The organism is Mesorhizobium sp. RCAM 06353, assembly GCF_059683585.1.
This window is the reverse complement of the sequence record NZ_CM185031.1, coordinates 2,928,062-3,037,823: the sequence shown is the minus strand read 5'-3', so window position 1 is coordinate 3,037,823 and position 109,762 is coordinate 2,928,062. Positions and strand designations below refer to the sequence as shown.

The following is a 109,762-nucleotide window of genomic DNA, read 5'->3' as shown; positions in this document are numbered from 1 at the left end:
CAACCAACCGTGAACGGCTTGCTGCTCCCCGCAGGGGGCCGTAAGCCAACGTATGAGCGCCTGGTAACGGTCGACAATAAAACAAGCACTTAGCTTTAAAGGCGCGTAGCCCTTCCTCGCTCGCAATACCGCGCAACTCGGCTGGAGGTTTGGTGCGTCGACGTCGGATTCGCCGTCATTGGCAGGTAGCCAATCGAGACCGTGAGCCTAGCCACCAAATTCCAGGCGATCTTCGGCGACGTTTACGCACTATGCTGAGCGTCGCTGATAGCAGAAGAGTGCTTCTTCGATAGTGGGTCTAGCGATGTAGCGCTCTCCCGCTACCATTCCAATAGCCAACTTTCGGCCTGCCGGCGGGATCACAACGTCCTCGCCGAGCAGCGCTGCGAGCCGGCCCTTCATCTCGATCTCGATCGGCGCGAACGGGGCCGCGGGATAGATCAAGATTCCGGGATCACCGACATCAAGGTCGATCAGAAGCTCGCCTCGATCAAGCGCGAATGGCGGGGCTGAATGACGAAAGTTTCCTGCATTTCGGCGAGCGCGTGGCGCGCGAGGTCACTTCGAGGTGATTGGGGTGCTTGGCTTATACCAAACTCGATGCCTGGAGTTGGACCGCGCGGCCTAAAAGACCTGCTAACAGAGTACGCGTAGTGATAGCGTTTCCTGACGAGGATGAACCTCGCAGCCTGACTGCGCTAAACACCTGGCAGCGTTTTCCCACTACCTCGGGCCACCAGAGTTTGAGGAAACGCAAACTCCAATAGCTTCGGATACGGTTGAAGGTGTTCCGTGTCTCTGTGGATGTACAAGTGAAGCGCCAAGAGGCCACATAAGGCGGCGGTGACGTTGCCCTGGCTCGCTTCATTGAAATTGGAGTCGCGGCCATGCTTTACGTTGTTATAGGACCGCCACCAACCAGGGCTGCTTGGCGGTGTGTTCCCCCAATCAAGCCAAGGCAAGACGCTCATTCGATACCGCGGAATGTCTATCTCTATTGTGTGCATTGCAGCAAAGCGAGTGCAGATCTCGGTCTGATAGTGCAGGATGTTGCTGGCGGTCGATGCGGCGTTGATGTCCTTGCAAAGGATTTTGGCCACAATGTCGATCTCGCTGCCGACGAGAAGCAGAAGCTTCGCGTATTCATTAGAGTAGGCTTGATGGTTTTCCTCGGCCAATTCGACATAGTCGAGCGTCCTCTCGAAGTCCCGCTCAAGCGAGAGGAAGTAGTGCCACTGCCCCAAATCCATCGGTGCCCCCCCAAAGCCTAGTAATGGCCATCTGTACCACTAACCTACAATGTGGCCGATCGCAGGACCTGGTACTTCTGGGAAGTTCGCGAACGCCACAGTGAGGTCGAGTGCGAGCGCCGCGGCGGGGCCTATTTCGACGTTCCGTCTTAGGGCGACAAGTCGTCCAAGGCGACCACCCTAGCGCTAAACGAAAGTGGTGCTGCGCCTTGGCTCGAGTTCAGTATCCTATTCCTATTTCTCTGCTGCAGGCACCGTTAATACGGTCGCCGGCCCAAGATAAGATCTTGCTGGTGAATTCTATATCGCTAGGCGGTTTTTCCACGGCCGGCGGCCGATCGCCGTCATTGCTTCGATTTGCGCGCGAGTCTTTGCTATCTCGGCATACATCGAGTTCACCGGCACACCTAGACGGCCGCGGTCGATTTTCAAAATGTAAGAAAGGAAGGTTTCGCGGACTTCCGGGAAGTTTCCAGCCGTAAGGCTCTTCCTAATCTCATCAAGCGGATATAGCTCGGCCATGCCGGTGACCAAGGCCATTTGTTCAACATAAACTTGGGAATTGAGAATGAGCTCGAGGTGAGCCATTCCGCTCTCTTTTTATCGATATTCGGTCTGCGATGCTTACATCTTTTGCGTTCGGATCGACTGCCTCAATCAGCCGGCGGTCATAAAGCCTGTTGAGCGCCTCCATAACCAGGTCATCGACGACGCCGCACCCCTCGAACGTCTGGCAAAGGTCAGTCGCGAGCCAGTGCCGATTCTCGACATTTTCGTCATCGTTGCGAACGCTGAATGCCTTTTGCCTCAGGAGCCAAAGTAGATAATAACTGAAGAGCGGCGGCCCCGGGCGAAAACGAACAGAAAACCGATACGCATGTCTTTGCCGTCGATGGGATCCACGTGGTTGACACCTACAGTGGAGGAAAGCGAATCGCTTTTGAAGGCGCTTCCGACGAGTACAACGCCTTCAGAGTGAAATACGTATTCAAGATCAGCGAGGATCGCCCACCACCGGTTGATGTAGAATCTCCTTAATGATTCAATTGCATGGCGCTGTTGTTGGAGTTGTGCATGAAAAAAGTCGCGTCGTCCGCTGCCCATTACTTCCCTGAGACCTGCTCCAGCCGAGAACTAGCTGACCTGTTCGGTGTCACCTAGCGCACGCTCGACACGTGGCGACAGCGGGGGTTCTCATACCGGCAGAACGTGGCCGCTACGTATTAGTTGAGTCGACCCAGCGCTATTGTGAACCTCTTCGGGAACGCGGCGCTGCGACATCCGCCGGCGGAGGCATTCTTGCCGACGAACGTGCGAAGACATTGCAGGTGAATACGGCAATCAAACGCCTCTAACTCGCACGCATTGAGGCCGAAAGTCTCACCGGTGGCGAGTCTGCAGCGGCGTGGTCAACATTCGCAAGCTTGGTCGCCCGGCGATTGAGGCAATCCCGGACGGGGGCCGGGCGCACGCCGCCGACCCATAGCCTTCTGCCATTCGAATTCGGATCTCCAATTACCAAAAGCGCAAAAACCGCCCCGGTTAGACCGGGACGGTTATTGATTTATGATAGAATTGGTTGCGGGGACACGAATTGAACCTGAGAGGTATCGACTTGGTCTGAAGCGACAATGGCGCAGTTTCGAAACGACTCTTTAATCGAGTTCGTCACGCCTGTAAAAATTTCCATAGAGATGTGCAGTAAATGAGCTATCCGTCCTCTGGCCATCAATATTTCTTATACTGTAAATTATATCGATGAAATGACTTTGGTTTAATCCAGATAGGCCTGTCGACATCGCGATCTTCGACAATCGTCTGAGTATGCACCGCATCCATTCCCACGGTATTAAACCGCGATTCATTTAGAATGACATACCAAAGCCAAGGGTCGAATATCGGCGCCTTGAGTGCGGTCAAGATGCAAATCGGCACGACGACGATTGAGACAACACTGCTCGCCATCAGACGAAATTGGCGGCGGTATAAGGAAATGAGTACAGCAACGAGCCACGCTAGCATCACTATCAAGGCAACGAGCAGGAGCAGAGGGGTTCCCAAAAGGTCAAGAAATCCCCGCAAATCCGGGGCCAATTCGATAGGCCAAAAATCGAACGCACGGATCTCGGCGGCACAAACGAAGCCAAGCACGACACCGATGGCCATTCGCCTGACGCGCCAAGTATCCGCAGGCCTGATACGTCTCGACCTGTTCCACATCTAATCGCTCATTGCCTTGGCAAGTGGTTGACCAAGCAATCGTGATGCCAAAAATCTCGGAAGTAGTTGATTGCTATGCCTTGGGAAATTGCATCCGAAAATTGAGGCGTCTCGTATGCCTTGTTCGCCAATATGCTCCCGAATTCCGCGACGCTTGGACTTAGCTTTGCCCGCTCCGCTCCGAGCAACGCCTGCATAGGTTTGCCGCTCTGCCTTGCACGCATCGTCCCTTCGGCTAACCGCGCGATTTGCCCACAACCTGAAACGATCTGCTTTTGATCAAGCGCGCCTGCGGCACCGGTTGACAACGCCAGTGCTGCGATCGTGGCTAAGCAACGTCTGTGCATTTAATCCCCTGCCGCCTCGATAATTTGCTTGACCGACGCCACCACCAGATCAGACAGCCGAGCGCTGCGATCGGGCCTGCTATCAGGACCTCGATCCATTCGATCTGGGCATCTCGACGCTTGGCTCGCTTTTCCTCTATCGCTTTGTCCGGACATCGCTGACATCTCATCAAGTTGGAGCCACCAGCAAAAAAGTAAGCTGTGAGCCCGTAAATGCGAACGGCAGAGATTGGCGGTTTAGCCCGCCCGCTTCTCGACTGATTGGGGAGCCAAAGGAGAAACGGAGAGTTGGCTCGGCTGCCTGTAACGCTCGATCGCTGACATGGCTTCATAGTAGCTGCGGTCCGTGCCGGTCATTAGAATGGTTATGGAACCATTGCCTCCGGTAAGGTTTCTGGCCAAGCGAGCCGATAACCCTTTGCCGGGAAAGTCATTGGGACGGCGTAGATGCAAGACAATTCGCTTGAGCGCATTTCGTGACCAGGTCGTTACGCCTGCGATCTCCGACCACGGTATAGCTTTGTCGGACCAAGGCGTATAGCGAATACCCGCCGCATCGACACGCAATTGCTCCGCCGACCCGAACAATTTTGAAATCCATTTCACCGCCGCAAGCGGACCAAATACCAAACCCATCCAGCCGGCACTAAGTATTATCAGATGAGGGTATTGGATAGTTGGGGTAGGCGCATTGCCAAAGGCGCCAACCATCCACAGCCCTCCGACAACAAAAGCTGAAGAACCGACCGCAAGAAGTGCGCACCGCCAACGGGACCAATAGGCGACGAAACTATCCGCGTGATCAGCCAATATCACAACCTTAGTTCGACAATTTACGTGATCGACGCCACCACCAAATGAGACTAGCCTCGGCACCGAGCGGGAGGGATCAGCATTAGGAGACGCTGACGGAAGGACATAAGCGGCTTATGCTGCGCGGGCCAAGTCACATCTGCGTTAATGCTGACCTCAGATATGCGGATACCTTCCATATAACTGGGCTACTCGCCCATTCGTTGTGCGTCAGGGCCGGCCTCTTTGCAACACCCCAATCCCTGAGCATTGCAGCGAACACCTGTATGCACAGCTTTGGTATGCCTTGGGCACTTGAGCGTATCCCTGCACGTCGAGGGAAGACCGCAAGCGGGAGTTCGTCGCGTTCAACTAGGCTGGCATGGACGACAACATCATAGGAACGTCCGATCAGATATTGCTTGGAATGGAAGCATCAGAGGCGCAGCACCGGCACCGGAACGGTGGCGTTACGGCAAATATCTGAAAAGAAAGACTGGCTCCCCCACATCATCAACGACCGAATGTCACCGAAATTGCGGTGAGCAAGCTGCCATGATTGGAAATCAATGGATTTGTCTTACGCCCCAGCTAGTGCCTGCGCCGAACAGGTTTGATTTCATTCCTGACCCTCATCTTGAGTGGCGCAATTCAGATGGCGGCGCTACCCGGACAGCATTTCGTCATGGGAATGAGGTACCGAAAGCACTTCGCAGAGACCCAGGCCTTCATATCCGTATGCGGGAAAAATTCCAGGCTCTCGTCGCAAGGGGACATTCGGTGATCGAAGCCAGAAATCTCATGGCAACGTCCGCCTTTTAGGAGATCGAACGTCGGTTCGGAATGACCGGGACGAGGCGGTCACTTCGACGGGTTTGATATCGTTCAGGCCAAGAACAAGGGACGAACAGGTGGCAAACGGCTTTTTGTGCCGGTCACGCCGATGCTGTCTGAGATCCTGGATGCGGCCGACAGGCGCGGCGAGACTGTCCTGATCAATGGTTACGGCGACCCATTCTCCGCCAAGTCGCTGACTGGAATGATGGCGCACTGGGGCAAGCTTGCGGGCCTGCCGAAGGGCCTGACCCTCCATGGCTTAAGGAAGTCTCTTGGTGTTTATCTGGCGGAGGCCGAAGCCTCGACCCGGCAGCTCATGGACGTGCTCGGTCACGACGATATCGATCATGCGGAGCTCTATTCGCGCGAGGCATCGCAGGTTCGGCTGGCGGTCCAGGGGATGGATCGAGTCGTACGCCTCGTGACGCGCAAGCCGATGCTTGGCGAACCTGTTGGCGAACCTCGTGGCGAACCACCTCATAAAGCATTGATAAATAACGATAATGGTGGGCCCGGAGGGACTCGAACCCCCAACCAAGCGGTTATGAGCCGCCGGCTCTAACCATTGAGCTACAGGCCCCACGCGGGCTGGATTAATGTTTTTCGCATCGCGGCACAAGGCTTTCCCGACAGGCTTTCGCGGATCGCCCAAATCAACCCATAATCGCGCTCTACGCGACCTTGGCGACTGGATCGCAGACCAAGGAGATTTTCATGACCAAACACCTTTTGCCCCTCGCGCTCGCCGCTGCAATCGCTTTTCCGGCGATGGCTGGAGCCGCCGATTCGCCGACGCCCGCCCGCATCATTGTTTCGGGTGAAGGCGAAGCGACCGTCCCTCCCGACCTGGCGTTGCTGTCGCTCAGCGTGATGCGCGAAGCCAAGACGGCGCGTGCGGCGCTCGACGCCAACAACGACGCCATGGCCGCCGTGATCGCGGCCATGAAGGCGGCCGGCATCAAGGATCGCGACCTGCAGACCGCGGGCATCCAGATCAACCCGCGTTACAACTACACCAACAAGCCCGATGGCAGCCAGGAGGCCGAGCTTGTCGCCTACCAAGTGACCAACACGCTTGCCGTGCGGGTGCGCGACATCGACAAGACCGGCGAGATCCTCGACAAGGCCGTGTCGCTCGGCGTCAACCAGGGCGGCGGCATCTCCTTCACCAATGACAACCCGGCGGCGACCATCGACGCGGCCCGCAAGAAAGCGGTGGCCAGCGCAATCGCCAAGGCCAAGACGCTTGCGGAAGCCGCCGGCGTGAGCATTGGCCGGGTCCTGGAGATTTCCGACCAGAACATTGCTCCGCCGCCGATGGCGATCAACGCCAAGGCCTTCGACGCCGCCGCGGGTGCGGCAGTGCCGACGCAAGCTGGCGAAAACGCCTACAACGTCCAGGTCACCGTCACCTTCGAACTGAAGTAGGCAGCCCGGATGATGCGTGGCCGAGCCTTGCCCGGCCACGCATGGACCCAACGGCAAATACCGGACATGAAAAACCCCGCAGGATCGCTCCCGCGGGGTTTTTCGAGCCACGCCCGTCCGATGGGACAGGGGCTCCGCTAGTCCCGGCTGATCCTCGCAGAGGATCATGCCGCTACCGACCTTCAAAGAAGGTCGTGTCTCCCGGCTAACCCTCGCAGAGGGTTATGCCGCGCTAACCCTCCCAGAGGGTTATGCCGCAACCTCAGCGATAGATAACCGGGCAACCGCGCTCGTTGGCGAACACGATGACCACGCGGTCGCCGTCCTGGCGGCCCATGACCTTGACCGTGCGGCGGCTGACGTCGACGATGCGGGCGCGGTAGAGGCCCATGCGCTCGGCCTTGTCGAGGGCGCGATCCGGCGAACAGCCGCGGCGCCAGCCGTCACCGCGCCAGTCGTTGCGGCGTTCGTCGCGGCGATGCCGATAACCGTCGTCGCCGGCATAGACGCCGAAGCGAGGATCCTGGTTGTTGCCAAAGCCGAGATAGAGGCTGTCGGCATGGGCGGGAATGGCCGCCAGCGTGCCGAGGCCGACCAGGGCCGAGAGGGCCGCCGTCTTGATCTTGTTGTACATGGTTCTCTCCTTGTTGCGGGCTTGCGCCCGTCCTCGTGAAACCGATGATGGGAGAATGCATCAGCCTGTCTGAACTGTTTACGAACTCGCCGTTCATCTGCGGTTCATGTGGCGGGAAAAGGAAATCTTCGCCAGGTTTCGAAGAATGCGTCCCCAAAAAATCTTGCCCGGTTCCTTGTTCCGGAACTGTGCGGACACGGGCCTTACGGCTCGTCGTCCAGCATATAATCAAAATAATCCTCAGGCTCGGCCAGCTCGGTCTCGCTCGCCTTGACCCGGCCGCGCATAGAAATGCCGGCCTCGTGCACGGTCTCGGCGCTGCCCGACACCAGCCGATGCCACCAATAGAGGTCGCGGCCCTCGGCCACCAGCCGGTAGGCGCAGGTGCTGGGCAGCCAGCTGATGGTGCGCACATTCTGCGGCGTCAGCCCGACGCAATCGGGGACACGCGCCAGCCGGTTGGCGTAGTCGGAGCAGCGGCAGGTTTGTGCGTCGAACAACCGGCAGCCGACGCTGGTCCAGTAGATCTCGCCCGTATCCTCGTCCTCGAGCTTCGACAGGCAGCACTTGCCGCAGCCGTCGCAAAGCGATTCCCATTCGGCCGGGCTCATCGCTTCCAGCGTCTTTGTTTTCCAGAATGGCGTTTCCATCCTGGGGATGTGGCCCCGGTCGCCGCCGAGGTCAAGCACGGCAACGGTTGAAATGCGGCCGCAACCCGGCCGAATGACACGAAGTTGCCTTCAAAAGGCCGGCCAATCGCCCTGTAGGGCTTCTATCGCTGCAAAACTGGAACCAATCGGGCTAAGATCGGTTTCGGCAAGGATGGGACCCCACAAGGAGAGTTTTCGATGAAACGCCAACCACGGATTCTGGCAGGCACCGCACTTGGCCTGTTGATGGCATCCGCGCCGTTGGGCGCGTACCCGCTGCAAGGCAATGCCGCATTCGGCCCGGCCCAGCGTACGTCAGCCCCGTTCACTTTGGCGCAAGCCGCTTGCGCCGAGGGCGAATCAGCCGAAGCCTGCGCACAGAAGCAAGGGAAGAAAAAGCAGGAGCAGCCCGCCCAGGCCGAGCAACCGGCGCAAGGTGAGCAGCAGCCGCGCAAGAAGCGTGACCAGCAGCAGCAGCAGACCGAGCAAGCCCCCGCCGACCAGCAGGCGCAGCCGGAACAGCAACCCCGCAAGAAGCACAACCAGCAGCAGCAAACCGAGCAGGCACCCGCCGGCGAAGCCGCTCCCGCAACCGACCAGCAGCAGCCGCGCAAGAAGAAGCGCGATCAGCAGCAACAGCAGATCGAGCAGGCACCCGCCGGCGAAGCCGCCCCCGCAACCGACCAACAGCAGCCGCGCAAGAAGAAGCGCGACCAGCAGCAGCAGATCGAGCAGGCACCCGCCGGCGAAGCCGCTCCCGCAACCGACCAGCAGCAGCCGCGCAAGAAGAAGCGCGATCAGCAGCAACAGCAGATCGAGCAGGCACCCGCCGGCGAGGCCCCTGCTGGCCAGGCTGAACCCGCCAACGACAACCAGCCGACCAAGCCCGGCAAGAAACACAAGCAGGACCAGCAGAAAGCGGCGCCTGCCGAGCAGGCCCCGGCAGTAACGCCAGAAGCCGCTCCGACGCCGAAGGAAGCCCCTGCCGGCGAAGCAACGACGCCCAAGGTTGAACCGGCGCCTGCCGGCGAACAGCCGGCTGTCCAAGGCGAGCAGCCCCAGGACAAGACAAAGAAGCACGGCAAGAAGCCGACGGGTGAACAGCCTGCCAACGGTGAGCAACCGGCCACGGGCGAGCAACCTGCCAATGGCGAACAGCCGCAGACAGGCAAGCAGCCGGCGACAGGTGAACAGCCCGCCAACGGCAAGGCCGCGCCTGTCCAGGGTGAAAACCCCGTGCAGGGCGAAGCACCCGCCGACAAGAACGCCGCCCCCATCCTCGACAGCCAGAAGGATGCCGAACGCAAGGCTGGCGGCCGTAAGCATGGCGACAAGGCCGGCCAGAACGGCCAGCAGCAAGATGGTGGCCAGAACGCCCAGCAAGGCGGCGACCAGGGCCAGAAGCCCGTGGTCGCTCCTGTCGACCAGGGTCCGCCTCCAACCGACGACAAGGCAGCCCAGCAGGAGATCAAGCCTGAAAAGCTCGTCCCGGTAACGGAAGAAAAGGGCAAGCGCCTCGACCGGGCGCCTGACGAGAACATCCGCGACCGCCGTCGTCCGAAGGGCGTTGACGTGCTCAAGGAGATCGGCGACCGCGTCATCATCCAACTCGGCGGCCAGACGATCGTCCAGAGCAATGACGCCCCGCGCATGAACCGCGGCGCCAAGGACGTCTATTACGAGGATCTGTCGCAAGGCCGTAGACGCGAGACGATCCAGCGCGACAATGGCGTCCAGATCGTCACCATCCGCAACCGTTACGGCGATGTCATCCAGCGTTCGCGCATCACTCCGGATGGGCGCGAATATGTGCTGAGCTATGTCGACGAGCGGGACTATCAGGATGAGGGCGACTGGCGCGATCCCGGCGATGACCTGCCGCCGATGCGGCTCAACATTCCGCGCCGGCAGTACATCCTCGATTCCGAGGATGTCGAAAGCGATGACGACTACTACACCTTCCTCGACCAGCCGCCGGTGGAGAGGGTCCAGCGTCTCTATTCGATCGACGAGGTCAAGCGTTCGGCCCGCGTGCGCGACATTGCACGCCGCGTCGACCTCGACACGCTGAACTTCGAATTCGGCTCCTCCTCGATCTCCGACACCGAGGTGCAGAAGCTCGAGGGCGTTGCCAACGCCATGGAGAAACTGCTCAAGAAGAACCCGGCCGAGACCTTCCTGATCGAGGGCCACACCGACGCCGTCGGCACGCCGGAAGCGAACCTTGCTCTGTCGGACCGCCGCGCCGAAGCGGTTGCCGAAGCGCTGACCAATGCCTTCGGCATCCCGCCGGAGAACCTGACAACGCAGGGCTATGGCGAGGAGTATCTGAAGGTCAACACGTCGGCGCCCAACCGCGAGAACCGGCGCGTCGCCATCCGACGCATCACCTCGCTGGTGGCGCCTGTCGCCAGCAACAATTGACTTGGCTTTCCAGAGCCTTGAAGTGGCTTCTGGAATCAAGTCGGCAAGCAAGTCCCATCCCGGTCAACCGGGGTGGGACGGAGTGCGGACCACATGCCCAGGGTCAACAAGATTTGTACGGGCACTAGAGCCGGCTCATTGAATCGCGGGCTCGCACACCCCAGATTCTGGTCTGGGCGTTCCCTGCCCCATCCCGACTCCAGCGGGATGCATTGAGCCCCGCCGGCCCCCTCCGGCGGGGTTTTTTGCTGTCTTGCAAAAAGCGTCGGCGTGGCCGAAATACGGTCTGATCACCGACCGGAGCAATTCCAGGAAAAGTGTGTGCGGTTTTCCGTCCGGAATTGCATCAAAACAAAGGGTTAGAGCATTTCGCCGTTTCCGTAGAACGGTGAACTGATCTAGCAAACAACCGGAACCACTTCATGAAGCGTCTCGAACTCGCCATCGAATCGATCATTCTCGCCTCGCGCTGGCTGCTGGTCGTCTTCTATCTCGGGCTGGGCGTGGCGCTGGCCATCTATGCGCTGTCCTTCGGCAAGAAGCTCTACGAGTTCGTCACCGTGGCCTTCACGCTCGGCGACACCGACACCATCCTGAAGATGCTCGGCCTGATCGATGCCGCACTGGTTGCTTCGCTGGTGGTGATGGTCATCATCTCAGGCTACGAGAACTTCGTCAGCCGCTTCGACGACCAGGATGGTGGCGTCCATTGGCTGGGCACGATCGATGTCGGTTCGCTGAAGGTCAAGGTCGCCTCGACCATCGTCGCCATCTCGTCCATCCACCTCTTGCAAGTGTTTCTGAACTCGTCCTCCTACACCACCGACCAGCTGATGTGGCTGACCATCATCCACCTCGCCTTCGTCGTCTCGGCGCTGATGCTGGCCTATATCGACCGGCTGATGGGCCTGAGCAAAGGCAAGAAGGATGAGGTGTGAGGCGATGGAAGAGGAAAATCTTTCGAAGATCGAGCGGCTTCGTCTAGCAATCGACGAAGGTGATGAATCGGGCGAGCCGGAGCCGTTCGATTTCGACGCATTTATCGAAATGAAACGGCCGCAGCCGGATCCCCGTCAATAGATATTCTTGATCTTGCTGTCCGTCCGCGCGAACACCTCATCCGGCACAAAAAAGTCGCCTGCCAGCGGCCCTGTCGCACCCGGCGAATAGACCGAAAAGTCGCTGACGCCCTCGGCGCGCAGCACCTCCTCGTCGATGTAGAAATTGCCTGTTGTTTCGCGCGACGGCCGCATGAAGATGGCATGCGCGGCATCGGCCATGATGTCGGGCGACCGGCTCATCGCCGCAACCGTGGCGCCGCCCAGAAGATTACGCACCGCCGCCGTATCGATGGTCGAGATCGGCCACAGCGAATTGACCGCGATGCCGTCCTTGGCGAACTCCGCGCTCATGCCCAGCGTGCACATCGACATGCCGAACTTGGCCATGGTGTAGGCGACATGGTTCTTGAACCACTTGGCCTTCATGTCGAGCGGCGGCGCCAGATTCAGGATGTGAGGATTTTGCGCCAACTTCAGGTGCGGAATGCACATTTTGGACACCAGGAAGGTGCCGCGCGTGTTGATCTGGTGCATCAGATCGTAGCGCTTCATGTCGGTCTCAAGCGTGCCGGTGAGCTGGATGGCGCTGGCATTGTTGACGCAGATGTCGATGCCGCCGAACTTCTCGACAGTTATCGCGACCGCCTCGGCGACCTGCGCTTCTTCGCGGATGTCGCACAGCATGGGCAAGGCCTTGCCGCCCGCCTGCTCGATCTCTTCAGCGGCGGTGTAGATTGTGCCCGGTAGCTTCGGATGCGGCTCGGCGGTCTTGGCGGCGATCGTCACATTGGCGCCGTCGCGCGCCGCCCGCAGCGCAATCGCCAGCCCGATGCCGCGCGACCCACCGGAGATGAACAGCGTCTTTCCCTTGAGCGACATTTCCTTGCGCCTCCCTTGCAGCATGGCAGGCGCGAACCTTTGCGCGGCAGGCGACCGTAGCGCAAGGCCCGGGATGCCTGGATGTGGGTTACGCAGCGTAGGCTAAACCAGCACCAGCCCCTGCCGCATCGCAATCGCAATGGCGTCCGTGCGGTTGGCGGCCCCGAGCTTGATCAGGATCGCGGCGACGTGGAATTTCGCCGTGTGCACGGAAATGTTCAGCCGCCGTGCGATCACCTTGTTGGGCGCGCCTTCGGCCAGCAGCGCCAGCACTTCCGCCTCGCGCGGCGACAGCGTGGGCCGGGTGGCGACGCCATCATCGAGCGGTTCCTCGCCGAACAGCCCACTGTGGCTTCCAGCCCCATTGGCCGCCTCACCGCGATCGAAATCGCCATGGCGATCCGGCGTCGAACGGCCTTCGCCGGACACCCGGTAGCCGGCCGCCGCCAGTCTGACGGCGGCCGCGATCAGAGTTGCATCCGCGCTCAACGGCAGCACCGCAAACACCCGGCCTTCTGGCCGGATAGCACGTACGGAGAGCAGAACTTGTGGGGGCGGAGTATGGCCAGCCCTCACCCGATCGATCCAGGCCGCGCTGTTGGCAACAGCGTCATCGACGATGGCGACATCGGCGACCCCGCCACCGGCCACGACCGGCAGCAGGTCTTCCGCCATGGCAAGCGAAGCCGACAAACGCTCGGCGCGCGCGGCATCGCGCAGTGCGATCAGCACCACGAGCTGGCGTTCGCTGGTTGCCACTTCCGGCCCAGCCACATCAGGCCTTGTCAGCGTGTCGCTTTCCATCAACCCTCTCAGCTCAACGGCTTCTCGCCGATCGTGAGCGCGACATCGCGCTGTTCGCCGCCACGCACCACGCCAAGCGTCACCGAAACCCCGGCACTGTCCGGCCCGAGCCGGCGGATCAGGTCGCGCGGGCCATGCACGGCCTCGCCGTTCCACGCCACGATGATATCGCCCAGCGACAGGCCGGCGGCCTTGGCCGGGCCGTTGTCGTCGAGGCTCATCACCATCGCGCCGCGCGCATCGCGGTCATGCACCGGATGCAGGCCGGCGCCGAGATAGCCGCGTGCGACATGGCCCTTTTCGCGCAGCGTCGCCACCGCGCGTTCGATCGTCTCGTAAGGCATGACGAGTGCGCGGCCACGCGGCCCAAACAACAGCATGCCGATCAGCGCACCCTTGGCGTCGAGCACCGGGCCGCCTTCGAAGCGGCCGCCGGCGCCGACGGCGAGATTAATGCGCCGGTCGATGGCGCCGCCGCGCATCGAGCGCCAGGCCGGACCGACTTCGCCGACCGAGCCCGACACCGCCAGCGCCGAGCCCTGGCTGTTGCCGATGGCAATGGCGATGTTGCCGGGCCGTACCGCGTCAGCCTTAGCCAGCGGCGCGGCGTCAACAGCACCTGCCGGTTTCAGTAGGGCGACACCCGTCGAAGGATCGCGGCCGACCAGCTCGGCCTTCGCCGTCTCGCCCGAAGCCAGCGTCAACTCGATCTCCTCGCCGGCCTCGACAGCCTCCTCGGCGGTGACGAAATAGCCGTCGCGCCAATGGAAGGCGCTTGCCGTGCGGTGATGATGGGTGGCGAAACCAGCCGTTGCCGGCGCCGCCTTGGCAGCGAGATCGGCGATGGCTTGCGAAAATGCATTCAGATTGAAGTCGCTCATGAATACCTCCTGGGTTTTCTCATGCCCCAGATATCGCTCGGCAGCGCGCCCGGAGGTACTCGCCTGACGGCTAGTTGCTGGTTTGACTGGCCATCTGGTCAGGTCGCGGCGGTTCCGGCCGCTCCGCACATATAGTCACGATCAAGCCTGAAAACACGGAGCCCTTCCATGGCCCTCGCCGCCGCCAAATTCGAATCCGACGACACCTTGCTGGACGCCTATTCCATGACCGTGGCGGATGCGGTCGACCGCATCGGTCCGGCCGTCTGCCGCATCGAGCGCATTGGCGGCCAGGGCGGCCACGGCTCCGGCTTCGTCATCGCACCGGACGGGCTGGTCGTCACCAATTTCCATGTCGTCGGTGACGCCAAGACGGTCCGCGTCTCGATGCCGGACGGTGCCTCCAGCGAGGGCCGCGTGCTGGGCCGCGATCCCGACACCGACATTGCGCTGGTGCGCGCCGATGGCAGCTTCGCCGATGTCGCGCCGCTCGGCGATTCCAAGCGGCTGCGGCGCGGCCAGATCGCCATCGCCATCGGCAATCCGCTCGGCTTCGAATGGACGGTCACATCAGGCGTCGTCTCCGCGCTCGGCCGCTCGATGCGTGCTTCGACCGGCAGGCTGATCGACGACGTCATCCAGACCGATGCCGCGCTCAACCCCGGCAATTCCGGCGGCCCGCTGGTGTCGTCGGCCGGCGAGGTCATCGGCGTCAACACTGCCATGATCCACGGTGCGCAAGGCATTGCCTTCGCGGTCGCCTCCAACACCGCCAATTTCGTCATTTCGGAAATCATCCGCTTCGGCCGCGTGCGCCGCGCCTTCATCGGCGTCTCCGCCGATACGACCAATCTGCCGCGCCGCGCCGCGCTGTTGTCGCAAGTGTCGACCAGCACCGCGGTGCGGCTGCGCAGCGTCGAGAAGGATGGCCCGGCGGCCAAGGCCGGTCTTAAGGAAGGCGACATCATCGCGGCAATAGACGGCCGCCCGGTCACCGGCGTCGACGACCTCGTGCGCATGCTCGACGCCGAGCGCATCGGCCGCGAGACGCTGTGCACGGTGGTGCGCCGCACCGGCGTCAGCCAGGTGACGGTGACGCCGGTAGCGCGAGCGGGCTGAGGCCGCCACTCAAGCCCCCGCCGCACCCTCCACGTACTGCGCCAAAAATTCCTCGCTGGGCGGGATCGGCTTGATGACATCGATCAGCACGCCATTGGGGTCCCTGGTGATGAAATGGCGCTGACCGAAGGGTTCGTCGCGCAGCGTTCGCAGCACCGGCAGGCCGGCGGCAAGGACCCGCTCATAGACTGCATCGGGATCACGGACCTCGAAATTGATCAGCAGGCCTGAGGTGCGCCCCCGCCCCTCTTCCGGGATCGTCTCGTGGTCGCCCTGGACGATGCCGAGATTCACCCGTTTGTTGTCCACCGATTGCAGATGCACGTACCAGTCGCTCTCAAACAGCGGCTGGAAGCCGAAATGCCTGACGTAGAAGGCCGCCGTGCCGGCGACGTCGCCGGTCATCAGCACCGGGTAATAGCTCGTGGTCTTCATCTTTCTTTCTCCCTGGACATAACATACAGTCTGTATGTAAATCGAATTAACATACAGGCTGCATGTATGCAACAGGACTCCGCGCGCCGTTCCAACCGCGACCGCACCGAGGCGACGCGCGCCGACCTGATCGCGGCGGCGCGAAAACTGTTCACCGAAAAATCCTATGCCGAGACCGGCACGCCGGAGATCGTCACTGCGGCCGGCGTGACGCGCGGCGCGCTCTATCACCATTTTGCCGACAAGCAGGCGCTGTTTGCCGCCGTGGTCGAGCAGGAGGCACAGGCGGTGGCGGAAGAGATCGACAGCGCTTCGCCACCCTCGCTCGAAGCCCGCGATGCGCTCATCGCCGGCTCCGACGCTTATCTCGCCGCCATGCGCGCGCCGGGCCGCACGCGTCTGTTGCTGCTCGACGGCCCGGCCGTGCTTGGCCGCGCCGCCATGGATGCGATCGACAACCGCCACGGCAATCGGTCGCTGCGCGAGGGCCTGGTCGCGGCGATGCGGGCCAATAGGATGACGAGGTTGCCGGCGGAGGCGCTGACCGCGCTGCTAGCCTCCGCCTTCGACCGCGCCGCACTCGCCATCGAGGCCGGCGCGTCGGCCGAGGATTACCGCGCCGTTCTCATGGCGCTGATTGACGGATTGTCTCCGGATCGTCCTCAGGCACCTCGCCCGGCTCGAACTCGTTGAAGCAGCCAAGCTCGCGCTTGAACCGGTCGATCAGCCAGGCCGCCGCCGGCTTCGGGGTGCTGTCGTTACGATACATGGCAAACATCGGCGAGCGCACCTCGCTAAAGGGTTCGAGGTCGAGTTCCACCAGGCGGCCAGTGGCCAGATCGTCTGATATCAGCCAGCGCGGCAGACCGCCCCAGCCCAGCCCCTCGCGCATGAGTATGTGCTTGGTGCGCATATCCGTGAGGCGCCAGGTCCGATAGGCAAAGACACCGAAGTCGCGTCCCTTGGTGCGTTCGGACTGGTCGGTGACGACAAGCTGGGTGTGTTCGCGCACATCCTCGAGCGCCAATGGCTTAGGCAGCAATGCCAGCGGGTGGCTGGGCGCCGCGGCCAGCACGATCGACATGAAGCCGATGCGCACAAGATGGACGTCGACCTCGCCCAGCAGGCCGCCAATGCCAAGATCGGCCTGTCCATTGACGACGTGGTCGGGGATCAATCCAAGCGAGCCTATATGCAGTCGCAGCATCACAGTCGGAAACTGCGCCTCGAACGCCTTCAGCACCCGCACCAGCACCGGCGAGGGCAGCGCCGAGTCAACCGACAGCGCGACCTCGGCCTCCAGCCCCTGATGGTGGCCGTCGACGCGCGAGCGGATGCGCTGCAGCACGCCGATCATGCGCCTTGCGTCCTCCAGCATCGCCCGGCCGATCTCGGTCAGCTGCGGCTCGCGCGTGCCCTCGCGTTCGAACAGTTTTAGCCCAAGCTGCGCCTCGAGATTGGCGATGCCGTAGCTGATGACGGACTGCGCCCGGTTGAGCTTGCGGCCTGCGGCCGAAAAACTCCCGGTATCGGCAACGGCGACAAATATCTGAAGCTGGTCGAGGGTCGGGTTGGGTTGCATCGCCGTATCTATTTTGTGGATGGATCGTATAGAAAATATACCAGTTTATCTGATGGATCGATAGCCCCATATGTGGCGGGACAATTCAATTCCCACTGGAGAGACCCGCTATGTCCATTCTTCTTGTAACTTCGAGCCCGCGCGGCGCTGCCTCGCACTCGACCCGCATCGCCACCGAATTCGCCGAAAAGCTCGTCGCCGCCGATCCGTCGAACACCCTCGTCGTGCGCGACCTTGTCGCCAACCCGCTGCCGCATATCGATGCCGACTACTCGACCGGCATCTACACACCGGTTGAAGCGCGTACCCCACGCCAGGCTGAGGTTGTCGGCGTCTCCGACGTCGTGCTCGACGAGCTGTTCGCCGCCGACACGGTGATCCTTGCCACCGGCTTCATCAACTTCAACATCTCCTCGACGCTGAAGTCCTGGGTCGATCACATCGCCCGCTCCGGCAAGAGCTTTGCCTATGGCGAAAGCGGCCCCAAGGGCCTCGTCACCGGCAAGAAGGTCTATATCGTGCTGGCTTCGGGCGGCATCTATTCCGAAGGTGCGGCCGTGCAATTCGATCACGCCATTCCCTATCTGCGCGGCGTGCTCGGCTTCCTCGGCATGACCGATGTCGACGTCATCCGCATCGAAGGCGTCGGCATGGGTCCGGACGCGGTGACCGCCGCACTCGCCAAGGCGACCGCCAAGGTCGACGCCGTGGTGGCCAGCCAGCAGGTCGCCGCTGCCGCGTAAGGCGCCGCTTATCTGACCTTGAAAGGCAGGCGCCCGCGCCTGCCTTTTTCTTATCAAGCGTCCCTTGCTTCGTCCGGCTTCGCCTCCGACAGCGGCGGCAGCACGACAGCCGGATGGCGGCCTTCGCGCAGCATCAGCCCGAGACTGTAGTCGACGGCCAGCTTCATGGCACCGAGCGCCGTGCCGCCGTCTTCCAGCGAGCTGACGGCGATCCGTGTCGGCCATGCAAGGTCTGCCGCGACGTGCTCGACCTTTTCCGTCATCAGCGGGTTTCTGCCGACACCGCCGCCAAGCACGATCAGGCCGGGGTCGAGCATGCCGATGCAGCCGGCCGCCAGCCTGCCGATATCGGCGGCATGGCGCGCGACGGCCGCGACCGCCGGCGGCGAGCCCTCGAGCGCGCGCGCAAACAGATCCTTGGCCGAGTCGGGCGGCGCGCCTTCCCCGGCTGGCCAGTCGACACGGCAGCGCTCGATCAGCGCCCGCGAGCCGAGATAATGTTCGAGCCCTTCACGATAGGGCGTCTCGCTGGCCGACCACGGAAACGGCATGCGGCCGATTTCGCCGGCAGCACCGCCGGCGCCGCGAAACAAGCGGCCCTCGGTGATGAAGCCGAGACCGACCCGCACGCCAACCTGCAGAAAGGCGAAGGTCTGGTGGCCTTGCGCGGCGCCAAAGTGCATCTCGCCAATGGCCGCGCAGTTGACGTTGTTTTCCAGGATGATCGGCACCTCGATGCCGCGGCGCAGCAGGCCAAGCACGGCGGACGGCCCGCCCGGCCTGTCGAAACGATCATTGGAGACGATGCGCGGCACCGCCACCGCAATGGCGCGCAGCGCACGAAAGCTCTTGGCCACCTTGGCCATGGTGGCCCGCGCCACCGACAGCACGACGGCGCCGACCTCGTCGGCATCGCCGGCTATCGCCTCCGCAATCGGCTCTTCCGCCGACGCCAGCTTCTCAGCATCCATCGAATAGGCGACGGCCCGCACCTGGGCGGCGCCGACATCGATGCCGATCGCGTAGCCCGCACCCGGGCCGATGCCGTAGATCGTCGCCGTGCGGCCAATGGCGCCGCGCTCAATCCCACGCGAGGCAACGAGGCCGAGTGCGCTGAGCTCAGACACCGCCGCCGACATGGTCGGCTTCGACAGGTCGAGCATGGCGCCGAGCTTCGGCCGCGTCACCGGCCCGTTCGCGGCGAGCAGGCGCAGAACCGCCCGGGCGCTGTCGGTCAGATTGGGGATTTCCGCAGCCGCCATTCTAAGTTGTTCGACCTTTGCCCTGAAATCCTGCCTCCGGTCGGTGAAGCGCAAGCGCTGCCCCGACTCGAAAGCCGCATCCCGTCCTCAATGCCCCATTGCCGACCGGTTTGGCAATTTCCGCGATGTCCGGACAAGGACGTCAGACTTCGGTCGGCGACCACGGCTTCAGCTTGATATCGGTCTGGCGGTAGCGGAACACGATGTCGGTGAGACCGGCCGCGTCCTGCATGTCGCCGACAATGAGCTGGATGGCGATGATCTCCAGTATGGCGTTGGCGATGGCGTTGCCGAGCGCCGGAATGGCGATCACCACCAGCCTGTCGGCTGGAGCGACATCGCTGCGCCGCGTCACCAGCACCGAGGGACAGCCCAGCGCCGCAACATCTTGTGCGATCTTGACCTCGCGGCCATCGCCGATGGCGATCAGTCCGGTCACCGCATCCTGCGATTCCATCGGCCCGTGCAGATAGTTCAGAGTGTCCCAGCCCGATGCCGGCACCCGCACCGCCTCGCGGATCAGCATCGCCGCCTCGCCGGCATTGGCGAAGCCGACACCGGCGCCGACGATGTCGATGGATGTTCTGCCTTGCAGCAGCCGCGCCGCCTGCCCGGCAGCATGTTCGGCGCCGGAAAGGACGGTGGCGACCGCGCTGGGCAAACGCGTCCAGTCGAAACTGTTGCCGGCAAGCCTGTCGATCAGCATGCCAAGCGCCAGCAAGGTCCCGGTATAGCCGGTGGAACTCGCGCCATTGTCGGCGCCCGAATCCGTGGCAAGCACCGCACCGGTCAGATCAGCCAGCGGATTGTCGCTGCCACGGCAGACCGCCAGGCGCGGCGCGCTCGACGCCTCGCGCATGACGTCGGATATCTCGCGGCTCTGCCCGGAGGCCGACAGTGCGATGAAGGCATCTGCGGCTGCATCCGTGCGGCCATAGAGATCGGTTGGCGTATAGGCGAAGGCCTTGATGCCGGAGGCGCGCAGATAGAGCGCGCCGGCCAGCGCCGCCTGGTAGCTGGCGCCGATGCCGGCAAGCCCGATCGTCTTGCCGGCGAAAGCGCCGAGATCCAGGCTGTCGAGCGCCGCGGTCACCGAACGCCTGCCGATTTCGAGACTTTCCGTCTGGCGCGCCACCGCCGGGCGGTAGCCGATACGCTTCATCATTCAAACAACTCCAATCGATGGGGGTAAATCCTGGCCGACGAGCAGCCGCCTGGCCAAGGCGACGGCACCCAGCACCGGCGGCTCGCGCAGCAACAGCACCTGGCTCGACGGCGAGACCTTCGCCATGGCCTCGACAAATGCCGCCATCAGCATCGGCTGTTCCGAGATGACCCCGCCGCCAGCCACGACAAGGGCAGGATTGGCGCCGCGTTCGATCAAGAGTTCGACCAGCGCGGCAAGCCCTGCCCCGCCTTCGCTGATGACGCGAATGGCGAGAGCCGAACCGGCGATCGCCGCGTCGAACACGGCATTGGCATAACGGCCCCAGACCGCGGCACCACGCGTTTCGTTGAGCAGGATGCCAAGCTTGGTCTGGTCGTCTGTATCGAGTTCGCGCATCAGCGCGGCGATCAGCAGGTCACCATCCTGGCCCCGGTCGAGGCTGTGGCGGATCGCCTTTGCGGCCTCGCGCACCAAGGCCGGCGCACTGCCCTCGTCGCCAAGGATCCAGCCCCAGCCGCCGGCTGCCAGCATCTTGCCATCAGCCGTGCGCGCCACCGCGATGGAGCCGGTGCCGGAGACGACGCCGATGCCATCGATATAGCCAGCGGCAGGCACCATCAGTTCCGCATCGTTGACCACCTGCACCGCACCGCCGGTCCTGCTTGCCAACAGCGCCTGGAAGCGAAGGCATTGTTCACCCGTGTCGCAGCCATGCGCGCCGACGGCCATGGCTGCCGGTGCAACGCTGCCGCACAATTTGGCAACGATCCCGGCCAGCGTCACGGCATCGGTCTCCATCTGGCGGATGCGCCAGCTCTCCGTCACCAGCACCTCGTCGGCGATCATGCGCTCGCCCTGGCACGCCATGATGCGTGTCTTGGTGCCGCCTATATCCACGCCTGCAAAGATTTTCTGGGTCACCGACATCCACCGCGCGCACGCCGGACGAAGCGGGCTGCCGCGTCCAATCCACATTAGTTAGGAAACTTTACAAACTATCTTTCCAGACGGCAAGAACTATGATTTGATAATCGTCGTAAAAAGCGCATCAAGCGCGATTGGGAGATTGCAACATGAGCAGGAGAAGGATTGGGCTGGCCCTCGCGGCCGCGTCTTTCGCATGGGGATTGGCAGCCAGCGTGGCGCATGCCACCGACATCTCGTTCTGGACCTGGCGCCAGGAAGACAAGGCCGCCTACAACGAACTTTTCGCCGATTTCACCAAGGCCAACCCGGACATCCACGTGAAGTTCGAGTCCTTCCCGGACGAGAACTATCCGACCATCGTCTCGACGGCGCTGGCCGCCGGCAAGGGCGGCGACGTCATCCACACCCACGCTTACGGTTGGCTGGAACAGTTCGTGAAGGCGGGCTATTTCGAGCCGCAGGACCTGACCACGGTGCCGTCGCTCGCCAACCAGCCCGCCGATGCGCTGGTGGCCGGCACCTACCGCGCCGACAAGAAGGTCTATTCCCTGCCCTTCGCTTCGCAGACGCTCGGCCTGTTCATCAACAAGGATGTCTTCGCCAAGGCCGGGCTGACGCCGCCGACCACATGGGATGAGTTCATCACCGTCAGCAAGGCACTGAAGGACAAGGGCATCTATCCCCTGGCCAACGGCATGGGCACCAGCTGGTTCAACGAGATGTTCGTGGCCATCTTCACCAACCCGTTCCTCGGCCAGGACTTTGTCAGCGACCTGACGTCGGGCAAGACCACCTTCAAGGATCCGCGTTATGTCGCGGCACTCGGCAAGCTGCTCGAACTGCGCGAATACATGCCTCCCGGTTTCGAAGGCATCGACTATGACACCGCTGGCCAGCTGTTCATCAGCGGCAAGGCGGCGATGCTGGCCGGCGGCAGCTTCGATATCGCCAGCTACCGCACCCAGAACCCGGCCATCAACATGGACTTCGTCGCCCCGCCAATGGCCAAGGCCGGCGATACGCCGCAGGTGACCAAGTTCTTCGACGGCGGCTATGCCGTCAACGCCAAGTCGGCCAACAAGGAGGCGGCGCTCAAGCTGGTCAACTGGATGGGCACCAAGGAGTTCGGCGACAAGTTCTCCGCCTTGCTCGGCAACATCTCGCCGATAAAGGGCGTCGTCATCAAGGACGAGCTTCTCGCCCACGTCGCCAAGTTGAACGAAACCGCCATGCCGCATATCAATGTCGTCTACTTCCGTTTCGAGAAGCCGACAGGATCGGAACTGCTGCAGGGCGACATCACCAAGATGATGTCGGGTTCGATCACCCCGGACCAGCTGGCCGCCGACCTGACCGACGGCCTCGCCAAATGGTACAAGCCTTTCCAGGGCAAGTGACATGAACATCGGCCGGCGCCACACCACAAAAGCCCTTCCGTGGCGCCGGTCACTCTGGATCGCGTCCCTGCTGACACCGGCCCTGGTGGTCATGGTGCTGTTCGTACTCTGGCCGCTGCTGTCGGCCTTCCGCCTTGCCTTCTATGAGTTCAACGGCTTGCAGCCGACCGGATTCATCGGCTTTGAAAACTTTCGCAAGGTGCTGTTTGAACAGCCTTATAGCGACTGGACCTACAATGCGCTGAAACACAACATCATCGCCTTCGTGGCGTTAATGGTGTTCGAGAACGGCACCGCCTTCCTGCTCGCTTATGCCTTGCTGAAAGCCCTGCCCGGCCACCGCATCCATCAGGTCATCGTCTTTCTCCCTGTCGTGCTGTCGGCGGTCATCGTCGGCTTCCTTTGGAAACTGTTCCTGCATCCGCTGTTCGGTCTGGTGAACCAGACGCTGGCGCTGGTCGGCATCGGCGCCATTCCGTGGCTTGGCAATGAACACACCGCACTCGGCAGCGTCCTGTTCGCCAATGTCTGGCACTGGCTCGGCTTCCCCACCCTGGTACTGCTCGCCGGCATGCAGCGTGTCAGCAAGGAAGTGATCGAAGCCGCCCGTCTCGACGGCGCCGGCGACTATGTGCTGATGACCAGGATTATCTGGCCGCTGATCGCGCCCAGCGTCACCATCGTCACCATCCTGACCTTCATCGGCAGCTTCAACTGGTTCGAAATCCCCTACGTCATGGCCGGCCTCACCGGCTCGCCTGGCGGCGCGACGGATGTGCTCGGCCTCTATTTCTACCGCACCGCCTTCGGCTCGACGACGACAGGCATCCAGGATTTCGGCCAGGGCAGCGCGCTGGCCGTGATGATGTTCATCATCGTTGCCGGCGTCACCGCAATCGCGCTTCGCTACCTGCGCCGTCGCGAGATCGAGCTGTGAGCGCGACAGCCCGCACCGGGCAACCCGGCGAACTGTTGAAGAACGGCGCCATCCAGCTGATGCTGGCGATCAACGCCGTCATCATGATCTATCCGCTGTTCGTCATGGTGATGTCGTCCTTCAAGACCAATGCCGAGATCTTCAGCTCGCCCTTCGCCTTGCCGGCGCACTTTTCGCTGGCCAATGCCGAACGGGTGTGGGACGAAACCAACTTCGTCCGCTACCTCGCCAATTCCGTCGGCATCACCATGGCCGCGGTGGCGCTGATCCTTCTGTTCAGCACCATGGCCGCCTACGCGATTGCCCGCTACCAGTTCCGGCTGAGCGCGCTGGTGCTGATGTTTTTCCTGAGCGGCATGACGGTGCCGCTGAAACTGGCGATCATTCCGCTGTTCATCCAGCTGGATTCGCTTGGCCTCGTCGACAGCTATGCCGGCCTGGTGCTGGTCTATGTCGCCATGGGCATCCCTTCGGCGGTGTTCATCATGACCGGCTTCCTCCGAACCTTGCCGCGCGAACTGGAAGAGTCGGCGCGCATGGACGGCGCCAGCGAATTTCGCATCATGCGCTCGATCATGCTGCCGCTGGCGCGCCCGGCGCTGGTCATCGTCGCGATCCAGAACGCGGTTCCGATCTGGAACGATTTCTTCTTTCCGCTGGTGCTGATCACCTCGGACAATCTCAAGACGCTGCCGCAGGGTCTCACCGTCTTCGTCGGCGAATTCACCACCGACTGGGGCGTGCTGTTCACCGGGCTGACGCTGGCGGCACTGCCGATCACCCTGCTCTACATCGTGCTGTCGAAGCAGTTCATCTCGGGCATCACCCAGGGCGCGGTGAAATAAGCTGCCGTCAAATAGACGAGGATTCTTCAAGTGGCGAACCAGAACAAGATCATCATCACCTGCGCCGTCACCGGCTCGATCCACACGCCGTCAATGTCGCCGCATCTGCCGGTCAGCGCGCAAGAGATCGCCGACGCCGCGATCGGCGCGACCGAGGCCGGTGCGGCCATCGTTCATCTGCATGCGCGCAATCCCGCCGATGGCCGGCCCGACCAGTCGACAGAGGCCTTTGCGCCCTTCCTGAAGGTGATCAAGCAGCGCTCGGACTGCGTCATCAACATCACCACCGGCGGTGCCGCGACGATGAGCGTCGAGGAGCGCGTCAAGCCGGCGGCGACCTTCGCGCCGGAAGTCGCCTCGCTCAATATGGGCTCGATGAATTTCGGCCTCTATCCGATGCTGGAGCGCTTCAAGACCTTCGAGCATGACTGGGAACGGCCCTATCTCGAAGGCTCGCGCGACCGCATCTTCCGCAACACTTTTGGCGACATCGAGCATATATTGCGCACCTGCGCGGAGAACGGCACGCGTTTCGAAATCGAGTGCTACGACATCGGCCATCTCTACACGCTCGCCCATTTCGTCGAGCGCGGCCTGGTCAAGGCGCCATTCTTCGTCCAGAGCGTTTTCGGCATACTCGGCGGCATCGGCACTCATCCCGAGGATGTCGCGCATATGAAGCGCACCGCCGACCGCCTGTTTGGACAGGACTACCACTGGTCGGTGCTGGGCGCCGGCCGCAGCCAGCTGCCGATCGCCACCCAGGCGATTGCGCTCGGCGGCAATGTGCGCGTCGGGCTGGAGGACTCGCTGTGGATCGGCAAGGGCCAGTTGGCGAAATCCAACGCCGAGCAGGTGCGCAAGGTGCGCCAGATCATCGAGGGGCTCGGCGCCTCGGTGGCCACCCCTGACGAGGCGCGGCAGATCTTGCAGCTCAAGGGCGGCGACAAGGTCTCTTTCTAAGGAAAACACCAATGAGTGCGGTCACCATATCGGGCGTCGAGAAGGCCTATGGCAAGGCGAGGGTTATCCACGGCGTGTCGGTCGACATCGCGTCGGGTGAATTCGTCATCCTGGTCGGACCGTCCGGCTGCGGCAAGTCGACCTTGCTCAGGATGATCGCCGGGCTGGAGGACATCAGCGCCGGCGAGATCGCGCTCGAAGGCAAGGTCATCAACGACGTCGCGCCAAAATCGCGCGACATAGCTATGGTGTTCCAGAACTATGCGCTCTACCCGCATATGACGGTGCGCGAGAACATGACCTTCGCACTGACGCTGAAGAAGACCGACAAAAGCGAAATCGACGCCAAGATTGCGCGTGCCGCGACCATCCTCGGACTACAGGATTTGCTGGATCGCTATCCGCGCCAGCTTTCCGGCGGCCAGCGCCAGCGCGTCGCCATGGGCCGCGCTATCGTGCGCGACCCAAAAGTCTTCCTTTTCGACGAGCCGCTCTCCAACCTTGACGCCAAGCTGCGCGTACAGATGCGCACCGAGATCAAGGCACTGCACCAGCGCCTGGGAACCACCATCGTCTATGTCACCCACGACCAGGTCGAGGCCATGACCATGGCCGACAAGATCGTCGTCATGAATGGCGGCATCGTCGAGCAGATCGGCGCCCCGCTCGATCTCTACGACCGCCCGGCCAATCTGTTCGTTGCCCAGTTCATCGGCTCGCCATCGATGAACATCCTGCAGGGCCGCACCACGGCGGACGGTTTCGCCGCCAGCGACGGCACGGTGTTTCCGCTGCCGGCGTTGGGTCAGGGCGAAAGCGCGCTTTCCTGGGGCATCCGGCCCGAACATCTCAGGCTCTCTGACAGCGGCGTGCCGGCGGTGGTCGAAGTGGTCGAGCCGACCGGCGCGGAAACCCTTGTCATGGCCAAGGCCGGCGGCAACACGCTGAGCGCGCTGCTGCGCGAACGCATTCCCGTGATGCCGGGCCAACAGGTTTTCCTCGCGCCAGACCTAAGCCAGTTGCATCTGTTCAACGCCAAGGGTCAGCGCATCACGTCCACGGTCCAGTAAACGTGGACGCCCTCCTGCCTTTTGCTGTAGGCTAGCCCAGAAGGTGCCTGAGCAGGCCCGCCGCGCCGACGCCAATCAGCACGGTCGGCAGCATGGAGAACCGTGTCGCCGCAACGAGAGTGATCGCCAAGGCCAGAAGATCGGCGGGATTGCGCGACACGAAAGCCGGCGCGATGACCGAGATCAGGACGCAACCGGGTGCGGCCTCCATCACCGCCGTGGCACGGGCGCTGAGCACGCGGTTGCGCAGCACGACATAGCTGCCGATCCGCGTCAGATAGGTGACCCCTGCCATCAGCACGATGGTCAGAAGGGTTGTCGGATCGATCATGCATCACCTGCCATCAGCCAGGCAGCGGCGAGCCCCGACACCGCGCCCGCCGCGACATACCAGGCGCCGGGAACGAAGAGATAGACTAATGCCGCAACGACCAGGCTGACCAGCCAGGGCCGCGCAGCCTTCATCCCCTTCCACATGCCGCGCATCAGCACCAGGAAGACGGCCGGAAACGCCATGTCGAAACCGTAATGCTGGACATCGCCGAGCATCGGGCCAAGCAGCGCGCCCGCCGCCGTGAAGCCCACCCAGGCCAGGTACATCGCCAGGGCCGCGCCCATATAGTAGCGCGGGCTGAAGGCCGGGGTGATGCCGGCGCCGGCGCGCTGTTTGGCGTCGGCCAGGCCGAGCGCCCAGCTCTCGTCGCAGAGGAAGAACAGTGCCGGAAACACCTTGCGCTGCGGCAAATGCCCCAGGAATGGCGCCAGGGCTGCCCCCATCAGGAAGTGACGGCTGTTGACCAGGAAGGTGATGGCGACGATGAGCGCGATGTGCGGCGGCGATGTCCAGAGCTGGATGGCCGCGAATTCCGAACCGCCGGCGAAATTCAATCCGGTCATCAGAGGCAGTTCGACGGCGCTGAGACCTTTCTGCGTCGCCTGCGCGCCCAGCACCAGCGCATAGGGGATGGTGCCGAGCAGGACCGGCAGGCACGACATGACCCCGCGCCGGAACTCCGAACCCGATCCGCCGTCAATCGCTGCGGGCAATGTTGCTTCAGAAACGCTCATGATTTTCCACAGGCTGGCCGTGCGGCCACCGTTTCCGGTTAGGCTTCAGATGGTGATGGTGTCGACGCAACCATATAAAGTTGGCCGCGCAATTTGGTTGCGAAGATTGTTGTCTTCGCCATTATTTTGGCATTCAATGCCGCGATTCATTGAAGATATGGAATTTATAGCCATGAAACTCGATGACATCGACAGACGCATCCTGCGAGCGCTGCAGCGCGACGGCCGCATGGCCAACAACGATCTGGCCAACGAGGTCGGCCTGTCGCCCTCGCCTTGCCTGCGGCGCGTGAAGCTTCTGGAGGAAGCCGGCGTCATCGACCGCTATGTCGCCGTGCTCAACCCGGCCAGCATCGGCAAGGGCCTGACCTTCTTCACCCGTATCTGGCTGAAGACGCAGGACGAGGACACGATCGAGCACTTCGCCACTGAAGTGGCCAAGCTGCCGCAAGTCATGGAATGCTATCTGATGCTCGGCGACTGCGATGCCATGGTGCGCGTGGTGGCCGCCGACATCAACGACTATCGCCGCTTCCAGTCGGAGCATCTCAGCCGCATCAAGGGTGTCCAGAACGTCAAGACCGATGTTCCCAGCTGGACGATCAAATACACGTCGGAACTGCCGATCTGAGGTGACGGCAAAACGGTCCATTCCAGACTGGATAAAAAATGCAACCGGATTGTAGGACGGGCCTCCATGCCAGCGTCCTTCGGACGCAAGCAGCGCTGAGCGCTGCCCTCTGGCATGGGAGATTTGCATGAACCTTTCCTATCGTTGGGTCATCGTCGCGGCTGGCGCGCTGATGTCCTGTGTCGCCATCGGCACGATGTTTTCGCTGGCGATCTTTCTCGAACCGATGGCGCTCGACACGCAGTGGTCGCGCGCCGGCATTTCGAGCGCCATGACGCTGAACTTCCTCGTGATGGGCCTTGGCGGCTTCGCCTGGGGCGCGCTGTCCGATCGCTTCGGCGCCCGCATCGTCGTGGCGATCGGTGCGGCGCTGCTCGGACTGGCGCTGGTGGTGGCGAGCCGCGCCGGCTCACTGCTGACCTTCCAGATCAGCTATGGCGTGCTCGTCGGACTTGCGGCCAGCGCCTTCTTCGCGCCGATGATCGCGCTGACCACGGCCTGGTTCGACACCAATCGCGGCCTTGCCGTGTCGCTGGTCTCGGCCGGCATGGGCGTTGCCCCGATGACGATCTCGCCTTTCGCCCGCTGGCTGATCTCGGCCTATGAATGGCGCGCCGCCATGTTCGACATCGGCATCATGGCCTGGGTGCTGTTGTTGCCGGCGGTGCTCTTGGTCCGCCAGCCGCCAAAACCCGCTATTGCCGATGCGGCTTCCGCGCCTGTCACCGAGGGCGCCGGCATGAGTGTGGCCCAGGCGTTGCGCTCGCCGCAATTCATCGTGCTGGGGCTGACCTTTTTCGCCTGCTGCGCCGCGCATTCCGGGCCGATCTTCCACATGGTCAGCTACGCCATGCTGTGCGGCGTAGCACCCATGGCGGCGGTCACGATCTACAGCGTCGAGGGTCTCGCCGGTCTGGGCGGCAGGCTGCTCTACGGCGTGCTGGCCGACCGGCTCGGCGTCAAGCCGGTGCTGGTCGCGGGCCTGGCGATCCAGGCTGTCGTCATTGCCGCCTATCTCTCGGTCAGCCAGCTCGATCAGTTCTACATGCTGGCCGTGATCTTCGGCGCCACCTATGGCGGCGTCATGCCGCTCTACGCGGTGCTGGCGCGCGACTATTTCGGCCAGCGCATCCTCGGCACCGTGTTCGGCGCCGCCACCATGCTGTCCAGCCTCGGCATGGCGCTGGGACCGCTCGCCGGCGGCATGATCTTCGACGCCTATGCCAGCTACCACTGGCTGTTCATCGGCTCGGCCCTGATCGGCCTGGGTGCCGCGGGCATAGCGATCGCCTTCCCGCCGCTGCCGCGCAGAGAATTGCAGGTGGCCTAGCAACACACTTCACGAGAACGAACGATCCCGGGATTTATCCGGGATCGTTCGTTCGCGAAAAATGGCTTTGCAGCACGGTGCGAAACTTTTGCATCGTCTTTTCGGTTGTCTGCGCATCGGCCGCCGCGAAGCCCATGACCAGACCGTTCTGCTCCGTGCCGTGACGGTATTGGATCGACAGCGCCGAAACGTTGATACCCTGCTGGAGGGCCGCCTCGGCAACCGCCCTGTCGCTGCATCGCTCACGGAAAATCCCGACGACCTGGATGCCGGATTCGGTAGCATGGAAATCCAGCCATTCTCCGAGATGCCTTTGCGCGCTTTCCAGGAAGAACTGCCGCCTCTCCGCATAGAGACGCCGCATGCGCCTGAGGTGGCGGGTGAAATGCCCCTCATTCATGAAATCCGCGAGCGCGGCCTGGGTGAGCAAGGGAGCGAACTGGCCACTCACGCTCAGCGCCGAGACGATCGTATGGTCTATCGCCTTGGGCGCCACCATGAAGCCGAGGCGCATGGCCGGGAAAAGGATCTTGGCGAAGGTGCCGACATAGACCACGCGGTTTGACGCGCCGATGCCTTGCAGTGCCGGAATGGGCTGCCCCTGAAAACGGTACTCGCCGTCATAGTCGTCCTCGATGATCCATGAGCGCCAGGTCTCGGCCATGTGCAAGAGATTGAGCCGCTGCTCCATCGGCATGGTGATGCCGAGCGGGTGATGGCAGGAGGGCGTCACGAAGATCATGCGCGGAATGACAGACGGCGGATCAAGGTTCCAGCCGGCATTGCTGACGCGCAACGGCGCCAGTTTCGCGCCGGCCGAGACAAAGGCCGAACCCGCCCCGTAATAGCCCGGCTCCTCCATCCACACCGTGTCGCCGTCATCGATCAGCAGCCGGGCCAGGAGATCGAAAGCCGACTGCGCGCCATTGGTGACGACGATCTGCTCAGCGGTGCACTTCACGCCGCGCGAAGCGGTGAGATAGCGCGCTATCGCCTCGCAAAGCGGCGGATAGCCTTTGACGTGATAGGTGCCGAAAAGATCGATATGCGCGAATTTTGCGCGGCGGCTGAGCAGTTTCGACCAGGTGTTGAACGGAAAATTGTCCGGGTCCGGCATGCCGGGATGAAAGGCCAGCATGCCAGGCCGGCCATGATGATAGGGTTGCGCAAGCATCGTCTGCCCGCGCCGCGATATCGGGTTGGCGTCCTCGACCGATACATGTTCCGCCGTCACTGAGCGGGTCGGCAGGTCCATCACCACCGAGGGCCTGCGTGGCCGGATCGCCAAATACCCCTCCAGCGCCAACTGGTCGCAAGCGGCAATCACCGTGTTGCGTCCCACATTCAAATCCCGCGCCATGACCCGTGTCGAGGGCAATGCGTGGCCGCTCGGCAGCACGCGCCGTTCGATTAGGCTCCGCAATTGGACATAGAGCTGCCGGTGCAGATTGGCGGGACTGTCGCGATCGAGCGCAATGCCGTCGACGGGAAAACTGGTCTTCATCTGGTTCCCAAAAATCAAACGGATCTGGCTCTCACAATGGAACCAAAGCAGCCTTAGGCTCAAGAAAAAAGCGTTCGGGTTCAGATGAGGCTGGCCGATGCAGTGCATAAGGGTGGGCGTGATCGGTGCGGGCGGCGTCGCCCAGGTCGAGCACATTCCGAACCTGCTCAAGCTGCACCGGCAGTTCAAGATCGTTGGCGTCTACGACCCGTCGCGCAAAGTCCGCGCCTTTGTCGGCGAGGAATTCGGCCTCGAAACATTTTCCGATCTCGACGCGCTGCTCGCCATGCCGCTTGACGCTGTGGTCATTGCCTCGCCGGATGCACTGCACCGCGAACAAAGCCTCGCAGCCTTCGCCAAGGGGCTGCATGTCTTCTGCGAGAAGCCGCTTTGCTACAGTGCGGGGGATATCGACGAATTGATCGGTGCCAGGGATCGCGCCGGAAAGGTGCTCCAGGTCGGCTACATGAAACGTTTCGATCCGAGCTACGAGGCGGCATTGAAAATGCTGCCGGGCACGGCGCGGACACTTCGCTACATTTCGGTCGAGGTCAACGATCCCGACGCCTGGCCCTTCATCCGGCACGCCTCCACTTGCCGGGGTGACGACGTCGCGGCGGGGTTGATTGCCTCGACCGAAGCCAGGCAGCGCGAGCAGGTGGCGCGTGCGGTGCCGGGGCTGGACGATCCCGACGCCTTTCGCGGCTTTGTCGGCGCCTATTGTTCGTCGATCGTGCATGATGTGAACGCCGTCCATGGCTTGCTTGACGCGCTCGGCGTCGCGGACGGTGAAATCGTCGGCGCCTCGCTCTTTGCCAAAGGCGAAGGCGGCCAGGGCACCGTGCGGCTGCTCGGCGGCCGGCGCTGTGGAACATGGTCCATGTCGCCACGCCGGGTCTGCCCGATTACCGCGAGCGCATCACGCTCTACTTCGACGACGCAGCGCTCGAGCTGGAATTCCCCTCGCCCTACCTGAACCACCAGCCGACGCGGCTGACCATCCGCACCGGCGACGGCCACACGCTCTCCAGCCGCGACATAAGCAGCGGCTACGAAGAGGCATTCGTCGAGGAGCTGAAAGGGTTCTGGTCGGCGATCGTCGCAGGCGCACCGGTGCGCAACACCGCCGAGCATGCCCGCCGCGACATGACGCTGCTGGCCGGCCTCGCCCGCCATCACCTTGCCCAGCAATCAGGAGTTCGCCCGTGAAGGTTCGTATCGGCATCAACCCGATCACCTGGTCCAACGACGACGTGCCGGAACTCGGCGGCGATACACCGCTTGAGGTCTGCCTCAGCGAAACCAGGCAGGCCGGTTATGCCGGCACGGAACTTGGCGGCAAGTTTCCGCGCCGCTCGGCCGAGCTGAAGCCGATCATGCAGCGCTATGGCCTTGCGGTGATTTCCGGCTGGTATGACGGCCGCTGCGACGAGAAGGATGTCGGCGCGGAGATGGAAGCGATCACGCCGCATCTCCAGCTCTTGAAGGATATGGGCTCGACCCATGTCGTCTATGCCGACACCTCGCGCGGCCGCCACAACGCCATCTGGGGGCCGATCTCGCAGCGCCCGGCCCTCAGTGAGGAAGAATGGCCGGCCTATGGCCGCAAGCTGACGGCGCTGGCCGAGCAGATGGCGGATTTCGGCGTGCGCATGGCCTTTCACCACCATATGGGGACCATCGTCGAGACCGACGCCGAGGTCGGCCTGCTGATGCGGCACACCGGCGAAGCCGTCGGCCTGCTCTACGACACCGGCCATTCGACATTTTCGGGCGGCGATCCGCTGGCCCTGGTCAAGGCGCACGTCAAACGCGTCGTGCATGTGCATTGCAAGGACGCCCGCAAGACCGTGCTCGAGCGTGCCCGCGCCGAGGACATGAGTTTCATGGGCGCGGTTATGGAAGGGATCTTCACCGTCCCCGGCGACGGCTCCATCGACTATCCCGCCATTTTGCGCGTGCTGGCCGACAATGGCTACAGCGGCTGGCTGGTCGTCGAGGCCGAGCAGGATCCCAGCAAGGCCAATCCGCTGACTTATGCGACAATGGGATTCCAGAACCTGTCGCGCATGGCGCGGCAAGCCGGATTTGACGTCATCGAGTGATTGAGGCCGCCATGCGGTCTCTGGGGAACCAGTGCTGAGGAATGAAACTGGAATGAAGGGGCAACTGGACTGCCGACCGTAATTGCGGCGGCGGAAAACAAACAGGAGGTTGTATGTTTTCGCTTGCGAAATTAGTAAAGCCTGCGCTCGGCCTGCTGGCCGGCTTCACCATGATGGCGGCGGCCACGACCCTTGCGGCCGCCGACGAAACGCGGGTGGTGTTCGTCACCCACGGCCAGAGCGGCGACCCCTACTGGTCGGTGGTCAAGAACGGCATGGACGATGCCGCCAAGACGCTCGGCGTCAAGGCCGAATATCTGGCGCCCGAAACCTTCGACATGGCCAAGATGGCGCAGATGATCGACGCCATCGCGGCTTCGAAGCCGGATGGCATGGTCGTCTCGATCCCAGACGCGGCCGCCCTTTCGGCTCCAGTCAAGAATGCCATCGCCGCCGGCATCCCGGTCATCATCATCGATTCCGGCGGCTCCAAGCTCACGCACGATCTTGGCGGCCTGCTGTTCATGGGGCAGGATGAATTCCAGGCGGGCGTCATGGCCGGCGAGCGCATCAAGGCGCTCGGCCTCACCAAGGCGGTCTGCGCCAACCACGAGGTCGGCAATTCGAGTCTCGACGACCGCTGTGCCGGCTTTGCCAAGGGCCTTGGCGTCGACGTGCCGGTGATGAACGGCGTTATCGACCCGACCGAGATGAAGAACCGCGTGATCGCCTACATGACCGCTCATGCCGATACACAGTTCATTCTCGCCGTCGGCGCCAGCGGTGCCGAACCGACGCTGGCCGCGCTTGATGAATTGGGCCTCGCGGGCAAGGTCAAGACCGGCACGTTCGATCTTTCGCCGACGATCCTGCAGGCCGTTGTCGCCGGCAAGATGGAGTGGGGCATCGACGCCCAGCAATATGCCATGGGCTATATCCCGGTCGCGATGTTCGACCTCTGGAAGAAGTACAAGATCATGCCGATCGCCGACTATCCGACCGGCCCCGGCTTTGTCACCAAGGACACCGCCGCCTCGGTTATCGAGCTGTCGAAACTCGGCAAGCGCTAACACTGGCGGCCGGGGCCTTGCCCCGGCCGTTCTTACTTGGGTGAAGGGCAAGCAGCTATGGTTTCAGAGACTAGCGACGAGCGGGTCCGGTCGGTCTCACGCCTCAGCCGCCTGTTGAGCAGGCCGGAACTTGGCGCGGCTGCCGGCACCGTGCTGGTCTTCGTGTTCTTCGCCATCACGGCGGGAGGCACGGGACTGTTCAGTGCCAAGGGCATCATCAACTTCCTCGAAGTCTCGGCCCAGCTTGGCATTCTCGCCGCCCCCGTGGCTCTTCTGATGATCGCCGGCGAGTTCGACCTGTCGGTCGGCTCGATGATCGGCTTTGCCGGCATCCTCATCGCCATCCCCGCCGTTTTCTGGGGCTGGCCGATCTGGCTTTCGCTGCTGTTCACCTTCGCCGTCTGCGGCGGCATCGGCGCGCTCAACGGGCTCGCTGTCGTCAGGACCGGCCTGCCCTCCTTTATCGTGACGCTCGGCAGCCTGTTCATGCTGCGCGGCCTGACCCTTGGCCTCACGCGCGGCATATCAGGACGGACCCAGGTGTCGGGCGTGCACGAGCTGGCGCAGAACGATCCCCTCAACAGCCTGTTCTCGGGACAAGTGTTTTCCGGCCTGATCGCCTGGCTTTCCGACATCGGCCTGATCGGCAAACGGGCGGACGGCCTGCCCTCGATATCGGGCATTCCGGTGTCGATCGTCTGGTGGATCGCGCTGACACTGGCTTGCACCTGGCTGTTGACGCGCAGCCGCTTCGGCAACTGGATTTTCGCCGCCGGCGGCGAAGCCAATGCCGCGCGCAATCTCGGCGTGCCGGTGGCGCGCACCAAGATCACGCTGTTCGTCATGACCGCGATGGCGGCCGCCCTGTTCGCGGCGATCCAGGTGCTGGTCACCGGCTCGGCCGACACGCTGCGCGGCACGCAGAAGGAGTTCGAGGCCATCATCGCCGTCGTCATCGGCGGCACGCTGCTCACCGGCGGCTACGGGTCGGCCGTCGGCGCCATGTTCGGCGCCCTGATCTTCGGCGTCGTGCAGATGGGCATCTTCTACACCGGCATCGACACCGACTGGTTCAAGCTGTTCATGGGCGCCATGATGGTCATCGCGGTGCTGTTCAACAGCTATGTGCGCAACCGCGCCATGAGGAGCCGGTGATGGCCGAGCCCTATGTCGAACTGAAGTCGGTCAGCAAATATTTCGGCTCGGTCGTAGCACTCAAGGACGTGTCCTTCGATGTCTGTCCCGGCGAGGTGCATTGCCTGCTGGGCGACAATGGCGCCGGCAAGTCGACGCTGATCAAGACGTTGTCCGGCGTCTACACGCCTGACGAGGGGGAGATCCGCGTGCAGGGCAAGCCGACGCGGTTTGCCTCGCCCGCCGATACGCGCAACAGCGGCATTGCCACGGTCTACCAGGACCTGGCGCTGGTGCCGCTGATGAGCGTGGCGCGCAACTTCTTCCTCGGGCGCGAGCCGATGCGCAAGTTCGGGCCGATCAGCCAGTTCGACGCCGATTTCGCCAACCGCACCGCCTATGACGAGATGTCGGCGATGGGCATCCAGCTGCGCGATCCCGAACAGCCTGTCGGGACGCTGTCGGGCGGCGAACGGCAGTGCCTCGCCATTGCGCGTGCCGTTTATTTCGGCGCCAAGGTGCTGATCCTGGACGAGCCGACATCGGCGCTGGGCGTCCACCAGGCATCGGTGGTGCTGAAGCTGATCGTGCAATCCAAGGCGCGCGGCATCGGCGTCATCTTCATTTCCCACAACGTTCACCACGCCTATGTCGTCGGTGACCGCTTCACCCTATTGAAGCGCGGCCGGAGCACCGGCACCTACGCCAAAGGCGAAATCACCCGCGACCAGCTGCTCAATTTGATGGCAGGCGGCAAGGAACTGGTGGATCTGGAACAGGAGCTGGCGAAGTCGGCCAGGAATGGGCCGGCCTGAGACGCGGCGCCGGTTTGGAACGGAGCACGCTTCTCGTCTACCCCAGCGTAAGCTTGTTATTGTGCAGTGCAGCAACGATGTTGCCGTAAGTGCATTGTGCTCGGGCTTCCGCCATTCCGGCGGTCTAGGATTTCGATTTGCGGAACATCTCAGATACGATCGCTCGCCTTTCGGCCATGCGAGGCCGGCCGGCATTTTCCCAACAACCGGGCCATCTCGACAGCCTGTCCGACCTGGCCGCGTTCGGGTCCGATCCAGGCGCCTTGCGGGCACGCTTCTACGTTCCTGAGAACTTGCCGCGCGGGGCAGCGCTGGTCGTCGTCTTGCACGGCTGCACGCAGACGGCCGCCGGCTACGATCATGGATCCGGCTGGTCGCGCCTGGCAGAAGAGGAAGGCTTTGCGGTGTTGCTGCCCGAACAGCAGCGCGCCAACAATGCCAATCTCTGCTTCAACTGGTTTGTGCCTGAAGATGTCACCCGCGATCGCGGTGAAGTGCTCTCCATCCGCCAGATGATCGAAGCCATGGTGACAAAGCATGGCCTCGACCGCCGGCGCGTTTTCATTACCGGTCTGTCCGCCGGCGGCGCCATGGCGGCGGCGATGCTGGCAACATATCCAGAGGTGTTCGCCGGCGGCGCAATCATTGCCGGCCTTGCCTATGGCAGTGCGTCGACGATCCCGGAAGCTTTCGATCGCATGCGTGGCCATGGCGGCCCGTCCAAGTCGGAGCTCCAGCGGCGCCTTGCGCAGGCGACATCGCACAAAGGGACATGGCCGAAGATTTCGATCTGGCAGGGCACGGCCGACCACACGGTGGCGCCGGCCAATGCGGATTCCCTTGTCGCCCAATGGCAGGGCGTTCATCGCGTCGGGGCAAGCCCTGTTCGACAAGAGACCGTCGATGGACAAACGCGGCAGGTCTGGTGCAACGCCGATGGCGATGCGGTGATCGAAAAATACACGATTGCCGGCATGGGCCATGGCACTCCCTTGAAGACGGGTGGCGAGGACGGTTTGGGTCATGCCGCGCCGTTCATGCTGGATGTTGGAATTTCGTCGACGAGACGTATGGCGGCGTTCTGGGATCTCGCAGACCGGGGTGCACGAGGGAAGGCGAAGTCCGCCACTGCCTCGCCCGATCCTGCGGCAGGCACGGCCTTGCGCCCACATAGTGCGCCCGAAAAGTCGAGGCCAGTGCGGGTCGAACCTGCTGAACAAACGCGTCCGAATGGTTCAACCGATTCTGCTACGGGCATCGGCAAGGTGATTGAAGATGCGCTTCGTGCAGCCGGCTTGATGCGCTAGCCGAAGGCCGTCGGCAGAATGGCCCCGCCGCCTTTCGGCAGCGGGGCCCTGTCGATCAAACTCGGTTTACATCGCGAGCGCCGTCGCGGCCGATTTCGTTCGAGCGGTAGTTCTCCGCGTCAGGGTCGAAGCCGGTCCAACCATCGGCCCGGTATTCGCCACGCCGTGCTTCCAGGTCAACAGACGCAGCCTGTCCCAGAATCCGTTCGGCCTCCGGCACCAGCTGGTCGTCGACCTTGGCTGTGACCAGCGTGCCACCGCGACGCACGCCCTCGGCGTAGACATGGGCATCATTCTCAGGGACACCGGAATCGGTAAGCGCCCCGACGAGGCCACCAGCGGCACCGCCAACCACGGCACCGCCAACGGCACCGACCGCAGTGGCAGCCAGCCACCCGGCAGCCACCACCGGACCAACACCCGGAATGGCCATCAGGCCAAGTCCGGCGAGCAGTCCACCGGCGCCGCCGATCGCGGCTCCCAGTCCAGCCCCACCGGCAGCGTCGTCGGCGGCCTTGGACCCGTTGTTGTCGTGCTGGTTGTCCGAATTGCTGGAAACGATGCTGATGTTGTCACGCGCAACACCGCTGGCTTCCAGTTCGCCGACGGCGTCGGAAGCATCATCATAGTTGTCGAATAGTCCGGTTACGGTTTTCATCGTTTTGATCTCCTGGATTTCAGTTTCAGTTGGTGCCGGCAACGACGTTGCCCTGGTAGTCGAGAGCGACTGCCGTGGTTTTGCCGCCCCTCGTTGCCTGGCCACGCCAAATCCCTTGGTCATCCTTGGCAAGTTTGGAAACGTCGGAGAAGCCGGCGTCCTGGATGCGACCTTTGGCTTGGTCCTCGGTAAAGCTGTTGGCGCCGGGAACCGGAGCGGAGGGGTTCGCGGTGTCGGTCGTGGTCACGGCCGGAGTCGTCGAGGTCGTGGCGGCCGATTTGTCAGCCACTGTGGAAGCGATCTTCTCGATCATCTCCTGGTGCATCTTGAGCGTCGGCACCGTCTGCTGGGCGAACGTCTTGAGCTCGGCGTTGTCGCCGTCCTTCGCGTAGCTCTCGAACAGCGTCACGGCATCGGTGTGCGCGTCGCGCTGCATCTGGACGTAGGGCGCGTCGATAGGATCCTTGCCGTTCTGCAAAGTGTCGACATCACCCTTGTGCTTGGCGTCCAATTCCTTGGGAACCGTAAGCTTCTGTTCGCCGGCGATCGTCTCCAGCTTGGCGTTGGCCGCACCGTGATCGTCGATCATCTTGTGAGCGAAATCCTTGACGCTCTGATCCTGCACCTTGCCTTCGGCGACCTTGCTCGAGTCGACCTCGAACATGCCGCCGGCAGCGGCCTTGTTGACGAAGTCCTGCGCGCTGTCGGCGGCGAGTGCAGGCAGGGCGAAAGCCATGGCTGTGGCTGTGGCCAGTGGGGCCAGCAATAGGCGGGTTTTCATGGGGAAGGTCCTTTTTATGCACACATGTGCTGTGGACCTAATCTGCGCCCGAAGTCTTTGTTCCGAAGGATCAGAGATAATCTGCCGGTGGCTGCGGCTTTGGTTTATCTAACGAGCGCGTGGGCGCGCTGAAAATTGCCGTACGCGGCCACCGGCGTCAGCGGCGAATGCGACCAAAAAGACTTTCTACAATCACGTTGAACCGCTCCGGGTCGTCAAACGCCCGGGCTGCAAGCATGGCTCCGCATACGGTCGCCATGAATGCTTGTGCCTCGATGTCGGGGATGCCTCAAGATGCAATGCCCCCTGCTCTACACCGAGTTCGAACAGCCGTTCCAGCCATTTGCCGAGATCGGTGAAATGGCCACGAACGGAAAGCGCCACCTCTTCAGGTAGACCGGGCAATTCCGCCGCCAGGACAGCGGCCAGGCAGAAGGGAGCGGACTGATGCAGCTGGCGGCTGGCCGAGCCTTACCCGAAAATCCGCTCGCCCTGCTCATCCACCAGCTGCATCCCCTTCTTGATCGAGATGTCGACGGCGTCGTCGAGCCCGGCGAAGCGGTCGGCGCGGATGAATTTGTGTTCCTTCATCACGCCGTCGATCTCCTTGGAGACGATGCCGCAGGTCTGGTACTGGCCGTCGGCCTTGTAGGGTGTGGCGCTGATCAGGAAACCCTTGTGCTCGACCTGCTTGACTGGTGCCGCACTTTTGGGCTCGGCCGCTTCACCACCGCCGCCGCCACCGCCGAAAAGACGTTTCAGAAAAGACATGGCTCAAATCTCCTTGTTCGCACTGCAAACCGCGGTCCGTTCGCGATTCACGACGTTTTCGTCCCAGCATGCGCGAATGTGGCGCCGCGTTCCAGCCCCCTGATGAAGACGGCGACCAGCAGTTCGATCTGCTGGTCGATCTCATCGGCCTGCCGGCGCACGGATCTCGCCGCATAGCCGCTGGTGACGATGCCATGCACGCTTGACCACAGCGTGCGCGCGGCGATGCGGCGCGTATCGTCGTCGAGGTCGAAGTCGCCGCCGGCAAGCACTTGGGCGATGATCTCGAACAGCTGGTCGAGCCGCGATTCATAGGCGTCCGGCTCGGCCAGCGTCGGGCGCCGCCTGTTGAAGGCGAGCAGTGCCGGCCAGCTGCCCGGATGCGCCTCGACAAAGCGGACATAGGCGCCGGCCAGCGCCAGCAGGCGCTGGCGCACATCGGTGATGCCGCGCTGGCTGAGATCGGCCATCGCCGCCGCCCCTGCCGCGCCCAGCCGGTCGAGCAGCCGCATGTTGACGGCACGGTGCACCCCGTCGAGATCGGAAAACAGATTGTAGACCGAGCCGACCGAGATGCCCGCCTGCTCGGCGATGGTCCTGGCCTTCAGATTGTCCATGCCGCCCTCGTTGAGCAGCACCTCGGCAATCGCCAGTACCCGCTCGCTTATTTCTTCCCTGTCCAGTGCCATGCTTGTCCTTGTAGATGCCCGTGCCTCTGCCCAGGCTGCAAGTGTTTCGAACCACGATCGTCCTTTCGTTTACCATATAACGGCTTTCGTGAACAGCGTTCAAAAACTGCTTGAACAATGTTCATTTCCTGTTATGTTGGTTTCGTGAACGTTGTTCACGCAACAATTTGAAGGGAGAAGAAACATGCTTAGCCTGATCAGAACACTGCTCGACGGCGCCAGCGCACGGGCCGAGGACGGCCTCAAGGATCGCTTCGCCATCGACCTTCTGGCGCAGCGCATCCGCGACGCCGAGGCGGGTCTTGCCGCCGCCAAGCAGACGCTTGCCTCGCTGATTGTCCGTCAGCGTGCCGAACAGGCCGGTCTCGACCAGCTCGAGCGCCGCCACGCCGATCTCGAAAGCCGCACCATCAGCGCGCTGGCCGCCGGCAATAACGGGCTTGCCGAAAGCGGTGCCGCGGCCGTCGCCGAACTGGAGAATGAACGCGAAGTCCGCCGCGCCACCGTGCAGAGCCTTGGCGAAAAGACGTTGCGGATGCGCGTTTCGGTGGAGCGGGCGCATCGCCGCATCATCGACTTGAACCAGGGCATGATCTCGGCCCGGGCCATCGATGCCGAGCGCAAGGCGCAGTCACGCCTCGTCAGGTCGATCGGCAATTCGGGAAGCCTCAACGATGCCGAGGAGCTCTTGGCCCGCATCAAGGGCGCCAGCGACCCGTTCGAGGAGGCCGGCATTCTCGACGAGATCGACGGCGAGCTGCGTCACGAAGCGATCCGCGACCGCCTTGCCGACGCCGGTCACGGCCCGACGGTGAAGGTGCGCGCCAAGGACGTGCTCGAGCGCCTGAAGACCATCAACTGAAAACCAGCCTTCGCAGACCTGATCTCATCAAACCCAACCATCAAATCAACGGAGAACTCCAATGAACGCCAATCAGACCTACATCATGTTCAACACCGCCTCGGTGGGTGCCGCCTATTTCATGCTCGGCCTGTCGCTGTGGCTGGCACCGGTCGACCTGGCGACCAAGGGCTACTGGGCCATGGGCATCCTGCTCTTGACCGGCAGCCTGGTGAACCTGGTCAAGTACCGCACCGACGAGCGCCTGTCGTCCGAGATGACCGCCAAGATCGAAAAGGCGCGCAACGAAAAGCTGATAAGCGAATATGTCGGCAAGGAATGATGCCATCCGCATCATCGCCAACAAAAAAGCCCGGGTCTCCCCGGGCTTTTTTGCGTACCGCGAAGTGCTGCCCGCCTCAGCGGGGCGAAAGCGCCTCCAGCGCTTCCGCCGCGGCTTCGAGGATGGCGATAGCCTCGGCCTGCTTTTCAGCCGGGGCATCGACGATCTCGCCCAGCGCCGCACGCAGGCGGTGGCGAATGGCGCGGAACTCGTCGCGCGTTTCCGAACGCTCGCCACGGCCGCCACGGCCACCCCGGCGGTCGTCGCCATCGTCGTTCCAGCCGAACCAGTCGCGCGCCTTGGCCATCTTGCGGCCGAAACGTTCGAGGTGCTCGAGCACGCCGTCGATCATCTCGCGATTGTCGGCAAGATGCGCCTGTCCGGCCTCGGTGATGGAAAACACCTTCTTGTTGCCGTCCGCAGCGGAGGAGGCATAGCCAGCCTCTTCCAGGAAGGTCAGCGTCGGGTAGACCACGCCCGGGCTCGGGCTGTAGATGCCACTGGTGCGCTCTTCCAGCGCCTTGATGATGTCGTAGCCATGGCGCGGCGCCTCGGCCAGCAGCGATAGCGTGATCAGCTTGAGGTCGCCGTCCGCCAGCATGCGGCCGGCGCGGAACATGTCGCCCGGGCCACCGCGTCCGCCACCGCGACCGCCATGGCCGAACGGACCAAAGCCGCCGCCCCCTCTGCCACCAAATTTGCCGGCCATGTGCATCAGCATGCGCTCGCCGAAATGACCGCGCCCGAAATGATTGTCTTTGTGCATTGATTGCTCCTTGAGTTCTATCTTACGATATATCTTAAGTAGGCGCACGCCGCCGTGGAGTCAAGATATATCTTACGATGTATCTGAATGCCGCGCCAGCCCGACCTGTCGCTCAGGTCGGGGCCGCTCCGTTCGATGGATGAAGCGCTACCAGCGGCCCTTGCGGCGGTTCCAGGCGTAGAGCAGATCGGCGAAGCGATCATAGGCAAAGCGCGTCAGTGGCAATGCAACCGGATTGCCGAACAGTTTCGCCAGCCAGCCCTCGCCCGGCGTTGCCGCCCACACGGCGATGGCGACGTCGGCACCGACCAGCAAGCGGCCATTCGCATCGGTGGCATGCAGCCGACGGCGGATGTCCTCCAGCGAGGCGCCAAATCCGGCCAGCGCTTCCGGCTCCAGATTGATGTCGCGAAACGCGATCCGTCCGGCCTTGACCGCTTCGATCAGCCGCCGCTTCTGCCGGCTGATGCCCGCATCGCAGACGGGGCAGCGCGTGTTGTACCAGACGGTCAGTTCAGGCTTGGGCTTGAGCATGATCCTGGCATGCTCAGCCGTGGCCGTGACGATGGTGCAGGTCCGGATAATGCGGATGGCGGTGGCGCATCGGCGCGTGCCGGTGCCAGTGCGAATGCGGCTCGCTCACCGGCCCATCATGATGGTGCTGGTGGTGTTCGTCATGCACATGGCTGTGCTCATGTTCCAGTTCCGCATGGTCATGTTCATGCTCATGGCGCTCCGACAAATGCAGCCACAGGCCGACGCCCATCAAAAGCCCCGCGATCGCCAGCTTGAGGGTGACGGCATCGCCCAGCATGACGATGGCCAGCAGCGCACCGATAAACGGCGCCAACGAATAATAGGCGCCGGTCCGCGCGGTGCCGAGGTGGCGCAACGCCACGATGAACATCACCAGGCTGACGCCGATGCCGAAGAAGCCGACGGCGGCGGTTGCCGCCACGATTGACGCTGGAGGGAATGAAGCCCCGGCGGCAAGCGCCAGCCCGACATTGACGACACCCGCCACCAACCCCTTGAGCATGGCGATCACCACCGGATCGGTGGCCGAGATCTTGCGCGTGAAATTGTTGTCCAGCCCCCACGCCAGGCATGCCCCGGCGACCAGCATGGCACCAAGGTTGAAGGCGACGCCGTCGCCTTGCCACGACAGCAGAACGGCGCCGGCAAGGATGGCGAAGGCGCCGACAAGCAGACGCCGGTCGACATTCTCGCGGTAGACGAGCCAGGCGATCGCCATTGTCGCCAACCCCTCAAGATTGAGCAGCAGCGCCGAACTGGACGCGGTGTTGAACGTAAGGCCGAACATCAACAGCACCGGCGCGACGATGCCACCCATGCCGATTGCCAGCGCCAGCCAAGGGATGTCCCCGGCAGCCAGTTGCGCCTCGCCGGCGGCGGCCTGTTTGCCGCGAAGCAGGCGATAGAAAGCGAGGCCGACGCCGGCGCCCAGATAGAGCAGGCCGGCCAGCATGAAGGGGATCACGGCATCGAGCAGCAGCTTCGACAGTGGCGGCGTCGCCCCGAACAGGACAGCCGAGCCAAGGGCGAGCGGCACGCCGGGCCAAAGATGCGAATGCGTTTCGGACATGATCTCACCCTATAAGGCGCGCGTCACTTGCCGCGCATGGCCGCCTTTGGCCCGATGCATTTGTTGTCGCGAAACAGCGCCCACTCTTCGCACAGGCGCCCTTTGGGCAGCCGGCAAAACCCGTATTCATTGCCGGCTCTGTCCTTCCTGGTCACCAGGCGCCCGCCGATCTCGCCACAATGGACGGATGCCGGATTGGCCATGCCGACCGGCTTTTGCGCAGCAGCATCGGCGGCGACCGGCATCGACGATATCAAAGCAAGGCCGATAGCCAATAGCGAGACTTTCTTCATCGCGATCTCCCCTGGTCGCAGTCTATCACGGCGAAGCGTCCCGTCCTGCGGCAAAGCGCCGTCAGGCAGGTACGCGACCATCGACTCCCAGAAACCCGGCCGAGTGCCTCACCCAAGCGACGAGATGATCTCGCGGTAGGCGAATTCCGGAAAAGCCTTCAGCGTCCGTGACTTGAGGTTTCCGTTTGCGGCCAGCATCAGCGCGAAACGCGCCAGCACCGCATCGTCGGGCGCCTCAACCACCGCCACCATGTCGTATTCGCCCATGGTCAGGTAGAACGCCTTGAACGATCCGCCCATCTCGCCCAGCTGCTTCCTGGCGGCGTCGAGGCGCTTGGGCGAATCGCGCACGTTCTTCGCGCCCTGCTCGGTCCAGTTCATCAGCATGATGTAGGTCGTCATGGTACGCCTCCTTCCGGAGCCACGGAGCACGGCGGCTTCGCCGGGGCGGGCATCCGGGTTGTCGCCCAGAAAATGCATCCGACGCGAAATTATCCTCCCGCGGCGAACGTCCCGCAAGGACGCATCCACGCCGTTATTTGCGGGCTCGAGGTGACACTCGGCGGCGACCAGGGAAAGCCGGTTTAAAAACCCGCCTGATTGCGGCAATCTCAGCCGTGGCCATGGCGGAAATCCCAGGCTGACGTCCGAGATCGATCCGACCCGCAGGAAAACTTCATGTGCGAGACAACAGACCTGCCGCCGGAACGGATCGACATTGCCGCCGCATGGACCGGCGAGGACATGGCGAAGCATCCCGAGAATTGGCTGGTCGAATTGGACCCTCGGGACATCGCCGAGCTGGAAGCGGCGGCAACCGGCTTTCTTGCCGGCTCGCAGCATATCGGCGGCCTGACGAAGGCCGATTTCCCCTTGCCCCGGCTTGCCGGTCATCTTGCCGCCCTTCGCCAAAAACTGATCGAAGGCATTGGCTTCGAGGTGCTGCGCGGTCTCCCGGTCGACAGATACTCGGCGCAAATGGCGGCAACGATCTTCTGCGGAATCGGCGCGCATCTGGGAAGCGCACGCTCGCAGAATGCCCAGGGCCATATACTCGGCCATGTCCGCGATATCGGCGCCGATGCGAAGGTCGCCACGACGCGCATCTATCAGACGGCGGAGCGCCAGACGTTTCACACCGATTCCGCCGATGTCGTCGGCCTGCTCTGCCTGCGCGATGCCATGCAAGGCGGCGAGTCCCTGCTGGTCAGCACGGTGACGATCTACAACGAGATGCGCAAAAGGCGGCCCGATCTGGTCCACCTGCTGTTTGATCCTGTTGCCACCGACCGGCGCGGCGAGATACCGGAAGGCGAAAAGCCCTATTTCGAAATCCCGGTTTTCAACTGGCATGCCGGATTGCTGACCGGCATCTATCAGCGCCAGTACATCGACAGCGCCCAGCGTTTCCCGGACGCCATGCGGCTGAGCGCCGCGCATGTCGAAGCGCTGGATCTCTTCGACAACCTTGCCAATGATCCCCAGCTAAACCTGTCGATGCGGCTGCGGCCGGGCGACATGCAGTTCGTTTACAATCACTCGCTGCTTCACGACCGCATGGGTTTTCGCGATTGGCCGGACCCGGACAAGCGGCGCCATATGCTGCGCCTGTGGCTGTCGGTCCCCGGCGACCGTCCGCTGCCTGATTGCTTCAGGCAGCGCTATGGCTCGATCGAGATCGGCGATCGCGGCGGCATCATCGTCAAGGGGACGCGGCTGAACGTACCGCTGTAGGAGCGTCCCTCGCCCAGCGCCTAGCCGTCGACCGTTCTGATCAATCCCTGCTCCGACAGATCGGTTTTGTGCCTGAGAACGTATCTGTGGCTAAGGCCAACGGAACTTTCCGGAAGTCCCAGATAGGTGGCGAGTTCCTCATGGAGCTCAAGCGGATCAATGTAGTCTTTCGCTCCATCCAGCCCCAATACCCGAAGCAGATCGTCAGATGCGGCCTGCTTGCCGATCGTCGCCAGCAAGGCCGGAGCGTCTTCCAGCCTTGGACGCATGTCCTCGGGGCCGGGGTTATCCATTGTCATGCCAGGACAGGAATTGTAGCGCGATTCAAGAACGCCGTGCTGTGCCGCCAGGAGGTATAGCTGCTCCTCATCGTAGACGGTGACCGCAATGCCGACACACATAAGATCGCGGGTCAGTCTTTGGAGGAAGGGCTCAATCCAGCGCGTGTCGAGCTGGTCGGTCTCTTGATCCGAGAAGGTGGTCCAGCCGTTCTCTTCGCTCGTGACGAAAGCGTCTACATTTTCTGACCTCAGCCAGTTGGCCAACGCTTCCTGCGTTGGCCCCTTTATGCTGATGGTCCCGTAGGTCGCGCCCATCCTGGAAATCCTTGGAACGGATTATCCTAGCTGTCGAGGAAGCTGCGCAGTTTGCGCGACCGGCTCGGGTGCTTGAGCTTGCGCAGCGCCTTGGCTTCGATCTGGCGGATACGCTCGCGGGTGACCGAGAACTGCTGGCCGACTTCTTCCAGCGTGTGGTCGGTGTTCATGCCGATGCCGAAGCGCATGCGCAGCACGCGCTCCTCGCGCGGCGTCAGCGAGGCGAGAACCCGCGTCGTGGTCTCGCGCAGATTGGCCTGGATCGCCGCGTCGATCGGCAGGATCGCCATCTTGTCCTCGATGAAATCGCCCAGATGCGAATCCTCCTCGTCGCCGACCGGCGTCTCGAGCGAGATCGGCTCCTTGGCGATCTTCAGCACCTTGCGCACTTTTTCGAGCGGCATGGCGAGCTTTTCGGCCAGTTCCTCCGGCGTCGGCTCGCGGCCGATCTCATGCAGCATCTGGCGCGAGGTGCGCACGATCTTGTTGATCGTCTCGATCATGTGCACCGGGATGCGGATGGTGCGCGCCTGGTCGGCGATCGAACGCGTGATCGCCTGCCGGATCCACCATGTCGCGTAGGTCGAGAACTTGTAGCCGCGGCGGTATTCGAATTTGTCGACCGCCTTCATCAGGCCGATATTGCCTTCCTGGATCAGGTCGAGGAACTGCAGGCCGCGATTGGTGTATTTCTTGGCGATGGAGATGACGAGGCGCAGATTGGCCTCGACCATTTCCTTCTTGGCGATCGCGGCTTCGCGCTCGCCCTTCTGCACCTGGTTGACGATCTTGCGGAATTCCAGGATCGAGATCGCGGTTTCGGTGGCGAGGTTCTGGATCTCGGCGCGCAGCTCCTTGATCGCATCCTTCTCGTTCTTGGTGAATTCCTTCCAGCCGCGCGACGTCAGATTGCCGATCGCGCGCGTCCAGTTCGGGTCGAGCTCAGAGCCCTGATATTCCTTCAGGAACTCCTCGCGGCGCACGCCATAGCTTTCGGCCAGCCGCAACAGCTTGCCCTCGTTCTGCACCAGGCGCTTGTTGATGTCGTAGAGCTGCTCGACCAGCGCCTCGATGCGCGCGGTGTTGAGCGACAGCGACTTCACGGCCTTGATCAGCTGGTCCTTCAGCTCCTTCAGGCGACGGTCCTGGCTGGGCGACAGCGTGCCGGCCGCGGCCAGACGGTTCTCGACCTGCTGGTCCTGCAGCTTGCGCAGCTTCTTGTAGGTGTCGGCGATGACGTCGAGCGTCTCCATCACCTGCGGGCGCAGTTCCGCTTCCATCGCCGCCAGCGACAGGCTGGCCTCGTCCTCGTCTTCCTCGTCGTCGTCGCCGATGCCGCGCGTGTCGGCGCCGACATTGGTGATGTCTTCTTCCTCGTCGCGACCGCGGCGCGCCTTTTCCTCGACCTTGGGCGCTTCCTCGATGCGCTCGACCACCGGCGCCTGCTTGGCTTCGGGGCCGGCATAGGTGGCTTCGAGGTCGATGATCTCGCGCAGCAGGATCTTGGATTCGTTGAGCTCGTCGCGCCAGATGATGATGGCCTGGAAGGTCAGCGGGCTCTCGCACAGGCCCGCAATCATCGTCTCGCGGCCGGCCTCGATGCGCTTGGCGATGGCGATTTCGCCTTCGCGCGACAGAAGCTCGACCGAGCCCATTTCGCGCAGATACATGCGCACCGGATCGTCGGTGCGGTCGGTCGGCTCTTTCTTGGTGGTGGTGGCGGCGACCGCAGTACCGGTCTGCTCGGCCAGCTCGTTGGCGTCTTCCTCGGCATCGGCCGCGGTGTCGCCGGCTTCGGCCTCTTCGCCCTGCTCGTCATCCTCGACGACATTGATGCCCATGTCGGACAGCATCGCCATCGTGTCCTCGATCTGCTCGGAGGTCACTTCCTCGGAAGGCAGCACCGAATTCAGCTCGTCCATCGTGACATAACCGCGCTTCTTGGCGGCCTTGATCATCTTCTTGACAGCATCATCGGAAAGGTCGAGCAGAGGGCCATCGGTGGCGCCTTCGCGTTCGGTCTCGACCTCTTCCTTTTCCTTAGTCGCCATTTTTTTTATCTTCTCCAAGCGGCTGCCATCGAAGCCGCGTAAACTGTCGGACCAGTCAAAACCGGATGTGCTCGCTTAAAAACGCGCTTTCACCGGGCCAGTAGCCGCATCTACCTTGTTTGGTACACGTCGTTGCCCCAAAGCTGGTTTCCCCTTTTGGGCGACATGCATTAAGTCCAGATTAACCCTGATATCTGTGGCAGGCTGCCTGCCTGTCCAGTCACCAGTACCTCACATCGCTCATTTCCCGTCGGCGCGGGTGCGGGTTAACGTTTCGAATCGTCCTGATTCCGCCATTCTGTCGGAAGGTCAAGCGCCTCTCGCATGATTCGCATGAAAAAAGCGAATCAATTACCCGACTTAGCGCGCCCTGCTCCCTGGGGAAGCCTGGCCACGCTCTCATTCCTGTATTCAGCTGCACTTAGGCTCGCCCAGCCCTGCCCGACGAAACGCCGAATCCTTCGATCAGCGCTTCCGTCGCCTGTACATCCTGAAATTGCGCCTGAATTTCGATCAGATGGCGGAAGTTTTCGTCCGAGGGATCTGCTTCGAGCGCCGCTTCCGCCTGTTTCAGCTCCTTATGTAAGGTGCGCGCGCTGCGCTGCAAGTGCAGCGCCTGGTTCAGAGCGTCGCGGGCATCGTCGAGCGCTGCCGTCTCCAGCGCCGGCCATTGCCGCGCCCGCTTGATCAGTTCGACGGCGCGCCCCCAGATCTCGGCGCAGCCGGCGCGCTCGATCGTTGCCACCACCGCATGGCGGTCATTGGCCATGTCATGCGCCATCGCGTCCAGGATGACGGCATGGAGCCGCTGCAGATCGGAATTGGCGAGGTCGAGAAATTCGACATGGGCGAAATTCTCGTCGATCAGCGCTGGATGGTTGACCAGCGCCACGATGATCGTCGCCTCGCGCACCGACATTCCTTCGCTGCCGCGCTTGACCAGCGCCGATTGGCCGAGGCTTTCGGTGATCGCCATGCGGCCGCCGCCAGGCTTTGCGAATTGGCCACCGGGTGCGGCTGCCTTGCCCTGCCCCGGTTTCCAGTCCTGGCGGTTCTGCCGCGCATCGCGCTGCGAGCCGAAGAAGCTCTTTTCCCGCTCACGCATTTCCTGCTGGTAGTGATAGCGCGTGCTCTCGTCGCGGATGCGGCTGGCGAGTTCCCGCAGCGTCTTTCCCAGTTCCGCCCGCCGCTCCGGCGTGTCGAAGACACCGCCCGCCGTCTCGCGCATCCACAAAAGGTCGACCAGCGGCCGCGCGTCGGCAAGCACGGCGCGGAAAGCGTCCGGCCCTTCGGCCTTGACGAGGTCGTCGGGGTCCTTGCCTTCCGGCAGCAGCGCGAAGCGCGCCGAGCGCCCGGCCTGCACCGAGGGCAGTGCCAGATCGGCGGCACGCCATGCCGCCTTCAGCCCGGCCTTGTCGCCGTCGAAGCACAGCATCGGCTCGCCCGCCATGCGCCACAACAGTTCGAGCTGGTTTTCGGTGAGTGCGGTGCCGAGCGGTGCCACGACATTCTCGAAGCCGGCCTGCGCCAGTGCGATCACGTCCATATAGCCTTCGACGGCAATGACCGTGCCGCCCTTGGCGAGCGCCTTGCGGGCGCGAGCGAAATTGTAGAGCACATTGCCCTTGTGGAAGAGTTCGGTGTCGGGCGAGTTCATGTATTTGGCCAGCGCATCGGGAGCCAGCGCGCGTCCGCCAAAGGCAATGATCTTGCCGCGCGAATCCGGGATCGGGAACATGATGCGGTCGCGGAACCAGTCATAGGAGACCGGGATATCGTCGCCGTGCCGCACCAGCCCGCACGCTTCGATATCGGCTTTCGGCACGCCTTTTGCCGCCAGATGTTCCTTCAGCGCGTTACGGCTATCGGGCGCGAAGCCGAGACGGAATGACTGCTGCGTCGCCGGCGTCAGCCCGCGGTCGCGCAGATAGGCGCGGGCTTTGGCTCCCTCAGGCCCCTGCAGCCGCTCCTGGAAGAAGGTGGTCGCCATTTCCATGACGTCGGTCAAGCTGGCGCGTTCCTGCTCGCGCCGTTCCTCCCGCTCGTCTCGCACCGGCATCGGCACGCCAGCCATGTCGGCGATCTTCTCGACCGCTTCGGGAAAACTCAATCCTTCGAGTTCGGTGAGGAACTTGAAATGGTCGCCCGAGACCGAGCAGCCGAAACAATGGTAACGCCCCTTCTTGTCCTCGCAATGGAAGGACGGGCTCTTCTCGCCATGGAACGGACAACAGGCCCAATAGTCGCCTCGCGACGTATTGGTCTTCTTGCGATCCCACGCGACGCGCTGGCCGATGACCTGTGAAATCGGCACGCGGTCGCGGATCTCGTCGAGAAAGGCGGGCGGAAAGCGCATTGAGGGAACTCGTTTCCCCACCATATAATCATCCCAGCGAAATCCGACGACCCCCAATACAGGCCATACCCGGTTTCCACAGGGCAAAAAGAAAGGCGGCCGTTGCGGGCCGCCCTGCTTTTTAGTCCGGCGCTGGTGGCTTAGTGCGCGGCGATCGCACCGAAGATGATGCCGGAAAGGATGCTGACCAGCACATAGTCGTTGCCGACGCGGATCCATTCCTGGCCGGGGCCGGGGCGACGCAGGCCATAGCGGCCGTAGTCGCGGACCGGCTGATGCTGGCGCCAGCCGGAATATTTCTGGCCATGGCGCCAGTTGTTCCGCTTCACGAAGACCTTCTTCTGGACGCGCTTTTGGATGACGCGCTTCTTCTCGTCACGATGGGTGGGCTTCTGCCAGTTGACCTTGGTGTAATTCGACTGCGGCGCGACCGGCGCATTCATCGGCGCGGCCTGGCCGGTGAGCGACGTACCGGCCAGCATCGAGACGGCGAGGACAGAAAGAACAATGCGTTTCATGAGAAGTCTCCTTGGTTGTCGATGCCCCGAGGAATAACGGCCGACGGATGAACTGAAACTGAACACCAGCATTACAATTGTGTAATGAAATCCTCTGCTTATTCCGGGAATTTGAACATCATCGCAAAGTTGACAGCGGCACGGGCGGCAAAGGCAGCCGATCCGCTATGGTGCCGTTACCGGCAATGCAACCAATTGCGCATCCGTCCATTTTCCGACATGGCCTGTCGCGCCGCGACGGCCCCTTGAAATCGACAAAATTTTATTATCCGGCTAAAATATTCCGGCTATTATCGACGACTGTCATGACCATGATTCGCATCCTCGTTCTCTCTCCCGGTCGCCGCGATGTCCGCATCGTGCGCATGCAGGCGCCTTGATGAGCGGTTCCGTCGTCCTTCTGCATCTGGCCGGCGCCGTGGCGCTGATGCTGTTTGCCACCCGCATGGTGAAGACCGGCGTCGAACGCGCCTATGGCGATGTGCTGCGCCACAGGCTGCGCGCCACCATGCGCAATCCGATCATGGCGGTGCTGGCCGGCACCGGCCTCGCCATCGCGCTGCAAAGCTCGACAGCGGTCACCCTGCTGGTCGGCTCCTTCGCCGGTTCCGGCATCGTCTCCGGCGCCGCCGGCCAATTGGCGGTGCGCGGCGCCGAGATCGGCTCGGCGCTCGTGGTCAAGCTCTTGACCTTCGATCTCACGCTCCTGGTGCCGCTCTGCCTGATCACCGGCACGGTGATGTTCATGGCCACCGAGCGTCGCGACTGGCGCCAGACCGGCCGCATCCTGGTCGGCATAGGCCTTCTGATCCTGTCGCTGGAAATGATCGGCCAGGCCTCCGAGCCGCTGCGCAACAGCCAGCTCATGCCGGTCATCATCAATTACTTCTCCAGCGATTCCATCACCGCCTATCTCTTGGCAGCGCTTATCACCTGGCTGTTCCAGTCGAGCATCGCGGCGGTGCTGCTGATGGCGACGCTCGCCGGCCGCGGCCTGATCAGCCCGGAACTCGGCGTCGTCCTTATCCTCGGCGTCAATCTCGGTTCGTCGATCATCGCGCCGATGCTGACTCGCTCTGCCGGACCTGCCGTGCGCGTCGTGCCGATCGGCAATCTCCTGATGCGCGGGCTGGGCTCGCTGGTCATGCTGATCCTGTTCATGATTGTCCGGCCGCATGTCGGCTTCCTCGGCGCGACGGCGGCGGACCAGATCGTCAACGCCCACATCCTGTTCAACGTCATCATCCTGCTCGCCGGCCTGCCGCTGGCCGGCTTCGTCTACCGCGCCTCGGAAAAGATCGTGGAACTCGGCACCAAGCCGGTGCCGGCCGCGTCGCTCGACATTGTAGAATTGTCCGCGCTCAACGACAGCGCGCTCAATGTGCCGAGCCAGGCGCTGGGCAATGCGACGCGCGAGGTGGTGCGGGTCTGTGAAACCGTTGAGATCATGCTGAAGCGCATCATGGAACTCTACGAGAGCGCCGACGCCGACAAGATCAAGGCGCTGGCGGCCCTCGACGACCGTGTCGACCGCAAGCACGCGGCGATCAAACTTTATCTCGCCAAGCTCACCAAGAACCAGCTGACCGAGGACGAGGCCCTGCGCTGCCAGGAGCTGATTGGCGCTTGCATCAAGCTCGAGCAGGTCGGCGACATCATCGTGCGCAACATGCTGGTGCATGTGAAGAAGAAGTTCGAGCGCGGGCTGGAATTCACCGACGAGGGCTGGAGCGAATTGTGCGCCTTCCACAGCTCGGTGCTTGCCAATGCAAGGCTCGCCTTCAACGTGCTGGTCTCGCGCGACCCCGAAACGGCCCGCCAGCTGGTGCTGGAAAAGGACCAGTTGCGCGATCGCGAGAAGGAAACCAGCGCCAGCCATTTCCTGCGGCTGCGCGAAGGCACCGCCAAAAGCGTCGAAACCAGCTCGATTCACCTCGACACCATCCGCGACCTGAAGCAAATCAACTCGCTGCTGGCGTCGATGGCCTATCCGGTGTTGGAAGAGCGCGGCCTGCTGACCGGGTCGAGGTTGAAGGCGAGCTAAGTCGCCTCACCGCGCCTCACTTCTTCGGCAAAATACCTTTGCACCGCCTCCGCCGGTCAGGATAAGGATCGATTGGCCCAGGCTTTCGGAGGAATCGATGGACACCCATTCGCGCAGTTTCGCCAAGGCGCTGTCCTGGCGTGTGACCGGCACCATCGACACGCTGATCATCTCCCTGGTCGTGACAGGAAGCGTCAAGCTCGCCGCAGCCATCGGCATAACCGAGGTCTTCACCAAGTCCCTGCTGTACTATTTCCACGAGCGGGCGTGGTTGAAGATTCCCTATGGCCGCAAGACCCCAGCCTAAAGCTGCCGGTCAAGAAAACCTAAACTCGCGACAAAAATTTCTGGATTGCCGCCGCCGTCCATCCGTGGTTTGAGGCCGTTTCAGCCAAGGCTTTCCCCATGTCGCTTCCGCTCATTGCCCTGTTCATCGCCGCATTCGCTTTCGGCACCACCGAATTCGTCATTGCCGGCGTGCTGCCGCAAGTGGCGGAAGGGCTTGGCGTCTCGGTCCCATCCGCCGGCTATCTCGTCTCCGGCTATGCCTGCGGCATCGCCATCGGCGGCCCGCTGCTGGCGCTCGCCGCCAAATCCTTGCCGCGCAAGACCTTGCTGCTCGGCCTCGCCATCGCCTTCACCATCGGCCAGGCGGCCTGCGCGCTGGCGCCCGACTTCACCTCGATGCTGGTGTTGCGCATTGCCGTGGCGGTCGCGCATGGCGCCTATTTCGGCGTTGCCATGGTGGTCGCCGTCGGCCTCGTTCCTGAGGATAAACGCGGCATGGCGGTGGCGGTCATCCTCTCCGGCCTCACCGTCTCCAACGTTATCGGCGTGCCGGCCGGCACCGCCATTGGCAACATCTGGGGCTGGCGCGCCACCTTCTGGGTGATGTGCGCGCTCGGCGTCGCGGCAACGCTTGCGATGGCCGCCCTTCTGCCGCGCACCACCGGATATCAGGCCAAGCCCGCCGGCCTCGCCCGCGAGGTCCGCGTCCTGGCGCGCCAGCAGGTCTGGACCTCGCTGATCCTGATGCTGATGCTGATGCTCGGCCAGTTCTGCCTGTTCACCTACATCACGCCGACCCTGCTGGAGGTCACCGGGCTCGACGAGAACCTGGTGCCCTGGGCGCTGCTACTGAACGGCGTCGGCGCTACGCTCGGTGTCTTCCTCGGCGGCAAGCTGTCGGACTGGAAGCTGATGCCCTCGCTGATCACCATGCTCGCCTTGCAGGCGGTGACGCTGGCGGTCATCTACGCCGTCAGTCCCTATCCCCTGCCGATGATTGTCGCAATCGTCATCTGGGGCGGCCTCAACTTCGCCATCGGCACACCGATCCAGACCCGCATCCTGGCCTGGACGGCCGACGCCTCCAACCTTGCCTCTTCGCTGATTCCGTCCGGCTTCAATGTCGGCATCGCGCTGGCGGCGTCGCTCGGTGCCGCTATGCTCAACGCCGGCTACGGCTACCGCAGCCTGCCGGTGGTCGGTGCTATCGCCATGCTGGTCGCCGTGCTCGTGGCTGTCGTCTCCAACATCTGGGAAAGCCGCAGCAACGCCACGCCGCCGCTGACGGCACCGGCCGAGTAGCCCACGACAAAGCCCTCACCCGCGCCAGCGCAGCAAGCGCATGGCGTTGGCGGTGACCAGCACGGTGGCGCCGGTGTCGGCCAGGATCGCCGGCCACAGGCCGGTGATGCCTAAAATGGTGGTGACCAGGAACACCGCTTTCAGTCCCAGCGCCACGGTGATGTTCTGGCCGATATTGGCCATCACCGCCCGCGACAAGCGCACCATGCGGGCGACGTCCATGACCCGGCCGTGCAGGATCGCCGCATCCGCAGTCTCCAGCGCCACATCGGTGCCGCCGCCCATGGCGATGCCGATATCGGCGGCGGCGAGCGCCGGCGCGTCGTTGATGCCGTCGCCAACCTTGGCCACCGTCAGCCCTTCGCGCTGCATCTCGCCGACGATGCGTTGCTTGTCCTGCGGCAACAATTCCGCCCGCGCCTCGATGCCGAGCGAAGCGGCTATTGCCTCTGCCGTGCGGTGGTTGTCGCCGGTCAGCATCACCGTGCGGATGCCCTCGGCCTTGAGTGCCGCGATGCCGGCCGCCGCATCCGGCCGCGCCTCGTCGCGCATGGCGATCAGCCCAGCCACCGCGCCATTGGCCACCAGCACCGAAACGGTCTTGCCCTGGCCGTTGAGGCTGTCGACGGCAAGGCGCTGCGCTTGCGTCATCTGTGCACGCTCGCCCGCCGCCGAGCCGGAACCCAGGAAAACGGCGACGCCGCCGACGCTGCCCTCGACGCCCTTGCCGGAGATCGCCTTCACCGCCAAAGCCGGCGGCACCGGCGCCTTGTCGGCCTTGGCCCTGTCGAGAATCGCCACCGCCAGCGGATGGCTGGAGCCCTGCTCGAGCGCCGCCGCCAGCGCCAGCACGCTGCGCTCATCGCGGCCATAGGCGACGATGTCGGTGACGACTGGTTTGCCCGCGGTCAGCGTGCCGGTCTTGTCGAAAGCCACCGCCGTGATCCGGCGAAAACCCTCCAGCACCGCACCGCCCTTCATCAGCAGGCCACGCCGCGCGCCGATTGCGAGGCCCGCTGCAATCGCCGCCGGCGTCGAGATCACCAGCGCGCAGGGACAGCCGATCAGCAGGATCGCCAGGCCCTTGTAGATCCATTCGTTCCAGTCGCCGCCGGCGACCAGCGGCGGCAGCAGCGCCACCAGCGCGCCCACCACCAGCACGCCGGGCGTATAGATGCGCGAAAAGCGATCAATGAAGCGCTCGGTCGGCGCCTTGGCCTCCTGCGCCTCCTCCACCAGCCGCACCACGCGGGCGATGGTGTTGTCGGAAGCGGCCGCCGTCACCCTCACTTTCAGCACGCCATCGCTGTTGATCGTCCCCGCGAAGACGGTGTCTGCTACACCCTTGCGCTTCGGCGTGCTTTCGCCGGTCACCGGCGCCTCATCGATATCACCAGACCCTTCCACAATCTCGCCATCGGCCGGGATGCGATCGCCCGGCCGCACCACGATGACGTCGCCGACGCCGAGCTGTTCGGCGGGAACTTCAACCGTGCCGCCTGCCCGCTCGACCAGAGCTGTCTTCGGCACCAGATCGGCCAGACCCTGGATGCTCGCCCTTGCACGGCCGGCGGCGACACCTTCCAGAAGTTCGCCGATCAGGAACAGCACCACAACGGCAGCCGCTTCCTCCGTGGCGCCGATCATCACCGCACCAACAGCGGCGATGGTCATCAGCATCTCGATCGAGAACGGCGTGCCGGCCAGCGCCGCCATCAGCGCCCGCCGCGCGATCGGCACCAGGCCGACCATCAATGCCGCCAGGAACACCCAGCGCTCGGCCGCGGGAAAAACATGACCAATGCCGTAAGCAGCAACAAGCGCCGCGGCACAAGCCAGCGTCAGCGCCGCGCGGCGGCTGCGCCACCACGCCTGCCCGGGCTCGGCATGGCTGTGGAGGTGGGATGACCCGGCGGCCTCGTTGGCACTCTGTCCGTCGCCATGGTCATGATCGTGGCTCGCGTGGTCGTGCCCTTCATGATCATGATCGGCATGGTCATGCACCTTGGCTGCTGGCCCCTCGCCCCTGGCTTCGGCCCTGACGATGCCATAGCCCAGCCGCGCCACCTGCCGCAGCACCTTATCGTCATTGAGCGGCTCGCCATGGCTGACGGTCATCGAGGCGCCGGTCACCGATACCGAGACGTCGGCGACGCCATCGAGACGACGCACCGCCGTATCGATCTTGGCCGCGCAGGAAGCGCAGTCCATGCCGCCGATCTTGAACCGTGTCTGCTTGAGAGGAGCCGTCATCACATCACCTGTCTGCTTTTAACCGCGCGGCGTGCCGCCACGAGGGTCTTGAATGCTCATGCCATGCAATGTAATTGCTCTAGTCACTAGAGCTTCAAGAGGCAAAATGCATGTTTTCGATCGGTGATCTTTCCCGACGCACCGGCGTCAAGGTGCCGACCATCCGCTACTACGAGCAGATGGGCCTGGTCGCCGCGCCCGAGCGCTCGGGAGGCAACCAGCGCCGCTATTCCAGGCAGGAGCTGGAACGGCTGGCCTTCATCCGCCATGCCCGCGACCTCGGCTTTGCCGTCGAGGATATCCGCGCGCTGATCGTCCTCAGCGGGCATCCCGAGCAGCCTTGCGGCCACGCCGACAAGATTGCCGAAGAACAACTGATTTCCGTGCGCGAAAAGATCGCCCAGCTGAGGCGGCTGGAAACCGAGCTGGAGCGCATCGCCTCCTGCTGCGACGGCAAAACGGTCGGCGACTGCTACGTCATCCGCGCGCTGTCCGACCATGCGTTGTGTGCCGACGAGCACGGGTGAGGATGCTCAGTGAGGTACGACAATTCCGGCTGGCTCAGGCCCGCGAAAACAGCAGGCTGAGACCGGCAAAGCCGAAGAAGGCAGCCAGCACCCCTTCGATGCCGCGCCGCGCCCGACGATACATGCGCACCATCGGCGGGGTCGAAAAGGCCAGGGCATAGCCGCAAAATATCGTCACGCTCAGCACCGCGCACCCGGCCAGGATGAGGACGACATCCTGCCTCGAGGCCCCGGGGCCGAGCCCGAGCGCGACCAGGGCGATCCAGCCGAGAATGGATTTCGGATTGCTGAGGTGCATCAGCAGGCCGCGCCTGTAGAGGGCGAAGCCAGATACGGGCCGATCAACGAAGTGCCCGGCGTCACCATCCCTGGTCAGAGCGCCCCTGGCTGCCTTGACCGCCAGGAAGAGCAGATAGAGGCCACCCAGTATCTTCAGGACAATGAGAGCTTGCGCATAGCGCGTCAGCAAGGCGGAGACGCCGGTCGCGGCCATGAGCCCCCAGAAGACCGAACCGGTGATGACGCCGGCGGCGAGCAGCAGGGCGGCATTGCGGCCCTGCTGCATCGCGGTTCCCATGATCCGCATGTTGCTCGGCCCGGGGCTGGCCGCCGCAATGATGTAAGCGGTGTAGACGAGGAGCAGGTGATGCAGGTCGACGGACACGAGGGAGCCTTCGCAAGCCGGGTTGAGCCAAGGTGGGTCCTTGGCACGGAGTATTGATACTATTCCCTTCGCGGCTGCGGATAGGCAGCACACCGGGATGCACTATGATCCAGAAAGCTTTCTTTCGAGCACATCAGGTGCCGGCCCTACAGCTCGATCCGGAACCGCAAACTCTCCACCCCGCCATAGGCGGCGTCCTCGAAGAAGCGCTCGACCAGCCTGCCGCCATTGGCCAGGATCACCTTGTGTGAGGCCGGATTGCCCGGCTTGGCGGTGATCTCGACATAGGGCAGGCCAACCGCCCTCGCCTCGTCCAGCATCAGCCGCAGCGCCTCGGTGGCGTAGCCGCGCCGCCGCTTCCATGGCACCACCGCATAGCCGATATGGCCAAGCACATGCGATGGCAGCATCGCCGTGCCCTTCTGCCAGCGAAAGCCGATCGAGCCCGATGCCTCGCCGTCCCAGATCCAGCGGCGGAACCCCGGCAGGCGCGGCACATGCGTGCCGTCGGGCAAGGTGATCGGACCGCCCGTCGCTTCTGGATCATCAAGGCTGGCCAAGAATGCCACGGGATTCTGCTCTATCGCCGCGAGCTGCTCGCGCGTCGCCTCCATCAGACGCACATTGTCAGGCGACCAGCCGCGCTCGAGCGCCGCCTTGTAGGACGGCAGATGTTCAAGTGCTGGTTTGACGATCTCGACCATGATCCATGCGCTCCTGAGAAAGCAGGCATGGAGCAATTTCGGGAAAATCCGCAGAGCTGGCAAGAATGCTCGGCCAGTTAGCCTGGATATGGCAGCAGGACCTACTTGGCTACGGGCATCGCTGGTACTTTTGGCCCGTACGCTTGAAATTTTGCCAAGGCGTCGCGAAAGTCCTGTTCGCTCTTTTTGGTAAAACCTTCAGCACCGTAGCGCGCGACACCCTCGTTGAGCGAATCCGCGACACTGCCGCCGAAAATCGGAAGTGGCTGCTGCGTTGTCGGAAGTGGCGGCTGCCTTGAGGAGATCCATAGCCCGAAGGTGACCGCAGTCAGTATCGTCAAGGTCGCCGCGAGGAACAAGTTTTTGCTGGATACCGCTGACATTATAGACTCCCTGAAATTGATTAAATCAAAAGCTTAGGCACATTTCCTAAAATATCGGCGATGGCGAATACTACAATTTTAGTGATGACCGAGATCGCGCCCGGGCAGAGCTTCCTTGCCATCATGCCCCTGGGATAAGGAGGAGCCAGGCGAGGGTTTGACGATCAGGCTGCCTGGAAGCTGATCTCGCCCTTGTTCAGAAAACAGGCCTTGTTGAACAGCGACAAATCCACGGGGTTCGGCAGGCGGACATCGCTGATATCGGGCACCGGCTTGGTCGCGGGATCGTAGGACCGGTCGATCTGCGAGATGAACACCAGGATCACGCCGCTGTCGCGCGCAAAAACCTTCAGCGTGCGGACCTGGTCCATCAGGGCCGGATTTTCCCGTTTCTGGTCGAGCAGTTGCAGATAGTCGACGACCGCCAGCGTGCCGCGCGGCGCAGAGCCCAACGCCTTGACGATGTAGTCGGCGCTGATGGCATCGGAAGTGTCGAACTCGAACAGTTCGTTGAACCGGGCCGGCTCGACCCCGATGGCATGGAACCGCTCCAGCACATCCCGTTGCGTATATTCCAGCGTGAAGAACACGCTGCGATGGCCTGATTTCATCGCTTCGACCGCGAGTTCGAGGCTCATCAGCGTCTTGCCGTGGCCCGGCCGCGCGCCGACAAGAACCAGATCACCGGGCGCCAGTTGCGCAAACAATCTGCTGGCGGGCGCCGTCTCGGAAAGCTTCGCCGCTAGCAGGCTCCAGCTGGCAAAACCTTCGCGAGCGGCAATACGGTCAAGCGCCCGGTGGAGCGGGATTTTCGCCTCGCGCGACAGCAGCCTGGCTTGACGCTTCAGATGATAGACGGGCTGGGATAGCTTCATTGCAAAACCTCCTGGTGCGAGCCGTTTTCGCAACCCCTCCTTATGCCTGGCGCTCGAACAGTCGGTCCGGTGATGGAATAGCCCCGCATGAACGAATGCTTTCCCAGCGGAGGGAGGAGGCGTGGGCCGCGCCAGAATCAGATGATAGCGCAATCCCTTTGGGTCGAAAATCGGACGGATCGAAAATCACGCATGTCCACGCAGACATCAGCCGCAAGCCTTGGACCAGCATATCGGTCTAATGCGCGGTTTGCGTGCCGGCCCGGTTCGTGGAAACCTGCGGGCGCGCTAAACAAGATGTGTTTCGCCGATTGCCGCGAGACATTTTATGATTGGCTGCGTGTGGCAACAAAGATTCGCATGGCTTCGGCAGGAGAATTGAACCGGTGCGGTTGAGATCTGTCCCTCTGGGTATTGTCGTCACCCTCAGCCTTCTCGTCATAGCCCTGACGGCGACGGTACGATCCTTCGCCGCGCCCTCGGCCATCCCGGCCTGGCTGCAGGCCCATGTCGGCGACAGCGATGGCCAAATCTCACAGGTGGTGCTGGAGCGGGCGCGCGCGCTTTACCTGAAGAAGGTGGCGCAAGGCGCCGTCAGGAACCCCTGCTATTTCGCCATGGATGCAACGCGTCCCGGCGATCTCGGCAATGGCGTGCTCGGGCGCCGGTACTACGTTGTCTGCGAAGCCAGCCAGTCGTTTCGTGCTATCGCATCGGGTCACGGGGCCGGCAAGAACCTGAAAGGCACGGTCGATTTTTCAAACGGCAGGCGGTGCTCCAGGAATTTTGGCAATGCCATGGATTCGGAACTGACGGCCGGTGGCGCCTACATGACCCGCGAGTCGAAAACGTCGTTCAAGGGCTTTTACCGCACCGGCGCGAAACAGGACGCGGCTTTCCTGCGCACCTTCATACAGTTCGACGGCGAAGGCGAAGCCGCCAATGCCAGGCAGCGCGTGATCGGCGGCCACGCGGCGCAGGTGCTGCGGGCCATGTGCATGCGCAAAAGCCCCAACAGCTCCTATGCCGACCATGATGGTCTGGTGCCGTTCGGCAAGCTGGTGGACTATGCCGGCGGCCGCAGCAATGGCTGCACCAGCTGGTCGCCGGCCGATGCCCAGCAGATCATCGCAATGGTCAAGGACAATCCGACGACGCTCTACATCTACCCGGAATCGCGCGACATCGCCGCCGTCGCGCAGGCGGCAAAAAACCATTCGTCATCCGGCGAGGCACCCTACTGGAACGCATCCTGCCTGAAGGAAATCGGCGCGCCGAAATTCTGGCCGAAGAAAACCCTCGAGCCGATGATCGCCCAGTACAAGAAGGATCATCCAGCGCCACCCGCCCAGCCCCTGCCAATGTGCAAGGAGCCGTGACGTGCTGCCTACTGCAGCAGGCCCTTGACGATACCGCTTGCCTTGCCGAAATCCATCTGGCCGGCATATTTCTGCTTCAGCGCGGCGATCACCTTGCCCATGTCCTTCTGGCCGGCAGCACCGGTCTCGGCGATGGCTTCGCGTGCGGCAGCGGCAATGGCTGCGTCGTCAAGCTGCGTCGGCAGGAAGCCGCGGATGATCTCCATCTCGCCGCGCTCCTGCGCCGCCAGTTCCGGCCGCTTGCCGTCTTCGAAGGCCTTCGCCGATTCCTCGCGCTGCTTGACCATCTTGGCCAGGATTTGCAGGATCTCCTCGTCGCTGGCGGGGTCCTTGGCCGAACCGCGATTGGCGATGTCGCGGTCATGGATGGCGGCCTGGATCAGCCGCAATGTCGGCAGCCGGTGCTTGTCCTGCGCCTTCATCGCGCTCTTCAGGGATTCGGCGATTTTTCCGCGCATGATGCTTTCTCCTTCGAACGGCGCGGACAATAACCGTGGCGAACTCGCAAAGCAAATCTCATCAAGTCCCTGATATTGTTCAACGAAATAAAACATCATGGTTTTGGCGCGGCATCATTGACCGTTCTGGCACCTTCCCCTATGTACTCGGCCTTGCATAAGACAATGAATTGACACGCGCAGGCTCGAGAAATCGCTGCCGCGCCGTTTGCTGCGCAGACGCCCGCGAAGCGCGCAGCCTGATAGGAGTGCCGCCATGGCCGAGATGACGCCTGCCTGGACCACTGAAAAGCCGACCGCCCTTCTCGTGCTGGCCGACGGCACCGTCATCGAGGGTCGCGGCCTCGGCGCCACCGGTTCCGCCGTCGCCGAAGTCTGCTTCAACACCGCACTCACCGGCTACCAGGAAATCCTCACCGACCCGTCCTATGCCGGCCAGATCGTCACCTTCACCTTCCCGCATATCGGCAATATCGGCACCAATGGCGAGGACATCGAGGACCTCAACCCGGCCGCGCGGGCCGGCGCCGTCGGCGCCGTGTTCAAGGCCGATGTCACCAACCCATCCAATTACCGCGCCGCGGGTGGTCTCGACCAGTGGCTGAAGAAGCGCGGCATCGTCGCCCTGTCGGGCATCGACACCCGCGCGCTCACCGCGCTGATCCGTGAGAAGGGCATGCCCAATGCGGTCATCGCGCATGCGCCCGACGGCGTCTTCGACCTCAGCGATTTGAAGCAGCGCGCCGCCGCCTGGTCGGGCCTGATCGGGCTCGACCTTGCCAAGGAAGTCACCTCGGGCCAGTCCTCGGTCTGGCGCGAGACGCCCTGGGTGTGGAACGAAGGCTTTGGCGAACAGGCCGAACCGTCCATGCACGTCGTCGCCATCGACTACGGCGTCAAGCGCAACATATTGCGCTTGCTCGCCGGTCTCGGCGCCAAGGTCACCGTGGTTCCGGCCAGCACCGGTTCGGAAGAAATCCTTGCCATGCAGCCTGACGGCATCTTCCTCTCCAACGGCCCCGGCGACCCGGAGGCCACCGGCGACTATGCCGTGCCGGTCATCCGCGATTTGCTGAAGACCGATATCCCGGTGTTCGGCATTTGCCTCGGCCACCAGATGCTGGCGCTGGCGCTCGGCGGCAGGACCGCCAAGATGCACCAGGGCCATCACGGCGCCAACCATCCGGTCAAGGATCACACCACCGGCAAGGTCGAGATCGTCTCGATGAACCACGGTTTTGCCGTCGATGCCGACTCGCTGCCCGAGGGCGTCGAGGAAACCCATGTCTCGCTGTTCGACGGCTCGAACTGCGGCATCGCGCTCACCGGCCGTCCGGTATTCTCGGTCCAACATCACCCCGAGGCCTCTCCCGGCCCGCAGGACTCGCACTATCTGTTCCGCCGCTTCGTCAACCTGATCCGCGAAAAGCGCGGCGAGGAGTTGCTGGCAGAGCGGGCTTAGGAAGCGTCGCGCAATAGCGCGTCGCAGTTTTGGGAGCAGCGATATGCGTAAAGACATTGACCTGCATGCCGCCGAAGAAGCCCTCGAAGACGCCGCGGATGTAGCGATCTACGACGAACGGAAGGCTGAGCTCAACACCGAAAAGATCCTGCCCGCTGACGTGACCATGGATATTTTGCGGGGCCGGCTCACGCACGCTGAATTGGCGCAGATTCGGCATTCGAGTGAACGAATTGAGCATTAAATCCTCGATGCGGAAGCTTTGACCATTCTAAGGCAATCGCGTGACTTCGACATTTGGCTGAGACCTGCCTCCCGTCGTCATCCACGGGCGGAGCAAGGAGCGTAGCGACGCGGCGCAGACCCGAGGATCCATGCCGGGACTCCCGAGCGCCACCACGGTTCAGAATTCTGCTCCGCTGCGCCTTCGGCTAAGGTCACGGAATGGATCCCAGGGTCTCCGCGACGGAGCTTCGCTCCTGCTTCGCCCAGGGATGACGAAAGTTGGGTGCTTCCGCCCATGGAGCAACAGTCCGCCAAAGCGTGAAGGATGGTGCTACCGGCAGACCCTAAGCGGCACGAGCGCTACCCTACGCCACCGGCCGCCCCTCGCTGGCCTCCAGTATCGCGAACCATTGCTGGCGATCGAGCACGATGTCGAGCGCCTTGACCATGGCAGCCAGCCTTTCCGGCTTCATCGAGCCGAGTACCGGCACCAGCCGGGCCGGATGCCGCAGCAGCCAGGCAATGGCGACGGTGGCGAGATCGCCGGCACCGACTTCGGCGGCCACCGCCGCGAGCGCTACCCGTACCCGAGCTTCTCGGGCTTCCTTGCCGGTGAACAGCGGGCCGCCGCCGAGCGGCGACCAGATCATCGGCGCGTAGGCCAGACGCTGCGCGTGATCGAGGCTGCCGTCGGTCAGTGCCGATGTCTTGAGCACCGACATCTCGATCTGGTTGGTGGCGAGCGCAAACGGCAGCCGCGAGGCCAGCAGATCGAACTGCGACAGCGTGAAATTGGAAACGCCGACCGCCCTCACCTTGCCTGCCTTGACTAGTCCGGCCAGCGCTGCCGCGGTCTCGTCAGCGTCCATCAGCGGATCCGGCCGGTGCAGCAGCAACAGGTCGAGATAGTCGGTGTGGAGATTGGTCAGCGAACGGTCGACCGAGGCGTTTACGTGGGCGGCGCTGGTGTCATAGTGCTTCAGCCGGTTCTGCGGCCGGTTGGCCGAGGCCAGCATGATGTCGCATTTCGAGATCAGCTCGATCCCCTCGCGCTTGCCCTTCCAGCGCGCCAGCCCGGCGCCGAACGCCGCCTCCACCTCGTAATTCCCATAGATGTCGGCATGATCGAAACTGGTCAGGCCGAGATCGACGGCCGTGCCGATCAGCCGCGCGACCTGATCGGCATCCGGGCGGGCGCCGCCGTCGAGCAGACGCCAGGCACCGAAGACCAGCCGCGACAGCGACACCCCGTCCCTGGTCAGCGCGATGCGGCTGTCATGGCTCATATTTGTGCTCCATCTTCCGCGACGATGGTCGTGGCATTTGTGACCGCCGCCGGCCTCGCCACCTTGGTGACGAAGACGATGACCGCCAGCAGCAGGAAGCACGCGCCGACCAGATAGGGCGCGCCGCCGAAGGTCACGGGCGCGCTTGGCCCGGTGAACCAGGAAAAGATCGCGGTGTAGAGCAGTGGCGTGATGATCGAGGTGATCGAGAAGATCGAGGTCATCGCGCCCTGCAGTTCGCCTTGTGCCGAAGGCGGCACCTTGGCGGCGGCGAGGCTTCTCAGCGGCGGATCGGCCAGCGCTTCCAGGCAGCCGACGACGATCACCGCATAGACCATCCATCCCTGCGAAGCGAAGGCGTAGCCGAAAGCGCTGGCCGCCGTGAAGGTCAGGCCGATGACCGCCGTCCTCCATTCGCCGAGCCTTGGGATCACACGCGGCAGCACCGTGCCCATGACGATCGCGCCGCACAGGCCGAAGGCGCCGAGCGAAAAGCCGATCTGCTGCTCGCTCCAGCCATAGCGGTAGTTGGAAACGAACGACCACACCGCCGGGTACATCATGTGGCCGAGCGTCATCAGGAAGAAGACGAGCCCGATCCAGCCGATGCCTTCATACTGCCGCATCTGCAGCAGCGTGCCGACCGGGTTGGCGCGTTTCCACTCGAAGCGGCGGCGATGCTTTTCATCGAGCGTTTCCGGCAGGAAGAACATCGCGATCAGGAAGTTCACGAAGGCGAGGCCGGCGGCGAAAAAGAACGGCACGCGCGGTCCGAACGTCCCGAGCAATCCGCCCAGCACCGGCCCGATGACGAAGCCGACGCCGAAGGCAATGCCGAGCAAACCGAAATTCTTCGCCCGGTTCTCGTCATTCGAGATGTCGGCGATGAAGGCCGACGTCGTCGAATAGCTGGCGCCTGAAATGCCGGCCAGCACCCGGCCGATGAACAGCATCGGATAGGACCAGGCGATGGCGCAGATCAAATTGTCGATGGAGAAAGTCAGCACCGAGGCAAGCAGGATCGGCCGCCGTCCAAACCGGTCGCTCAGGCCGCCCATGATCGGCGCGAAGAAGAACTGCATGGCCGCATAGACGAAGAACAGCCAACCGCCCTCGATCGCCGCTTCACTAATGCCAACGCCGGTCAATTCCCTGAGAAAAGCCGGCAGCACCGGCATGATCATGCCGAAGCCGATAATATCCAGCAGCAGCGTGGTGAAGACGAGCGCAAGGCCCCGCCTGGCGGTTTTGGGGTCGATCATGATGGGGCAATCTCCTCCGGCCGCCCTTGGCACAGGCGGACGCACCTTATAGGCGAACCCGCGAAAAGGAACAATGCGAGAACAGGCAGGAATCATTGATCCTGACATTCCCTGACGGCGTCTCGTCGCCGGATCAGTGTCAGGAAACGCTGGCCGAGACTGTTTCGAAATTCGCTCTGGCGAGCCATATAGTGGCGGGATCGAGAACCGGAGCGCAGCGGACATTGGGTCCGTGAGCACCGGAAGCGCAGAAAACGCCGCTAGATGGCCGCCGGAGTAGAATTTCCAAACAGTCTCGTTAAAGCGCGCCGGTCATCGTGTTGCAATCCGACAGCTTGCCGCTCTTGTAGCCGCGCGCCAGCCAGGTCTGCCGCTGCTGCGAGGTGCCGTGGTTGAAGCTTTCCGGCACGACATAGCCCTGCATCTTCTTCTGCAGCGTGTCGTCGCCGATCTGCTTGGCGGCGTTCAGAGCGCTTTCGATGTCGCCTTGCTCCAATATGCCCTTCTGCGCGGTGAAATGCGCCCACACGCCAGCGAAGCAGTCGGCCTGCAACTCTATGCGCACCGACAGCTGATTGGCATCGGCTTCGCTCATGCCTTGCCGCATCTCGTTGAACTTGCCCATGATGCCGGTCAGGTTCTGCACGTGATGGCCGACCTCATGCGCGATGACATAGGCGCGGGCGAATTCACCGGAAGCGCCGAACTGCTGGTCGAGCTGCTGGAAGAAGGTCATGTCGAGATAGACCTTGTGGTCGCCGGGACAATAGAAAGGTCCGGCCGACGAGGAAGCAGCGCCGCAGGCGGAGCGGATTTGCCCACTGAACAGGACCAGCTTCGGGTTCTCATAGGTCAGGCCTTGCGACTTGAAGATGCCGGTCCAGGTGTCTTCCGTCTCGGCGAGCACGGTCGCCACGAACTGCTTCATCTCGTCATTGGCGGGTGCCGTGCCGCTGTCCTGGCCACCGCCGCCGTTGTCGGTGATCTGGCCGCCGCCGCCCGGCAGCAAGCCGCCGTCGCCACCGCCCAGGATCGCCGAGGGATCAAAGCCGAAATACCATCCGGCCAGCACCACCAGGATGACGAGAATGATGCTGCCGCCGCCACCGGTGCGGCCGCCGATGGGAATTTGGAACCCGCCGCCACCGCCACCGATCCCGCCGCCGCCGCTGTCGCTGCGGTCGTCCTCGATATTGTCACTCTGACGACGGCCTCTCCAGAGCATGGCAACTCCCCGTGATGCGAACTTCCTCGTTGCTCCGGCAAGGCCGGCTCAACCCAACAAACAATTATCCCAATGGTTGCGCCAAGTCACAGTGTTTTTCGATGGCCAAGGCGATACCGGCATGACCGCTTCACCACACTGGCCGGAACCTTCGAAGGCTTGTAGCATCGCCGTGACGGAGGAATGCGAGGGGCGGTTGCGAAAACTTGGTCAAATATTGTTGGTATTCGCATTGACCTGCCTAGGTCTCGGGCCGGCCGGCGCGGTGACGCTCGATTCCAGCGTCGCCGTCACCGATCCGGCCACCTTGCAGGCGCTGGAGCGCGGCGGCCTGTCGATCAGCCGCCTGCTCGGCCCGGCACTCGGCCTGGCCCGCGACGTCGACAATCGCGGCCTGTTTTCAGTACCGGCCCTGACCACTGTGCGCGACACCGTCAAACAGCAAATCGCCGACGAGCCGAAGACCAGCCCCGACCCCTATGTCGCGGCCATGGCCAAATCGAGCGACACCAGCCAGAAATTCAATCCGAAATACATCGACGACGACGGCTCGACGCTCGACCTGACCGGCGTCGTCAACCGCATGGATCGCGGCTATCTCGGCCACACCGAATGCGGCGAGATCCGGCTGATCTACCGCTTCCACTATTCGGTCGCCGAAAAGCCGGCCAAGGGCAAGGTGGCGCAGCGCATCTCCTCGCGCCTGCCACTGACCATGAGCCTGGTCTTCAACGCCAAGCCCGGGCGGGCGCAGGCGCGCGCCTCGAAGGATCTGCCAAGCGCCACCGATGTGTCCTGCGCCGACGTTGCCCAGCGTTGGCTGGCCGCCGGCCAAAAAGACCTGCCGCCCGAGCAGTTGGCCGCCTGGCTGCGCTCCGACCAAGGGCCGCTGTCCGGCGCGATGCTCAATTCCTCGCAGATCATGCGGCTCGAGCTCAACATGCAGGTGCTGCGCCTGTCGGCCTCGACGCGGCGCGATTTCGGCGGCCATGCCGAATATCTCCTGAAAATCTTCAAATGGAACCCGGCCACTTCGAGCTTCTATGAATCGAAGATGGAGAACCAGATCGACCGGGCGACGGTGCTGGCCGACAAGCCGTCCTTCGCCAAATGGCTGCTCACCGACCGCAACATCTACGACCTCGACCATGGCCGGTTGGTCATCGATGAAAAATTCCTGGCCAAGAGCGCCGTCTCCGTCGCGCCCGGGGGCTTGAGCCGCTCGCAGAACAACATCGCCTTTGGATTGGTCGACGATGCCGATATCGACAAGGCGCTGAAGGATTATGTCGCCCGGGGCAACACGCTCGCCACCATCAAATCGGTCGCCGGTTTCGATCTGCGGCTGAACGAGATGAGCTGCACCGGCTGTCATCAGACGCATGGCATTGCCGGCTTCCACTACACCGGCGCCGACCCGGCCAGCGAACCGCGCCGCAACGCCGTCTTCGTGCCGGGCTCGGCCGTGTTCTTCGCCGACCTGCCGCGCCGCCGTGCCATCGTCGAGCAGTTCGCCGCCGGCGGCCATCCCGATTTCACCAGAGGCTTCGCCGCCCGTCCGGACCAGAAATATGCCGAAGCGCTGAAGGGCACCGACCTCTACAATGGCTGGGGCTCGATCTGTTATCGCGGTGACGATGCAAGCTTCAAGGACTGGACCTGCGGCGCTGGCCTGCGCTGCGCCGGCGTTCACGAAAGCGCCATCCATCCGGGCTTCGGCACCTGCGTCAGCGACAAGGGCACCGCGGTCGGCGACCCCGTCGAGTTCGGCGAGATCAAGATGTCGACATGGGGCAACGACCAGTACTGCCGCCTGTCGCCGGCCACCGCCAAGGCCTGCGCCATCGACCCCGCGCGCGACAAGAAGCCCGTGGTCAAGCTCGCCGGCTACGGCGCGGCGCGGCAGCGCTACGACAACCCCGAACAAAAGACCGGTGGCTTTCCCGGCGGCATGCTGCGCAAGGCGAGCTGCGACAAGCTTCCGGACGAAGCGACGTGCGGCCGTCTGGCCAAGACCGGCTTCAACGATTGCATCGCCTCGGGCAAGGACCACAAATTCTGCACGAAGGAATTCACCAAGACCGCCGGCCTGCGCGCCTGCGACAAGGCGCACCCCTGCCGCGAGGATTATATCTGCACCGCCGGCTACGTTGACTTGCCCCAGGCCAAGCCTGGCGAAGGCACCTGCATCCCGCCCTATTTCATCTTCCAGTTCCGCGTCGACGGCCACCCCAGAAGCTGGGTGCAGGATGTCCGTGAGTGAGCATGCCTTGATCGCTGCATCCAGGCGCATCCCTGCAGACGGCTTTCGCCGACAAACGCTGATATCGGCCTGGCCTCAGCTTTTCTGCTTGGCGCCGGCGCTCTTGCCGTCCGAGCTTTTCGATCGCTCCTCGAAGCGCGCGGCGCCCTTCTTCAGCGGGTGACCGGTCTCGGCCTCGGTCTTGCGCTCATCCTTCGCCGCGGCCTGCTTCAATCCTTTGGCTGCCTGCTTGCCCTTTGCGGTCGGTGCCTGTTCGACGCCCATTGCTTCCTCCCTTGGCGCGCACAATCGCGCGATGTCAGGAGCAACGTGCGTAACATCAGGCGGTTCCGGCGGCTTGTCGGTCGGGAAATTCGCCAGCTTTAGCGCGGCGCCGTCATTGCCTTGCGAAAAGCGTCCAGGGTCTCGGCGCTGACATGGTGCTCGATGCCCTCGGCATCGATGCGCGCCGTCTCCGGGCTGACGCCGAGCGAGCGCAGGAAAGCTTCCACCGTCTGGTGGCGGATGCGGCTTTCCTCGGCGACCTTGCGGCCGGCCTCGGTCAGGAACACGCCGCGATAGGGTTTTCTCGAGACGAGCCCGTCGGCGCACAGGCGCGTCAGCATCTTGGCCACCGTCGGCTGGGCGACGCCGAGACGAGCGGCGATGTCGACCTGACGCGCCTCGTTGCCGTCCTCGATCAAGTCGGCGATCAGCTCGACATAATCCTCGACCAGCGCGCTGCGGCGCGCTTGGCGCTGCTGCCGGAAGCCTTCCGAATGGACATCGGCGTCGGGCAGTGGCTCACGTGGGACCGGTCTGTTCTTCAGCGCCAATGCGCGCTCCTCCTCGGGAGTTTAGCCGTTGCTGCTTCATAGCACGGGCTCTGATTCTTCAGGCCGTTTATTTGCATTCCCCCACAGGCGCAACCGGCGTTTCCGATCGCCCCTTTCACATGCGGTTCGGAGCGCCGAACAAAAAGCACCGACAATGAAATATAGCCTATTGCATAATGTTGAGCCATGGCATAGCTTACGGACATCTCCCAGACGTCGCGGAAAGCCTTTTCATGTCCGAAGCAGAAGTCACAGCCCCCCGCTCCTCATGGCGGTTCGCCAATCGGGACGAGGACGATCAGCCCAGCCTGCGCGAAGTCAATTCCACCATCGCGGTGCCGAGCTCGGGTGTCTGGTTCCGCCGGCTGTTCGCCTTCATGGGGCCGGGCTACATGGTTTCGGTCGGCTATATGGACCCGGGCAACTGGGCGACCGACCTCGCCGGTGGCGCCCAGTTCGGCTACACGCTTTTGTTCATCATCATGCTGTCCAACCTGATGGCGATCCTGCTGCAGGCGCTGGCCGCGCGGCTCGGCATCGCCACCGGCCGCGACCTCGCCCAGGCCTGCCGCGCCTATTACCCCCGTCCCGTCAATTTCGTGCTGTGGATCGCCTGCGAACTCGCCATCATCGCCTGTGACCTCGCCGAAGTCATCGGCACGGCGATCGCCTTGCAGCTGCTGTTCGGCATTCCGCTGGTCGGCGGCGCCATGCTCACCGCGCTCGACGCCTTCCTCGTGCTGCTCCTGATGAACAAGGGTTTCCGCTATCTCGAAGCCTTCGTCATCGCGCTTTTGATCATCATCTTCAGCTGTTTTGCCATCCAGATCTTCGTCGCCGCGCCGCCGGCCGGCACGATCCTGCACGCCATGTTCGTACCGTCCTCCGAAATCGTCACCAACCCGGCAATGCTCTACATCGCCATCGGCATCATCGGTGCCACCGTCATGCCGCACAATCTCTACCTGCACTCCTCGATCGTGCAGACCCGTGCCTATGAGCGCACCGAAAAGGGCAAGCGCGATGCCATCAAATGGGCGACGACGGACTCTACCATTGCCCTGATGCTGGCCTTGTTCGTCAACGCCGCCATCCTGATCGTGTCAGCCGTCGCCTTCCACGACACCGGCCATCAGGACGTAGCCGAGATCGGCCAGGCCTTCGAGCTGCTGTCGCCGCTCTTGGGCCTGAGCATCGCCTCCATCCTGTTCGCCGTGGCGCTGCTGGCGTCGGGCCTGAACTCGACGGTGACGGCCACACTTGCCGGCCAGATCATCATGGAAGGGTTTTTGCGCCTGCGCATCCCCAACTGGGCGCGCCGCCTTTTGACGCGCGGCCTCGCCATCGTCCCGGTGGTGGTCGTCACCGCGCTCTATGGCGAGAAAGGCACCGGCCAGTTGCTGGTGTTCAGCCAGGTCATCCTGTCGATGCAGCTGCCCTTCGCGGTGGTGCCGCTGGTGCAGTTTGTTTCCGACAAAAAGAAGATGGGCAATCTCGCCATTCCGCGTGGTGTCGCAGCCCTTGCCTGGGTGGTCGCGGCGATCATCCTGGTGCTCAACTTCAAGCTGCTCTACGACACGATGTTCGGGGTCGGCTGAGGTTTCGCCGGATCACGAGACAAACCGCCAGATCGCGCTATCTTCCTGGCGTCATGAGCAACATTGAAGACATCAGGAAATTCTACGCCCGGCTGATGGCGGCCAATGCCGCCTCATCCGATCCACGCCTGGAGGCGGTGTTCGCCAGCGTGCCGCGCGAGGCCTTTCTCGGCCCCGGCCCGTGGACGATCGTCGCCGGCAACGGCAAGGTCACGACGCCGAGCGCCGACCCCGCCCATGTCTACCAGAACGTGCTGGTGGCGCTCGATGCCGACAAGGGCATCAACAATGGCGAGCCGTTCCTGCACGCCATGTGGATCGGGAAACTGGCACCGAGGCCTGGCGAGATCGTCACGCATATCGGCGCCGGCACCGGCTACTACACCGCCTTGCTGGCCGGGCTGGTTTCGCCTGATGGCACCGTCACCGCCTTCGAGCTGGACAGGAACCTGGCCGAGCTGGCGCGCAAGAATCTCGAAGCCTATGGCAATGCGACTGTCGTCCATGGCGATGCCGTGACCACGCCCTTGCCGCCATCCGACATCGTCTATGTCAACGCTGGCGTCGTCGCCCCACCGGCTGCATGGCTGAAGGCGCTGCGCCCCGGCGGCCGCATGATCTTCCCCTGGCGCCCGGCCGAGCGCGTTCCGCTGGCGATGCTGGTGACCCGCACCGAAAAGGGCTTCGCCTGCAATCCTTTCATGCGCGCCTGGTTCATCCCATGCTTCGGTGCCTCGGTTGCCGATCTTGCGGCAAAAATCCCGACGCGGGAGCAGGCGACGCGCAGCCGCTCGATCTGGCTGACGAGCGACAAGGCGCCGGACCGCACTGCCACCGCGATCTTCGGTGATGTCTGGTTCTCGTCGAAAAATCTTGGCGTCAAACCCGGCAGCTGACGCATCGATGGGCGGATCAGCCCAAAATTTGGCGGCCCCTGTCGGGATGGTCGTCGGTCGCCCGTCCTTGGAGCATAGTCCGGCCACGACGGCGTGGATGGAACAAGGGAGAAGACCATGAGAAAGATCATCGCCGCGACCTTCGTCAGCCTCGACGGCGTCATGCAGGCGCCGGGCGGGCCGGAGGAGGACCCGGTCGGCGGCTTCCAATTCGGCGGCTGGACCTTCCATTACTTCGACGAGATAGCGGGCGCGGCAATGGAGGAACTGTTCTCCAAACCCTTCGACCTGCTGCTCGGCCGCAAGACCTACGACATCTTCGCCGCGTACTGGCCGTATCAGAAAGATCCGATCGCCGATGCCTTCAACCCCGCGACCAAATATGTCGCGACGCACCGGCCTGACACCCTCACCTGGCAGAACACGCAATGGCTCGGGGAAGATATCGTCGCGGCGGTGCGCCGCCTCAGCCAGGAAGATGGGCCTGACCTGCTCATCCAGGGATCGGGCAATCTGATCCAGACCTTGCTCGCCAACGGGCTGATCGACGAGATCCGGCTGATGATCTTCCCGCTGTTGCTGGGCAAGGGCAAGCGGCTGTTCGGCGATAGCGCGATGCCGGCCGCCTTCAAGCTTGCCAAGTCGCAGACCTCCAGCACCGGTGTCATCATGGCGACCTACGAGCGCGGCGGCGAGATCAAGACCGGGTCGTTCGCGCAGGAGACACCGTCGGATGCGGAGCTCGAGCGGCGTAAGAACTGGAAGTAAAGTGCGACGTTCAAGCCGCCTGCAGCCGCCTCGCCAACCCGTCGCGTATATGCCGCGCGAACTCCTGCGCCGCCGGCCCGACGCCATGCTTCGGCAGATGCAAATTGATGGCAAAATTCGGCAGCGGCGGCAGGCCGACATCGAACGGCAAGATGTCGAGATCGGCCGGCACCGTGGACGCCAACCATGTGGTGACGGCGAGGTCGGAGCGCACCGTGGCCGTCGTCGCGTCGATATTGCCGTTTTCGAACACGGTGCGCCATTCCAGCCCATGCTCGTTGAGCGCCGACAGCACCACCGGGCGGAAGGCGCAGGTGTCGGCGACGATCGATACCGGCAGCGGCCGCTTGGCGCGGGCGACGCCGCCCCTCGCGCCGACCCAGACCAGCCGGTCGATGGCCGGGCATTCGCCTGATGTCGGCCCGACCCGCTCCTCGATCACCGCGAGATCGATGGTGCCGGCCGCAAGTGCAGAGGCCAGTTCCGGCGACGAGGCGCAGACCAGCGATATCTCGACCTGCGGATAGGTCTCGGCATAGGCCTTCAGCACTGGCGCCAGCAAGGTGCCGACGAGGTCGTAGGGCACGCCGAGCCGCACCTGGCCGGCGACAGCACTTCCCGCCATCTCGGTCCAGATCTCGTCATTGAGGCTGAGCAGGCGCTTGGCCTTATCGAACAACCGTTCGCCCGACCGTGTCAGGCGCAAACCGCGCCGGTCACGCTCGAACAGGCTGCAGCCGAGCGTGTCTTCCAGCCGCTTGACCTGCTGGCTGACGGCGCCTTGCGTCAGATGCAGCGCGTTGGCTGCCGCCGTCATGCTGGCCTTTTCGGCGACGATGACGAAGGTGCGCACCAGCGCGGTATCGAGATTGCGGATCATGTTAGCATTATAGATGCTAATGCCAGATATCACAAACATTGCATTTACTGATGCTTGCCCAGGCATACCATGGAGCTTCCGAAAAAGGACGCCCCATGCTCCAGCCCATCCTGCCGCTCATCCTGTTTGCCTTCGTGGCCACCGCCACGCCCGGCATCGCCGCGACGTTGTCGACCGCCTCGGGGGCGCAATTCGGCTTTCGCCGATCGGTTCCGCTGATGATCGGCAGCGCCGCCGGCCTCGCCACGGTGACGGGTGCCGCCGCCGCGGGGCTCGCCGGCCTGCTGCTTGCCGTGCCTTCGCTGCAACTGGCGATGAAGGTGATCGGCTCGCTCTATCTTCTGTGGCTGGCGCTCAAGATCGGCCGCGCCGGGCCGCCCAATCTGGACGTGGAGATGGCCGGGCCAAACAGCTTCCTTGGCGGCGCCGGCATCCAGTGGATGAACCCAAAAGGTTGGGCGATGGGGCTGGGCGCGGCGGCCTCGTTCGCAGCCCTTGCCGACGGGCCGGGACAGCTCGCTTTGCTGCTCGGCTCGACTTTCGGCCTCACCGCCGCCATCTCGCTGTCCATCTGGTGCGTCGCCGGCATGGTGCTGGCCCGATTGCTCAAGACAGAATGGCAATGGCGCGCGCTCAACATCGTGCTGGCGTTGGTGCTGGCCGCGTCGATCATTCCGATGTGGCGGTCGGCTTAGAAGACTCAAGCTAAATCTGCGCCAGTCCCCCCACCCGGACCTTCGGTCCGACCTCCCCACAAGGGGGAGGTAGGGGGGTCCAGCTTTTTCGCCCCCCACAAGACCATTGTCGCTTGGGCCGACAAGGCGCGTCCTCACCCTCCCCCTTGTGGGGGTCCGAAGGACGGGCGAGACCCGTGGCTCGCCCCGGCAAGTCGCGAACGAAGTGAGCGGGGTGGGGGTACTGGTTTGCAAAGCAAACCAGTCTTCAAGCCGCGTAACGCGCCGCAGGCTTGTCGGCGTGCAGGCTGCCAAAAAAGGCCTGGCGTGCACCGAGGAACGTATCCAGCTTGGCCGCGTCGACAAGCGCCGGAACGGTGACGGCTTCGCCCCTGGCCAGGCCGACAAGGGCCGCATCGACCATGTCGTCGGCTGTCATGACGATTTCCTTCGGAAGCTGGTCGATATCACTGCCGGCAAGCTCCCAGAAATCGGTCCGGGTCGCACCCGGCAGCACCACCTGCACCGTCACGCCGGTACCCGCGACCTCGCGGTGCAGCGCTTCGGTGAAGTTGACGACATAGGCCTTGGTGCCGCTGTAGATGCCGCCGAACGACGTGTCATAGGCGAGCACCGAGGCGATGTTGACGATGGCGCCGTGGTTGCGCGCCAAAAGCCCCGGCAGCACGGCACGGGTCAGGCGGGTCAAGGCAACGACATTGACCTTGATCATGCGTTCGGCCGCGTCGGCGTCGGCCGTTGCCACCACCTGCTGGCCGCCAAGGCCGGCATTGTTGACCAGCAGCGTCACGCTGTCGTCGGCTGATATCAGCTGCTCGACACGGCGCACATCGTCGTCATCGGACAGATCGGCTGTGATGAAGCTGACCTTGCGGCCGTAGGCGTGGCGCAGCTTCTCGGCCAGTTCCTCGAGCCGGTCGGCGCGGCGCGCCACCAGAACGAGGTCATAGCCCTGCCCCGCCAACCGGTCCGCATAGACCGCGCCGATGCCCGAGGAAGCACCGGTGACGACCGCCGTGCCCTTGTTTGTCTGTCCACTCATTGTCCTGTTCCTTCTATCTCGAAATGTTCGCTTCGACCTGGCCGCCGGCACCGTGGACCATCGCCCTCTGCTCGCCGGCAAGCCGCCTGATTGATTTAGTGGCATATACCACTATCAACGAAATAGGCATATGCCACTATCTTGTCAATGAGTGCATCCGGGATTATTTGTCAGGCAGCAGCCGGACATCATGTCTGCGCCGCTGAGGGAAGCATCATGTCGAAAGAGGCCCTGCCCGGACTGTCGCTCTGCAACAACGCGATGCTGCGTCGCGCGACGCGCAAGATTGGCCAGTACTATGATGATGTGCTGGCGCCCTCGGGCCTGAAAGCCACGCAGCAGGGCCTGCTCTATCAGATCCACATTGGCGACGAACCGGCGATGGGCGCCATCGCGTCGGCCCTGATCATGGACCTGTCGGCGCTCGGCCACACACTGAAGCCGCTGATCCGCGACGGCTATGTCGAGACCTTCGCCGATCCGGACGATCGCCGCATCAAGCGGGTGCGGCTGACGCCTCAAGGGCTGGTCAAGCTCGATGAGGCGATGAAGCTGTGGCAGGTCGCCCAGCAGCGTTTCGAGGACGTGGTCGGCAAGGAAAAGGCCGAGAGGTTGCGCGCGGCGCTGGATGATATTTCCGCACTGGATTTTGATCTGCCGCCGACCAACTAAGCTGGCCGGCGGGTTCAAGACGGGGACTACTCGGCCGGCATCGCGACCGGCCGTGCCGCCCAGCGACCGGCCAGCACGATGCCGAGCCCGATGATCGGGAAGGCCGCCGCGACCAGGCCGAGATCGGCCGGCGCGCCGTAGCGCAGCACGCCACCGCCAACCACCGCGCCCAGCGCCACGCCGAGATAGAGCGCCGAGCCGTTGAGCGACAGCACGATCGGGGCGGCATCGGGCGCCAGCTTGATGATGCGGCTGGCCTGCGCCGGCGGGAACGCCCAGCCGACAATGCCCCACGGCACCATCATCGCCATCAGTGCCGGGCCGGCAATATGCTGCGGCAGGAAGGTCGGGATGACGGACAGCATCACCAGCATGGCCGCGCTCAGCGTCAGCGACCAGCCGACGGTGCGGGTGGCGCCAAATCGGTCCGCCGCCTGGCCGCCGGCGATGTTGCCGATGACCGCACCGACGCCGAAGGCGAGCAGCATGCCGGGCAGCGCGATCTGGCTGAGCCCGCCGCCCTCGATGGCCAGCGGCGCGACATAGGCAAAGACCGTGAAGGCGCCGGTCAGCGCCAGCAACGTCGTCAGAAGGATCGGCATCACGCCGGGCCGCATCGCCGCCGCCAGCCTGCGCTTCAGCGGCAGCTTGGTGCCGACGATGCCGCGCGGCAGCCGGTACCACAGGATCGCGCCGGCGAGCGCGCCAAGCCCGGCGATGGCATAGAAGGTGCCACGCCAGCCGGCAAAGGCCGCGACCAGCGCGCCGAGCGGCGCGCCGACGGCGACCGCCACCGTGGTGCCGCCGACGACGACCGCAATGGCACGCGCCCGGTGATGATCATCGACCAGCGCCACCGCCGTGCCCTGCGCGGTTGCCGCGAACAGGCCCGACGACAGCGCCATGATGATGCGCGCGATCAAAAGCACTTCGAAGGAGGAGCTCAAGGCGGCGGCGATATTGCCGATGACGAAGAACACCAGCGTCCACAGGATGACGCGGCGCCGGTCCCATTCGCCGGTCAGCGTCGCCAGGATCGGCGTGCCGACCGCATAGGCAAGCGCAAAGGCGGTGATCAGCGTGCCGGCGAGCGGAATGGAAATGCCGGCATCCCGGGCGATGTCTGGCAGAAGACTGGAGATGACGAAGCCTTCGGTCGAGATCGTGAACGATCCGAGCGCAAGCCAGAAGAGCCGCTTGTCCATGGAAGGTGTCCTTAGTTCAAAAGTTATTGAACAATTGGACATAACAGGGCATGATGTCAATGAAGCCAGGCCAAAATAGCTGAACCTTCCTGACAGCCCTGTGTCAGCACGGTGGTTCGGCACGGATCGAAACGGGAGAAATAGCGTGTACGGGCAGGCGAGGACGGATGCGTTGAAATCAGCCCGGACTGCGCTTAGGTTCCAGCCATGACGTTACCTCACCCCAATACGGACCAGATCAGCCTGCCCATCGTGCTCGGCGTGCTCGGCGACCCGACGCGGCTCGCCATCGTGCGCTACCTTGCCAGCAAGGAAGGCGTGCCGCTGAACTGCAGCCAGTTCCTCGATCTCGGCTCCAAGACCAATCTCAGCTACCACCTTGCCAAACTGCGCGAGGCCGGCGTCACCCGCGCCGAAGTGGTCGGCACCAACCGCATGATCACACTGCGCCGCGCCGACCTCGACGCCCGCTTCCCCGGCCTGCTCGACAGCGTTATCGCCGCGGCCGGCGACGACCCTGCCCTGCCGGCGGTCGGGGGGCATGATATCGAAGCGCTGGCCTGAATTACGGCGCTCGTTTACAGCCGAGGCGAGGAATTGCCCTCACAACCGGAGCTTTCGATGCGCATCGCCGTCCTCGCCGACATCCATGGCAACGTCCTGGCGCTCGACGCCGTGCTCGAGGACTTGGCGCGGCGCGGCGGCGCTGACCTGACCGTCAATCTCGGCGACAGCGTTTCCGGTCCGCTCTGGCCGCGCGAGACGTTTGAGCGGCTGGAAGCGCTGAACCTGCCGACGGTGCGCGGCAACCATGACCGCCGCGTCGCCGCCGATCCGGCCGACGAGACCATGTGGGCTTCCGACGTCTATGCGCAGGAGCGGTTGACCGAGGCGCAGCGCGCGGTGCTCTTCGCCCAGCCGCTGACGCTGGAGATCGCGCCGGGTATCGTCGCCTTCCATGCCCGCCCCGACCATGACGAGAAATACCTCGCCGACGCCATCGTCGACGGCCAGTTGGTGCGCGCGCCGCTGGCGGCGATCCGGCGGCGGTTGAAGGCGCTCGTCCCGGCCTGCCGCATTGCGCTGTGCGGCCACAGCCATCGCGCCGAGCTGGTCCGCATCCCCGGCGGTCCGGTCATCTTCAATCCCGGCAGCATCGGCTGCCCTGCCTATGACGATTCCACGCCGCCGGCGCATGTCTCCGAACAGGGCTCGCCGCATGCGCGCTACGGCATCGTCACCTTGGGTGGCGAAGGCCAGCCCGACCGCTTCGAGGCGATCGCCGTCGACTACGACCATGAGGCAGCAGCACGGCAGGCCGAACAGGCGGGACGCCCGGAATGGGCGCATGCGCTCAGGACCGGGTTCATGCCGGACTGAGCGAAGCTCATGTCCAGGCTGAACGCTCTTGCGCTCATGCGTTCATGCCACCCCCGTCGAACGCTTCACATTCGAGCTGAAAAAGGCGTGGATATCTCGCTTGTAGACACGGCGCCGCGCCGTCGCTTATAAAACCGGCTTGCGTGCGGCAGCGTTTTCGGGTTCTGGCGGTGCCTTTGGTAATGCAATTGATCGCCGACAGCCAAGTGATGAGGCGCCGCCTGCGGACAATTCTCTACGCGCTGATCGCTGCTCCGTCGTTGCTGACGGCGTTTGTGGCAGCTTTCCCTGCCCATGCCGAAGACACGCCCTTCATCTCCGTCGTCAGCGGGCTGGCCCCTGACGACCTGCTCAATGTCCGCGCCAAGCCCTCGCCGATCGGTAAGACCGAGGCCCGCATCGCCAATGGTGCGAGCGTCACCAACCTCGGCTGCAACGACATTGACGGGCATCAATGGTGCAAGATTGTCTCGGACAATCCGAAAGCCACCGGCTGGACCCCGGCGCGCTACCTCGTTCCCGTCAATCCGGCGCCCGTGCCAGACACCGACCAGCCGGCGGGAGCTCAGGCCGCGACGCCTGCCGAGTCCGGCCAGCCGCCGCCCGACCTGACGGCGCGGCTCGGCGATGTGACCCGTCCGGCCGCTCCGGAAACGCCGGCGAAATCCGCCGCCACCACCGCCATGCAGGATGCCTACGGCCTGGCACTGGTCGCGGCTGCAACCCCGTCGACCGGAGACGACCCCGCGGCGCCCGCCCAGGATGCCGCCGTCGACACGCAGACCGTCGCCGACCTGCCGCCGCAGCCCGCGGCCCTTGCTCCGGGCGGCGTGGAGGTCCCCTGCGCGCGCTATGTTGGCCAGCCGATGGAACGCTGTGCGGCGACCGTCTTGCACAAGGGCAAGGACAAGGCCGACGTGACCGTCACCTGGCCCGATGGCGGCACACGCGTCATCTCCTTCCGTGCCGGTCTGCCAGCCGCCTCGAACGGGCAAAGCGGATTCCGCTTCACCCGCGAGGGCAGCCTGAACCTGATCCGCATCGGTGCCTCCGAACGCTTCGAGATCACCGACACGGTGGCGTTTGGGAACTAGGAGGCAGGGGAGTAAGGCAGTACGGCAATAGGGCAATATGTTTTAAGCGCGCTCGAGCCTCCCCCTACTGCCCTACTGCCTAATCCCTCATTTTCGGGGTTACATCCGCCAAAACTCTTCCCTATAAGGCCCACCTAGCCTGATACCAGAATCGCGAGCACAACCGGCCGGGTCTTCCCGTCCCGGTTTTTTGTGCAAGCCGCCCGCCAAACGGAACTTCGCCATGCCAAGACGCACTGACATCAAGTCGATCCTGATCATCGGGGCCGGCCCCATCGTCATTGGCCAGGCCTGTGAGTTCGACTATTCCGGCACCCAGGCCTGCAAGGCGCTGAAGGAAGAGGGTTTCCGCGTCATCCTGGTCAATTCCAACCCGGCCACCATCATGACCGACCCGGAACTGGCCGACGCCACCTATATCGAGCCGATCACCCCCGAGGTCGTCGCCAAGATCATCGCCAAGGAGCGGCCCGACGCGCTGCTGCCGACCATGGGCGGCCAGACCGCGCTGAACACCGCACTGTCGCTGCGCCGCATGGGCGTGCTCGAGCGTTACAATGTCGAGATGATCGGCGCCGACGCCACGGCGATAGACAAGGCCGAGGACCGCGCGCTGTTCCGCGAGGCGATGAAGAAGATCGGCCTGGAAACGCCGAAGTCGATGCTGGCCAACGCCACCGACGTCAAGAACACCGACCGCAAGATGCATGAGGCCGAGCGCGCCGCCGTCAAGGCCGAGGCCCCGGCCGATCTCGACGCCGCGCTCGATGCGCTGGAAACCCGCTGGAACCTCGGCGAAGGCGACCGCAAGCAGCGCTATATCAGCCATGGCATGGCGATCGCCGCCCAGGCGCTCGACCATGTCGGCCTGCCGGCCATCATCCGCCCGTCCTTCACCATGGGCGGCACCGGCGGCGGCATCGCCTACAACAGGGCCGAATTCTACGACATCGTCCAGTCCGGCCTCGACGCTTCGCCGACCACCGAAGTGCTGATCGAGGAAAGCGTACTCGGCTGGAAGGAGTATGAGATGGAGGTCGTCCGCGACAAGGCGGACAATTGCATCATCGTCTGCTCGATCGAGAACATCGACCCGATGGGCGTCCACACCGGTGACTCGATCACCGTCGCCCCTGCCCTGACGCTCACCGACAAAGAGTATCAGATGATGCGCAACGCCTCGATCGCGGTGCTGCGCGAGATCGGCGTCGAGACCGGCGGCTCCAACGTGCAGTTCGCCGTCAACCCGGCCGATGGCCGCCTCGTCGTCATCGAGATGAACCCGCGCGTCTCGCGCTCGTCCGCTCTGGCCTCCAAGGCGACCGGCTTCCCGATCGCCAAGATCGCGGCAAAACTCGCCGTCGGCTACACGCTGGACGAGCTGGAGAACGACATCACCGGCGGCGCCACGCCCGCTTCGTTCGAGCCGTCGATCGACTACGTCGTCACCAAAATCCCGCGCTTTGCTTTCGAGAAATTCCCTGGCGCCGAGCCGGTGCTGACCACCGCCATGAAGTCGGTCGGCGAAGTCATGGCCATCGGCCGCACCTTCCAGGAATCGCTGCAGAAGGCGCTACGTGGTCTCGAAACCGGCCTCACCGGCCTCGACGAGATCGAGATCCCCGGCCTCGGCCACGGTGCCGTGGCGGCCAACCACGCCGACGACCGCAACGCCATCCGTGCCGCACTCGGCACGCCGACGCCCGACCGGCTGCGCATGGTGGCGCAGGCGATCCGTATGGGCACCTCGCTCGAAGACGTGCATTCCATGTGCAAGATCGACCCGTGGTTCCTCGAGCAAATCGCCGGCATCGTTGCCATGGAAGCCCGCATCCGCGAACACGGCATTCCGCAGGATGCCGTCAATCTGCGCATGCTGAAGGCGATGGGTTTTTCGGACGCCCGCCTGGCGTCGCTGACGAAGACCGATGCCGAAGTAATTTCCAGGATCCGCGACAAGCTCGACGTTCATCCCGTCTACAAGCGCATCGACACCTGTGCGGCCGAGTTCGCCTCGCCCACCGCCTACATGTACTCGACCTATGAAGTGCCGTTCGCAGGCAGCCTCGCCAACGAGGCGCAGGTCTCGTCGCGCAAGAAGGTGGTCATCCTTGGCGGCGGGCCGAACCGCATCGGCCAGGGCATTGAGTTCGACTATTGCTGCTGTCACGCCGCCTTTGCGCTGCGCGACGCCGGCTATGAAGCGATCATGGTCAACTGCAATCCCGAGACGGTCTCGACCGACTACGACACCTCGGACCGGCTCTATTTCGAGCCGCTGACGGCGGAAGACGTGCTGGAGATCCTGCGCGCCGAACAGGCCTCGGGCGAACTGGTCGGCGTCATCGTCCAGTTCGGCGGCCAGACGCCGCTGAAACTCGCCGACGCACTGGAAAAGGCCGGCATCCCGATCCTCGGCACCTCTCCCGACATGATCGATCTGGCCGAAGACCGCGACCGCTTCCAGAAGCTCTTGCACAAGCTCAACCTGACCCAGCCGAAGAACGGCATCGCCTATTCGGTCGAGCAGGCCCGTCTCGTCGCCGGCGAGCTCGGCTTCCCGCTGGTGGTGCGTCCGTCCTATGTGCTCGGCGGCCGCGCCATGCAGATCATCCATGACGAAAGCATGCTGCAATCCTACCTGCTCGACACCGTGCCCGGCCTGGTGCCGGAGGACATCAAGCAGAAATACCCCAACGACAAGACCGGCCAGATCAACACGCTGCTGGGCAAGAACCCGCTTTTGTTCGACACCTATCTCTCGGGCGCCATCGAGGTCGATGTCGACTGCCTCTGCGACGGCAAGGCAACCTTCGTCTCCGGCATTCTCGAACACATCGAGGAGGCCGGCATCCATTCGGGTGACAGCGCCTGCTCGCTGCCGGTGCACTCGCTGCCTTCGGAACTGGTCGACGAGTTGGAGCGCCAGACGGCGGCTCTTGCCCGCGCCCTCAATGTCGGCGGCCTGATGAACGTGCAGTACGCGATCAAGGACGGCACGGTCTATGTGCTCGAGGTCAACCCGCGCGCATCGCGCACCGTGCCCTTCGTCGCCAAGACCATCGGCCGTCCCATTGCCAAGATCGCCGCCCGCATCATGGCCGGCGAGACGCTGGAAGACGCCTTCGCCCATTACGGCGCCATGCCCGACCCGCGCAATCCCGGCCACATCGCGGTCAAGGAAGCCGTCTTCCCCTTCGCCCGCTTCCCCGGCGTCGACATCCTGCTCGGTCCGGAAATGCGCTCGACCGGCGAGGTCATGGGCCTCGACCGCGATTTCGCGCTGGCCTTCGCCAAGAGCCAGCTCGGCGCCGGCGTCGACCTGCCACGCTCCGGCACGCTGTTCGTCTCGGTGCGCGACGAGGACAAGAAGGGCATATTACCGGCGGTGAAGCGCCTGGCCGGCCTCGGCTTCAAGGTGCTGGCGACGTCAGGCACCCAGCGCTTCCTCGCCGAAAACGGCGTGGTGGCCGAGAAAATAAACAAGGTCCTGGAAGGCCGCCCCCACATCGAAGACGCCATCCGCAACCGCCAGGTGCAGATCGTCTTCAACACCACGGATGGCCAGAAGGCGGTGTCGGACTCGAAGTCGCTGCGCCGCGCGACGCTGATGCAGAAAGTGCCGTATTACACGACGCTGTCGGGTGCGGCCGCGGTGGCGGAAGCGATTGCGGCGCTGAAGGCAGGGAGCCTGGAGGTCAGGCCGCTGCAGGAGTATTTTGCTTAGGGCAAACTACTTCTTGGCCTGTTTTTGCGGGAGGAAAACGCTTGTGCAGTTCGCTATTTATAAGGGCTACGATAGTGCCCGCAAGCGAACTCTCTCCGCCAAAATAAATGCAGTGGGGGATTGACCCAGACCTTCTTTAGACCCGCTTTGCCGAAATGGCGAGAGAGCTTGGAGCGGACGAAACCGGCGGCGATTTCGACCGCGCCGCCGGTACCCTATTGAAGACCAAGAAGAAACCAAATCCCTCCAAACCTTGACTTAGCGATAAAATCGCCTTAGATTATAAGCGGTTAATAAGGGAGAGCCCCTGGCAGGAATTGAACCCGCGACCGCCGGATACGAAACCGGTGCTCTATCCAACTGAGCTACAGGGGCATCGGGAGAAGGCGGGGTAAAACCCCACCTTCCCGGAAATCAGGTTCAAGATAATGTCCGGGCGATGAACCACATCACGCACCTCCTTTCTTAGCTGAAAGCACCTTCGTTGGACCCCGGCGTGTCACCGCCGGGGTTCTCCTTTTCCGCCGACGGCGTAACGGAGAACCATATGCGCCCCTCGCGACGGGACAGTCCGTCCTTGGAGAGGCGGTACAACGTCATGCCAACCGTCTTCTCGTGCACGGTCTGGTTATACGTTTGTTCGATAATCTTACGGATATCGGCGGCCTTCATGCCCGCGTCTCCGGCAGCGGACAGCTGAGCAACTACGATTTCGCGGATCGTCGGCTGAGGCTCTACACCAAGAGTATCGTCTTCAGCGGACATATCATCGTCTATCTTGGGCTCAGCCGGAAGCGCGTCGCCCTCCTCAGCGTTTTTTGTATCGGGTTTCACCGTCTCATCTTTGGCATCGGGTTTCGCAGTCGCATCTTTGGCATCGGATTTCACCGTCTCATCTTCGGCATCGGGTTTCGCAGTCTCAGCCGGGACTGCCAGCCTCTGACGAGCCATTCTAACTCCCTCCTGCCAAGCCTCCCCCATCACCTCCCTGACTGGCTCCCACGGCTTCTCGATAGACATATCGAACCCGAAAATCGTGAACGCCTTAAAGGCAGCAGACCGCTGCGTCTCGGCAGCGTTGTAGGCCTCGTCCAAGACCTTCCGCTGGTCAGCGATCTGTTTCTTCGTGTTTTCGCCTTCGACCACGCGAGCAAGCAATACGGTCAACGCGGTGAGTTCAGCTTCTGAAAAATTGGCAGCCATATAAGCCCATCCCGGCAAGAGTAGGAATCATGTAACCCATCTCGGCTTTAAAAGCAATCCCACACAGAAATCAGTCACCAAATCACTACATGCTTGTGTGTTGGTTATTGATTTCCAGAGCTATCAAATGGTTAACGAGTCCAAGACGCGCGATGTAGGATGTAGCATGATCACCAAGTCCTTCATTTTGCCATTGCCTACCGATGAGAGAAGCTTGTAGAGGTGTCTCTTGGACTCTCACGCCACCGCCACGCACTCAATCTCAATATCAAACTCCATCGGCCACGACGCCACCGGCACAAACGTCCGCGATGGCGGGTTTTCGGGGAAATACCGCGCGTAAACCCGGTTGATGGCGCTGTAGAAGCCGGCATTGACGGCGTAGATACGCACCATCACCACCTTGTCCAGCGAGGTGCCCGCCGCTTCCAGGCAATGTTTCAGCGCCTTCAACGACGCCTCGGTCTGCACCTCGATGTCGCCCTTGACCAGCTTGCCGGTCGCAAGATCGAGCGGTGGCGTGCCGGAGACGAAGACCAGCCCAGCGGCCTTGGTCACCAGCGACAACGGCACGCCGAGCGCGCGCACCGCCGCCGACAGCACCGGCACTTCGACGATTTCCTTGCTCATGACGATCTCCTTGAGGTTACGACGAGAGAAGCAAAACTCACGCCACGGCCACGCACTCAATCTCGATATCGAACTCCATCGGCCATGACGCCACCGGCACGAAACTGCGCGCCGGCGGGTTGGTGGAGAAATACTTGGCATAGACCCGGTTGATGGCGTTGTAGAAGCCGGAATTGACGGCGTAGATGCGCACCATCACCACATTGTCCAGCGAGGTGCCGGCCGCTTCCAGGCAATGTTTCAGCGCCTTCAGCGACGCCTCGGTCTGCGTTTCGATATCGCCGCGCACCATCTCGCCGGTCACCATGTCCACCGGCGGCGTCGCCGAGATGAAGACGAAGCCGTTGGCCCTCACCGCTGTCGAGCACGGCAGGCCGAGAGAGCGAACCTTGGCCGACATGACCGGTACTTCGATGACTTGTTTTTTCATGGTGATGCTCCCTGGGTTGGCAAGGAGCTTATCTTGCCGGCGGGTGAACGCCAGCGGAGAGGCATGGTCCAGCGGCTATCGCCCCGGCAAATCGGATAGGGCGCTCCCCCTCTCCGTCCGCTTCGCGGCCACCTCTCCCCCACTTTGTGGGGGCGAGGAACCCAGACTTTTCAACGAAGGCCGAGGCCTCCGAGATTGGCGTTTCCTCGCCCCCATGAAATGGGGAGAGGTGGCCCGGCGAAGCCGGGACGGAGCGGGGGCTGGCGCCGCCCTGTGCGATTGGCTTCACCCCTGCCCCGGATAGGGCGTGCCGTCCTTATGCAAAAACCGTCCATCCGAACTCGGGCTCATCATGTCGATGTCGGAGCAAGTAATAACATCGTCCGGGTTGCGCGAGCCGACTTCCAGGTAGCGCGCCGTGACCGTCGACCGGTTGATCATGTGATGGCCGTTGCCGCTGTTCTTGGCGAAGGTGGCGCAGTCGCCCGCCCGGAGCAGCGTCTCGCCGCCATCCTCGACCAGCGTCAACTCGCCTTCCAGCACATAGACGAACTCGTCCTCATGGCTGTGCCAATGGCGCTGGCTCGACCAGCCTCCGGGCGGGAGCGTCATCAGGTTGACGCCGAAATCGGTCAGGCCGCCGGCATCGCCGAGGCGCTGGCGCGTGCGGGTGGCGCAAGGCGCGTCGAAGGGCGCGGGGTAGCCGGAGCCTTTGCGGATGCGGACGGATGCGAGGTCGATCTTGGGCATGGGTACTCCCTCGATTTGGTGGGCGCAGTCTAATGCAGGAAAGGCGGAGGCACAGAGCCACCTTGCGGCGCGGGTTTGCCAGGCTGTTGCAATCGCCGGAGATTGGCCGAAGCGCCCACGACTTCGTCATCCTAGGGCGAAGCAGCCGCGAAGCGGCGTCGCGGAGACCCTGGGATCCATGCCGCGACATCAACGAGAGGCACAGCGGCGCAGATTCCGCACCGTCGCAACGCTCAGGAGTCCCGGCATGGATCCCTTGGGCTGCGGAGCAGCTCAGGGGTCTGCGCCGCGTCGCTTCGCTCCTTGCTCCGCCCGTGGATGACGAAGCGAGGGATGGCCCGGCGTCCGTCAGGTGCGATTGCCGCACCACCCCTCAATGGCAACACCCATACTGCAGCTGCTCCCTCCAGTCCGGCCTGCCCTCCGGCGTAAAATCCATCAGATTCCACAGGATCTCGCAGGTGCCGATGGCGCGCGGGTCCTGGCCGGGTTCGGGTGGCGCGAAGCCAAGCTCCGACGACCAGAAATGCCTGATGCCGTCACCATCGCGGTGGAACACCGACAGCAGCGGCATCTGCGCGCCGTCAGCCGTCTCGGCATTGTAGTCGCGCTTGAAGCTGTTGGCGGCCGACGACACCAGCCGCATGTGCTTCCAGCCACGATCCCGGCTGAGCGTGACCAGGTTTTCGAGCCCGGTCTTGGCCACCACCACAAAATTGAAGCCGGCGGCTTCGAGGTGGCCGACGGCGCCGTCGAACTGGTCGAGCAGCGCCGTGCAGGACGGGCATGGCTGGTCCGGCCGGGCGAGCTTCGCCGTGCCGCCGCTCGCCGCCACATCGCGCGTCTCCTGCGGATGGCGCGGAAACATCATCTGGTAGAGGACGAGCGAATCCTTGCCCGGCGCGAACAGCTCCGACAGCTTTGTCTTCGCCGGCCTGCCGTCGGCGCCGAGCGTGTCGAAGACATAATCCTGGCGGATCAGCCCGCCCGGCGGCAGCGCGCGCCGCGCCTCGGCCACGGCTTCCATGGCGCGGCGCAGCTCGATTTCTTTCTTCAACAGCTTTTCGCGGGCGGTGCGATATCTGGCGGATTCGTTGGGAAAGGTGATCATGGTCGGCTCCCTTAAGTCGTCGCGCCGGCGTCCCGGCGCGGTTGCTCTACGACCCAAGGACGTTTCACCACGACCGGTCCCGACATTCTTGCGGATGAAGGATCCCGTTTCGCGCGAGAGCGGACAAACCCTACGGCGCCGCTGGCACCGGGCAGTCCAGCACGCCTTCCTCACAATGGAGATAGTCCTGAAAATCCTTCAGTCTGAGGGTGGTCAATCCCGCCTGGCAATTGGCGACCACCATCGGGCGGACGCTGCCGGCAGTTTCGGCCGGGCCGCCCTGGAAGTTGCATTCGGCGTCGCGGAAGGCGACCCAGGCGCGCTGCGCGTCGACCAGCAGTTTCTTCGACGCCGCATTGTCCTTCAGCCTGTCCGTGATCTGCTTGTAGGCATCGTTGAGCTTCTTGTCGGCCGCATCGAAATCCTTGCCGGCGCATGCGTCGAGTGTGGCCTGGTCCGACGCGTTGGCGCAGTCGTCGGCTGCATGCGCCACGCCGGCAAAGAGCGGCGCGGCAAGGATCAGGGTGGCAAGGCTGGAGAGCAGAAGCCGCATCATGTTTCCTCCTGTTTCAGTCGAGACGAAGCTTAACCGCGGGGCCGCCTCGGGCAAGATGCGACGTGCCGCCTTGGTGGATAGTTTCTTTCGCGCCGCGGAACCCGACCGCCTTTCCCGCATTGCTCCCGTCGGCTAGGGGTAGCAGATTGGGGAGACAAAATGCACGACGACGAGATCGACTTGCGCTGCCCGCAAGTGGTGGCCGACAATGCCGCCAAGGGCTTGAGGCTGCGCAAGCAATTCGGGCGTGGCGGCACCGAGATTGGCGTGGCGCGGGCAACGGAGCTGAAGAACCGCGATAAGCTCGCCCCGTCCACCATCCGCCGCATGGTCAGCTACTTCGCCCGCCACGAGGTCGACAAGCGCGGGAAGAATTACGGCAATGAGGACAATCCATCGGCCGGCCACATAGCCTGGCTGCTGTGGGGTGGTGATGAAGGCCGCGCCTGGGCGCTGGAACTCAAGAAAAAGATCGGCAACGCGCCGGATATCTAGTCAGGAGTACCAATCCACCTCGAACATGCCGAGCCGATCGTAGAGCCTGACAGCGGCGGCGTTCTCGACCGTGTTGGTCTTGAGGTCGACATGGGCGGCGCCACGGTCGCGGAAGGCGGCGAAAGCCTGCCACATCAGCGCCTCGCCAATGCCCTTGCCGCGCGCCTCTGGGTGGACGGCGAGATCCTTGACGAAAGCACGCGTCCAGCAAAGCGCTGCCGCCGCCAGCCGGCCCTTGGCATCGATGACGAGGAAACACAGCGCCGGGTCGAATTCAGGGTCATCGGAAATGCGCGGCCACCATTCGTCGAACGGGCCGTCGGTGCCGTCGTCGAACACCTCGCTCAGCAGCGCGTGCAATGGCGGCGCGTCGCCGGGCTCGAAGCTGCGCATGGTAAAACCATCCGGCCAGTGCGGTGCAACCAGCGTCTCGTCGAGGATCTTGCGCAGCCGGATGTCGTTCAGGGCCGGCGGGCGCGGTTCGGGCATCGCGCTCAGGCGTCGGGCTGCAGGCGGTGCCGCTTGCGGTCGGTGCCGAGGCCGGTCGCCTCTAGCAAGCCCTTGCGCTTGGCGTCGAAATAATAGCCGGTCTGGTAGAGCCAGTCGGCCTTCTTGGCGTTGCCGTCCGACACCAGCCAGGCGCCACGCAGATATTTGACCGCGTATTTCAAATTGGTCTCGGCGTCGAACAGGCCCTTGGCCGGCCCGTCATAGCCCATGCCGCGCGCCGTCGCGTGCTTGATCTGCATCAGCCCCCAATGGCCATTGTTGTAGGCCTTGGGATTGAAGGTGCTCTCGCGGTTGACGACATGGCGCACCAGATCCACCGGCACCTGGTAGAGGGCGGCGTATTTGACGATCAGCCGGTCGACGTCACCGCGCATGCCAGTGTGCTCTTCCGGAGCGGCAGGGCTGAGCGGCGCGGACGGAAACTGCACCAGGGCAGCCGGGTTCTGCGGCACGACATAGGCCACTTGCTGCACGCCGGGCAGTTTCTGGCCGCTGCCGGCGACTGCCGGCACGATGAGCCCGGCGGTGGTGTATGTCTGCGCCGCCTTGACCGGCTGGCCGGCCTTGCTTGGCGGCGGCGCCTGCCGGGCATTGGCGGTCATCACGGCGGGCACGGCCGGTACCGTCGGCGTCGCCCCGGCAAAGGCCGCGGTCGCGGCAACCGGCTGGGCGGCGGGATCAAGCGCTGGCGCGGTCGTCGGAGCAGTTGTCAACTCAGCCGTCTGGACGGGGGCGATGCCCGAAGATTGCGGCAGCACCGAAACCGTCTCCGGCAGCGGAATGGTGAAGCCGGCATCGCTGCCGGCAACCGTCGCGGTTTCGGTCAGGGCAGGTGCTGCCTTCATCTGCGAGGTCGAGGTGCAGCCGCTGATGCCGGCCGCCGCCAGGATCACGCCGATCGCGATAAGGGTATGTTTTGCTGGCAAGCCGCGCACGGGTCCGGTTCGTCGGGTGTTAAGAAATCCCTTACACCAGCGATTCAGGGCCGGCAATCGGGGCCATCAGGTGGTTTTCGGGTGGCGGGACTCGGGCCGAACTGCCATATTGTTCCTGATATGTACCGGACGGAATCCCGGTTTTCGCCACTTTGCGGAAAGGAACGCATCATGGAAACGACAGCTTCGATCACAGCCGGCCACGCAGTGTTAGAAACAGTGATCGGTTTCATGGGCATCGCCTGGAGCGAAAAGGGCCTGATCCGGCTCTGCCTGCCCGAACGCAGCCGCGAATCCGTGGAACGGCGGCTGATGCGCCACGCCGGCGTTTCCGCCTCCACGGCGCAGCCGCCATGGGTGGTCGAGCTAATCGCTTCGATCAAGGCTTATGCCGCCGGCGAGGACGTCGACTTCACCAATGTTCCGGTCGATCTCGACGGCGTCGATGATTTCCGCCTCGCCATCTACGACGCGGCGCGAAAGCTCGGCTATGGCGAAACCACCACCTATGGCGAACTCGCCAAGCGCGCCGGCCAGCCCGGCCTGCCGCGCGAAACCGGCGCTGCCCTTGGCGCCAATCCGGTGCCGCTGGTCATTCCTTGCCACCGCATCCTGGCGGCCGGCGGCAAGATCGGCGGCTTCTCGGCGCCCGGCGGCTCGGTCACCAAGGAGAAGATGCTGGCCATGGAAGGCGTGCGCGTCGGCCCGCCGCCGCCGGCGCAGGTGTCCTTCGGGTTCTGAACCGCCGACCATTCGATGTCAGGGGAAGAACGGCCAGAAGATTGCGGCCGTCCTCCTCGGAGGTTCCCTCCTAGGTCCCGCGGATCAAGTCGAGGTTCGTCGCTATGTCAGCCCCACTTCATCTCGCCCTTGGCGACCTTGGATCCGATATCGAGGGCGACGCCCATACCGAGGCCGGGGAAGCGGGCCTCCATGGCGGCCTTTAGCGCGGCGCTGTCGGCCGCCTTGCTCAGTTCTTCCTCGAAGGTGAGAAGATAGGACTTGGTGAATTCCACCGCCGAAGGACCGGTCGCGGCATCGGGGGCCATATGGCCGGGCACCACCACGGCAGGCTTGCGGGCGGCAATCGCCTCCAGCGTCTTGACCCAGGCGGCACGGCTTTCCCTGGTCTGCGTGTCGGCGGTCCAGACATGAACGCCCGCGAAGATCATCACCCCGCCGAACGCGGCATTGAGCGACGGCACGAACAGGTACCGGCGATTGGCAAGTCCTTCTTCCGCATTGACGATCTCGATCGTCTCGCCGTCGACGGTAAGCGTTGGGCCGTCGAATGCTTCGGGCAGAACGATGTCGGACAGCGCCTGGGGGCCGTTTTCCTTCAATTGCGGGCCCCAGACCGCGAGCTTTTTCTCCACACTGCCTTTGATGGCTTCGAGCGTGGCGGAGGCAGCAATCACTTTTGCCTCCGGGAAGGCTTCCCGCACCGGCTTCAGGCTGAAGTAGTAATCGGGATCGGACTGGCTGACATAGATGGTCGTCAGCTTCTTGCCGGTGGCCTTGATGGCCTCGGCGAGCGCCTTGCCGTCCGGATAGGTGAAGCCGCCGTCGATCAGCAGGGCCTCGCTTGGCCCGGACACCAGCACAGGCGCGCGGAAGAAGCCGTTCGGACCGGCCGGGAAATGTTTCCAGCCAAGCGTGGCGCCGGCGGCCTGGCCGCGCTCGGTGGCGGCGAATACGGCGGTTGCGCCGAGGGCCAATGAGGTCTTCATGATCTGTCTCCTCGTGAACATGGAATAGCTCCTTTGACTGAAATGGGGTCAGGCCGCGTGGCGTGGCCAGCTGTCCGACTGGAAGAGCGCAAGCCACGGTTGCGCCCCCGATGGAGAGAACAGCGCAGAGATAACGCCCCTGGATTAATTGATAAATATCATGCAATAATACAGACTGTATGCTGTAGACTTACAATAAAACTGACGGCGTCCCGTGGAACCGATCAACCTCAACCGCCTCGCCTATTTTGCTACGGTCATCGACGCAGGCTCGTTTACCCGGGCAGCCGAGCGGCTTGGCATCACGAAAGCCGTCGTCAGCCAACAGGTCGCCCGCCTTGAAGCCGAACTGCAGACCACGCTTCTCGTGCGCACGACGCGGAGGCTCGAGCCGACCGAAGCAGGCCGTCTTTTGCATGCACGTTGCGTCCTGATCCTGCGGGACGTTGAAGAGGCCGTCGCCGAGGTTGGCGAGGGCAACACCGAAGTGGCCGGCGTGCTGCGCGTTTCCGCTTCCAACGACTATGGCGCGATCGTGCTGGCCCCGATTGCCGCGCGCTTTCGGCAGAAATTTCCGGCCTGCGGCGTCGAACTGTTCATTTCCGATGCGATAATTGATTTGATCGGCAACAAGATAGACCTGTCCATCCGGGTCGGTTGGCTGGAAGACTCCAGCCAGCAGGCGCGGCGCATCGGCACCTTCCGGCAAATCCTGGTCGCATCGCGGGATTTCGCCGCCGGGGTCAAGGTAGACGAACCGGAAGACCTTTCTTCCTTGCCGCTGGTTGCCAATTCCGTCCTTCGCAAGCCGTTCACCTGGAGCTTCAGCCGAGGCGATTTCGAGCGGCGCACCATCACCATGCGCGAGACGTTCTCCATCAACTCGACCCCGGCCGTCCTGGAAGCGACGCTTGCCGGCGGCGGACTGGCGGTTCTGCCGGACTATCTGGTCGTCGATTATCTATCGCAGGGCCGTCTCGTCCATATGCTCCCGAACTGGACGCTGCCCTCCGGTGGCATTCACGTCGTCTATCCGGCGGCGCGCTTTCGCCCGCAAAAGGTGACGCGGTTCGTGTCCATGCTCATGGAACACATCCAAGATTGAAAGCAATTTTGTCCCCGGAGGCGCAGTTGTTCGCCTGAGCGAAGGCTTCCGGCTCCGGTTGATGTGTCCGCTAGTTGTTGTGGAAGAACCGCCGGCGGAAATGCCGGTCATTGTCCGGCCGCTTGCAGTTGTAGACCGGGCAGGATTTGGTGTCGGCGCTCGGCACATAGGCGCGCGCCCTCACCTCGCCCATGGTGCAGAATTGCTGGCTCTGCACATAGCGGTCGTAGAGCGGCAGCCCCGGCACGCGCGTAGACTGGTAGCGCAGGATGACAGCGCCCTGGCGCGCGATCGTCGACTGCACCTTGCCGCAGCTCATATGCGTCGGGTCGTAGCGCGAGATCGCCTGCGCCTCGGCGGCCACCAGCGTCAGGCAGGCGGCAAGCACTATGGTTTTCATGGTCTCCTCCCCTGATCCGCCGCCCCAGGGACAGCGATCTGCAGCAACGGTTTCACCAGATTGGGGCGGCCGTTGGGCGGTCTTCGCATCACGGCTTTCTCACGCAGTCTTGTTTTTGCTGCGAAACCAGCCTATATCAGCCCCATTGATATTTCGGCCGATCGATCCGGGCCTCGCGATCTTCGCGTTTGCTGACGTCTATCTCCAAAATCTCGATGCACACCGGCTGGACATTGGTCTGGTCAAACTAAAGCAAATGTTGAAGGACTATCTAAAATGGCAACTGGAACGGTCAAGTGGTTCAACGCCACCAAGGGCTTCGGCTTCATCCAGCCTGACGCGGGCGGCGCGGACGTTTTCGTTCACATCTCCGCAGTCGAGCGTGCTGGACTGTCGACCCTGGTCGAAGGCCAGAAGATCAACTTCGAGATCGAGCAGGACCGCCGCACTGGCAAGTCGTCCGCTGGTTCTCTGAGCAAGGCAGCCTGATTTTGCGAATGGCGCGCGCCGGGCGAGAGCCCGGGGCGTGCGGCAAGTCACGGATGTACTGACGGTCGCGCGAGAAGCGCGCCCGGAGCGGAAAGACCCGACACGCTGGAACAGCAGATGGCTGCCAGCCCGGACCGGACGCTCCCGATCAGGCTACCAAGGATGGGAAGGCGGGATTTATCCCGCCTTTTTGTTGTCTGGACCACAGCGTCCTTCTCCCCGTTTACGGGGAGAAGTGCCCGGTAGGGCGATGAGGGGCAGCGCTGGCATCTCAAGAGGAACGATCGCAGAGCCAAGCATAACGAAGGCTGGCGCCGCCCCTCATCTGGCTGCCGCCATCTTCTCCCCGTGAACGGGGAGAAGGACGCTCCGTCAACCCACCCACCCGATCGGCACATGCCCCGGATCCGCCTCCACGCGGCCGAGCCAGGCCACGACGGCCGGATAGGCGTCGAGCTGGAAGCCGCCCTGCTCTGCCGTGTGCGTGTAGGCATAGAGCGCGATGTCGGCGACGCTGAAAGCGTTGCCGGCGAAGAAGGCGTTGTTCTGCAGATATGCGTTCATCACGCCGAGCGCCTTGTTGCCGCGCTCCAGCGTCACCGCCAGCCGCTCCGGCGTCGCATCCCCAGCGCGTTCGGGAAAGGTCAGCAGCGCCTTGCGCACGGCGATATAGGGCTCGTGGCTGTACTGCTCGAAGAACAGCCATTGAAAGGCGAGCCCGCGCTCATATTTGTCCGCCGGCAGGAAGCGAGTGCCTTCGGCGAGATAGAGCAGGATGGCGTTGGATTCGGCCAGCCGGCGGCCGTCGTCGAGCTCGAGCAGCGGCACCATGGCGTTCGGATTCTTGGCGACGAAATCCGCTTTTCGTGTGTCGCCGGTATGCGAACTCACCTCGATCGTGGTGAAGGCGAGGCCAAGCTTGGCCATCAGCAGGCGCGGCTTGTAGCAATTGCCGCTGTCGATCATGCTGTAAAGTATCATGGACGGTCCCCGGAGCGCTGCCTTCTGCAAGCGATTATCGCAGCGGCGGCGTCCTCAACCAATGATTTGTTTTGGCGCGACCATCAGCGCCGCTGATGCAAAGCCCTGGCAAAGAGGGGCACGACCTTGTTATCGAAGCCCAGCAGCGCGTCGATCACCAGCGGCTCCTCGTTGAAGATGGTGCCGGCCAGCGCCGGCCGAGCCAGAAGAAAGCCCTGCAGCAGGTCGACGCCGGCTTCGAGCGCGACGCGCAGATGGACGGGTTGCTCGATGCCTTCGACCAGCACCCTGGCGCCGCGGTCGTGCAGGCTGGAGACCAGCGGCCGGAAGAACCGTTCGGCGGCGGCGTGGCGGCAGAACTCCGCGAACCAGCCGCCATCGATCTTGACGATATCGGGCTTGAGCAGGCTCACCCGCTCCTCGGTCGAATGGCCGGTGCCGAAATCGTCGATGGCGATGCGGATGCCGTCGCGCCGCATTTCGCGCACCAGCCGGGCCAGAACCGCGTCGTCCGCCGCCTGTTCGGTGATTTCGCAGACCAGCATGCCGGGGGCAAGGCCGAGCTCGCTGAGATGCCGGCTCATCAGCCGGATCTCGGCCAGCGCCCGCCCGGAATGGTCGTTGATCATCGGATTGTAGTTGAAGAACAGGTCGAGCCCGTCGACGCCGATGTTGCGGAAATTCCTGAGATGCAGCACCCGGCACATGGTCTCGACAAACAGCCGGTCCGCTGCCGCAACACTTTCAAAGAATGCCCGCGGCGACCCGGCCCGGCCGGCACGGTGCGGCTCGATCAGGCCCTCGACCGCCACCGCGTGCAGCGAACGCCCAAGCGGCGCGAAGATCGGCTGGTAGGCGCTGCGCAAGCGGTATTCGCCACGCACGCCATATTCGATGCCGATCTCGTCGGCGAAGATCGCGTCGCCGACATTGCGCCGCCGCTCGAGCCTCATGGCGCAACCCGGCGCCCGAAGGCTTTTGCCGGCCGCCCCGCATATGGCGAGGCCGGAGCCGCCGGTGCGGCAGTCACGGGGGCGGCTTCCGGCGCGGTTTTGCCGAAAACGCGGAAACTGGTCGGCGCCAGTTCCGGCCGCGCCAGCACGAAGCCCTGGACCATCGAAGCGCCGGACTTTTCGGCGAGCTCCAGTTGCCATCCCTCCTCGATGCCCTCGAACACCGTGCGGATGCCCTGGTCCTCGAAGCTCTTCACCATGGTGGACAACAGCGCGAAGCCGGCGCCGGATTCCATCAGCTGCGTGATCCAGTAGGCGTCGAACTTGACGATGTCGGGCTTCAACTCCTTGATGCGGTTGATGTCGGAATCGTCCGAGCCATAATCATCGACCGCGATGCGGAAGCCGTTGCCCCTGAGCGCGGCGACAAAGCCATGCAGGGCCTCCTGCGATGCCGATCTCTGCTCGGTCACCTCGCACACGACGCGGCCCGGATCGATGCCGGCCTCGTGCAGCACCAGCCGCATTTCGCGCAAGGCATTGTCGGCGACCGACCGCTCGGTGAACACCGATGGGTCGAAATTGACGAAGATCGACGCCTCCTGCGGCAGGCAGGCGCCGGCATTGAGCAGATGCAGCGTTCTGGTCAGCGCCTCGACATGCAGTCGGTCGGCGGCCGGACAGGTCGAGAAGAAGGCCATCGGCGATTGCGGCTCGCCGTCGCGGAACGGCCGGATCAGCCCTTCGAAGGCGGCAACCGACAGCTTGCCCTCCTTGAAGGCGAAGATCGGCTGGAAGGCACTTTGCAGCGTGTAGATACCCCAGACACCGGTAGAGGTGCCGTCATCATGACGGATGATATGGGCAAGCCCGATGCTGCGCGACACGGTTCCTCGCTCCGCAATTGGATTGCGATCCTGTCATGCAAGCCTCTACCGCCCGTTAATGAATTTAGTGTTGCCGATCAGCTCCCAATCACAGCCACTTGACGGCTGGATCAGCCAACAATGCTTGCACTGAGCGAAATCATGCGACATGAGAAGCGCCGCGGCCGCTCCTGGCCGCGCCGATCCTTTCAGGAGAGATAAAAGGTCATGGCCTTTCTTGCCGACACCCTTTCCCGCGTAAAGCCTTCCGCCACCATCGCGGTGACGCAGAAAGCCCGCGAGCTGAAAAATGCCGGCCGTGACATTATCGGCCTCGGCGCCGGCGAGCCGGATTTCGACACGCCCGACAACATCAAGAATGCGGCGATCGAAGCGATCCGCCGTGGCGAGACCAAGTACCCGCCGGTTTCGGGCATCGTGCCGCTGCGCGAGGCGATCGCGAAAAAGTTCAAGCGCGAGAACAATCTCGACTACAAGCCCGAGCAGACCATCGTCGGCACCGGCGGCAAGCAAATCCTGTTCAACGCTTTCATGGCGACGCTGAACCCCGGCGACGAGGTCATCATCCCGCGCCCCTACTGGGTCAGCTACCCCGAAATGGTAGCGATCTGCGGCGGCACGTCGGTGTTTGCCGACACCTCGATCGACAATGGTTTCAAGCTGACGGCGACGGTACTGGAAAAGGCGATCACGCCAAAGACCAAATGGCTGCTGATGAACTCGCCGTCGAACCCGTCGGGCGCCGCCTACACGGAAGAGGAGCTGCGCGCGCTGGCTGACGTGCTGTTGAAGCATCCGCATGTCTGGACGCTGACCGACGACATGTACGAGCATCTGACCTATGGCGACTTCGTCTTCAAGACCATCGCCGAGGTCGAGCCGAAGCTCTACGAGCGCACGCTGACCATGAACGGCGTCTCGAAAGCCTATGCCATGACCGGCTGGCGCATCGGCTATGCCGCCGGTCCCGTGCAGCTGATCAAGGCGATGGACATGATCCAGGGTCAGCAGACCTCGGGCGCCTGCACCATCGCGCAATGGGCCTCGGTCGAGGCGCTCAACGGCCCGCAGGACTTCATCGCCAAGAACAAGGCGATCTTCCAGGGCCGGCGCGATCTGGTCGTCTCGATGCTCAACCAGGCGCGCGGCATCACATGCCCGTCGCCCGAAGGCGCCTTCTATGTCTATCCGTCCTGCGCCCAGCTGATCGGCAAGAAGGCCAAGGCCGGCAAGGTCATCGACACCGACGAGGCCTTCTGCTCGGAACTGCTCGAGGCCGAAGGTGTGGCGGTGGTGTTCGGCTCGGCCTTCGGCCTCGGCCCCAACTTCCGCATCTCCTACGCAACCTCGGAGACGTTGCTCGAGGAAGCCTGCACGCGCATCCAGCGTTTTACGGCGTCGCTGACCTGATCGGTTAAAACCTTAAACAGAAGAACCCGGCGTCACTGCCGGGTTTTTTGTTGTCGAGAAACGTCACGCCTGCTGCTTCGCCTCCCGGGCCGAGCGCGCCTCGGCTGGCGCCAGGACGGCGATCAACAGGGCAGCGGTAAGGAACGCGCCGATCGCAGCCGTCACCATCGCCGCGTGGAAGCCGCCGGCATAGGCTGCGGCGAACAGCTGATGCACGCCGCTCTCGCCGATGACGGCATCGCTTGAGAAATCGTGCCGCGATATGGCGGCGCGGGCCACCGCTTGGGCATTGGCAACGCCGGCATCGCTGAGATATCCGGTCAGCAGACTGGTCGCCCGCATGCTCATGAGGGCGCCAAGCAGGGCGATGCCGATAGCAAGGCCACTCTGGCGGGTGGCGTTGATGACCGCCGACACCATGCCGGAGCGCTCGCGTGGCGCATAGGACATCGCGGCAGCACTGCCCGTCGGGATCGCCAGCGAGTTGCCGAGGCCGTTGATGGCGAACAGAGCGCACAGCACCGCATAAGGCGTCGACGGCCCGGCCCAGCACATGCCGAGCAAGGAAAGACCGATCAGCACATAGCCCGCCGTCATCAAAAGCGAATGTCCATAGCGGGCGCTCAGCCGGCCGATCCAGGGCGACACCACCATCTGAACGATGAAGGCCGGCGCCATGCGCAGGCCGGTCTGTGTCGGCGACCAGCCCTGCACCTGCTGCAAGAACATCGAGAAGAAGAAGACGCTGGAGTAGGAGGTGAAGCCGAGCGCGAACGAAGCGACATTGGCGACGGCAAAGCGCACGTCGCGGAACAGGCTGAGCGGCAGCATCGGCCGTGCCGTGCGCGCCTCGAAGCCGAGGAACACCGCCAGGCCAACGACACCCGCGATGATGGCCGTGATGGTCCCTGGATCGCTCCAGCCCGCCTCGCCGGCCGAGATCAGGCCGAAGGTCAGCGCGCCGAGCCACAGGATCGAAAGCGCCAGGCCGATAAGGTCGAGATGGGCATGTTCGGGATGCGCGGTCTCGTTGATCGAAATGGCGCCAAGCACGATCGTCACCAGGCCAAGCGGCAGGTTGATCAGGAAGATGCTCTGCCAGCCGACGGTCTGCACCAATATGCCGCCCAACACGGGACCGACCAGCAGCGAAACGGCCGCGAACGAAGCCCAGCCGCCGATGACGCCGGCCCGTTCGCGCGGATCCGGGAAGGCCTGCGTCAGGATCGACAATGCACCCGGAATGAGCAGCGAGCCGGCAATGCCTTGCACCACCCGGCCGGCCAGCAGCGCCGGCAAATTGGGCGCGATGGCGCAGATCAGCGAACCGGCGACGAAGATGCCGACGCCGGCCAGCCACGAGCGCTTGCGGCCATAGCGGTCGCCGATCAGTCCCGACGACAGCATGAAGGCCGACAGGCACAGCGTGTAGGCGTCGACCACCCATTGCAGGCCGCCGAAATCGGTGTGCAGCGCCTGCTGGATGGTCGGCAGCGCGACATTGACGATGCTGACGTCGAGCAAAGCGACGAACGAGCCGAGATAGACGGCGGCAACGAGCGGCAGGCGGTTCTTCGGCATGGTCTGTCCAGACGTTCAGATTTCGCAGCCATCTAGGACGGCGGCGAACTCGCAGCAAACCTCTCGGCGCTGTTTCTCAGGATGTTGCGGCCCGAATAAGCCCGCAGCACTCAGCCGCCATATTGCTCAGCGGTCACGGCTTCCAGCCAGTCGGCATGGACGCCGTCGAGCGCCTCCTGCATGGCGATATGCGTCATTGCCGTCTTCGGTCCGGCACCATGCCAGTGCTTCTCGCCGGGCGCGAACCAGATGACGTCGCCGGCCCTGATCTCCTGCACCGGGCCACCCAACGTCTGGGCAAGCCCGGCGCCGGAGGTGACATAGAGCGTCTGGCCGAGCGGATGCGTGTGCCAGTGGGTGCGCGCGCCCGGCTCGAAACTGACCAGCGTCGCTCTCAGCCGCGCCGGCGCCTCCGCCTCTATGATCGGCGTCTGCAGAATCCGGCCGGTGAAGTATTTTTCCGGCGCTATGATGGTCGGCACGCTGCCGCAAGCAATGAACTTCATCGTCTGATCCTCGATTGTGTGGAAGTCGGTGCCAGGGGCCGTTGCGCTCCTGTTCCTTGACTGTGAGCGTCACCTTCCTCCGATATCGGGAACCGCGCAACCGCGCACCGGCCATGGTTCGCCTCGGCCAGCTGACGCTGAACACCTGAGGACGCCGCAAGGCACCGGATTTCTATTTCCCTTGCCCTGCCGGCAAACAAGTGGGACGATGCTTTTGGGCAGGTGGCGACAGGAAAAGAACCCCGCCCGCGACGGTCGAACAGGCCGGCCGCCGCTCAGGACCGATTGACCACGCCTGAACCATGCATGCCAGTCGGTCCCTAGGGAAACGCCTGAGTGGAGGTCAGCCATGGGTACTCGCGCCGGAGGACGACGCACGGGACCGAAATGCATTGCCATAGTCGGTCCCTTTGCAAGCGGTAAGACGACACTTCTCGAAGCCATATTGGCCCGTACGGGCTCAATTCCCCGACAAAATCCCGTTTCATCGGGCAGTACCGTTTCAGACCATTCGCCGGAGGCGCGCGCCCACGCCATGAGCGTCGAGGCGACGATCGCCACCACCGAATTCATGGGCGAGCAGATCACCTTCGTCGATTGTCCCGGCTCGATCGAATTCTCCTTCGAGGCCGAACCGGTGCTGGCCGCCTGCGATCTCGCAGTGGTCGTGGCCGAGGCCGACGAAAAGAAGATCCCTGCTTTGCAGCTCATCATGCGCAAGCTCGACGATCTCGGCGTGCCGCGCATCCTGTTCCTCAACAAGGTCGACAAGGCGATCGCAGGCGTGCGCGACACGCTGAAGATGCTGCAGCCGGCAAGCTCGGTGCCGCTCCTGCTACGCCAGATTCCGCTGCGCAAGGACGGCGTCGTCATCGGTTCGATCGATCTGGCGCTGGAGCGCGCCTACATCTACCGCGAATATGCCGAGAGCGAGGTGGCTCAGATACCGGGCGACGACAAGGCGCGCGAACTGGAAGCACGCTTCTCCATGCTGGAGACCTTGGCCGACCATGACGACCAGCTGATGGAACAGTTGCTGGAAGAGATCGAGCCGCCGAAGGACGCGATCTTCGACGACCTTGCCGCCGATCTGCGCGATGGCGCCGTGACGCCGGTGCTGATCGGCACCGCCGAGAAGGGCAATGGCGTGCTGCGCCTCTTGAAGGCGATCCGCCACGACGCACCCGACATCGAGGCGACCCGCAAGCGGCTCGGCGCGGCCGATGGCAGCGCTACGGTGGTCCAGGTGATGAAGACCATCCACACGCCGCATGGCGGCAAGCTGTCGGTGTCGCGCATCCTGTCCGGCCAGGTCGCCGACGGCTCGGAACTATGGCTGCCTGGCGGCGACACGGCGAAGGTTTCCGGCATCTACAAGATGCTCGGCAAGGACCAGTTCAAGCTCACCGCGGCCAAGGCCGGTGACACCGTGGCGCTGGGCAAGCTGGACGAGGTCAAGACCGGCCAGACGCTGACCTCGGCCAAGAGCGGCACCAAACAGCTGTTCGCGTTCGAGCCGCCGCAGCCGGTCTTCGCCTTCGCGCTGCGGCCGAAGGAACGCAAGGACGAGGTCAAGATGTCGGCCGCCATCCAGCGGCTGGCCGAGGAAGATCCCTCGCTCAGCCTGCGCCACAACCAGGACTCGGCCGAGACGGTGCTGTCTGGCCATGGCGAGATGCATCTGCGCGTCGTGCGCGAGCGGCTGGAGGGCAAGAACCAGATCCCGGTCGAAGGCCACGCACCGGCAGTGCCCTACCGCGAGACGATCCGCAAACCGGTGCAGCAGCGCGGCCGCCACAAGAAACAGTCGGGCGGCCATGGCCAGTTCGGCGATGTGGTGATCGAGATCAAGCCGTTGCCGCGCGGCTCCGGCTTCCAGTTCACCGACACCATCACCGGCGGCGTCGTGCCGAAGACGTACATCCAGTCGGTCGAGACCGGCGTGCGCGACTACCTGAAGACCGGCCCGCTCGGCTTCCCCGTCGTCGACGTCGCCGTCAACCTGTCGGACGGCTCCTACCATGCGGTCGATTCCTCCGACATGGCCTTCCAGATGGCGGCGAAGCTGGCGATGAAGGAAGGCATGGCCGCCTGCTCGCCGGTGCTGCTGGAGCCGGTGATGAAGGTCGAGATCGTCACGCCATCCGACGCGACCTCGAAGATCATCGCGCTGATCCCGCAACGGCGCGGCCAGATCCTCGGCTATGACGCGCGGCCCGACTGGCCGGGATGGGATGTCGTCGAGGCGACCATGCCGCAGGCCGAAATCGGCGACCTGATCATCGAACTGCGCTCGGCGACGGCGGGCGTCGCCAGCTATCGCGCCTCCTTCGATCACATGGCCGAACTCACCGGCCGTCTCGCCGACGAAGCGATGAACGCCAACGGCAAGGCCGCGTAATCTTGATCCCGATATAACGCCCCCTCGAAGTTCGAGGGGGCAAAAAACGAAAAACGACGCCCGGGCAGCCGGACGTCGTTTTGTTCGCGGACCGTTTTCTCGGGAGGGGAAACGGCAGGTCCGCCGCATGTGCAGAAGCCGCGCTTTCGGCGGAAAAAGGTTCGGACGCGGTAGCCGCCTGAGCCCGGGCCGTACGAGTGATGCCCCCATCTCCCGTCCGCACCACACCGCGTCCTATGCTCTACATAGCAGCGGAAGGCATCGTTGTCATGTTACCAGAGGTTACATGACACTGTTACGCGGCAATTCTCGTGAAATTCTCAGCCGCCCAGGCAGGGGCTGGGCAACAAAAAAGCCGGATCAACGAAGATCCGGCTGAGTTTGATTGGAAGTGCCTGTTAAGGCTAACCTCCAGAGGGGAACACTCGAGGGCGCTAATGGGAGGAGAACGCGCCCAGGAGATGATCTATATATCTGCTCTTCATGCCCAAGAAACAAGCATCTATTTTGCAACACACGCATGCAAAAAGATGCAGGCTGTGGTCTAACCCATTCCGGAAGCCAATAGGACCAGCAAAAATCGCCGAAACGGGCACGCGGCTGGGTCGTTATCACTACAGACTCGCGAATTGCGGCCGGTTTTCGTTCCGAAATGACAAAACCGGGCAATGATGCGGAAGCAGGCAGCAGGCGTTCATTTCTAAGGCAATGGAGGGGAAGCAGCCAATGCGGACGTTTTCGGCGATTGCCGGCAGCGCTATTTTCCTGATTGCAGCACCGGGCGTGGTGGCCGGACTTGTCCCCTGGCTGCTCAGCGATCGCTGGGGCTTGCCGTGGTCCACCGTACCGGGCTTCGTCCTTGCCGGCGGCGTTCTCATCGTCGCAGCAGTCGCCGCGCTGCTGCATGCCTTCGCCCGCTTCGCGCTCGAGGGATTGGGCACGCCGGCCCCCGTCGCGCCGACCGAGAAGCTCGTGATCGGCGGCATCTACCGCCACGTCCGCAATCCGATGTATGTCGCCGTACTGTCGATCATCATCGGCCAGGCGCTGCTGTTCTCGAGCTGGACGCTTGTCGCCTACGCCGTCATCGGTGCTGTTGTCATGGGCTCTTTCGTCAGGCTCTACGAGGAGCCGACGCTCGCCCGCCGCTACGGCGCCGACTATGAAACCTATCGCCCCAACGTCCCCGGCTGGCTGCCGCGCCTGTCGCCTTGGCGGGGCGAATAGATTCCCCTACCAGCGCTGCCGATCATTCGCTTGGGCTTAAAATGACCAGCTTCTGGCTTTCGCAATGATGAAATCGCGAAACACGTGCAGCTTGGCCTGGTTCTTCATCGCGTCCGGATAGGCGAAATAAGTGTCGAAGGACGGCACTTCGGTTTCCGGCAAAAGCTGCACCAGGCCGGAATCCTTGCTGATCACGTAGTCCGGCAGCATGGCGATGCCAGCGCCGCCCTGTACGGCACGCTTGATCGACAAGATGTCGTTGATCTGTAGCGACGGCACGCGCTGGCCGCCTTCGAAATCACCGACCGTCTCCAGCCAGTTCAACTCCGACAGGTGCGACGGCACCGGCAGTCCGAAGGTGACGATGCGATGGTTTCTCAACTCCGAGACCGAGGCCGGCTTGCCATGCTTGGCGACATAGGAGGGTGCCGCATAGAGGTGGAAATGCACGGTGAACAGGCGGCGCTGGATCAGGTCCGGCTGCTGCGGCTGGCGCAGCCGGATGGCGCAATCGGCCTGGCGCATGGTGAGGTCGAGTTCCTCATTGGCGAGGATCAGCTGCAGGCTGATCTCCGGATAGAGCTCGATGAACTCCTGCACCCGCTCGGTCAGCCAGCCCGCGCCGAGACCGACGGTCGTCGTCACGCGAAGCACGCCGGAGGGCCGGTCCTTGGTCTCGGTCAGGCGCGACTTGATGGTCTCGAGCTTCATCAGCACGTCATGCGCCGTGCGGAACAGCATCTCGCCCTGTTCGGTCAGCACCAGGCCGCGCGCATGGCGATTGAACAGCGGCACGCCGACATCATGCTCGAGCGCGCTGACCTGCCGCGATATCGCCGATTGCGACAGATGCAATGTCTCGGCCGCATGCGTAAACGACCCCGCTTCCGCTGCAGCGTGAAACACGCGTAGCTTGTCCCAGTCCAACGCCATGGTTCCCCTCGTTCTGTTTGGCGTCTGAATGAAAAATCAGGCTTTTACACGGCGTTTCTAAGCCGTTTTTTTAACAGTTTTACAGCGGCCCCTATTCCGCTGCCTCGCGATGCACTTCGATGCCGGCCAGATACTTTTCCGCCTCGAGCGCTGCCATGCAGCCGAGGCCCGCGGCCGTCACCGCCTGGCGGTAGATATCGTCGGTCACGTCGCCGGCGGCAAACACGCCGGGCACGTCGGTGCGGGTCGAATCCGGCGCCGTCCACAGGTAGCCATTCGGCTTCTGCTTCAGCTTGCCGGCGAACAGCTCGACCGCCGGTGCGTGGCCGATCGCCACGAACACGCCGTCGACCTTGAGATGCGTTTCGGCGCCGGTCACCGCGTGCTTGAGCTTCAGCCCTTCGACCGACGGCGGCAGCGGCGCCTTGCCGGGGCGGCCGGTGATCTCGTCGACGATCGTGTCCCAGATGACGCGCACATTGTCCTTCTTCAGCAGCCGCTCGCGCAGGATACGCTCGGCGCGGAAGTCGCTGCGCCGGTGGATGACCGTTACGCTCTTGGCGAGGTTCGACAGGTAGAGTGCCTCCTCCACCGCCGAATTGCCGCCGCCGACCACCGCGACATCCTTGCCGCGATAGAAGAAGCCGTCGCAGGTGGCGCAAGCCGAGACGCCGAAGCCCATGAAATCCTGCTCGGTCGGAATGCCCAGCCATTTGGCTTGCGCGCCGGTGGCGATGATCAACGCGTCGGCCGTGTAGGTGGTGCCGGAATCGCCCTTGGCGCGGAACGGCCGCACGTTGAGGTCGACCTCGGTGATGATGTCGTTGATGATGTCGGTGCCGACATGCTCGGCCTGCTTGAGCATCTGTTCCATCAGCCACGGCCCCTGGATCGGGTCGGCGAAGCCGGGATAGTTTTCGACATCGGTGGTAATCATCAGCTGGCCGCCCTGCTGCAGGCCGGCGACCAGCATCGGCTTCAGCATGGCGCGTGCGGCATAGACCGCCGCGGTGTAGCCGGCCGGGCCGGAACCGATGATAAGAACAGGCGCGTGCTTGGGGGTCATTTAGAGCCTCTGCGGGGCAGACAACGGGGTGCCTTGGAGAAAGACGTGGAATTCGCGGTTAATGTAAGGGTTGCCAACCACGCCAGCAAGACGAACGGGCCGTCGTCCCCGGAAAGCTTCGGCCCAAGCGGTTATTCGCACGATCGCCGCTTTCGTTACCGTTCAAAAATCGCGTTGATAAGGGCTGGCGCCAACACAAAAGTCGTTTAATTACAAAATCGCGAAAGAATCTTGCGCCGAGCTGAGACCGCCATGCCGCTGAAAGCCGACCTCGACGCCATCGACTGGAAGATTCTGCGCGAGTTGCAGGCGGACGGGCGCATGACCAATGTCGAACTGTCGAACCGCGTCGGCATTTCGGCCCCGCCCTGCCTGCGCCGGGTCAAGCGGCTGGAGGAAGCCGGCATCATCCGCGGCTACCGCGCGCTGCTCAATGCGCCTGCGCTCGGCCTCGATGTCGTCGCCTTCTGCCTGGTCGGGCTGCATCACCAGGCCGATGCCGAGTTGCGCACCTTCGCTGAACGCACGCGCGGCTGGCCGATCGTGCGCGACGCCTGGATGGTCTCGGGCGAATCCGATTTCCTGCTGCACTGCGTGGCAAGCGACCTCGGCGCCTTCCAGACCTTCGTCATCGAGGAACTGACCTCGACGCCGAATGTCGACACGGTGCGCACCGCGCTCACCATCCGCCGGGTCAAGGATGAAGGCCTGGTTTCCTTCGAGCGCCCCTGAGGCCAGGCGAATGCCGGTGCGCCGGCAAATTCCTGAGCTTCGCCACACCGGCGCCGCGTTGGTATTCGACAGACGCTGATGTACAAAGCTGGACGGCTCTGCCGGACTTCGTCGCCTGCTTGGTTTCTTAAGCAATTCCTGAAAAAGTGTGTAACGGTTTTCCATCGGGAATTGCTTGAAAACTGGCGCAAGCGGCGTCTGTTCCGGGGGCGGCCCGCCATGGGAAGGGGACCATGACTCGATTTGCAAGCCCGGTCTCGGCGCTTATCATCTGCGTGAACGAGGCCGACATGATCGGCCCGTGCCTGGAAAGCATCGACTTCTGCGCCGAGATTATCGTCGTCGATTCCGGCTCGACCGACGGGACCATCGAATGCGTGCAAAGCTATATCGCCAAGGGCTACCCGATAAGGCTGCTGCACAATGACTGGCCGGGTTTTCCGCGTCAGCGGCAATTCTCGCTCGACCATGCCACCCAGCCCTGGTGTCTTTCGATCGACCCGGACGAGCGCGTCGACGACCGGCTGCGGCGGTCGATCGTCGCCATCACGCAGGCCGCCGACGACAAGATCAGCGGATGGTACATCCGCCGCCGCGATTGGCTGAAAGGCTATGGCTATGCGCACCGCTGGGTGCTGCACAACAGGCTGATGCGGCTTTTCCGTAGGCAGGGCGCCACCATGGATCTCAGCGCACGGGTGCACGAAGCCTTCCACGTGCCGGGCGAGACCGGCACGATCGAAGCGGGTGTCCTGCTGCATCGCCGCGAAATATCGGTCGAGGAGGATCTTGCCCGCGCCAACGCCTATTCCGGCCTCAAGGCCGTCACGCTGGTCGAGAAGGGCAAGAAGCCGGGCCTGGTGCGGCTGGTCCTGTCGCCATTCGGCAACTTCCTGAAATTCTACCTGGCCAAGCGCTACTTCCTGTGCGGCCGGCATGGCTTCGTCTACTCGATGTCGGTGATGATCTATTCCTTCGCCACCGAGGCCAAGCTCTACGAAGCTTCGGAACGCAACGATCCCATGTGAGCCCTCAGGCCTGGATCAGGACCTGTTGTCCCGGCCAAGCGCTTCAATGGCTGCGACCAGGCCATCGAGGTCGCCGCTGTCCCGAAGGGATCTGATGGCGAAGCCGGGTTGAATCGCCGCCTCGCCATCGACCAGCCAGCCCTGTGCCAGACCGGCGCGACGGCCCGCCTGCATGTCGGCCAGCTTGTCGCCGACCATCAGCGAGCGCTGGAGATCGAGATCAAGGCGTTTGCCCGCCTCGATCAGCATGCCCGGATTGGGCTTTCGCATCGGATGGTCCGCTATGGCGAGCGGCCCGACCCCCGCTTCGTGGTAGGCGCAGGCCAGCACCATGTCGACGAACACGCCCTGATCATCCAACAGCTCGAGCACGCGGCCATTCACCGCCCCAAAGACGCTCCAATCGAAATAACCGCGCGCGATGCCGGACTGGTTGGTGACCACGACGACCGGAATGCCCGTCCGGTTAGCCGCCGCGATCACCGGCACGATATTGTCGCGCAGCTCGATCTCGGCCGGATCGCTGGGATAGTCGGTATCGACGTTGATGGTGCCGTCGCGGTCGAGGAACAGCGCCGGCAGGTGCTGCGGGAAAACCCTGTCGCCGATCCGCTCGACCCACACACCCGGCTCGGTCAGCGGCGTCACCACCTTGTCAGCCATTGCTGAGGCGCGCTTCGACCACTTCACAGAGATGATGGTAGAGGCACAGATGCCCC

The 109,762-nt window shown here is 63.4% G+C and carries 115 protein-coding genes, 2 tRNA genes and 1 pseudogene (1 of these 118 only partly in view); 52 read left to right on the top strand and 66 right to left on the bottom strand.

The features are described 5' to 3' along the window. Positions 1 to 698: 698 nt before the first annotated feature. From AC56QX_RS14500 to AC56QX_RS14480, 5 genes are all read right to left on the bottom strand, one after another. Positions 699 to 1,250, bottom strand: coding sequence for a hypothetical protein (locus AC56QX_RS14500; protein ID WP_497116833.1), 552 nt, complete (start codon positions 1,248 to 1,250; stop codon positions 699 to 701). A gap of 300 nt (positions 1,251 to 1,550) precedes the next feature. After that, complete coding sequence (locus AC56QX_RS14495; protein ID WP_497116831.1) at positions 1,551 to 1,838, bottom strand: hypothetical protein; 288 nt, start codon at positions 1,836 to 1,838, stop codon at positions 1,551 to 1,553. Between the two features lie 219 nt (positions 1,839 to 2,057). Continuing rightward, on the bottom strand, positions 2,058 to 2,354 hold the full coding sequence (locus AC56QX_RS14490) for a hypothetical protein (protein WP_497116829.1): 297 nt from the start codon (positions 2,352 to 2,354) through the stop codon (positions 2,058 to 2,060). A 624-nt stretch (positions 2,355 to 2,978) separates the two neighbouring features. Then, a complete protein-coding gene (locus tag AC56QX_RS14485; protein ID WP_497116827.1) occupies positions 2,979 to 3,416 on the bottom strand; it encodes a hypothetical protein in 438 nt (145 codons plus the stop codon). 638 nt (positions 3,417 to 4,054) lie between these two features. Next, a complete protein-coding gene (locus tag AC56QX_RS14480) occupies positions 4,055 to 4,633 on the bottom strand; it encodes an STM3941 family protein (RefSeq protein ID WP_497116825.1) in 579 nt (192 codons plus the stop codon). A gap of 841 nt (positions 4,634 to 5,474) precedes the next feature. Here AC56QX_RS14480 and AC56QX_RS14475 point away from each other — a divergent pair. After that, positions 5,475 to 5,867: pseudogene (locus tag AC56QX_RS14475) on the top strand (tyrosine-type recombinase/integrase); the annotation flags it as partial. A gap of 83 nt (positions 5,868 to 5,950) precedes the next feature. Here the strand turns inward: AC56QX_RS14475 and AC56QX_RS14470 are convergent. Then, positions 5,951 to 6,026: transfer RNA gene (locus tag AC56QX_RS14470), tRNA-Ile, on the bottom strand. A gap of 134 nt (positions 6,027 to 6,160) precedes the next feature. On the opposite strand from AC56QX_RS14470, the gene AC56QX_RS14465 reads away from it, so the two are divergent. After that, a complete protein-coding gene (locus AC56QX_RS14465; RefSeq protein ID WP_497116823.1) occupies positions 6,161 to 6,874 on the top strand; it encodes an SIMPL domain-containing protein in 714 nt (237 codons plus the stop codon). A 262-nt stretch (positions 6,875 to 7,136) separates the two neighbouring features. On the opposite strand, the gene AC56QX_RS14460 is transcribed toward AC56QX_RS14465, so the two are convergent. Continuing rightward, positions 7,137 to 7,508, bottom strand: a complete 372-nt coding sequence (locus AC56QX_RS14460; protein ID WP_497116821.1) for a hypothetical protein — start codon at positions 7,506 to 7,508, stop codon at positions 7,137 to 7,139. 203 nt (positions 7,509 to 7,711) lie between these two features. Continuing rightward, on the bottom strand, positions 7,712 to 8,158 hold the full coding sequence (locus tag AC56QX_RS14455; protein WP_258582123.1) for a YcgN family cysteine cluster protein: 447 nt from the start codon (positions 8,156 to 8,158) through the stop codon (positions 7,712 to 7,714). Between the two features lie 198 nt (positions 8,159 to 8,356). Between AC56QX_RS14455 and AC56QX_RS14450 the strand changes: the two genes are divergently transcribed. The 3 genes from AC56QX_RS14450 to AC56QX_RS14440 all read left to right on the top strand — a co-directional run bounded on the left by AC56QX_RS14450 (position 8,357) and on the right by AC56QX_RS14440 (position 11,662). Then, a complete protein-coding gene (locus AC56QX_RS14450; protein WP_497116820.1) occupies positions 8,357 to 10,582 on the top strand; it encodes an OmpA family protein in 2,226 nt (741 codons plus the stop codon). Positions 10,583 to 11,004: 422 nt separating this feature from the next. After that, positions 11,005 to 11,520 carry a TIGR00645 family protein gene (locus AC56QX_RS14445; RefSeq protein WP_497116819.1) on the top strand — a complete coding sequence of 172 codons (516 nt, stop codon included), beginning with the start codon at positions 11,005 to 11,007 and terminating at the stop codon, positions 11,518 to 11,520. 4 nt (positions 11,521 to 11,524) lie between these two features. Then, positions 11,525 to 11,662: a type II toxin-antitoxin system ParD family antitoxin gene (locus AC56QX_RS14440; protein ID WP_497116818.1), complete on the top strand. Its 138-nt coding sequence runs from the start codon at positions 11,525 to 11,527 to the stop codon at positions 11,660 to 11,662. On the opposite strand, the gene AC56QX_RS14435 is transcribed toward AC56QX_RS14440, so the two are convergent. The 3 genes from AC56QX_RS14435 to AC56QX_RS14425 form a co-directional block, all read right to left on the bottom strand. Next, positions 11,656 to 12,522 carry an SDR family oxidoreductase gene (locus AC56QX_RS14435; RefSeq protein WP_497116816.1) on the bottom strand — a complete coding sequence of 289 codons (867 nt, stop codon included), beginning with the start codon at positions 12,520 to 12,522 and terminating at the stop codon, positions 11,656 to 11,658. The genes AC56QX_RS14440 and AC56QX_RS14435 overlap by 7 nt on opposite strands. Before the next feature lie 102 nt (positions 12,523 to 12,624). Further along, positions 12,625 to 13,326 carry a helix-turn-helix transcriptional regulator gene (locus tag AC56QX_RS14430; RefSeq protein ID WP_497116814.1) on the bottom strand — a complete coding sequence of 234 codons (702 nt, stop codon included), beginning with the start codon at positions 13,324 to 13,326 and terminating at the stop codon, positions 12,625 to 12,627. A gap of 8 nt (positions 13,327 to 13,334) precedes the next feature. Then, positions 13,335 to 14,207 (bottom strand): S1C family serine protease, encoded by an 873-nt coding sequence (locus AC56QX_RS14425; protein ID WP_497116812.1) that lies wholly within the window; start codon positions 14,205 to 14,207, stop codon positions 13,335 to 13,337. Between the two features lie 168 nt (positions 14,208 to 14,375). On the opposite strand from AC56QX_RS14425, the gene AC56QX_RS14420 reads away from it, so the two are divergent. Beyond that, positions 14,376 to 15,326, top strand: a complete 951-nt coding sequence (locus AC56QX_RS14420; protein WP_497116810.1) for a S1C family serine protease — start codon at positions 14,376 to 14,378, stop codon at positions 15,324 to 15,326. Positions 15,327 to 15,335: 9 nt separating this feature from the next. Here the strand turns inward: AC56QX_RS14420 and AC56QX_RS14415 are convergent, their stop codons facing one another. Then, on the bottom strand, positions 15,336 to 15,761 hold the full coding sequence (locus AC56QX_RS14415) for a VOC family protein (RefSeq protein ID WP_497116809.1): 426 nt from the start codon (positions 15,759 to 15,761) through the stop codon (positions 15,336 to 15,338). Positions 15,762 to 15,827: 66 nt separating this feature from the next. Here AC56QX_RS14415 and AC56QX_RS14410 point away from each other — a divergent pair, with 66 nt between their 5' ends. Further along, positions 15,828 to 16,454 carry a TetR/AcrR family transcriptional regulator gene (locus tag AC56QX_RS14410; protein ID WP_497116807.1) on the top strand — a complete coding sequence of 209 codons (627 nt, stop codon included), beginning with the start codon at positions 15,828 to 15,830 and terminating at the stop codon, positions 16,452 to 16,454. Here AC56QX_RS14410 and AC56QX_RS14405 read toward each other — a convergent pair. Further along, positions 16,387 to 17,343 carry a LysR family transcriptional regulator gene (locus tag AC56QX_RS14405; RefSeq protein WP_497116805.1) on the bottom strand — a complete coding sequence of 319 codons (957 nt, stop codon included), beginning with the start codon at positions 17,341 to 17,343 and terminating at the stop codon, positions 16,387 to 16,389. The genes AC56QX_RS14410 and AC56QX_RS14405 overlap by 68 nt on opposite strands. A gap of 110 nt (positions 17,344 to 17,453) precedes the next feature. On the opposite strand from AC56QX_RS14405, the gene AC56QX_RS14400 reads away from it, so the two are divergent. After that, positions 17,454 to 18,086 (top strand): FMN-dependent NADH-azoreductase, encoded by a 633-nt coding sequence (locus AC56QX_RS14400; RefSeq protein WP_497116803.1) that lies wholly within the window; start codon positions 17,454 to 17,456, stop codon positions 18,084 to 18,086. Positions 18,087 to 18,139: 53 nt separating this feature from the next. Here the strand turns inward: AC56QX_RS14400 and AC56QX_RS14395 are convergent, their stop codons facing one another. From AC56QX_RS14395 to AC56QX_RS14385, 3 genes are all read right to left on the bottom strand, one after another. Continuing rightward, positions 18,140 to 19,348 (bottom strand): ROK family transcriptional regulator, encoded by a 1,209-nt coding sequence (locus tag AC56QX_RS14395; RefSeq protein ID WP_497116801.1) that lies wholly within the window; start codon positions 19,346 to 19,348, stop codon positions 18,140 to 18,142. 142 nt (positions 19,349 to 19,490) lie between these two features. Then, complete coding sequence (locus AC56QX_RS14390; RefSeq protein ID WP_497116799.1) at positions 19,491 to 20,513, bottom strand: SIS domain-containing protein; 1,023 nt, start codon at positions 20,511 to 20,513, stop codon at positions 19,491 to 19,493. Continuing rightward, a complete protein-coding gene (locus tag AC56QX_RS14385; RefSeq protein WP_497116797.1) occupies positions 20,514 to 21,443 on the bottom strand; it encodes a BadF/BadG/BcrA/BcrD ATPase family protein in 930 nt (309 codons plus the stop codon). Between the two features lie 146 nt (positions 21,444 to 21,589). Between AC56QX_RS14385 and AC56QX_RS14380 the strand changes: the two genes are divergently transcribed. The 5 genes from AC56QX_RS14380 to AC56QX_RS14360 are packed head-to-tail and all read left to right on the top strand — an operon-like array spanning position 21,590 to position 26,655. Further along, entirely contained in the window at positions 21,590 to 22,840 is a 1,251-nt protein-coding gene (locus AC56QX_RS14380) for a sugar ABC transporter substrate-binding protein (RefSeq protein WP_497116795.1), read from the top strand. A 1-nt stretch (position 22,841) separates the two neighbouring features. Beyond that, complete coding sequence (locus AC56QX_RS14375; RefSeq protein ID WP_497116793.1) at positions 22,842 to 23,777, top strand: carbohydrate ABC transporter permease; 936 nt, start codon at positions 22,842 to 22,844, stop codon at positions 23,775 to 23,777. Then, entirely contained in the window at positions 23,774 to 24,622 is an 849-nt protein-coding gene (locus AC56QX_RS14370; protein ID WP_497116791.1) for a carbohydrate ABC transporter permease, read from the top strand. The genes AC56QX_RS14375 and AC56QX_RS14370 overlap by 4 nt, the downstream gene beginning before the upstream one ends. Positions 24,623 to 24,652: 30 nt before the next feature. Beyond that, entirely contained in the window at positions 24,653 to 25,585 is a 933-nt protein-coding gene (kce, locus tag AC56QX_RS14365) for a 3,5-dioxohexanoate:acetyl-CoA acetone transferase (RefSeq protein WP_497116789.1), read from the top strand. Between the two features lie 11 nt (positions 25,586 to 25,596). Continuing rightward, positions 25,597 to 26,655 carry an ABC transporter ATP-binding protein gene (locus tag AC56QX_RS14360; RefSeq protein WP_497116788.1) on the top strand — a complete coding sequence of 353 codons (1,059 nt, stop codon included), beginning with the start codon at positions 25,597 to 25,599 and terminating at the stop codon, positions 26,653 to 26,655. Between the two features lie 31 nt (positions 26,656 to 26,686). On the opposite strand, the gene AC56QX_RS14355 is transcribed toward AC56QX_RS14360, so the two are convergent. Continuing rightward, positions 26,687 to 26,986, bottom strand: a complete 300-nt coding sequence (locus AC56QX_RS14355) for an AzlD family protein (protein WP_497116786.1) — start codon at positions 26,984 to 26,986, stop codon at positions 26,687 to 26,689. Next, positions 26,983 to 27,723 carry an AzlC family ABC transporter permease gene (locus AC56QX_RS14350; RefSeq protein ID WP_497116784.1) on the bottom strand — a complete coding sequence of 247 codons (741 nt, stop codon included), beginning with the start codon at positions 27,721 to 27,723 and terminating at the stop codon, positions 26,983 to 26,985. The genes AC56QX_RS14355 and AC56QX_RS14350 overlap by 4 nt, the downstream gene beginning before the upstream one ends. Before the next feature lie 172 nt (positions 27,724 to 27,895). Between AC56QX_RS14350 and AC56QX_RS14345 the strand changes: the two genes are divergently transcribed. Both AC56QX_RS14345 and AC56QX_RS14340 read left to right on the top strand, forming a co-directional pair. Further along, positions 27,896 to 28,354, top strand: coding sequence for an Lrp/AsnC family transcriptional regulator (locus AC56QX_RS14345; RefSeq protein WP_027044481.1), 459 nt, complete (start codon positions 27,896 to 27,898; stop codon positions 28,352 to 28,354). Positions 28,355 to 28,481: 127 nt separating this feature from the next. Then, on the top strand, positions 28,482 to 29,684 hold the full coding sequence (locus AC56QX_RS14340) for an MFS transporter (RefSeq protein ID WP_497116782.1): 1,203 nt from the start codon (positions 28,482 to 28,484) through the stop codon (positions 29,682 to 29,684). Positions 29,685 to 29,718: 34 nt separating this feature from the next. On the opposite strand, the gene mocR is transcribed toward AC56QX_RS14340, so the two are convergent. Then, a complete protein-coding gene (mocR, locus tag AC56QX_RS14335) occupies positions 29,719 to 31,188 on the bottom strand; it encodes a rhizopine catabolism transcriptional regulator MocR (protein ID WP_497116781.1) in 1,470 nt (489 codons plus the stop codon). A gap of 97 nt (positions 31,189 to 31,285) precedes the next feature. Here mocR and AC56QX_RS14330 point away from each other — a divergent pair, with 97 nt between their 5' ends. The 7 genes from AC56QX_RS14330 (at position 31,286) to AC56QX_RS14300 (ending at position 37,619) form a co-directional block, all read left to right on the top strand. Then, positions 31,286 to 32,164 (top strand): Gfo/Idh/MocA family protein, encoded by an 879-nt coding sequence (locus tag AC56QX_RS14330; protein WP_497116779.1) that lies wholly within the window; start codon positions 31,286 to 31,288, stop codon positions 32,162 to 32,164. Continuing rightward, entirely contained in the window at positions 32,062 to 32,397 is a 336-nt protein-coding gene (locus AC56QX_RS14325; RefSeq protein ID WP_497116777.1) for a hypothetical protein, read from the top strand. The genes AC56QX_RS14330 and AC56QX_RS14325 overlap by 103 nt, the downstream gene beginning before the upstream one ends. Further along, complete coding sequence (iolE, locus tag AC56QX_RS14320; protein WP_497116776.1) at positions 32,394 to 33,293, top strand: myo-inosose-2 dehydratase; 900 nt, start codon at positions 32,394 to 32,396, stop codon at positions 33,291 to 33,293. Before AC56QX_RS14325 ends, iolE begins: the two co-directional genes overlap by 4 nt. A 113-nt stretch (positions 33,294 to 33,406) precedes the next feature. Beyond that, on the top strand, positions 33,407 to 34,363 hold the full coding sequence (locus AC56QX_RS14315) for a rhizopine catabolism ABC transporter substrate-binding protein (protein WP_497116774.1): 957 nt from the start codon (positions 33,407 to 33,409) through the stop codon (positions 34,361 to 34,363). A 57-nt stretch (positions 34,364 to 34,420) separates the two neighbouring features. Next, entirely contained in the window at positions 34,421 to 35,518 is a 1,098-nt protein-coding gene (locus AC56QX_RS14310) for an ABC transporter permease (RefSeq protein WP_497116772.1), read from the top strand. Next, positions 35,518 to 36,312: an ATP-binding cassette domain-containing protein gene (locus AC56QX_RS14305; protein ID WP_475437969.1), complete on the top strand. Its 795-nt coding sequence runs from the start codon at positions 35,518 to 35,520 to the stop codon at positions 36,310 to 36,312. The genes AC56QX_RS14310 and AC56QX_RS14305 overlap by 1 nt, the downstream gene beginning before the upstream one ends. Before the next feature lie 137 nt (positions 36,313 to 36,449). Then, positions 36,450 to 37,619, top strand: a complete 1,170-nt coding sequence (locus tag AC56QX_RS14300) for an extracellular catalytic domain type 1 short-chain-length polyhydroxyalkanoate depolymerase (RefSeq protein WP_497116771.1) — start codon at positions 36,450 to 36,452, stop codon at positions 37,617 to 37,619. A gap of 55 nt (positions 37,620 to 37,674) precedes the next feature. On the opposite strand, the gene AC56QX_RS14295 is transcribed toward AC56QX_RS14300, so the two are convergent. The 4 genes from AC56QX_RS14295 to AC56QX_RS14280 form a co-directional block, all read right to left on the bottom strand. Further along, positions 37,675 to 38,277, bottom strand: a complete 603-nt coding sequence (locus tag AC56QX_RS14295; protein WP_497116769.1) for a general stress protein — start codon at positions 38,275 to 38,277, stop codon at positions 37,675 to 37,677. Between the two features lie 25 nt (positions 38,278 to 38,302). Next, positions 38,303 to 39,058, bottom strand: a complete 756-nt coding sequence (locus AC56QX_RS14290; RefSeq protein ID WP_497116768.1) for a DUF4142 domain-containing protein — start codon at positions 39,056 to 39,058, stop codon at positions 38,303 to 38,305. Between the two features lie 471 nt (positions 39,059 to 39,529). After that, positions 39,530 to 39,829: an HlyU family transcriptional regulator gene (locus tag AC56QX_RS14285; RefSeq protein ID WP_497116766.1), complete on the bottom strand. Its 300-nt coding sequence runs from the start codon at positions 39,827 to 39,829 to the stop codon at positions 39,530 to 39,532. A gap of 47 nt (positions 39,830 to 39,876) precedes the next feature. Then, a complete protein-coding gene (locus tag AC56QX_RS14280; RefSeq protein WP_497116764.1) occupies positions 39,877 to 40,518 on the bottom strand; it encodes a TetR/AcrR family transcriptional regulator in 642 nt (213 codons plus the stop codon). Between the two features lie 184 nt (positions 40,519 to 40,702). On the opposite strand from AC56QX_RS14280, the gene AC56QX_RS14275 reads away from it, so the two are divergent. Further along, positions 40,703 to 41,380 (top strand): PspA/IM30 family protein, encoded by a 678-nt coding sequence (locus AC56QX_RS14275; RefSeq protein WP_027044493.1) that lies wholly within the window; start codon positions 40,703 to 40,705, stop codon positions 41,378 to 41,380. 61 nt (positions 41,381 to 41,441) lie between these two features. Continuing rightward, the gene (locus AC56QX_RS14270) at positions 41,442 to 41,702 is read left to right on the top strand and encodes a YiaA/YiaB family inner membrane protein (RefSeq protein ID WP_027030482.1); all 261 of its coding nucleotides are present in this window, start codon (positions 41,442 to 41,444) and stop codon (positions 41,700 to 41,702) included. A 76-nt stretch (positions 41,703 to 41,778) separates the two neighbouring features. Here AC56QX_RS14270 and AC56QX_RS14265 read toward each other — a convergent pair whose 3' ends face one another. The 5 genes from AC56QX_RS14265 to AC56QX_RS14245 all read right to left on the bottom strand — a co-directional run bounded on the left by AC56QX_RS14265 (position 41,779) and on the right by AC56QX_RS14245 (position 44,769). Further along, a complete protein-coding gene (locus AC56QX_RS14265) occupies positions 41,779 to 42,468 on the bottom strand; it encodes a PadR family transcriptional regulator (protein WP_497116762.1) in 690 nt (229 codons plus the stop codon). A 147-nt stretch (positions 42,469 to 42,615) separates the two neighbouring features. Beyond that, positions 42,616 to 43,002 (bottom strand): thiol-disulfide oxidoreductase DCC family protein, encoded by a 387-nt coding sequence (locus tag AC56QX_RS14260; protein ID WP_497116760.1) that lies wholly within the window; start codon positions 43,000 to 43,002, stop codon positions 42,616 to 42,618. 13 nt (positions 43,003 to 43,015) lie between these two features. Next, positions 43,016 to 44,074, bottom strand: a complete 1,059-nt coding sequence (locus AC56QX_RS14255) for a DMT family transporter (protein ID WP_497116758.1) — start codon at positions 44,072 to 44,074, stop codon at positions 43,016 to 43,018. A gap of 23 nt (positions 44,075 to 44,097) precedes the next feature. Continuing rightward, positions 44,098 to 44,367, bottom strand: a complete 270-nt coding sequence (locus AC56QX_RS14250; protein WP_497116752.1) for a putative hemolysin — start codon at positions 44,365 to 44,367, stop codon at positions 44,098 to 44,100. A gap of 108 nt (positions 44,368 to 44,475) precedes the next feature. Next, on the bottom strand, positions 44,476 to 44,769 hold the full coding sequence (locus tag AC56QX_RS14245) for a GYD domain-containing protein (protein WP_202358366.1): 294 nt from the start codon (positions 44,767 to 44,769) through the stop codon (positions 44,476 to 44,478). A 276-nt stretch (positions 44,770 to 45,045) separates the two neighbouring features. Here AC56QX_RS14245 and AC56QX_RS14240 point away from each other — a divergent pair, with 276 nt between their 5' ends. Further along, positions 45,046 to 46,101, top strand: coding sequence for a TauD/TfdA family dioxygenase (locus tag AC56QX_RS14240; RefSeq protein WP_497116750.1), 1,056 nt, complete (start codon positions 45,046 to 45,048; stop codon positions 46,099 to 46,101). A gap of 20 nt (positions 46,102 to 46,121) precedes the next feature. On the opposite strand, the gene AC56QX_RS14235 is transcribed toward AC56QX_RS14240, so the two are convergent. The 4 genes from AC56QX_RS14235 to AC56QX_RS14220 all read right to left on the bottom strand — a co-directional run bounded on the left by AC56QX_RS14235 (position 46,122) and on the right by AC56QX_RS14220 (position 51,622). Further along, positions 46,122 to 46,697, bottom strand: a complete 576-nt coding sequence (locus AC56QX_RS14235) for a hypothetical protein (protein WP_497116748.1) — start codon at positions 46,695 to 46,697, stop codon at positions 46,122 to 46,124. A gap of 26 nt (positions 46,698 to 46,723) precedes the next feature. Further along, positions 46,724 to 48,748: an RNA polymerase sigma factor RpoD gene (gene rpoD, locus AC56QX_RS14230; protein WP_497116746.1), complete on the bottom strand. Its 2,025-nt coding sequence runs from the start codon at positions 48,746 to 48,748 to the stop codon at positions 46,724 to 46,726. Between the two features lie 421 nt (positions 48,749 to 49,169). After that, complete coding sequence (gene dnaG / locus AC56QX_RS14225) at positions 49,170 to 51,104, bottom strand: DNA primase (protein ID WP_497116744.1); 1,935 nt, start codon at positions 51,102 to 51,104, stop codon at positions 49,170 to 49,172. Positions 51,105 to 51,244: 140 nt separating this feature from the next. Next, positions 51,245 to 51,622, bottom strand: a complete 378-nt coding sequence (locus tag AC56QX_RS14220; RefSeq protein ID WP_497116742.1) for an RcnB family protein — start codon at positions 51,620 to 51,622, stop codon at positions 51,245 to 51,247. Between the two features lie 77 nt (positions 51,623 to 51,699). On the opposite strand from AC56QX_RS14220, the gene AC56QX_RS14215 reads away from it, so the two are divergent. The 4 genes from AC56QX_RS14215 to AC56QX_RS14200 all read left to right on the top strand — a co-directional run bounded on the left by AC56QX_RS14215 (position 51,700) and on the right by AC56QX_RS14200 (position 55,256). After that, positions 51,700 to 52,002 carry a hypothetical protein gene (locus tag AC56QX_RS14215; protein ID WP_497116740.1) on the top strand — a complete coding sequence of 101 codons (303 nt, stop codon included), beginning with the start codon at positions 51,700 to 51,702 and terminating at the stop codon, positions 52,000 to 52,002. Continuing rightward, the gene (locus AC56QX_RS14210) at positions 52,002 to 53,666 is read left to right on the top strand and encodes a Na/Pi cotransporter family protein (protein ID WP_497116738.1); all 1,665 of its coding nucleotides are present in this window, start codon (positions 52,002 to 52,004) and stop codon (positions 53,664 to 53,666) included. Before AC56QX_RS14215 ends, AC56QX_RS14210 begins: the two co-directional genes overlap by 1 nt. Positions 53,667 to 53,763: 97 nt before the next feature. After that, positions 53,764 to 53,973 carry a DUF2061 domain-containing protein gene (locus AC56QX_RS14205; RefSeq protein WP_096449072.1) on the top strand — a complete coding sequence of 70 codons (210 nt, stop codon included), beginning with the start codon at positions 53,764 to 53,766 and terminating at the stop codon, positions 53,971 to 53,973. Positions 53,974 to 54,071: 98 nt separating this feature from the next. Next, the gene (locus tag AC56QX_RS14200) at positions 54,072 to 55,256 is read left to right on the top strand and encodes an MFS transporter (RefSeq protein WP_497116736.1); all 1,185 of its coding nucleotides are present in this window, start codon (positions 54,072 to 54,074) and stop codon (positions 55,254 to 55,256) included. Between the two features lie 15 nt (positions 55,257 to 55,271). Here AC56QX_RS14200 and AC56QX_RS14195 read toward each other — a convergent pair whose 3' ends face one another. Further along, entirely contained in the window at positions 55,272 to 57,509 is a 2,238-nt protein-coding gene (locus tag AC56QX_RS14195; RefSeq protein ID WP_497116735.1) for a heavy metal translocating P-type ATPase, read from the bottom strand. 110 nt (positions 57,510 to 57,619) lie between these two features. Between AC56QX_RS14195 and AC56QX_RS14190 the strand changes: the two genes are divergently transcribed. Next, entirely contained in the window at positions 57,620 to 58,036 is a 417-nt protein-coding gene (locus tag AC56QX_RS14190) for a MerR family transcriptional regulator (RefSeq protein ID WP_497116733.1), read from the top strand. 34 nt (positions 58,037 to 58,070) lie between these two features. Here AC56QX_RS14190 and AC56QX_RS14185 read toward each other — a convergent pair whose 3' ends face one another. The 4 genes from AC56QX_RS14185 to AC56QX_RS14170 form a co-directional block, all read right to left on the bottom strand. Continuing rightward, entirely contained in the window at positions 58,071 to 58,700 is a 630-nt protein-coding gene (locus AC56QX_RS14185; RefSeq protein WP_497116731.1) for a LysE family translocator, read from the bottom strand. Between the two features lie 146 nt (positions 58,701 to 58,846). Then, entirely contained in the window at positions 58,847 to 59,404 is a 558-nt protein-coding gene (locus tag AC56QX_RS14180; RefSeq protein WP_497116729.1) for a GNAT family N-acetyltransferase, read from the bottom strand. A 101-nt stretch (positions 59,405 to 59,505) separates the two neighbouring features. Next, positions 59,506 to 59,787 carry a hypothetical protein gene (locus tag AC56QX_RS14175; RefSeq protein WP_497116728.1) on the bottom strand — a complete coding sequence of 94 codons (282 nt, stop codon included), beginning with the start codon at positions 59,785 to 59,787 and terminating at the stop codon, positions 59,506 to 59,508. 164 nt (positions 59,788 to 59,951) lie between these two features. Continuing rightward, on the bottom strand, positions 59,952 to 60,662 hold the full coding sequence (locus AC56QX_RS14170; protein ID WP_497116726.1) for a DNA helicase: 711 nt from the start codon (positions 60,660 to 60,662) through the stop codon (positions 59,952 to 59,954). A 386-nt stretch (positions 60,663 to 61,048) separates the two neighbouring features. Between AC56QX_RS14170 and AC56QX_RS14165 the strand changes: the two genes are divergently transcribed. Further along, positions 61,049 to 62,041, top strand: a complete 993-nt coding sequence (locus tag AC56QX_RS14165; protein ID WP_497116724.1) for a hypothetical protein — start codon at positions 61,049 to 61,051, stop codon at positions 62,039 to 62,041. Between the two features lie 8 nt (positions 62,042 to 62,049). Here AC56QX_RS14165 and AC56QX_RS14160 read toward each other — a convergent pair whose 3' ends face one another. Next, positions 62,050 to 62,499: a GatB/YqeY domain-containing protein gene (locus tag AC56QX_RS14160; RefSeq protein ID WP_497116722.1), complete on the bottom strand. Its 450-nt coding sequence runs from the start codon at positions 62,497 to 62,499 to the stop codon at positions 62,050 to 62,052. Positions 62,500 to 62,755: 256 nt separating this feature from the next. On the opposite strand from AC56QX_RS14160, the gene carA reads away from it, so the two are divergent. Continuing rightward, positions 62,756 to 63,961, top strand: coding sequence for a glutamine-hydrolyzing carbamoyl-phosphate synthase small subunit (gene carA, locus AC56QX_RS14155; protein ID WP_497116720.1), 1,206 nt, complete (start codon positions 62,756 to 62,758; stop codon positions 63,959 to 63,961). A gap of 43 nt (positions 63,962 to 64,004) precedes the next feature. After that, positions 64,005 to 64,205, top strand: coding sequence for a hypothetical protein (locus tag AC56QX_RS14150; RefSeq protein ID WP_497116719.1), 201 nt, complete (start codon positions 64,005 to 64,007; stop codon positions 64,203 to 64,205). A gap of 346 nt (positions 64,206 to 64,551) precedes the next feature. Here the strand turns inward: AC56QX_RS14150 and AC56QX_RS14145 are convergent, their stop codons facing one another. The 3 genes from AC56QX_RS14145 to ypfJ form a co-directional block, all read right to left on the bottom strand. Then, positions 64,552 to 65,472 (bottom strand): aldo/keto reductase, encoded by a 921-nt coding sequence (locus AC56QX_RS14145; RefSeq protein ID WP_497116717.1) that lies wholly within the window; start codon positions 65,470 to 65,472, stop codon positions 64,552 to 64,554. Beyond that, entirely contained in the window at positions 65,469 to 66,734 is a 1,266-nt protein-coding gene (locus tag AC56QX_RS14140; RefSeq protein WP_497116716.1) for a TCR/Tet family MFS transporter, read from the bottom strand. The genes AC56QX_RS14145 and AC56QX_RS14140 overlap by 4 nt, the downstream gene beginning before the upstream one ends. Before the next feature lie 298 nt (positions 66,735 to 67,032). Next, positions 67,033 to 67,959, bottom strand: a complete 927-nt coding sequence (gene ypfJ / locus AC56QX_RS14135) for a KPN_02809 family neutral zinc metallopeptidase (protein WP_497116715.1) — start codon at positions 67,957 to 67,959, stop codon at positions 67,033 to 67,035. A 220-nt stretch (positions 67,960 to 68,179) separates the two neighbouring features. Here ypfJ and AC56QX_RS14130 point away from each other — a divergent pair, with 220 nt between their 5' ends. Then, positions 68,180 to 70,222: a hypothetical protein gene (locus AC56QX_RS14130; protein ID WP_497116713.1), complete on the top strand. Its 2,043-nt coding sequence runs from the start codon at positions 68,180 to 68,182 to the stop codon at positions 70,220 to 70,222. 75 nt (positions 70,223 to 70,297) lie between these two features. On the opposite strand, the gene AC56QX_RS14125 is transcribed toward AC56QX_RS14130, so the two are convergent. Together AC56QX_RS14125 and mntR are read right to left on the bottom strand one after the other, a co-directional pair. Next, positions 70,298 to 70,486, bottom strand: a complete 189-nt coding sequence (locus tag AC56QX_RS14125; RefSeq protein WP_019860505.1) for a hypothetical protein — start codon at positions 70,484 to 70,486, stop codon at positions 70,298 to 70,300. A gap of 98 nt (positions 70,487 to 70,584) precedes the next feature. Continuing rightward, complete coding sequence (mntR, locus tag AC56QX_RS14120; RefSeq protein ID WP_172225675.1) at positions 70,585 to 71,037, bottom strand: manganese-binding transcriptional regulator MntR; 453 nt, start codon at positions 71,035 to 71,037, stop codon at positions 70,585 to 70,587. Between the two features lie 233 nt (positions 71,038 to 71,270). Between mntR and AC56QX_RS14115 the strand changes: the two genes are divergently transcribed. From AC56QX_RS14115 to AC56QX_RS14105, 3 genes are all read left to right on the top strand, one after another. Then, a complete protein-coding gene (locus tag AC56QX_RS14115) occupies positions 71,271 to 72,635 on the top strand; it encodes an Nramp family divalent metal transporter (protein ID WP_497116712.1) in 1,365 nt (454 codons plus the stop codon). A gap of 53 nt (positions 72,636 to 72,688) precedes the next feature. Beyond that, entirely contained in the window at positions 72,689 to 73,531 is an 843-nt protein-coding gene (locus tag AC56QX_RS14110) for a protein-L-isoaspartate O-methyltransferase family protein (protein ID WP_497116711.1), read from the top strand. A 117-nt stretch (positions 73,532 to 73,648) separates the two neighbouring features. Further along, positions 73,649 to 74,299 (top strand): dihydrofolate reductase family protein, encoded by a 651-nt coding sequence (locus AC56QX_RS14105; RefSeq protein ID WP_497116710.1) that lies wholly within the window; start codon positions 73,649 to 73,651, stop codon positions 74,297 to 74,299. Positions 74,300 to 74,309: 10 nt separating this feature from the next. Here the strand turns inward: AC56QX_RS14105 and AC56QX_RS14100 are convergent, their stop codons facing one another. Beyond that, positions 74,310 to 75,179, bottom strand: coding sequence for a LysR substrate-binding domain-containing protein (locus AC56QX_RS14100; protein WP_497116708.1), 870 nt, complete (start codon positions 75,177 to 75,179; stop codon positions 74,310 to 74,312). 95 nt (positions 75,180 to 75,274) lie between these two features. Here AC56QX_RS14100 and AC56QX_RS14095 point away from each other — a divergent pair, with 95 nt between their 5' ends. Then, positions 75,275 to 75,874 (top strand): LysE family translocator, encoded by a 600-nt coding sequence (locus tag AC56QX_RS14095; RefSeq protein ID WP_497116706.1) that lies wholly within the window; start codon positions 75,275 to 75,277, stop codon positions 75,872 to 75,874. A 247-nt stretch (positions 75,875 to 76,121) separates the two neighbouring features. Here the strand turns inward: AC56QX_RS14095 and AC56QX_RS14090 are convergent, their stop codons facing one another. After that, a complete protein-coding gene (locus tag AC56QX_RS14090) occupies positions 76,122 to 76,916 on the bottom strand; it encodes an SDR family NAD(P)-dependent oxidoreductase (RefSeq protein WP_497116705.1) in 795 nt (264 codons plus the stop codon). A 216-nt stretch (positions 76,917 to 77,132) separates the two neighbouring features. On the opposite strand from AC56QX_RS14090, the gene AC56QX_RS14085 reads away from it, so the two are divergent. Beyond that, complete coding sequence (locus AC56QX_RS14085; protein WP_497116704.1) at positions 77,133 to 77,588, top strand: MarR family winged helix-turn-helix transcriptional regulator; 456 nt, start codon at positions 77,133 to 77,135, stop codon at positions 77,586 to 77,588. A gap of 26 nt (positions 77,589 to 77,614) precedes the next feature. On the opposite strand, the gene AC56QX_RS14080 is transcribed toward AC56QX_RS14085, so the two are convergent. Continuing rightward, positions 77,615 to 78,793 (bottom strand): MFS transporter, encoded by a 1,179-nt coding sequence (locus tag AC56QX_RS14080; protein ID WP_497116702.1) that lies wholly within the window; start codon positions 78,791 to 78,793, stop codon positions 77,615 to 77,617. Positions 78,794 to 79,000: 207 nt separating this feature from the next. On the opposite strand from AC56QX_RS14080, the gene AC56QX_RS14075 reads away from it, so the two are divergent. From AC56QX_RS14075 to carB, 4 genes are all read left to right on the top strand, one after another. Further along, entirely contained in the window at positions 79,001 to 79,357 is a 357-nt protein-coding gene (locus tag AC56QX_RS14075; protein WP_475459078.1) for an ArsR/SmtB family transcription factor, read from the top strand. Positions 79,358 to 79,414: 57 nt separating this feature from the next. Beyond that, the gene (locus AC56QX_RS14070; RefSeq protein WP_497116701.1) at positions 79,415 to 80,173 is read left to right on the top strand and encodes a metallophosphoesterase family protein; all 759 of its coding nucleotides are present in this window, start codon (positions 79,415 to 79,417) and stop codon (positions 80,171 to 80,173) included. Positions 80,174 to 80,355: 182 nt separating this feature from the next. Further along, on the top strand, positions 80,356 to 81,267 hold the full coding sequence (locus AC56QX_RS14065; RefSeq protein ID WP_497116700.1) for an SH3 domain-containing protein: 912 nt from the start codon (positions 80,356 to 80,358) through the stop codon (positions 81,265 to 81,267). Positions 81,268 to 81,490: 223 nt separating this feature from the next. Next, complete coding sequence (gene carB, locus AC56QX_RS14060) at positions 81,491 to 84,994, top strand: carbamoyl-phosphate synthase large subunit (RefSeq protein WP_497116699.1); 3,504 nt, start codon at positions 81,491 to 81,493, stop codon at positions 84,992 to 84,994. Between the two features lie 302 nt (positions 84,995 to 85,296). On the opposite strand, the gene AC56QX_RS14055 is transcribed toward carB, so the two are convergent. The 7 genes from AC56QX_RS14055 to AC56QX_RS14025 all read right to left on the bottom strand — a co-directional run bounded on the left by AC56QX_RS14055 (position 85,297) and on the right by AC56QX_RS14025 (position 89,674). Next, positions 85,297 to 85,369, bottom strand: a tRNA-OTHER gene (locus AC56QX_RS14055). 90 nt (positions 85,370 to 85,459) lie between these two features. Continuing rightward, entirely contained in the window at positions 85,460 to 86,197 is a 738-nt protein-coding gene (locus AC56QX_RS14050; protein WP_497116698.1) for a hypothetical protein, read from the bottom strand. 237 nt (positions 86,198 to 86,434) lie between these two features. Then, a complete protein-coding gene (locus AC56QX_RS14045; RefSeq protein ID WP_497116696.1) occupies positions 86,435 to 86,827 on the bottom strand; it encodes a RidA family protein in 393 nt (130 codons plus the stop codon). Positions 86,828 to 86,864: 37 nt separating this feature from the next. Continuing rightward, positions 86,865 to 87,257: a RidA family protein gene (locus tag AC56QX_RS14040; protein ID WP_497116695.1), complete on the bottom strand. Its 393-nt coding sequence runs from the start codon at positions 87,255 to 87,257 to the stop codon at positions 86,865 to 86,867. 285 nt (positions 87,258 to 87,542) lie between these two features. Further along, the gene (locus tag AC56QX_RS14035) at positions 87,543 to 88,007 is read right to left on the bottom strand and encodes a cupin domain-containing protein (protein ID WP_497116693.1); all 465 of its coding nucleotides are present in this window, start codon (positions 88,005 to 88,007) and stop codon (positions 87,543 to 87,545) included. A 373-nt stretch (positions 88,008 to 88,380) separates the two neighbouring features. Beyond that, on the bottom strand, positions 88,381 to 89,118 hold the full coding sequence (locus AC56QX_RS14030; RefSeq protein WP_497116691.1) for a DUF899 family protein: 738 nt from the start codon (positions 89,116 to 89,118) through the stop codon (positions 88,381 to 88,383). Positions 89,119 to 89,248: 130 nt separating this feature from the next. Continuing rightward, entirely contained in the window at positions 89,249 to 89,674 is a 426-nt protein-coding gene (locus tag AC56QX_RS14025) for a lysozyme inhibitor LprI family protein (RefSeq protein ID WP_497116689.1), read from the bottom strand. A 159-nt stretch (positions 89,675 to 89,833) separates the two neighbouring features. Between AC56QX_RS14025 and AC56QX_RS14020 the strand changes: the two genes are divergently transcribed. After that, positions 89,834 to 90,169 carry a hypothetical protein gene (locus AC56QX_RS14020; RefSeq protein WP_497116688.1) on the top strand — a complete coding sequence of 112 codons (336 nt, stop codon included), beginning with the start codon at positions 89,834 to 89,836 and terminating at the stop codon, positions 90,167 to 90,169. On the opposite strand, the gene AC56QX_RS14015 is transcribed toward AC56QX_RS14020, so the two are convergent. Beyond that, entirely contained in the window at positions 90,170 to 90,658 is a 489-nt protein-coding gene (locus tag AC56QX_RS14015) for a GNAT family N-acetyltransferase (RefSeq protein WP_497116686.1), read from the bottom strand. It lies immediately after the preceding gene. Between the two features lie 5 nt (positions 90,659 to 90,663). Continuing rightward, complete coding sequence (locus AC56QX_RS14010) at positions 90,664 to 91,605, bottom strand: transglycosylase SLT domain-containing protein (RefSeq protein WP_497116684.1); 942 nt, start codon at positions 91,603 to 91,605, stop codon at positions 90,664 to 90,666. A 180-nt stretch (positions 91,606 to 91,785) separates the two neighbouring features. Between AC56QX_RS14010 and AC56QX_RS14005 the strand changes: the two genes are divergently transcribed. Next, positions 91,786 to 92,355 carry a methylated-DNA--[protein]-cysteine S-methyltransferase gene (locus AC56QX_RS14005; RefSeq protein ID WP_202352987.1) on the top strand — a complete coding sequence of 190 codons (570 nt, stop codon included), beginning with the start codon at positions 91,786 to 91,788 and terminating at the stop codon, positions 92,353 to 92,355. A 107-nt stretch (positions 92,356 to 92,462) separates the two neighbouring features. Here AC56QX_RS14005 and AC56QX_RS14000 read toward each other — a convergent pair whose 3' ends face one another. Further along, on the bottom strand, positions 92,463 to 93,365 hold the full coding sequence (locus AC56QX_RS14000) for an MBL fold metallo-hydrolase (RefSeq protein WP_497116683.1): 903 nt from the start codon (positions 93,363 to 93,365) through the stop codon (positions 92,463 to 92,465). Between the two features lie 193 nt (positions 93,366 to 93,558). Here AC56QX_RS14000 and AC56QX_RS13995 point away from each other — a divergent pair, with 193 nt between their 5' ends. Beyond that, positions 93,559 to 94,449: a LysR family transcriptional regulator gene (locus AC56QX_RS13995; RefSeq protein ID WP_497116681.1), complete on the top strand. Its 891-nt coding sequence runs from the start codon at positions 93,559 to 93,561 to the stop codon at positions 94,447 to 94,449. A 70-nt stretch (positions 94,450 to 94,519) separates the two neighbouring features. On the opposite strand, the gene AC56QX_RS13990 is transcribed toward AC56QX_RS13995, so the two are convergent. After that, positions 94,520 to 94,849: a hypothetical protein gene (locus tag AC56QX_RS13990; protein WP_477223506.1), complete on the bottom strand. Its 330-nt coding sequence runs from the start codon at positions 94,847 to 94,849 to the stop codon at positions 94,520 to 94,522. Positions 94,850 to 95,125: 276 nt separating this feature from the next. Between AC56QX_RS13990 and AC56QX_RS13985 the strand changes: the two genes are divergently transcribed. Continuing rightward, entirely contained in the window at positions 95,126 to 95,338 is a 213-nt protein-coding gene (locus AC56QX_RS13985; protein ID WP_010910991.1) for a cold-shock protein, read from the top strand. Positions 95,339 to 95,710: 372 nt separating this feature from the next. On the opposite strand, the gene AC56QX_RS13980 is transcribed toward AC56QX_RS13985, so the two are convergent. The 3 genes from AC56QX_RS13980 to AC56QX_RS13970 form a co-directional block, all read right to left on the bottom strand. Beyond that, a complete protein-coding gene (locus AC56QX_RS13980) occupies positions 95,711 to 96,319 on the bottom strand; it encodes a glutathione S-transferase family protein (RefSeq protein WP_497116680.1) in 609 nt (202 codons plus the stop codon). Between the two features lie 83 nt (positions 96,320 to 96,402). After that, positions 96,403 to 97,272, bottom strand: coding sequence for an EAL domain-containing protein (locus tag AC56QX_RS13975; protein ID WP_497116679.1), 870 nt, complete (start codon positions 97,270 to 97,272; stop codon positions 96,403 to 96,405). Beyond that, complete coding sequence (locus AC56QX_RS13970) at positions 97,269 to 98,159, bottom strand: EAL domain-containing protein (protein WP_497116677.1); 891 nt, start codon at positions 98,157 to 98,159, stop codon at positions 97,269 to 97,271. The genes AC56QX_RS13975 and AC56QX_RS13970 overlap by 4 nt, the downstream gene beginning before the upstream one ends. Positions 98,160 to 98,366: 207 nt before the next feature. On the opposite strand from AC56QX_RS13970, the gene AC56QX_RS13965 reads away from it, so the two are divergent. Next, positions 98,367 to 99,569 carry a pyridoxal phosphate-dependent aminotransferase gene (locus AC56QX_RS13965; protein ID WP_497116675.1) on the top strand — a complete coding sequence of 401 codons (1,203 nt, stop codon included), beginning with the start codon at positions 98,367 to 98,369 and terminating at the stop codon, positions 99,567 to 99,569. 63 nt (positions 99,570 to 99,632) lie between these two features. Here AC56QX_RS13965 and AC56QX_RS13960 read toward each other — a convergent pair whose 3' ends face one another. Further along, positions 99,633 to 101,150: an MFS transporter gene (locus AC56QX_RS13960; protein WP_497116673.1), complete on the bottom strand. Its 1,518-nt coding sequence runs from the start codon at positions 101,148 to 101,150 to the stop codon at positions 99,633 to 99,635. 110 nt (positions 101,151 to 101,260) lie between these two features. Then, the gene (locus AC56QX_RS13955) at positions 101,261 to 101,656 is read right to left on the bottom strand and encodes a (R)-mandelonitrile lyase (RefSeq protein ID WP_497116671.1); all 396 of its coding nucleotides are present in this window, start codon (positions 101,654 to 101,656) and stop codon (positions 101,261 to 101,263) included. Positions 101,657 to 102,005: 349 nt separating this feature from the next. Between AC56QX_RS13955 and AC56QX_RS13950 the strand changes: the two genes are divergently transcribed. Continuing rightward, positions 102,006 to 104,057 carry an elongation factor G gene (locus AC56QX_RS13950; RefSeq protein ID WP_497116670.1) on the top strand — a complete coding sequence of 684 codons (2,052 nt, stop codon included), beginning with the start codon at positions 102,006 to 102,008 and terminating at the stop codon, positions 104,055 to 104,057. A 726-nt stretch (positions 104,058 to 104,783) separates the two neighbouring features. Further along, positions 104,784 to 105,284, top strand: a complete 501-nt coding sequence (locus AC56QX_RS13945; RefSeq protein ID WP_497116668.1) for a methyltransferase family protein — start codon at positions 104,784 to 104,786, stop codon at positions 105,282 to 105,284. A gap of 36 nt (positions 105,285 to 105,320) precedes the next feature. On the opposite strand, the gene AC56QX_RS13940 is transcribed toward AC56QX_RS13945, so the two are convergent. Next, the gene (locus AC56QX_RS13940) at positions 105,321 to 106,217 is read right to left on the bottom strand and encodes a LysR family transcriptional regulator (protein WP_172225574.1); all 897 of its coding nucleotides are present in this window, start codon (positions 106,215 to 106,217) and stop codon (positions 105,321 to 105,323) included. A gap of 91 nt (positions 106,218 to 106,308) precedes the next feature. Then, positions 106,309 to 107,283, bottom strand: a complete 975-nt coding sequence (gene trxB, locus AC56QX_RS13935) for a thioredoxin-disulfide reductase (protein WP_497116665.1) — start codon at positions 107,281 to 107,283, stop codon at positions 106,309 to 106,311. A gap of 252 nt (positions 107,284 to 107,535) precedes the next feature. On the opposite strand from trxB, the gene AC56QX_RS13930 reads away from it, so the two are divergent. Beyond that, entirely contained in the window at positions 107,536 to 108,015 is a 480-nt protein-coding gene (locus tag AC56QX_RS13930; RefSeq protein WP_019860544.1) for an Lrp/AsnC family transcriptional regulator, read from the top strand. A gap of 233 nt (positions 108,016 to 108,248) precedes the next feature. Beyond that, the gene (locus AC56QX_RS13925) at positions 108,249 to 109,043 is read left to right on the top strand and encodes a glycosyltransferase family 2 protein (protein ID WP_497116663.1); all 795 of its coding nucleotides are present in this window, start codon (positions 108,249 to 108,251) and stop codon (positions 109,041 to 109,043) included. Positions 109,044 to 109,058: 15 nt separating this feature from the next. On the opposite strand, the gene gmhB is transcribed toward AC56QX_RS13925, so the two are convergent. Together gmhB and AC56QX_RS13915 are read right to left on the bottom strand one after the other, a co-directional pair. Beyond that, positions 109,059 to 109,706 carry a D-glycero-beta-D-manno-heptose 1,7-bisphosphate 7-phosphatase gene (gmhB, locus tag AC56QX_RS13920; RefSeq protein ID WP_497116661.1) on the bottom strand — a complete coding sequence of 216 codons (648 nt, stop codon included), beginning with the start codon at positions 109,704 to 109,706 and terminating at the stop codon, positions 109,059 to 109,061. Then, positions 109,699 to 109,762, bottom strand: the 3' portion of a protein-coding gene (locus tag AC56QX_RS13915; RefSeq protein ID WP_497116659.1) for a D-sedoheptulose-7-phosphate isomerase. Its footprint extends 509 nt past the window's final position; the window shows 64 of its 573 coding nt (coding positions 510-573); the start codon falls outside the window, past its right edge — the gene reads right to left on this strand; it ends in the stop codon at positions 109,699 to 109,701. The genes gmhB and AC56QX_RS13915 overlap by 8 nt, the downstream gene beginning before the upstream one ends.

Coding starts and splice junctions, on each gene's coding strand:
- AC56QX_RS14500 (WP_497116833.1), bottom strand. CDS start 1,250: ATGGATTTGGGGCAGTGGCACTACTTCCTCTCGCTTGAGCGGGACTTC.
- AC56QX_RS14495 (WP_497116831.1), bottom strand. CDS start 1,838: ATGGCTCACCTCGAGCTCATTCTCAATTCCCAAGTTTATGTTGAACAA.
- AC56QX_RS14490 (WP_497116829.1), bottom strand. CDS start 2,354: ATGGGCAGCGGACGACGCGACTTTTTTCATGCACAACTCCAACAACAG.
- AC56QX_RS14485 (WP_497116827.1), bottom strand. CDS start 3,416: ATGGCCATCGGTGTCGTGCTTGGCTTCGTTTGTGCCGCCGAGATCCGT.
- AC56QX_RS14465 (WP_497116823.1), top strand. CDS start 6,161: ATGACCAAACACCTTTTGCCCCTCGCGCTCGCCGCTGCAATCGCTTTT.
- AC56QX_RS14460 (WP_497116821.1), bottom strand. CDS start 7,508: ATGTACAACAAGATCAAGACGGCGGCCCTCTCGGCCCTGGTCGGCCTC.
- AC56QX_RS14455 (WP_258582123.1), bottom strand. CDS start 8,158: ATGGAAACGCCATTCTGGAAAACAAAGACGCTGGAAGCGATGAGCCCG.
- AC56QX_RS14450 (WP_497116820.1), top strand. CDS start 8,357: ATGAAACGCCAACCACGGATTCTGGCAGGCACCGCACTTGGCCTGTTG.
- AC56QX_RS14445 (WP_497116819.1), top strand. CDS start 11,005: ATGAAGCGTCTCGAACTCGCCATCGAATCGATCATTCTCGCCTCGCGC.
- AC56QX_RS14440 (WP_497116818.1), top strand. CDS start 11,525: ATGGAAGAGGAAAATCTTTCGAAGATCGAGCGGCTTCGTCTAGCAATC.
- AC56QX_RS14435 (WP_497116816.1), bottom strand. CDS start 12,522: ATGTCGCTCAAGGGAAAGACGCTGTTCATCTCCGGTGGGTCGCGCGGC.
- AC56QX_RS14430 (WP_497116814.1), bottom strand. CDS start 13,326: ATGGAAAGCGACACGCTGACAAGGCCTGATGTGGCTGGGCCGGAAGTG.
- AC56QX_RS14425 (WP_497116812.1), bottom strand. CDS start 14,207: ATGAGCGACTTCAATCTGAATGCATTTTCGCAAGCCATCGCCGATCTC.
- AC56QX_RS14420 (WP_497116810.1), top strand. CDS start 14,376: ATGGCCCTCGCCGCCGCCAAATTCGAATCCGACGACACCTTGCTGGAC.
- AC56QX_RS14415 (WP_497116809.1), bottom strand. CDS start 15,761: ATGAAGACCACGAGCTATTACCCGGTGCTGATGACCGGCGACGTCGCC.
- AC56QX_RS14410 (WP_497116807.1), top strand. CDS start 15,828: ATGCAACAGGACTCCGCGCGCCGTTCCAACCGCGACCGCACCGAGGCG.
- AC56QX_RS14405 (WP_497116805.1), bottom strand. CDS start 17,343: ATGCAACCCAACCCGACCCTCGACCAGCTTCAGATATTTGTCGCCGTT.
- AC56QX_RS14400 (WP_497116803.1), top strand. CDS start 17,454: ATGTCCATTCTTCTTGTAACTTCGAGCCCGCGCGGCGCTGCCTCGCAC.
- AC56QX_RS14395 (WP_497116801.1), bottom strand. CDS start 19,348: ATGGCGGCTGCGGAAATCCCCAATCTGACCGACAGCGCCCGGGCGGTT.
- AC56QX_RS14390 (WP_497116799.1), bottom strand. CDS start 20,513: ATGATGAAGCGTATCGGCTACCGCCCGGCGGTGGCGCGCCAGACGGAA.
- AC56QX_RS14385 (WP_497116797.1), bottom strand. CDS start 21,443: ATGTCGGTGACCCAGAAAATCTTTGCAGGCGTGGATATAGGCGGCACC.
- AC56QX_RS14380 (WP_497116795.1), top strand. CDS start 21,590: ATGAGCAGGAGAAGGATTGGGCTGGCCCTCGCGGCCGCGTCTTTCGCA.
- AC56QX_RS14375 (WP_497116793.1), top strand. CDS start 22,842: ATGAACATCGGCCGGCGCCACACCACAAAAGCCCTTCCGTGGCGCCGG.
- AC56QX_RS14360 (WP_497116788.1), top strand. CDS start 25,597: ATGAGTGCGGTCACCATATCGGGCGTCGAGAAGGCCTATGGCAAGGCG.
- AC56QX_RS14355 (WP_497116786.1), bottom strand. CDS start 26,986: ATGATCGATCCGACAACCCTTCTGACCATCGTGCTGATGGCAGGGGTC.
- AC56QX_RS14350 (WP_497116784.1), bottom strand. CDS start 27,723: ATGAGCGTTTCTGAAGCAACATTGCCCGCAGCGATTGACGGCGGATCG.
- AC56QX_RS14345 (WP_027044481.1), top strand. CDS start 27,896: ATGAAACTCGATGACATCGACAGACGCATCCTGCGAGCGCTGCAGCGC.
- AC56QX_RS14340 (WP_497116782.1), top strand. CDS start 28,482: ATGAACCTTTCCTATCGTTGGGTCATCGTCGCGGCTGGCGCGCTGATG.
- mocR (WP_497116781.1), bottom strand. CDS start 31,188: ATGAAGACCAGTTTTCCCGTCGACGGCATTGCGCTCGATCGCGACAGT.
- AC56QX_RS14330 (WP_497116779.1), top strand. CDS start 31,286: ATGCAGTGCATAAGGGTGGGCGTGATCGGTGCGGGCGGCGTCGCCCAG.
- AC56QX_RS14325 (WP_497116777.1), top strand. CDS start 32,062: ATGGTCCATGTCGCCACGCCGGGTCTGCCCGATTACCGCGAGCGCATC.
- AC56QX_RS14315 (WP_497116774.1), top strand. CDS start 33,407: ATGTTTTCGCTTGCGAAATTAGTAAAGCCTGCGCTCGGCCTGCTGGCC.
- AC56QX_RS14310 (WP_497116772.1), top strand. CDS start 34,421: ATGGTTTCAGAGACTAGCGACGAGCGGGTCCGGTCGGTCTCACGCCTC.
- AC56QX_RS14305 (WP_475437969.1), top strand. CDS start 35,518: ATGGCCGAGCCCTATGTCGAACTGAAGTCGGTCAGCAAATATTTCGGC.
- AC56QX_RS14295 (WP_497116769.1), bottom strand. CDS start 38,277: ATGAAAACCGTAACCGGACTATTCGACAACTATGATGATGCTTCCGAC.
- AC56QX_RS14290 (WP_497116768.1), bottom strand. CDS start 39,058: ATGAAAACCCGCCTATTGCTGGCCCCACTGGCCACAGCCACAGCCATG.
- AC56QX_RS14285 (WP_497116766.1), bottom strand. CDS start 39,829: ATGTCTTTTCTGAAACGTCTTTTCGGCGGTGGCGGCGGCGGTGGTGAA.
- AC56QX_RS14280 (WP_497116764.1), bottom strand. CDS start 40,518: ATGGCACTGGACAGGGAAGAAATAAGCGAGCGGGTACTGGCGATTGCC.
- AC56QX_RS14275 (WP_027044493.1), top strand. CDS start 40,703: ATGCTTAGCCTGATCAGAACACTGCTCGACGGCGCCAGCGCACGGGCC.
- AC56QX_RS14270 (WP_027030482.1), top strand. CDS start 41,442: ATGAACGCCAATCAGACCTACATCATGTTCAACACCGCCTCGGTGGGT.
- AC56QX_RS14265 (WP_497116762.1), bottom strand. CDS start 42,468: ATGCACAAAGACAATCATTTCGGGCGCGGTCATTTCGGCGAGCGCATG.
- AC56QX_RS14260 (WP_497116760.1), bottom strand. CDS start 43,002: ATGCTCAAGCCCAAGCCTGAACTGACCGTCTGGTACAACACGCGCTGC.
- AC56QX_RS14255 (WP_497116758.1), bottom strand. CDS start 44,074: ATGTCCGAAACGCATTCGCATCTTTGGCCCGGCGTGCCGCTCGCCCTT.
- AC56QX_RS14250 (WP_497116752.1), bottom strand. CDS start 44,367: ATGAAGAAAGTCTCGCTATTGGCTATCGGCCTTGCTTTGATATCGTCG.
- AC56QX_RS14245 (WP_202358366.1), bottom strand. CDS start 44,769: ATGACGACCTACATCATGCTGATGAACTGGACCGAGCAGGGCGCGAAG.
- AC56QX_RS14240 (WP_497116750.1), top strand. CDS start 45,046: ATGTGCGAGACAACAGACCTGCCGCCGGAACGGATCGACATTGCCGCC.
- AC56QX_RS14235 (WP_497116748.1), bottom strand. CDS start 46,697: ATGGGCGCGACCTACGGGACCATCAGCATAAAGGGGCCAACGCAGGAA.
- rpoD (WP_497116746.1), bottom strand. CDS start 48,748: ATGGCGACTAAGGAAAAGGAAGAGGTCGAGACCGAACGCGAAGGCGCC.
- dnaG (WP_497116744.1), bottom strand. CDS start 51,104: ATGCGCTTTCCGCCCGCCTTTCTCGACGAGATCCGCGACCGCGTGCCG.
- AC56QX_RS14220 (WP_497116742.1), bottom strand. CDS start 51,622: ATGAAACGCATTGTTCTTTCTGTCCTCGCCGTCTCGATGCTGGCCGGT.
- AC56QX_RS14210 (WP_497116738.1), top strand. CDS start 52,002: ATGAGCGGTTCCGTCGTCCTTCTGCATCTGGCCGGCGCCGTGGCGCTG.
- AC56QX_RS14205 (WP_096449072.1), top strand. CDS start 53,764: ATGGACACCCATTCGCGCAGTTTCGCCAAGGCGCTGTCCTGGCGTGTG.
- AC56QX_RS14200 (WP_497116736.1), top strand. CDS start 54,072: ATGTCGCTTCCGCTCATTGCCCTGTTCATCGCCGCATTCGCTTTCGGC.
- AC56QX_RS14195 (WP_497116735.1), bottom strand. CDS start 57,509: ATGACGGCTCCTCTCAAGCAGACACGGTTCAAGATCGGCGGCATGGAC.
- AC56QX_RS14190 (WP_497116733.1), top strand. CDS start 57,620: ATGTTTTCGATCGGTGATCTTTCCCGACGCACCGGCGTCAAGGTGCCG.
- AC56QX_RS14180 (WP_497116729.1), bottom strand. CDS start 59,404: ATGGTCGAGATCGTCAAACCAGCACTTGAACATCTGCCGTCCTACAAG.
- AC56QX_RS14175 (WP_497116728.1), bottom strand. CDS start 59,787: ATGTCAGCGGTATCCAGCAAAAACTTGTTCCTCGCGGCGACCTTGACG.
- AC56QX_RS14170 (WP_497116726.1), bottom strand. CDS start 60,662: ATGAAGCTATCCCAGCCCGTCTATCATCTGAAGCGTCAAGCCAGGCTG.
- AC56QX_RS14160 (WP_497116722.1), bottom strand. CDS start 62,499: ATGCGCGGAAAAATCGCCGAATCCCTGAAGAGCGCGATGAAGGCGCAG.
- carA (WP_497116720.1), top strand. CDS start 62,756: ATGGCCGAGATGACGCCTGCCTGGACCACTGAAAAGCCGACCGCCCTT.
- AC56QX_RS14150 (WP_497116719.1), top strand. CDS start 64,005: ATGCGTAAAGACATTGACCTGCATGCCGCCGAAGAAGCCCTCGAAGAC.
- AC56QX_RS14145 (WP_497116717.1), bottom strand. CDS start 65,472: ATGAGCCATGACAGCCGCATCGCGCTGACCAGGGACGGGGTGTCGCTG.
- AC56QX_RS14140 (WP_497116716.1), bottom strand. CDS start 66,734: ATGATCGACCCCAAAACCGCCAGGCGGGGCCTTGCGCTCGTCTTCACC.
- ypfJ (WP_497116715.1), bottom strand. CDS start 67,959: ATGCTCTGGAGAGGCCGTCGTCAGAGTGACAATATCGAGGACGACCGC.
- AC56QX_RS14125 (WP_019860505.1), bottom strand. CDS start 70,486: ATGGGCGTCGAACAGGCACCGACCGCAAAGGGCAAGCAGGCAGCCAAA.
- AC56QX_RS14115 (WP_497116712.1), top strand. CDS start 71,271: ATGTCCGAAGCAGAAGTCACAGCCCCCCGCTCCTCATGGCGGTTCGCC.
- AC56QX_RS14110 (WP_497116711.1), top strand. CDS start 72,689: ATGAGCAACATTGAAGACATCAGGAAATTCTACGCCCGGCTGATGGCG.
- AC56QX_RS14105 (WP_497116710.1), top strand. CDS start 73,649: ATGAGAAAGATCATCGCCGCGACCTTCGTCAGCCTCGACGGCGTCATG.
- AC56QX_RS14100 (WP_497116708.1), bottom strand. CDS start 75,179: ATGATCCGCAATCTCGATACCGCGCTGGTGCGCACCTTCGTCATCGTC.
- AC56QX_RS14095 (WP_497116706.1), top strand. CDS start 75,275: ATGCTCCAGCCCATCCTGCCGCTCATCCTGTTTGCCTTCGTGGCCACC.
- AC56QX_RS14090 (WP_497116705.1), bottom strand. CDS start 76,916: ATGAGTGGACAGACAAACAAGGGCACGGCGGTCGTCACCGGTGCTTCC.
- AC56QX_RS14085 (WP_497116704.1), top strand. CDS start 77,133: ATGTCGAAAGAGGCCCTGCCCGGACTGTCGCTCTGCAACAACGCGATG.
- AC56QX_RS14080 (WP_497116702.1), bottom strand. CDS start 78,793: ATGGACAAGCGGCTCTTCTGGCTTGCGCTCGGATCGTTCACGATCTCG.
- AC56QX_RS14075 (WP_475459078.1), top strand. CDS start 79,001: ATGACGTTACCTCACCCCAATACGGACCAGATCAGCCTGCCCATCGTG.
- AC56QX_RS14070 (WP_497116701.1), top strand. CDS start 79,415: ATGCGCATCGCCGTCCTCGCCGACATCCATGGCAACGTCCTGGCGCTC.
- AC56QX_RS14065 (WP_497116700.1), top strand. CDS start 80,356: ATGCAATTGATCGCCGACAGCCAAGTGATGAGGCGCCGCCTGCGGACA.
- carB (WP_497116699.1), top strand. CDS start 81,491: ATGCCAAGACGCACTGACATCAAGTCGATCCTGATCATCGGGGCCGGC.
- AC56QX_RS14050 (WP_497116698.1), bottom strand. CDS start 86,197: ATGGCTGCCAATTTTTCAGAAGCTGAACTCACCGCGTTGACCGTATTG.
- AC56QX_RS14045 (WP_497116696.1), bottom strand. CDS start 86,827: ATGAGCAAGGAAATCGTCGAAGTGCCGGTGCTGTCGGCGGCGGTGCGC.
- AC56QX_RS14040 (WP_497116695.1), bottom strand. CDS start 87,257: ATGAAAAAACAAGTCATCGAAGTACCGGTCATGTCGGCCAAGGTTCGC.
- AC56QX_RS14035 (WP_497116693.1), bottom strand. CDS start 88,007: ATGCCCAAGATCGACCTCGCATCCGTCCGCATCCGCAAAGGCTCCGGC.
- AC56QX_RS14030 (WP_497116691.1), bottom strand. CDS start 89,118: ATGATCACCTTTCCCAACGAATCCGCCAGATATCGCACCGCCCGCGAA.
- AC56QX_RS14025 (WP_497116689.1), bottom strand. CDS start 89,674: ATGATGCGGCTTCTGCTCTCCAGCCTTGCCACCCTGATCCTTGCCGCG.
- AC56QX_RS14020 (WP_497116688.1), top strand. CDS start 89,834: ATGCACGACGACGAGATCGACTTGCGCTGCCCGCAAGTGGTGGCCGAC.
- AC56QX_RS14015 (WP_497116686.1), bottom strand. CDS start 90,658: ATGCCCGAACCGCGCCCGCCGGCCCTGAACGACATCCGGCTGCGCAAG.
- AC56QX_RS14005 (WP_202352987.1), top strand. CDS start 91,786: ATGGAAACGACAGCTTCGATCACAGCCGGCCACGCAGTGTTAGAAACA.
- AC56QX_RS14000 (WP_497116683.1), bottom strand. CDS start 93,365: ATGTTCACGAGGAGACAGATCATGAAGACCTCATTGGCCCTCGGCGCA.
- AC56QX_RS13990 (WP_477223506.1), bottom strand. CDS start 94,849: ATGAAAACCATAGTGCTTGCCGCCTGCCTGACGCTGGTGGCCGCCGAG.
- AC56QX_RS13985 (WP_010910991.1), top strand. CDS start 95,126: ATGGCAACTGGAACGGTCAAGTGGTTCAACGCCACCAAGGGCTTCGGC.
- AC56QX_RS13980 (WP_497116680.1), bottom strand. CDS start 96,319: ATGATACTTTACAGCATGATCGACAGCGGCAATTGCTACAAGCCGCGC.
- AC56QX_RS13975 (WP_497116679.1), bottom strand. CDS start 97,272: ATGAGGCTCGAGCGGCGGCGCAATGTCGGCGACGCGATCTTCGCCGAC.
- AC56QX_RS13965 (WP_497116675.1), top strand. CDS start 98,367: ATGGCCTTTCTTGCCGACACCCTTTCCCGCGTAAAGCCTTCCGCCACC.
- AC56QX_RS13960 (WP_497116673.1), bottom strand. CDS start 101,150: ATGCCGAAGAACCGCCTGCCGCTCGTTGCCGCCGTCTATCTCGGCTCG.
- AC56QX_RS13955 (WP_497116671.1), bottom strand. CDS start 101,656: ATGAAGTTCATTGCTTGCGGCAGCGTGCCGACCATCATAGCGCCGGAA.
- AC56QX_RS13950 (WP_497116670.1), top strand. CDS start 102,006: ATGGGTACTCGCGCCGGAGGACGACGCACGGGACCGAAATGCATTGCC.
- AC56QX_RS13945 (WP_497116668.1), top strand. CDS start 104,784: ATGCGGACGTTTTCGGCGATTGCCGGCAGCGCTATTTTCCTGATTGCA.
- AC56QX_RS13940 (WP_172225574.1), bottom strand. CDS start 106,217: ATGGCGTTGGACTGGGACAAGCTACGCGTGTTTCACGCTGCAGCGGAA.
- trxB (WP_497116665.1), bottom strand. CDS start 107,283: ATGACCCCCAAGCACGCGCCTGTTCTTATCATCGGTTCCGGCCCGGCC.
- AC56QX_RS13930 (WP_019860544.1), top strand. CDS start 107,536: ATGCCGCTGAAAGCCGACCTCGACGCCATCGACTGGAAGATTCTGCGC.
- AC56QX_RS13925 (WP_497116663.1), top strand. CDS start 108,249: ATGACTCGATTTGCAAGCCCGGTCTCGGCGCTTATCATCTGCGTGAAC.
- gmhB (WP_497116661.1), bottom strand. CDS start 109,706: ATGGCTGACAAGGTGGTGACGCCGCTGACCGAGCCGGGTGTGTGGGTC.